The sequence below is a fragment of the Pseudomonas sp. FG43 genome (assembly GCF_057809175.1).
Window position 1 is genome coordinate 1 of record NZ_JBMDJL010000010.1, and the last position, 115,343, is coordinate 115,343.

Annotated in this window: 98 protein-coding genes and 2 riboswitches (1 of these 100 running past the window's edge); of the genes, 44 read left to right on the forward strand and 54 right to left on the reverse strand. The window is 58.5% G+C overall.

The features are described from left to right. Positions 1 to 76 precede the first annotated feature (76 nt). From ACODS3_RS13560 to ACODS3_RS13570, 3 genes are all read right to left on the reverse strand, one after another. Positions 77 to 439 carry an NUDIX hydrolase gene (locus tag ACODS3_RS13560; RefSeq protein WP_025259837.1) on the reverse strand — a complete coding sequence of 121 codons (363 nt, stop codon included), beginning with the start codon at positions 437 to 439 and terminating at the stop codon, positions 77 to 79. Positions 440 to 658: 219 nt separating this feature from the next. Further along, entirely contained in the window at positions 659 to 1,027 is a 369-nt protein-coding gene (locus tag ACODS3_RS13565) for a hypothetical protein (protein ID WP_201019540.1), read from the reverse strand. A gap of 243 nt (positions 1,028 to 1,270) precedes the next feature. Further along, positions 1,271 to 2,335, reverse strand: coding sequence for an NAD(P)-dependent alcohol dehydrogenase (locus ACODS3_RS13570; protein ID WP_201019541.1), 1,065 nt, complete (start codon positions 2,333 to 2,335; stop codon positions 1,271 to 1,273). A 260-nt stretch (positions 2,336 to 2,595) separates the two neighbouring features. Here ACODS3_RS13570 and ACODS3_RS13575 point away from each other — a divergent pair, with 260 nt between their 5' ends. Both ACODS3_RS13575 and ACODS3_RS13580 read left to right on the forward strand, forming a co-directional pair. Then, complete coding sequence (locus tag ACODS3_RS13575) at positions 2,596 to 5,496, forward strand: sensor domain-containing phosphodiesterase (RefSeq protein WP_489034741.1); 2,901 nt, start codon at positions 2,596 to 2,598, stop codon at positions 5,494 to 5,496. A gap of 141 nt (positions 5,497 to 5,637) precedes the next feature. Further along, complete coding sequence (locus tag ACODS3_RS13580) at positions 5,638 to 6,192, forward strand: hypothetical protein (RefSeq protein WP_201019543.1); 555 nt, start codon at positions 5,638 to 5,640, stop codon at positions 6,190 to 6,192. A 61-nt stretch (positions 6,193 to 6,253) separates the two neighbouring features. On the opposite strand, the gene ACODS3_RS13585 is transcribed toward ACODS3_RS13580, so the two are convergent. The 8 genes from ACODS3_RS13585 to ACODS3_RS13620 form a co-directional block, all read right to left on the reverse strand. Next, positions 6,254 to 7,192 (reverse strand): carbohydrate kinase family protein, encoded by a 939-nt coding sequence (locus tag ACODS3_RS13585; RefSeq protein WP_489034743.1) that lies wholly within the window; start codon positions 7,190 to 7,192, stop codon positions 6,254 to 6,256. 23 nt (positions 7,193 to 7,215) lie between these two features. Then, complete coding sequence (gene xylB / locus ACODS3_RS13590; protein WP_304574008.1) at positions 7,216 to 8,697, reverse strand: xylulokinase; 1,482 nt, start codon at positions 8,695 to 8,697, stop codon at positions 7,216 to 7,218. Positions 8,698 to 8,706: 9 nt separating this feature from the next. Beyond that, positions 8,707 to 10,188 carry a mannitol dehydrogenase family protein gene (locus ACODS3_RS13595; RefSeq protein ID WP_489034745.1) on the reverse strand — a complete coding sequence of 494 codons (1,482 nt, stop codon included), beginning with the start codon at positions 10,186 to 10,188 and terminating at the stop codon, positions 8,707 to 8,709. A gap of 20 nt (positions 10,189 to 10,208) precedes the next feature. Beyond that, on the reverse strand, positions 10,209 to 11,312 hold the full coding sequence (locus ACODS3_RS13600; RefSeq protein WP_304574010.1) for an ABC transporter ATP-binding protein: 1,104 nt from the start codon (positions 11,310 to 11,312) through the stop codon (positions 10,209 to 10,211). A gap of 31 nt (positions 11,313 to 11,343) precedes the next feature. Beyond that, a complete protein-coding gene (locus ACODS3_RS13605) occupies positions 11,344 to 12,177 on the reverse strand; it encodes a carbohydrate ABC transporter permease (protein ID WP_489034747.1) in 834 nt (277 codons plus the stop codon). A gap of 10 nt (positions 12,178 to 12,187) precedes the next feature. Further along, positions 12,188 to 13,120, reverse strand: a complete 933-nt coding sequence (locus ACODS3_RS13610) for a carbohydrate ABC transporter permease (protein WP_201019548.1) — start codon at positions 13,118 to 13,120, stop codon at positions 12,188 to 12,190. Positions 13,121 to 13,194: 74 nt separating this feature from the next. Continuing rightward, entirely contained in the window at positions 13,195 to 14,517 is a 1,323-nt protein-coding gene (locus tag ACODS3_RS13615; protein WP_201002014.1) for an ABC transporter substrate-binding protein, read from the reverse strand. Positions 14,518 to 14,757: 240 nt separating this feature from the next. Beyond that, complete coding sequence (locus ACODS3_RS13620; RefSeq protein WP_489034750.1) at positions 14,758 to 15,663, reverse strand: AraC family transcriptional regulator; 906 nt, start codon at positions 15,661 to 15,663, stop codon at positions 14,758 to 14,760. A 105-nt stretch (positions 15,664 to 15,768) separates the two neighbouring features. On the opposite strand from ACODS3_RS13620, the gene cobF reads away from it, so the two are divergent. Continuing rightward, positions 15,769 to 16,524 (forward strand): precorrin-6A synthase (deacetylating), encoded by a 756-nt coding sequence (cobF, locus tag ACODS3_RS13625; protein WP_201019550.1) that lies wholly within the window; start codon positions 15,769 to 15,771, stop codon positions 16,522 to 16,524. Here the strand turns inward: cobF and ACODS3_RS13630 are convergent, their stop codons facing one another. Together ACODS3_RS13630 and ACODS3_RS13635 are read right to left on the reverse strand one after the other, a co-directional pair. Next, positions 16,525 to 17,793 carry a glycosyltransferase gene (locus tag ACODS3_RS13630; RefSeq protein WP_489034900.1) on the reverse strand — a complete coding sequence of 423 codons (1,269 nt, stop codon included), beginning with the start codon at positions 17,791 to 17,793 and terminating at the stop codon, positions 16,525 to 16,527. A 46-nt stretch (positions 17,794 to 17,839) separates the two neighbouring features. Then, positions 17,840 to 18,199, reverse strand: a complete 360-nt coding sequence (locus ACODS3_RS13635; RefSeq protein ID WP_201019551.1) for a response regulator — start codon at positions 18,197 to 18,199, stop codon at positions 17,840 to 17,842. A gap of 347 nt (positions 18,200 to 18,546) precedes the next feature. Here ACODS3_RS13635 and ACODS3_RS13640 point away from each other — a divergent pair, with 347 nt between their 5' ends. From ACODS3_RS13640 to ACODS3_RS13660, 5 genes are all read left to right on the forward strand, one after another. Then, positions 18,547 to 22,047 (forward strand): response regulator, encoded by a 3,501-nt coding sequence (locus ACODS3_RS13640; RefSeq protein ID WP_201019552.1) that lies wholly within the window; start codon positions 18,547 to 18,549, stop codon positions 22,045 to 22,047. A gap of 40 nt (positions 22,048 to 22,087) precedes the next feature. Then, positions 22,088 to 22,909: a CheR family methyltransferase gene (locus ACODS3_RS13645; RefSeq protein ID WP_201002024.1), complete on the forward strand. Its 822-nt coding sequence runs from the start codon at positions 22,088 to 22,090 to the stop codon at positions 22,907 to 22,909. Beyond that, positions 22,906 to 23,520, forward strand: a complete 615-nt coding sequence (locus tag ACODS3_RS13650; RefSeq protein ID WP_201019553.1) for a chemotaxis protein CheB — start codon at positions 22,906 to 22,908, stop codon at positions 23,518 to 23,520. The genes ACODS3_RS13645 and ACODS3_RS13650 overlap by 4 nt, the downstream gene beginning before the upstream one ends. Continuing rightward, a complete protein-coding gene (locus ACODS3_RS13655) occupies positions 23,514 to 24,695 on the forward strand; it encodes a hybrid sensor histidine kinase/response regulator (RefSeq protein WP_489034754.1) in 1,182 nt (393 codons plus the stop codon). Before ACODS3_RS13650 ends, ACODS3_RS13655 begins: the two co-directional genes overlap by 7 nt. Before the next feature lie 176 nt (positions 24,696 to 24,871). Next, a complete protein-coding gene (locus ACODS3_RS13660) occupies positions 24,872 to 25,249 on the forward strand; it encodes a response regulator (RefSeq protein WP_201002030.1) in 378 nt (125 codons plus the stop codon). A gap of 19 nt (positions 25,250 to 25,268) precedes the next feature. On the opposite strand, the gene ACODS3_RS13665 is transcribed toward ACODS3_RS13660, so the two are convergent. Both ACODS3_RS13665 and ACODS3_RS13670 read right to left on the reverse strand, forming a co-directional pair. Next, the gene (locus ACODS3_RS13665; RefSeq protein ID WP_489034757.1) at positions 25,269 to 27,299 is read right to left on the reverse strand and encodes a response regulator; all 2,031 of its coding nucleotides are present in this window, start codon (positions 27,297 to 27,299) and stop codon (positions 25,269 to 25,271) included. Further along, complete coding sequence (locus tag ACODS3_RS13670) at positions 27,296 to 28,780, reverse strand: ATPase domain-containing protein (protein WP_201019556.1); 1,485 nt, start codon at positions 28,778 to 28,780, stop codon at positions 27,296 to 27,298. The genes ACODS3_RS13665 and ACODS3_RS13670 overlap by 4 nt, the downstream gene beginning before the upstream one ends. Positions 28,781 to 28,983: 203 nt before the next feature. Between ACODS3_RS13670 and ACODS3_RS13675 the strand changes: the two genes are divergently transcribed. Together ACODS3_RS13675 and nudC are read left to right on the forward strand one after the other, a co-directional pair. Beyond that, complete coding sequence (locus tag ACODS3_RS13675) at positions 28,984 to 29,796, forward strand: crotonase/enoyl-CoA hydratase family protein (RefSeq protein WP_201019557.1); 813 nt, start codon at positions 28,984 to 28,986, stop codon at positions 29,794 to 29,796. A gap of 39 nt (positions 29,797 to 29,835) precedes the next feature. After that, entirely contained in the window at positions 29,836 to 30,672 is an 837-nt protein-coding gene (gene nudC, locus ACODS3_RS13680) for an NAD(+) diphosphatase (RefSeq protein WP_201019558.1), read from the forward strand. Here nudC and ACODS3_RS13685 read toward each other — a convergent pair. The 6 genes from ACODS3_RS13685 to ACODS3_RS13710 form a co-directional block, all read right to left on the reverse strand. Further along, positions 30,640 to 31,419, reverse strand: coding sequence for a TSUP family transporter (locus tag ACODS3_RS13685; protein ID WP_201019559.1), 780 nt, complete (start codon positions 31,417 to 31,419; stop codon positions 30,640 to 30,642). The two genes, nudC and ACODS3_RS13685, sit on opposite strands and share 33 nt — an antisense overlap. 103 nt (positions 31,420 to 31,522) lie before the next feature. Beyond that, positions 31,523 to 32,665, reverse strand: coding sequence for a Gfo/Idh/MocA family protein (locus ACODS3_RS13690; RefSeq protein WP_489034760.1), 1,143 nt, complete (start codon positions 32,663 to 32,665; stop codon positions 31,523 to 31,525). Between the two features lie 140 nt (positions 32,666 to 32,805). Next, positions 32,806 to 33,573, reverse strand: a complete 768-nt coding sequence (locus ACODS3_RS13695) for an SDR family oxidoreductase (protein WP_201002044.1) — start codon at positions 33,571 to 33,573, stop codon at positions 32,806 to 32,808. Between the two features lie 30 nt (positions 33,574 to 33,603). Beyond that, positions 33,604 to 34,671, reverse strand: coding sequence for a phosphotransferase family protein (locus ACODS3_RS13700; RefSeq protein WP_489034762.1), 1,068 nt, complete (start codon positions 34,669 to 34,671; stop codon positions 33,604 to 33,606). Between the two features lie 211 nt (positions 34,672 to 34,882). Beyond that, entirely contained in the window at positions 34,883 to 35,200 is a 318-nt protein-coding gene (locus ACODS3_RS13705; protein WP_201002048.1) for an SCP2 sterol-binding domain-containing protein, read from the reverse strand. 55 nt (positions 35,201 to 35,255) lie between these two features. After that, on the reverse strand, positions 35,256 to 35,966 hold the full coding sequence (locus ACODS3_RS13710) for a histidine phosphatase family protein (protein WP_201019562.1): 711 nt from the start codon (positions 35,964 to 35,966) through the stop codon (positions 35,256 to 35,258). Positions 35,967 to 36,171: 205 nt separating this feature from the next. On the opposite strand from ACODS3_RS13710, the gene sohB reads away from it, so the two are divergent. Then, on the forward strand, positions 36,172 to 37,200 hold the full coding sequence (gene sohB / locus ACODS3_RS13715; protein WP_201019563.1) for a protease SohB: 1,029 nt from the start codon (positions 36,172 to 36,174) through the stop codon (positions 37,198 to 37,200). A gap of 61 nt (positions 37,201 to 37,261) precedes the next feature. On the opposite strand, the gene ACODS3_RS13720 is transcribed toward sohB, so the two are convergent. Beyond that, complete coding sequence (locus ACODS3_RS13720; RefSeq protein WP_201002053.1) at positions 37,262 to 37,756, reverse strand: DUF934 domain-containing protein; 495 nt, start codon at positions 37,754 to 37,756, stop codon at positions 37,262 to 37,264. Then, positions 37,740 to 39,398, reverse strand: coding sequence for a nitrite/sulfite reductase (locus tag ACODS3_RS13725; protein WP_201002055.1), 1,659 nt, complete (start codon positions 39,396 to 39,398; stop codon positions 37,740 to 37,742). The genes ACODS3_RS13720 and ACODS3_RS13725 overlap by 17 nt, the downstream gene beginning before the upstream one ends. Before the next feature lie 365 nt (positions 39,399 to 39,763). Between ACODS3_RS13725 and ACODS3_RS13730 the strand changes: the two genes are divergently transcribed. Together ACODS3_RS13730 and ACODS3_RS13735 are read left to right on the forward strand one after the other, a co-directional pair. Beyond that, positions 39,764 to 39,877: an RAMP4 family protein gene (locus tag ACODS3_RS13730; RefSeq protein ID WP_489034766.1), complete on the forward strand. Its 114-nt coding sequence runs from the start codon at positions 39,764 to 39,766 to the stop codon at positions 39,875 to 39,877. Positions 39,878 to 39,970: 93 nt separating this feature from the next. Beyond that, entirely contained in the window at positions 39,971 to 41,074 is a 1,104-nt protein-coding gene (locus ACODS3_RS13735; RefSeq protein WP_201019564.1) for an ABC transporter substrate-binding protein, read from the forward strand. 51 nt (positions 41,075 to 41,125) lie between these two features. On the opposite strand, the gene metH is transcribed toward ACODS3_RS13735, so the two are convergent. Continuing rightward, a complete protein-coding gene (metH, locus tag ACODS3_RS13740; protein ID WP_489034768.1) occupies positions 41,126 to 44,845 on the reverse strand; it encodes a methionine synthase in 3,720 nt (1,239 codons plus the stop codon). 153 nt (positions 44,846 to 44,998) lie between these two features. Here metH and ACODS3_RS13745 point away from each other — a divergent pair, with 153 nt between their 5' ends. The 3 genes from ACODS3_RS13745 (at position 44,999) to nfuA (ending at position 49,155) form a co-directional block, all read left to right on the forward strand. Further along, positions 44,999 to 47,302 (forward strand): fatty acid cis/trans isomerase, encoded by a 2,304-nt coding sequence (locus ACODS3_RS13745; RefSeq protein WP_489034770.1) that lies wholly within the window; start codon positions 44,999 to 45,001, stop codon positions 47,300 to 47,302. A 167-nt stretch (positions 47,303 to 47,469) separates the two neighbouring features. Then, entirely contained in the window at positions 47,470 to 48,492 is a 1,023-nt protein-coding gene (locus tag ACODS3_RS13750; protein WP_489034772.1) for an acyltransferase family protein, read from the forward strand. Positions 48,493 to 48,561: 69 nt separating this feature from the next. Continuing rightward, on the forward strand, positions 48,562 to 49,155 hold the full coding sequence (gene nfuA / locus ACODS3_RS13755) for a Fe-S biogenesis protein NfuA (protein ID WP_122315432.1): 594 nt from the start codon (positions 48,562 to 48,564) through the stop codon (positions 49,153 to 49,155). Between the two features lie 68 nt (positions 49,156 to 49,223). Here the strand turns inward: nfuA and cobM are convergent, their stop codons facing one another. From cobM to ACODS3_RS13775, 4 genes are read right to left on the reverse strand one after another with little or no spacing between them, the layout of a single operon-like run. Further along, complete coding sequence (cobM, locus tag ACODS3_RS13760) at positions 49,224 to 49,970, reverse strand: precorrin-4 C(11)-methyltransferase (protein ID WP_489034773.1); 747 nt, start codon at positions 49,968 to 49,970, stop codon at positions 49,224 to 49,226. A 42-nt stretch (positions 49,971 to 50,012) separates the two neighbouring features. Beyond that, complete coding sequence (locus ACODS3_RS13765) at positions 50,013 to 50,456, reverse strand: cobalamin biosynthesis protein (protein ID WP_489034774.1); 444 nt, start codon at positions 50,454 to 50,456, stop codon at positions 50,013 to 50,015. Beyond that, a complete protein-coding gene (locus ACODS3_RS13770; protein ID WP_489034775.1) occupies positions 50,437 to 51,141 on the reverse strand; it encodes a CbtA family protein in 705 nt (234 codons plus the stop codon). Before ACODS3_RS13770 ends, ACODS3_RS13765 begins: the two co-directional genes overlap by 20 nt. Before the next feature lie 11 nt (positions 51,142 to 51,152). After that, the gene (locus tag ACODS3_RS13775; protein ID WP_201002072.1) at positions 51,153 to 51,338 is read right to left on the reverse strand and encodes a CbtB domain-containing protein; all 186 of its coding nucleotides are present in this window, start codon (positions 51,336 to 51,338) and stop codon (positions 51,153 to 51,155) included. A 95-nt stretch (positions 51,339 to 51,433) separates the two neighbouring features. Beyond that, positions 51,434 to 51,649: riboswitch (cobalamin riboswitch) on the reverse strand. A 58-nt stretch (positions 51,650 to 51,707) separates the two neighbouring features. Further along, positions 51,708 to 51,919: riboswitch (cobalamin riboswitch) on the forward strand. A 108-nt stretch (positions 51,920 to 52,027) separates the two neighbouring features. On the opposite strand from ACODS3_RS13775, the gene cobW reads away from it, so the two are divergent. Genes cobW through ACODS3_RS13795 form a run of 4 tightly spaced genes read left to right on the forward strand, consistent with a single transcriptional unit; the run spans position 52,028 to position 58,602 of the window. Further along, a complete protein-coding gene (gene cobW, locus ACODS3_RS13780; protein WP_304574023.1) occupies positions 52,028 to 53,122 on the forward strand; it encodes a cobalamin biosynthesis protein CobW in 1,095 nt (364 codons plus the stop codon). Between the two features lie 22 nt (positions 53,123 to 53,144). Then, positions 53,145 to 56,909 (forward strand): cobaltochelatase subunit CobN, encoded by a 3,765-nt coding sequence (gene cobN, locus ACODS3_RS13785; RefSeq protein ID WP_489034776.1) that lies wholly within the window; start codon positions 53,145 to 53,147, stop codon positions 56,907 to 56,909. Then, on the forward strand, positions 56,909 to 57,940 hold the full coding sequence (locus tag ACODS3_RS13790) for a magnesium chelatase ATPase subunit I (protein WP_489034778.1): 1,032 nt from the start codon (positions 56,909 to 56,911) through the stop codon (positions 57,938 to 57,940). Before cobN ends, ACODS3_RS13790 begins: the two co-directional genes overlap by 1 nt. 53 nt (positions 57,941 to 57,993) lie before the next feature. Next, positions 57,994 to 58,602: a vWA domain-containing protein gene (locus ACODS3_RS13795; protein WP_201019657.1), complete on the forward strand. Its 609-nt coding sequence runs from the start codon at positions 57,994 to 57,996 to the stop codon at positions 58,600 to 58,602. A 156-nt stretch (positions 58,603 to 58,758) separates the two neighbouring features. Here the strand turns inward: ACODS3_RS13795 and ACODS3_RS13800 are convergent, their stop codons facing one another. Continuing rightward, the gene (locus ACODS3_RS13800) at positions 58,759 to 59,025 is read right to left on the reverse strand and encodes a hypothetical protein (protein ID WP_201002078.1); all 267 of its coding nucleotides are present in this window, start codon (positions 59,023 to 59,025) and stop codon (positions 58,759 to 58,761) included. A 373-nt stretch (positions 59,026 to 59,398) separates the two neighbouring features. Between ACODS3_RS13800 and ACODS3_RS13805 the strand changes: the two genes are divergently transcribed. After that, positions 59,399 to 60,724: a sigma-54 dependent transcriptional regulator gene (locus ACODS3_RS13805; RefSeq protein WP_489034780.1), complete on the forward strand. Its 1,326-nt coding sequence runs from the start codon at positions 59,399 to 59,401 to the stop codon at positions 60,722 to 60,724. Here ACODS3_RS13805 and ACODS3_RS13810 read toward each other — a convergent pair. Together ACODS3_RS13810 and pnuC are read right to left on the reverse strand one after the other, a co-directional pair. Further along, positions 60,668 to 61,246 (reverse strand): AAA family ATPase, encoded by a 579-nt coding sequence (locus ACODS3_RS13810; RefSeq protein ID WP_489034782.1) that lies wholly within the window; start codon positions 61,244 to 61,246, stop codon positions 60,668 to 60,670. The genes ACODS3_RS13805 and ACODS3_RS13810 overlap by 57 nt on opposite strands. Then, positions 61,243 to 61,806, reverse strand: a complete 564-nt coding sequence (gene pnuC / locus ACODS3_RS13815; protein ID WP_201002083.1) for a nicotinamide riboside transporter PnuC — start codon at positions 61,804 to 61,806, stop codon at positions 61,243 to 61,245. The genes ACODS3_RS13810 and pnuC overlap by 4 nt, the downstream gene beginning before the upstream one ends. Before the next feature lie 214 nt (positions 61,807 to 62,020). On the opposite strand from pnuC, the gene ACODS3_RS13820 reads away from it, so the two are divergent. After that, on the forward strand, positions 62,021 to 62,851 hold the full coding sequence (locus ACODS3_RS13820; protein WP_201019573.1) for an undecaprenyl-diphosphate phosphatase: 831 nt from the start codon (positions 62,021 to 62,023) through the stop codon (positions 62,849 to 62,851). Then, positions 62,848 to 63,318, forward strand: coding sequence for a DUF1294 domain-containing protein (locus ACODS3_RS13825; RefSeq protein WP_201019574.1), 471 nt, complete (start codon positions 62,848 to 62,850; stop codon positions 63,316 to 63,318). Before ACODS3_RS13820 ends, ACODS3_RS13825 begins: the two co-directional genes overlap by 4 nt. Here ACODS3_RS13825 and ACODS3_RS13830 read toward each other — a convergent pair. Next, positions 63,283 to 63,627: an MmcQ/YjbR family DNA-binding protein gene (locus ACODS3_RS13830; RefSeq protein WP_201019575.1), complete on the reverse strand. Its 345-nt coding sequence runs from the start codon at positions 63,625 to 63,627 to the stop codon at positions 63,283 to 63,285. The two genes, ACODS3_RS13825 and ACODS3_RS13830, sit on opposite strands and share 36 nt — an antisense overlap. Before the next feature lie 118 nt (positions 63,628 to 63,745). Here ACODS3_RS13830 and pcaD point away from each other — a divergent pair, with 118 nt between their 5' ends. Next, entirely contained in the window at positions 63,746 to 64,537 is a 792-nt protein-coding gene (gene pcaD, locus ACODS3_RS13835; RefSeq protein ID WP_304574028.1) for a 3-oxoadipate enol-lactonase, read from the forward strand. A gap of 306 nt (positions 64,538 to 64,843) precedes the next feature. Further along, on the forward strand, positions 64,844 to 65,923 hold the full coding sequence (locus ACODS3_RS13840) for an alpha/beta hydrolase family protein (protein ID WP_201002409.1): 1,080 nt from the start codon (positions 64,844 to 64,846) through the stop codon (positions 65,921 to 65,923). Here ACODS3_RS13840 and ACODS3_RS13845 read toward each other — a convergent pair. The 10 genes from ACODS3_RS13845 to glgA form a co-directional block, all read right to left on the reverse strand. Next, a complete protein-coding gene (locus tag ACODS3_RS13845) occupies positions 65,878 to 66,552 on the reverse strand; it encodes a glycosyltransferase family 2 protein (protein ID WP_489034786.1) in 675 nt (224 codons plus the stop codon). The genes ACODS3_RS13840 and ACODS3_RS13845 overlap by 46 nt on opposite strands. Beyond that, positions 66,549 to 67,148 (reverse strand): class I SAM-dependent DNA methyltransferase, encoded by a 600-nt coding sequence (locus tag ACODS3_RS13850; RefSeq protein WP_201019578.1) that lies wholly within the window; start codon positions 67,146 to 67,148, stop codon positions 66,549 to 66,551. Before ACODS3_RS13850 ends, ACODS3_RS13845 begins: the two co-directional genes overlap by 4 nt. Next, positions 67,145 to 67,903: a PIG-L deacetylase family protein gene (locus ACODS3_RS13855; RefSeq protein ID WP_201002098.1), complete on the reverse strand. Its 759-nt coding sequence runs from the start codon at positions 67,901 to 67,903 to the stop codon at positions 67,145 to 67,147. Before ACODS3_RS13855 ends, ACODS3_RS13850 begins: the two co-directional genes overlap by 4 nt. After that, on the reverse strand, positions 67,900 to 68,919 hold the full coding sequence (locus tag ACODS3_RS13860) for an acyl-CoA dehydrogenase family protein (RefSeq protein WP_489034789.1): 1,020 nt from the start codon (positions 68,917 to 68,919) through the stop codon (positions 67,900 to 67,902). The genes ACODS3_RS13855 and ACODS3_RS13860 overlap by 4 nt, the downstream gene beginning before the upstream one ends. Continuing rightward, entirely contained in the window at positions 68,916 to 71,084 is a 2,169-nt protein-coding gene (gene glgX, locus ACODS3_RS13865) for a glycogen debranching protein GlgX (protein WP_489034791.1), read from the reverse strand. The genes ACODS3_RS13860 and glgX overlap by 4 nt, the downstream gene beginning before the upstream one ends. A gap of 159 nt (positions 71,085 to 71,243) precedes the next feature. Then, positions 71,244 to 71,594, reverse strand: coding sequence for a DUF2934 domain-containing protein (locus ACODS3_RS13870; RefSeq protein ID WP_489034793.1), 351 nt, complete (start codon positions 71,592 to 71,594; stop codon positions 71,244 to 71,246). Between the two features lie 17 nt (positions 71,595 to 71,611). Beyond that, positions 71,612 to 74,395 carry a malto-oligosyltrehalose synthase gene (locus ACODS3_RS13875; RefSeq protein ID WP_489034795.1) on the reverse strand — a complete coding sequence of 928 codons (2,784 nt, stop codon included), beginning with the start codon at positions 74,393 to 74,395 and terminating at the stop codon, positions 71,612 to 71,614. Beyond that, entirely contained in the window at positions 74,392 to 76,470 is a 2,079-nt protein-coding gene (gene malQ / locus ACODS3_RS13880) for a 4-alpha-glucanotransferase (protein ID WP_201002107.1), read from the reverse strand. Before malQ ends, ACODS3_RS13875 begins: the two co-directional genes overlap by 4 nt. Then, positions 76,460 to 78,274 carry a malto-oligosyltrehalose trehalohydrolase gene (gene treZ, locus ACODS3_RS13885; protein WP_489034797.1) on the reverse strand — a complete coding sequence of 605 codons (1,815 nt, stop codon included), beginning with the start codon at positions 78,272 to 78,274 and terminating at the stop codon, positions 76,460 to 76,462. Before treZ ends, malQ begins: the two co-directional genes overlap by 11 nt. 17 nt (positions 78,275 to 78,291) lie before the next feature. Then, on the reverse strand, positions 78,292 to 79,884 hold the full coding sequence (gene glgA, locus ACODS3_RS13890; RefSeq protein ID WP_489034799.1) for a glycogen synthase GlgA: 1,593 nt from the start codon (positions 79,882 to 79,884) through the stop codon (positions 78,292 to 78,294). A 598-nt stretch (positions 79,885 to 80,482) separates the two neighbouring features. Between glgA and ACODS3_RS13895 the strand changes: the two genes are divergently transcribed. Further along, positions 80,483 to 80,974, forward strand: coding sequence for a GNAT family N-acetyltransferase (locus ACODS3_RS13895; RefSeq protein ID WP_201002114.1), 492 nt, complete (start codon positions 80,483 to 80,485; stop codon positions 80,972 to 80,974). Positions 80,975 to 81,048: 74 nt separating this feature from the next. Here ACODS3_RS13895 and ACODS3_RS13900 read toward each other — a convergent pair whose 3' ends face one another. Next, complete coding sequence (locus ACODS3_RS13900; protein ID WP_201002116.1) at positions 81,049 to 81,222, reverse strand: DUF6026 family protein; 174 nt, start codon at positions 81,220 to 81,222, stop codon at positions 81,049 to 81,051. A gap of 316 nt (positions 81,223 to 81,538) precedes the next feature. On the opposite strand from ACODS3_RS13900, the gene gnd reads away from it, so the two are divergent. Genes gnd through ACODS3_RS13920 form a run of 4 tightly spaced genes read left to right on the forward strand, consistent with a single transcriptional unit; the run spans position 81,539 to position 86,723 of the window. Continuing rightward, positions 81,539 to 82,513, forward strand: coding sequence for a phosphogluconate dehydrogenase (NAD(+)-dependent, decarboxylating) (gnd, locus tag ACODS3_RS13905; RefSeq protein WP_489034802.1), 975 nt, complete (start codon positions 81,539 to 81,541; stop codon positions 82,511 to 82,513). Continuing rightward, a complete protein-coding gene (gene zwf, locus ACODS3_RS13910) occupies positions 82,513 to 84,045 on the forward strand; it encodes a glucose-6-phosphate dehydrogenase (protein ID WP_201002120.1) in 1,533 nt (510 codons plus the stop codon). The genes gnd and zwf overlap by 1 nt, the downstream gene beginning before the upstream one ends. After that, positions 84,038 to 84,856, forward strand: coding sequence for an HAD family hydrolase (locus tag ACODS3_RS13915; RefSeq protein WP_201002411.1), 819 nt, complete (start codon positions 84,038 to 84,040; stop codon positions 84,854 to 84,856). The genes zwf and ACODS3_RS13915 overlap by 8 nt, the downstream gene beginning before the upstream one ends. Before the next feature lie 46 nt (positions 84,857 to 84,902). Beyond that, the gene (locus tag ACODS3_RS13920; protein WP_489034804.1) at positions 84,903 to 86,723 is read left to right on the forward strand and encodes a glycoside hydrolase family 15 protein; all 1,821 of its coding nucleotides are present in this window, start codon (positions 84,903 to 84,905) and stop codon (positions 86,721 to 86,723) included. 117 nt (positions 86,724 to 86,840) lie between these two features. On the opposite strand, the gene ACODS3_RS13925 is transcribed toward ACODS3_RS13920, so the two are convergent. Both ACODS3_RS13925 and ACODS3_RS13930 read right to left on the reverse strand, forming a co-directional pair. Further along, complete coding sequence (locus tag ACODS3_RS13925) at positions 86,841 to 87,020, reverse strand: hypothetical protein (protein WP_201002124.1); 180 nt, start codon at positions 87,018 to 87,020, stop codon at positions 86,841 to 86,843. A gap of 16 nt (positions 87,021 to 87,036) precedes the next feature. After that, positions 87,037 to 87,342, reverse strand: a complete 306-nt coding sequence (locus tag ACODS3_RS13930) for a DUF1883 domain-containing protein (protein WP_201002126.1) — start codon at positions 87,340 to 87,342, stop codon at positions 87,037 to 87,039. 172 nt (positions 87,343 to 87,514) lie between these two features. Between ACODS3_RS13930 and ACODS3_RS13935 the strand changes: the two genes are divergently transcribed. After that, positions 87,515 to 87,865 carry a hypothetical protein gene (locus ACODS3_RS13935; RefSeq protein WP_201002128.1) on the forward strand — a complete coding sequence of 117 codons (351 nt, stop codon included), beginning with the start codon at positions 87,515 to 87,517 and terminating at the stop codon, positions 87,863 to 87,865. Positions 87,866 to 87,872: 7 nt separating this feature from the next. Here the strand turns inward: ACODS3_RS13935 and ACODS3_RS13940 are convergent, their stop codons facing one another. Then, complete coding sequence (locus ACODS3_RS13940) at positions 87,873 to 88,154, reverse strand: hypothetical protein (RefSeq protein ID WP_025259914.1); 282 nt, start codon at positions 88,152 to 88,154, stop codon at positions 87,873 to 87,875. 183 nt (positions 88,155 to 88,337) lie between these two features. Between ACODS3_RS13940 and ACODS3_RS13945 the strand changes: the two genes are divergently transcribed. From ACODS3_RS13945 to ACODS3_RS13970, 6 genes are all read left to right on the forward strand, one after another. Continuing rightward, complete coding sequence (locus ACODS3_RS13945; RefSeq protein WP_201019586.1) at positions 88,338 to 89,699, forward strand: UDP-glucose dehydrogenase family protein; 1,362 nt, start codon at positions 88,338 to 88,340, stop codon at positions 89,697 to 89,699. 44 nt (positions 89,700 to 89,743) lie between these two features. Further along, positions 89,744 to 90,583 (forward strand): UTP--glucose-1-phosphate uridylyltransferase GalU, encoded by an 840-nt coding sequence (galU, locus tag ACODS3_RS13950; RefSeq protein WP_025259916.1) that lies wholly within the window; start codon positions 89,744 to 89,746, stop codon positions 90,581 to 90,583. A 105-nt stretch (positions 90,584 to 90,688) separates the two neighbouring features. Next, positions 90,689 to 92,053 (forward strand): glutathione-disulfide reductase, encoded by a 1,365-nt coding sequence (gene gorA / locus ACODS3_RS13955; protein ID WP_489034807.1) that lies wholly within the window; start codon positions 90,689 to 90,691, stop codon positions 92,051 to 92,053. A gap of 191 nt (positions 92,054 to 92,244) precedes the next feature. Beyond that, the gene (locus ACODS3_RS13960; protein WP_025259918.1) at positions 92,245 to 93,063 is read left to right on the forward strand and encodes a class II aldolase/adducin family protein; all 819 of its coding nucleotides are present in this window, start codon (positions 92,245 to 92,247) and stop codon (positions 93,061 to 93,063) included. Positions 93,064 to 93,182: 119 nt separating this feature from the next. Continuing rightward, the gene (gene glsB / locus ACODS3_RS13965) at positions 93,183 to 94,091 is read left to right on the forward strand and encodes a glutaminase B (RefSeq protein ID WP_201002134.1); all 909 of its coding nucleotides are present in this window, start codon (positions 93,183 to 93,185) and stop codon (positions 94,089 to 94,091) included. A gap of 36 nt (positions 94,092 to 94,127) precedes the next feature. Beyond that, on the forward strand, positions 94,128 to 95,219 hold the full coding sequence (locus ACODS3_RS13970) for a DUF1615 domain-containing protein (protein WP_489034810.1): 1,092 nt from the start codon (positions 94,128 to 94,130) through the stop codon (positions 95,217 to 95,219). A gap of 5 nt (positions 95,220 to 95,224) precedes the next feature. Here the strand turns inward: ACODS3_RS13970 and ACODS3_RS13975 are convergent, their stop codons facing one another. Next, positions 95,225 to 95,656, reverse strand: a complete 432-nt coding sequence (locus ACODS3_RS13975) for a DUF1810 domain-containing protein (protein ID WP_201019591.1) — start codon at positions 95,654 to 95,656, stop codon at positions 95,225 to 95,227. A gap of 89 nt (positions 95,657 to 95,745) precedes the next feature. On the opposite strand from ACODS3_RS13975, the gene ACODS3_RS13980 reads away from it, so the two are divergent. The 3 genes from ACODS3_RS13980 (at position 95,746) to ACODS3_RS13990 (ending at position 101,444) form a co-directional block, all read left to right on the forward strand. After that, positions 95,746 to 97,557: an ABC transporter ATP-binding protein gene (locus ACODS3_RS13980; protein WP_489034812.1), complete on the forward strand. Its 1,812-nt coding sequence runs from the start codon at positions 95,746 to 95,748 to the stop codon at positions 97,555 to 97,557. A gap of 135 nt (positions 97,558 to 97,692) precedes the next feature. Continuing rightward, positions 97,693 to 98,730 carry an NADP(H)-dependent aldo-keto reductase gene (locus ACODS3_RS13985; RefSeq protein WP_201002142.1) on the forward strand — a complete coding sequence of 346 codons (1,038 nt, stop codon included), beginning with the start codon at positions 97,693 to 97,695 and terminating at the stop codon, positions 98,728 to 98,730. Positions 98,731 to 99,056: 326 nt separating this feature from the next. Further along, positions 99,057 to 101,444 (forward strand): TonB-dependent receptor plug domain-containing protein, encoded by a 2,388-nt coding sequence (locus ACODS3_RS13990; RefSeq protein WP_201002144.1) that lies wholly within the window; start codon positions 99,057 to 99,059, stop codon positions 101,442 to 101,444. A gap of 88 nt (positions 101,445 to 101,532) precedes the next feature. Here ACODS3_RS13990 and ACODS3_RS13995 read toward each other — a convergent pair whose 3' ends face one another. After that, positions 101,533 to 102,561 (reverse strand): ABC transporter substrate-binding protein, encoded by a 1,029-nt coding sequence (locus ACODS3_RS13995; RefSeq protein WP_201019593.1) that lies wholly within the window; start codon positions 102,559 to 102,561, stop codon positions 101,533 to 101,535. Between the two features lie 146 nt (positions 102,562 to 102,707). Continuing rightward, entirely contained in the window at positions 102,708 to 103,724 is a 1,017-nt protein-coding gene (locus ACODS3_RS14000; protein ID WP_489034815.1) for a DNA-binding protein, read from the reverse strand. Between the two features lie 177 nt (positions 103,725 to 103,901). On the opposite strand from ACODS3_RS14000, the gene ACODS3_RS14005 reads away from it, so the two are divergent. From ACODS3_RS14005 to ahpF, 3 genes are all read left to right on the forward strand, one after another. Continuing rightward, positions 103,902 to 104,861, forward strand: coding sequence for a site-specific integrase (locus tag ACODS3_RS14005; RefSeq protein ID WP_489034817.1), 960 nt, complete (start codon positions 103,902 to 103,904; stop codon positions 104,859 to 104,861). 101 nt (positions 104,862 to 104,962) lie between these two features. Continuing rightward, positions 104,963 to 105,526 carry an alkyl hydroperoxide reductase subunit C gene (gene ahpC, locus ACODS3_RS14010; RefSeq protein ID WP_025259928.1) on the forward strand — a complete coding sequence of 188 codons (564 nt, stop codon included), beginning with the start codon at positions 104,963 to 104,965 and terminating at the stop codon, positions 105,524 to 105,526. Between the two features lie 125 nt (positions 105,527 to 105,651). Next, the gene (ahpF, locus tag ACODS3_RS14015; protein WP_201002152.1) at positions 105,652 to 107,214 is read left to right on the forward strand and encodes an alkyl hydroperoxide reductase subunit F; all 1,563 of its coding nucleotides are present in this window, start codon (positions 105,652 to 105,654) and stop codon (positions 107,212 to 107,214) included. Between the two features lie 132 nt (positions 107,215 to 107,346). Here the strand turns inward: ahpF and gloA are convergent, their stop codons facing one another. After that, positions 107,347 to 107,868, reverse strand: a complete 522-nt coding sequence (gene gloA / locus ACODS3_RS14020) for a lactoylglutathione lyase (RefSeq protein ID WP_304574044.1) — start codon at positions 107,866 to 107,868, stop codon at positions 107,347 to 107,349. A 171-nt stretch (positions 107,869 to 108,039) separates the two neighbouring features. On the opposite strand from gloA, the gene ACODS3_RS14025 reads away from it, so the two are divergent. Then, entirely contained in the window at positions 108,040 to 108,585 is a 546-nt protein-coding gene (locus ACODS3_RS14025) for a DUF4946 domain-containing protein (RefSeq protein WP_201019597.1), read from the forward strand. A gap of 609 nt (positions 108,586 to 109,194) precedes the next feature. Here ACODS3_RS14025 and ACODS3_RS14030 read toward each other — a convergent pair. The 4 genes from ACODS3_RS14030 to ACODS3_RS14045 all read right to left on the reverse strand — a co-directional run. After that, on the reverse strand, positions 109,195 to 109,560 hold the full coding sequence (locus ACODS3_RS14030) for a histone-like nucleoid-structuring protein, MvaT/MvaU family (protein ID WP_201002158.1): 366 nt from the start codon (positions 109,558 to 109,560) through the stop codon (positions 109,195 to 109,197). Between the two features lie 407 nt (positions 109,561 to 109,967). Next, positions 109,968 to 111,068, reverse strand: a complete 1,101-nt coding sequence (locus ACODS3_RS14035; protein ID WP_201019598.1) for a tetratricopeptide repeat protein — start codon at positions 111,066 to 111,068, stop codon at positions 109,968 to 109,970. Between the two features lie 145 nt (positions 111,069 to 111,213). After that, positions 111,214 to 112,611, reverse strand: a complete 1,398-nt coding sequence (locus ACODS3_RS14040) for an efflux transporter outer membrane subunit (RefSeq protein WP_201002162.1) — start codon at positions 112,609 to 112,611, stop codon at positions 111,214 to 111,216. After that, a protein-coding gene (locus ACODS3_RS14045; RefSeq protein ID WP_489034822.1) for an efflux RND transporter permease subunit crosses the window boundary here: on the reverse strand, positions 112,611 to 115,343 show its 3' portion. Its footprint extends 459 nt past the window's final position; only the last 2,733 of its 3,192 coding nucleotides appear in the window; its start codon lies off the right edge, out of view; its stop codon occupies positions 112,611 to 112,613. The genes ACODS3_RS14040 and ACODS3_RS14045 overlap by 1 nt, the downstream gene beginning before the upstream one ends.

Sequence of the window (115,343 nt, forward strand, 5' to 3'; positions counted from 1 at the left end):
CCGCTCTGCTGGGCGGTGAAGAAGGGCGATCCGAAAGGGTCGCCCTTTTTTCGTTTGCGCAGATTGAAACCCGACCCTATTTGGGCCGGGCAAACGATTTGACGATGGATTTGGTCGCTGTGCTTGCCTTGAGGTCGCTGATGTTTCCAGTCGCGAGCCATTTGCAGGCGGCAATCTCGTTCCGTGGCGAGGGCTCGCTGGAGGAGGGGATCACGGCTGTGAATATGTGGTGAATGACCCGATCCTTTTCGTATTCATCCACATACATGAGGTCCAGGTTTTCAAGGCCCGTTTCCTCACTCAGTTCGCGCACGGCTGCCTGGGCTGGCGTTTCTCCCGCTTCGATCCTGCCGCCGGGCAATGCCCATTTCGATTTTGGTTTGCGAACGTAGAGGATCTGGTCGTCACGCTTGCAGATGACTGTTGCTCGTTCTTTCATCTTTCCACCTGTTAACGTCCAGTCATTCTTGATATCTGCACGCTTGCCCTGAAACTTGAATCTGTTGAGATAACAGATATCAATGTCATAAAAATGTAATAAAAAGTTAATCTTTCACCAAGCACAATCGGTGCCAGAACGCTTGTTGAAAAAAGAATAGTCGGGGCATAACGAAAGAGCCCGGCGCAGGACCGGGCTCTTGTCAGGCAGTGGGGGCTTTTACATGAAGTCGGACACAGGGATATCCTGCGCCATTTTGCGGTAGGTTTTTTCATCGGTGGCAGCGAGCAGGCTTCTGCCGTCCTTGAACGTTGCTACAAAGGTTATTTCTTTCTCCTCGCTCGCCAGGAGCATGCCAGCGGCAGCTCCCACGGGACCTAGCATCAATGCGCCTGCCAGACCGAATCCGATGGTGTCATCCATTTTCCTGTTTGACGCTTTGCTGGCAATTTCCACTGACTTGATTTCGTTCTGCTTGAAACAGATTCCAGGCCATGGAAAGAGGGGGGTTACAAGAGTAATGGTGCCAGAGCGGTATTCCCCATTACCTTGAAGAAAATCACCCGCTAAAACATTGATCTTAGCCATGTGTGTTTCCCCGTCGTTTCATCCAGCACCTATTGCGCGCCCCATAAAAGGGCGTGTCAACAGCGGGAAGTGATGGATAAGGGCTTTATGATGAATGGTTTGAGGAAGCGTGCAGTTATTTGCAGCAAGATATTTCAATGATGAGGTTTGTTGTTTAAATGCGCTGAATCGAGACTTTTTGTCATATGGCCCTGATGATAAAACAGGCTGCCCGATCCTGTCGGACAGCCTGAATGTCCGCTATCAGGCAGCAGACGCTTCCTGCTTCAGAGTGGCCATGTCGATCACGAAGCGATATTTCACGTCACCCTTGAGCATGCGCTCGTAGGCGTCGTTGATGTCCTGCATGGCGATGATTTCGATATCCGAAACGATGCCGTGCTCGGCGCAGAAATCCAGCATTTCCTGGGTTTCCTGAATGCCGCCTATCAATGAACCGGCCAGGCTGCGGCGCTTGAAGATCAGCCCGAACACGGCCGGTGATGGGTGAGGCTCCGCAGGGGCGCCGACCAGCGTCATGGTGCCGTCACGCTTGAGCAATCCCAGGAAGGCGTCGAGATCGTGAGGTGCAGCGACGGTATTGAGAATGAAGTCCAGGCTGTTGGCCTGTGCTGCCATTTCGGCAGGGTCTTTGGAAACCACGACTTCATCGGCGCCCAGGCGCAGGCCATCTTCACGCTTGTTGGGCGAGGTGGTGAACAGCACCACATGCGCGCCCATGGCGTGGGCAATCTTCACGGCCATATGACCCAGCCCGCCAAGGCCGACGACACCGACCCGTTTTCCTGGCCCGACTTTCCAGTGGCGCAGCGGTGAGTAGGTGGTGATGCCTGCACAGAGCAACGGAGCGACAGCAGCCAGATTGTCGCTGTGGGAGATGCGCAGGACGAATTTCTCCTTGACGACGATATTGTCGGAGTAACCGCCAAAGGTGTTTTCGCCACCAAAGACCGGGCCGTTATAGGTGCCGGTAAAACCGCTCTCACAGTATTGTTCTTCACCTTCAGCGCAGGAGGCGCAGTGTTGGCAACTGTCGACCATGCAGCCGACGCCCGCCAGGTCTCCTAACTTGAAGTTCTTGACGTCGGCACCCACAGCGGTGACCCGGCCAACGATTTCATGGCCCGGCACCGAAGGGTAGAGCGTGTTGTGCCATTCGTTGCGTGCGGTATGCAGGTCCGAGTGGCAGACGCCGCAGTACAGAATATCGATCTGCACATCGTCAGCACCTGGGGTGCGGCGTTCAAAGCGGTAAGGTTTCAGGGTGTCGGACGGTTCTTTTGCGGCGTAGCTGTATGTCTTGACCACTGCGATCACCTTTGGAGTGGGGTTGAAAGAAACCGGAAGCCAGCATAGCTGTTGATCAGGCTTCGAGTATTGCAATGTGACCGGGTTTGACTTGCTGAATGAACCGATAGTGCCGGGCGCCGTCAGCTTTTCTGATGGGCTGAGGCCTTGATACGCTCGGTAATACGTATTTTCTTGTGTTCAATCGCACTTCCTGCTTGCCACCATTGGGGGCTGCCGATGAAGATAGCCGCAGTCAGCTTCAGGATTTGGTGTTTTTCATGCAGGTTCCCCCTTTGTCCCCAGACTTGTACCAGTCCACTGATGACTCTTGTGCTGTATCACCTGCACCTTCAGATGAAGACTCCGTGGAAGCCTTGCTGCGCGAGGCGAGAAGCCGCATGCCCAATGTGGCATGGGCGGCCTACGGTGCCGGGTCACACAAGCGTCTGCTGGGGAGCGGGTGTGTACAGGCTGACTGGCTTGGGGAAATTGCCTGTGACGGTTTCGATGACTTCTGTCGCTCGCGGCAGTTGCATCGCTGGGTCATGGGGATGGGCGAAGCGGCGCTGGGCTGGTTGCTGGCGCCCCTGTCCGAAGCCGATAACCCGCAATTGGCCGATCTGGCCCTGCGATTGGGGTATCTCTTGCAAAGTGCTGCTCTGGTCAGGGCGCAGAATACCCAGCGCGTCCTTTATGAAATCAGTCATCTGGCCAGTTCGACACGGGACCGTAGCACCTTCCTCAAAGGCATCCATAAACAGCTGGCGACTCTGATCGATGCCGAGAACTTCTATCTGGCGCTGTACGACGGCCAGCGAGACAAGATCACTTATCCCTATTACATCGATGTAGCCGACCACGAAGCGCTGGAGCCGGAGAGCTTCGAGTATCTCGACCGCTCACGGCTATCCATGACGGGCTATGTCCTGACCACCGGCCAGCCGATGTTCATTGATGCCATCGCTATCAGGCAGGCTCAGGCTCAGGGGCGCTTTTTCTGCGAGGGGCGTCATCCCGAGTTCTGGATGGGCGCACCGCTCAAGAAGTCATCTGACGAAGTCTTTGGCATGCTGGCCATGCAGGTCTACGACGTCTCGCGGATTTACAGTGTCGAAGACCGTGCGCTGTTTCTGGTGGTTGCCCGGCATGTGGCGATGGCGCTGGACCGGATTCTGCACCGTGCCGATCTGGAGCATACGGTTTTGCTGCGCACCCAGCAGCTTTCGGCCGCCAACGATGCACTCAGGCAGGAAGTGGCGGATCGTGAACGGGCGGAGCACCTGCAGAGTGCGTTGTTCCAGATTACCGAGCTGTCCAGCCAGCCGGGCGATATGGCGGAACTGTTCCACAGCCTGCATATGATCGTCGGCGAGTTGCTGGTGGCGTACAACTTCTATATCGCCCTGTACGACAGTTCTACACAAGAAGTGACCTTCCCGTATTACAGCGATGAGCGACTGGCGACGCCTCCCAGGTCGCGGCGGGGGCAGCGTGGCTTTACCGAATACGTCATCCGCCAGCGCCGTCCTTGCCTGATCGATAAAGAAGATGCTTACAGGCTGGAAAGGGAAGGTGAAATCGAGATTCAGAATGAATCCAATCGTTCGTCATCCTGGTTGGGCATCCCCCTGTTCGAGGGGGACGATGTACGAGGCGTGCTGGCGGTGCAGAGCTATTCGCAGAACGTCAGCTACACCCTGCGCGATCAGGAGTTGCTGACCTTCGTCTCTCGCCATATCGATACGGCCTTGTCCCGGCGTAGCGCTGCCGAGGCGATACATACCGCTAATCTGCGCCTTGAGGCACGGGTTCAGGACCGTACCCGTGAGCTGGATCTGGCCAATGCCCGGCTTCAGCATGAAAACTCCCATGACTCACTCACCAGCCTGCCCAATCGCAGCCAGTTGCAACAGCGCTTGAAAGAAGCCTGGCAGGCTTTCAATAAACATGACCAGCAATTGGTGGTCATGTTTATTGACCTGGACCGGTTCAAGGTCGTCAACGACAGCCTGGGCCATCACTTTGGCGATATCCTGTTGGTCCAGGCGGCTGCGCGGTTGCGCAGTTGTATCCGCGATTGCGATCTGCTTGCGCGTCTGGGGGGCGATGAATTTGCTGTGCTGGGGATCGGTGCGCCGCTGGCTGTCGGGGTCGGGATTGCCGAGCGCATTCTTGAAGCGTTCGACCTGCCGTTCTTTATCAGCGGCCATTCGGTCTTTTCTTCGTGCAGCATCGGTGTGGTCGGGGCTGATCGTCAGTTTCACCAGGAGCCAGCCGATTTGCTGCGTGATGCGGACACGGCTATGTACCGGGCCAAGAATGGTGGGCGTGACAGCTTTGTCGTGTTCAATCAGGAGTTGCGTCGCGAAGTCTCGGACCAGGTCGAGCGCGAAGGCGCATTGCGCAAGGCGCTCAAACATACCAACGAACTGATTCCGTATTTTCAGCCCATCATTTGCGTCAACACCGGCAAGCTGCTGGCGCTTGAAGCCTTGATCCGCTGGCGTCAACCCGATGGTCGGGTCATCGCTCCCGGCAGCTTTCTGCCAGCTCTGGAAGGGTTTCGCCTTATCGGGCGTCTGGACCTTTACATGTTGCAGCGGGTGATTGCCATTCTGGCTGATCCGGCCAATGCTCAATGGCCGCCGGTGCATGTGAACTGCTCCAGTTACAGCATCACCCGTCCCGAGTTCGCCTCCGAAGTACTGGCCTTGCTGGCGGAATACGACGTTGCGCCTTCGCGGCTTTGCCTGGAACTGACCGAAGGCGCGCTGGTGGCAGATCCCGAGCAGGCTCGTCAGTCCATGAAACAATTGGCTGACAGGGGCATGTCGGTGGTACTGGACGATTTCGGCGCGGGCTTCTCATCGCTCAGCTATGTGCATCAGTATCACTTCAGCGGCTTGAAGATCGACAAATCCTTCATTCTGGAGCTGACGACCAGCGCCAGAAGCCGGGCCATTGTGCGCGCTATCGTACGAATGGCCGAGTCGCTGGATCTGACGGTGGTGGCCGAAGGGGTTGAAGACCGCGCTACCCTGGAGCTGCTGCGCGGTATGGGAGCGGGGCAGGCTCAGGGGTATCACTTTGCGATGCCGTTGCCTCTGGAGCAGCTCGACCTGAACAAGGATATCGAGTTGGGCCAGCACTGGAACCAGACCGGCAATGACTTGCCATGACCGGCATTGTCTTTCCTTTCCTGTCAGGCTTTTGGCCGGACCTCTGCAATAAAGTCCTTCTTAATCAGTCGGTTATATTTTTTGAGAGGGCTGGCACTGGTTTTGCTGCGAAAGGGGCGCACCCACCGCAGGAGGTGAAAGATGATTATCAACAACGGCACGCTTGAAGGTCTGGTTTCCAGATTCGTCGGGCGCAAGACAGTGGATGAGGTTTCCCAGAACTCATTCAGTACTGTTGCGGCTGCTGAGAGTCTGGTTCCGGCAGTCACTCCGGTGACCGCCAGGGCAGACAGTTCCGCATCTCAGGACAGTACCAAGAGCAACAATGGGTATGACGAGTCTTTTGCCCGGATGATGTTCAACATCAAGACCCTGGCCGAGAAAACCCTGTCCGAGGCGACTGCCGACAGCGATAACGGTTTTATCGCCTCGACCGGTTCAACCAGTGCAATCAACACGGGTACTCCGACTGGCTCTGTTCAGCAGGAATTCATGGATTACATGAAGCAGTCTGCCGAAGAGAAAATGCGTGAAAAACTCACTGGCGTCAGCAAAGAGGAATACGACGCCATGACGCCTGAAGAGAAACTGGCTCTGGACAAGAAAGTCCAGGAGGCTCTCAAGGAGCAGCAAACCGCTGCCGTTGATGACATCAATGCCAGAATCAACGGCATCAAGGCCGGGATGGTTGCGTAGCGTATCTTTCGCGAATGAATTCGCTCCTACGCGGGTGTAGGAGCGACTTCAGTCGCGAAAATCACGCCAGCTGATGCCGATACGGCAGATCCGGCCCCACCTTGGTACAGGTCAGTGCCGCTGCCCTGACGGCAAAGCCGAGCATTTCATCCAGGGTTTCCCGCGACAGTGATTCCAGGCTTTGCGCGTTGTCCAGTTGGCGTTCGCTGAGGAACGTCAGCAATGCTGCCTGAAAGGTATCTCCTGCGCCCACCGTATCCACGGTCTTGACGCTTTGTGCCGCCACCGACCAGTTTCCGTGTTGCCGGGTAAAAATGCTGGCACCTTCCGAACCCCGAGTCAGGACCACGAACTGGCAGCGCTTGTTCAGCCACTCTTGCGCAATGCTTTGCGGGGTGCTGTCCGGGTAGAGCAGGTGCAGGTCTTCGTCGCTGACCTTGATGATATGCGCGTGCTCGGCAAAGGCGTGGATCCGGGTGCGCCAGCGCTCTATATCCGGCTCCGGATTGAGCCGCACATTCGGGTCCAGGGTGATCAGACGGTTGTTGCTTTCCCGGGCAACCAGCGCCAGCAAGGTATCGGCGACCGGCTGCACAACCAGTGAAAACGAACCGACATGAATGCCGCGCACTTTTTCATCCAGTGTGGGCAAGTGTTCCAGGCGCAGTTGCCGGTCGGCACAGCCTTCGCCCCGGAAACTGTAGGTGGGCGAGCCATTGGCACCGACTGCGACCATGGCCAGGGTCGTAGGCGCTGCAAAGTCGATCAGGTAATTGGGGTTGACCGCTTCCTGCTCCAGCACCGCCCGCAGGCGCTGTCCGAGATAATCGGTGGACAGCCCGGCAAAAAAGGCCGCTTCGACCCCCAGACGGCGTAAACCTATCGCCACGTTGAAGGGGGAGCCACCGGCAATGGCTTCAAGGCCCAGCCGGTTGAGCGAGCCGTTGTCGTCCGCTCGGGTAAAAATGTCAAAAAGCGCTTCGCCGCAGACAAGAAACATAGGTGCTCCGTGAAAGGGCAGGATCAGGCTGCCCGCAATTGATCTTGATAACGTGAATAGACTCGCTCGTAGGCGGCCACGTTCTCCTGGACTGGATGGGTTTCGCTATCTGGATCAAGCCTGACACAACGTTCGCAAAGTGCTTGCAGATCCGCTGTCTGCCCATGCTCGCCAGACCAGCACCAGGCCGCCTGAATCGCCGCACCCAGTGCCGCCGCTTCGGCGTATTCGGTGCAGATGACGGGAGTATCCATGATGTCGGCAATCATCTGTCGCCAGATGGCGCTTTTCGAGCCGCCGCCGATCAAACGGATGGTCTGGCTCTTGATGCCGCTGGCCCGCAGCAGGTCCAGCCCGTAGCGTAACCCGAGGCTGGTCCCTTCAACCACGGCCCTGCACAGATTGGCCTGGGTCAGGTTGGTGCTGTTCAGACCCAGAATGCTGCCGGTGGCATCGGGGAGGGCGGGGACCCGTTCGCCGTTTAGAAACGGCAGCATAAGCACGCCCTCCGCACCAATCGGGGCCTGGGCTATGGCCTGATTGAAGCCGTTGATATCCAGCGCGAACAGCTCGCGAATCGCACTGGTGGCATTGGTCAGGTTCATGGTGCAGATCAATGGCAGCCAGCCATCGGATGAGGAGCAGAAGGTTGCCACCGACGCTTGCTCGCTGACAAATGCCTGATCGGCAAAGGCGTAGATGGTGCCTGACGAACCGAGGCTCATGGTAATCAGGCCCGGCTGGATATTGCCGGTGCCGATGGCTCCCATCATGTTGTCGCCGCCACCGCTGGACACCACCGCTTCGGGATTCAGGCCCAGCCGCCTGGCGACTTCATCCCGAATCGTGCCGACCTTGTGTTGCGCCGGCAGTAGTTCTGGAAGCGCCTTGCCCAGGCGGCCGGTCGGGTCGATATGCGCCAGCAGCGGCAGATCCCATTCCCGGCTGCGAACATTGAAGTAGCCCGTTCCCGACGCATCCCCATAGTCCGTGCAGCAACGCCCGGTCAGCCAGTAATTGAGGTAATCGTGAGGCAGCAGGATCTTGTCGATGCGCCCGAACAGTTCCGGGTGCTGCTCCTTGGTCCACAACAGCTTGGAAACCGTATAGCCCGGTGCAATGACCAGCCCCAGACGTTGCAGCGAACCTTGCTCGCCGCCCAGATAATCCAGCAGACGCTGGTTCTCGGGAGTGGTTTCGGTGTCGCACCACAATTTGGCCGGGCGCAGCACCTGGCCCTGAGCGTCCAGCAGCACCAGACCGTGCTGCTGGCCCGAAACGCCAATGCCCTTGATCTGCTGGCCTGAAATGCCAGCCTGTTTCAGAGCGCTGCGGGTCGCCTGTTCCAGCGCGTCCAGCCACTGCTGCACATCCTGTTCGCGTCGGCCATGGGCGTTGCTGATCAGGCTGTGCGGGGCTGAGCCTTCGCCCAGCACCTGACCGCTATCAGCATCCAGAACGATGGCTTTGGTACCTTGGGTCCCGCAATCGATTCCAAGAAACATGGTTGCCTCTCAAGGGCTGTTGGCCAGTATTTTTTCCAGTGTGCCGCTGACTCCCAAGTCCCGCAGGTTATTGAGGTTCTGCTCAAAGGCTGCGACGAACTCGGCGGAGCGGGGGATTGCCAGACCAAAGATTTCTTCCACGCCCAGCAGCCGCTGAGTCAGCAAAACATCGTCGGCCACCAGCGCCTGACAGAAGTCAGCCCGTGGATCGGGAATCCTGTAGGTCGTGCCGTTCTCGTCCACGCCCTTGAGGTACAAGGCCCAGGCAGCCACCACCAGTGATGCGCGCTCCAGATTGCCCTGATCGAGAATCAGCCGGTTAATGGTCGGAATGGTGAACTTGGGGAATTTCGACGAGCCGTCCGAACACACACGCTCCAGTTGATCGGCAATCGCCTGATTGGAGAAACGCTCGATCAGCGTGTCCTTGTAGCCTTCCAGATCGATGCCTGGCACCGAAGCCAGCTGCGGGGTGACATCCAGGTCCATATAGGCCCGGATATAACGCACGAACAGCGGGTCGTTCATGGTTTCGTGGACGAAGCGGTAACCCTTCAGAAAACCCAGGTAGGTCAATGCAAGGTGGCTGCCGTTGAGCAGCTTGATCTTCATTTCTTCGTAGGGCGTCACGTCGTCGGTGAACTGTACGCCGACCTTTTCCCAGGCCGGGCGGCCATTGACGAACTTGTCTTCCAGCACCCATTGCACGAACGGCTCGCAGACCACTGGCCATGCGTCGTCGATATGCTTTTCATCGGCCAGTTTCAGGCGGTGGGCCGAGCTGGTCATGGGCGTGATGCGGTCGACCATGGCATTGGGGAAGCTGACGTTTTCGGCAATCCAGTCATGCAGGTCGGCATCGCGCAGGGCAGCAAAGGCCAGCAGTGCCTTGCGGGTAACGGCGCCGTTGTGGGGCAGGTTATCGCAGGACATCAGCGTAAAGGCCGGTATGCCCGCAGCACGCCGACGGGCCAGCGCGGCACACAGAAAACCGAATACCGTGCCGGGAGTATTGGGGTGGGTCAGGTCGTGGCGGATCTGCGGCAGGTGCGCCATGAACTGGCCGTTGCTGTCGTCGATGCAATAGCCACCCTCGGTAATGGTCAGGGACACAATGCGGATGTCCGGGCTGGCCAGTTTGTCGATCAAGGCCTGGGGATCTTCCTCGGCCAGCAACATGCCACTGATGGAGGCGATGATCCGGGTTTCAGTGTCTGGCGTGTCACCCAGCTCATACAGGGTGTACAGATAGTCCTGGCCGGCCAGTGCATCGCGCACGGCCTGGTCTTCGGGGCGCAGGCCGACGCCGCAGATGCTCCAGTCCAGACCTTCACCGCTGTTCATCAATGCATCGGTGTAAAACGCCTGATGTGCGCGATGAAATCCACCGACGCCAATATGGGCAATGCCCTGGCGGGTTTCGCTGGCAGAGTAGGCGGGGCGGGCAATATCGGCGCCCAGTTGTGACAGGTTCTGTTTGTTCAGTTTCATGTCAAAGGCTCTCCAATACGTTAGGCAGCGACCGGCAAGGCCTTGGCAATGACCAACCCCTGATCGTCGAACAGATGGCAGTGGGCGCTATCGAGATGCAGGTTCAGGGTTTCGCCGTACTGGCTGGCCAGATCGCCACGGATACGCATGGTCAGCGCTTCGCCCGAACGGGTGCGGACATGGCAATAGGTATCGCTGCCCAGACGCTCGCTGACATCGGCAGTAACCTGCAACTGGCACTCGCCGTTCTGGGCAATGTTCAGATGCTCGGGACGAATGCCCAGCGTGACCGGAGCCCCGACACTCAAGCCGGCACGTCTTACCGGCAGGGTGATGCGTGTACCGGCATCCAGTTCGACTTCGCAGTCCTGGTTGTCGACGCGGCTGATCCGGCCCTTGAGAAAGCCCATTTTCGGCGTGCCGAGAAAACCCGCGACAAACAGGTTGGCCGGATGGTGATACAGCTCCAGTGGCGAGCCCACCTGTTCCACCTTGCCGCCATTGAGCACCACCACCTTGTCGGCCAGAGTCATGGCTTCGACCTGATCGTGGGTGACGTAAATCATCGTTGCCTGTAACTCTTTGTGCAGGCGCGACAGCTCCAGTCGGGTCTGTACCCGTAAAGCAGCGTCGAGGTTGGAAAGCGGTTCGTCGAACAGGAATATTTTCGGGTTGCGCACGATGGCCCGGCCAATGGCGACCCGCTGGCGCTGACCACCTGAAAGCTGCTTGGGTTTACGCTCCAGCAGTGGCCCAAGCTCCAGGATGCGTGCGGCTTCATCCACTTTCTTCTTGATCTCGGCCTTGTCGCCGCCCGCCAGGTCCAGGGCAAAGGACAGATTCTTGCCCACGGTCATGTGCGGGTACAGGGCGTAGGTCTGGAACACCATGGCCAAGTCGCGCTTGGCCGGTGTGACCTGGGTGATCTCGCGGCCATCGAGTTCGATGCTCCCCGAGGTGACTTCCTCAAGCCCGGCAATCAGGCGCAGCAGGGTGGACTTGCCGCAACCCGACGGGCCGACAAAGACCACGAACTCGCGATCCTTCACATCCAGATCGATGCCTTTGATGATCTGATGGCCGTCGAAGCCTTTTTGCAGATTTCTGATACTGAGATTAGCCATGCTTGACTCCGTTTTTATTCTTGAATTCGGGCTATTTGACTGCGCCGAACGACAGGCCGCGGACCAGTTGTTTCTGGCTGATCCAGCCGAAAATCAGGATCGGTGCGCAGGCCAGGGTCGAGACGGCCGAGAGCTTGGCCCAGAACAACCCTTCAGGGCTTGAGTACGAGGCGACGAGTGCTGTGAGCGGCGCGGCGTTGGACGAGGTGAGGTTCAGGGACCAGAAGGCCTCGTTCCAGCACAGGATCAAGGACAGCAGCGCCGTCGAAGCCAGGCCGCCCTTGCAGATCGGCATCAGTACCCGGAATATTTCCTGGCGCGTGCTGGCACCGTCCAGACGCGAGGCTTCGAGGATTTCTCCCGGAATGTCCTTGAAGTAGGTGTAAATCATCCAGACCACGATCGGCAGGTTGATCAGCGTGTAGATGATGATCAGCGCCAGACGCGAATCCAGCAGGCCGAAGGTCTTGGCCAGCAGATAGATCGGCATCAGCACGCCCACCGGCGGCAGCATCTTGGTCGAGAGCATCCACAGCAGTGTGCTCTTGGTGCGCTTGGTCTCGAAGAAGGCCATGGAGTAGGCAGCAGGAATGGCCACCAGCATGCTCAGGATCGTGGCACTGAACGAAATCAGTACCGAGTTCCAGGCAAAGTGGAAGTAATCGCTGCGTTCCTGAATGTGCAGGTAGTTTTCCAGCGTCGGCGTGAAAAACAGTTGCGGCGGCGTCGCGAAGGCGTCGATCTCGGTCTTGAAGCTGGTCAGCACCATCCAGAAGATCGGGAAGAACACCAGTGCGGCGATAAGCCAGGACAAGACCCCGAGCAGCAGGCTTTGCAGGCGGCGTGATTGTTTGAGCGTCATCATGGCAAGGCCCTCATGACTTGTCGGTGAGGTTTTTGCCGATCATCCGGATCAGGATGATCGCCGCGATATTGGCAATGACGACCGCAATCAGGCCGCCAGCCGAGGCCATGCCGACATCGAACTGCAGCAACGCCTGGATGTAGATCAGGTACGCCAGGTTGGTCGAGGCAAAGCCCGGCCCGCCATTGGTGGTGGTGAAGATTTCGGCAAACACCGAGAGCAGGAAAATCGTTTCGATCATCACCACCACGGCAATCGGCCGGGCCAGGTGGGGAAGGGTCAGGTGCCAGAAAATCGCAATCGGCCCGGCGCCATCGAGTCGGGCGGCCTCTTTCTGTTCCTGATCCAGCGACTGCATGGCGGTCATCAGGATCAGGATGGCGAACGGCAGCCATTGCCAGGAGACGATGATAATGATCGACAGCATCGGGTAATGAGCAAACCAGTCGACGGGCTCGGCCCCGAAGAAGCGCCACACGGCGGCCAGTACGCCGGAAACCGGGTGGAAAATCAGGTTCTTCCAGATCAGGGCGCTGACCGTTGGCATGATGAAGAACGGCGAGATCAACAGCACCCGCACGATGCCGCGGCCGAAAAACTCGCTGGCTTCCAACAGGGCGGAAATCAATACACCGAGGATCACACTGATCGCCAGTACGCTGCCCACCAGCAACAAGGTATTACCGGCACCGGGCAGGAAACCGCTGTCGGTGACGAAGTACGTGAAGTTTTCCAGCCCGACGAATTCGTTTTCGCCGGGGCTCAACAGGTTGTAGCGAATCAGCGAGAAATAAATGGTCATGCCCAGAGGCACGATCATCCAGACCAGCAAGAGCGCCACGGAAGGGCTGACCAGAAACCATCCGGGTTTGAACCTTTTGTTTCTGGCCTTGGAGGCATCGCCGGACAAATCCGGGCGAGCAGGAATGGCTGAGGTCTTCATGGGGAACTCCGAACCGGGATTTGCCTGTCAGCGGGAGTCGAGGGGCAAGTGCCCCTCGGCTTGAGTCGTGAGGCCTACTTTTTCGGGTAGCCGGCTCGTTTCATGTCGCGCTCGGTGGAGTTTTGCGCCATTTTCAAGGCGTTCTCCACTGTCGACTGACCGATCAGTGCAGCCGAGAACTGCTGGCCGACACTGGTGCCGATGGCCTGGAACTCGGGAATGGTCACCAACTGGATGCCCACGTAAGGCACCGGCTTGAGCGTTGGTGTCTTGGGCGTCACGGCCATCAGCGATTTGAGGGTGATATCGGCGAATGGCGCGGCTTTCTTGTATTCATCCGTGTAGGTCGATGCCCGCGTACCTGGCGGTACGTTGGATACGCCGTCTTTCTCGGCGACCAGAGCGGCATATTCCTTGGACGTTGCCCACTGAGTGAAGGCCTGGGCGTCCTTGGTGTTCTTGGCACTGGTCGGAATCGCCAGCGACCAGGAATACAGCCACGACGAGCCTTTTTCCGTCACTTGATGAGGCGCATAGGTAAAGCCGACATGGTCGGCAACCTTGCTCTGGCTCTTGTCGGTGACAAAGGAGCCGGCCACGCTGGCATCGACCCAGATCGCACACTTGCCGCTGTTGAACAGCGCCAGGTTCTCGTTGAAACCGTTGCTCGATGCGCCCGGCGGGCCGGACTGTTTCATGGTGTTGACGTAGAAGTTGAGGGCGTCTTTCCATTCCGGCTGATCGAACTGGGGTTTCCATTGTTCATCGAACCAGCGTGCGCCGTAGGCGTTGGCCACTGTGGTAATCAGCGCCATGTTCTCGCCCCAGCCGGCCTTGCCGCGCAGGCAGATGCCGTATTGCTCCTTGGACTTGTCAGTGAGCTTGCCTGCGAACTCGGCAATCTGGGTCCAGGTCGGACGCTCCGGCATGGTCAGCCCTGCGTTCTGGAACAGATCCTTGCGGTAGTAGGTAATCGAGCTTTCTGCATAGAACGGCAGGGCAAACAACTTGCCGTCCACGGACAGGCCGTCGCGCACCGACGGGAAAACATCATCGAGCTGGTAGCTGGCAGGCAGATCCTTCATTTCCTGCAACCAGCCCTTGGCGCCCCACAGTGAGGCTTCGTACATGCCGATGGTCAGCACGTCGAACTGGCCGCCCTTGGTGGCGATGTCGGTGGTCAGACGCTGGCGCAGGACGTTTTCTTCCAGCACGACCCAGTTGAGCTTGATGTCAGGGTGTTGTTCTTCAAAGGTCTTGGAGAGGCGTTGCATGCGAATCATGTCGCTGTTGTTGACCGTGGCAATGGTCACGGTCCCTGCAACAGCGTTGCCGCCGAACAGGAAACCGGCGCTGAGGACTGAACTGGCAAGCAGTAATTTTGCTGGGGTCTTCATTGATCACTCCTCGTCCATGCTCTGGGAGTCATGGAGGGTCGGTTATTGTTTTTGTCTCTTCCGGAGGTGAGGAAGATGTGAGCTGATTACAACGACCTTGAGACGCGATGACAAATCCTGCACCGCACTTCAACTGATACTTTTTTGCATTCGGCAGTGCTTTGAAAACGCACCGCAACCGCGCTCAGGCAGGCTGCAATGCAGAATCAGCGTAGACGAGATGGCCGCAGGCAGGGTGAATCAGTACAGGTTCTGCTCGGTCAGGCGCTGGACGGCAAGGCGTCGATAGTGTGACGGCGTCATCCCTTTGAGCTGCTGGAAGCGGCGGTTGAAGTTGGAAATGTTATTGAATCCCGACTCGAAGCAGATATCCGTCACCGGCTTGTCGCCATCGGCCAGCAGCTCACAGGACTTGCTGATGCGCAGGCGATTGACGAACTCCACGAAGCAGCGACCGGTAGCCTGTTTGAATACACGAGAGAAGTACGTCGGTTTCATGCCCAGGTATTCGGCGACCTCTTCAAGGGGCAATTCGCGCCCATAGTGGGCAAAAATGTAATCCACCGCCCGGTTGGTGCGCTCAACGCTGTGCTCGTCGGCCATGTGCGACACCGTGGTTCCCGAGAGCAGTTGAAAGTCGTCGCTGGCCGCCAGCAGCTCCAGCAGAATCAGGAAGTGCCCGAGCCGGGTGATACCGCTGGAGTCGGCGATTTTCTGCATCAGCTTCATGGCCTGACGGATCGTGCGCTTGCAGCGGAACTCGATGCCGTACCGGGCGCGCTCCAGCAGCGGGGTCAGGCTCTTGAGTTCGGTAAACACCTGGTTGCCGCTTTCCAGCAGTTCATCGGTGAAATTGACCAGCATGTCGCGCTTGGTCACTACTTCATCTTCCTGAATCTGGCTGATCCAGTTGTGCGGCAGGTTCGGCCCGGTGAGGAACAGGCTGCCGGGGTTGAAGTTGCCAATGTAGTCACCGACGAACACCTTGCCTGAACTGGCGACGATCAGATGCAGCTCGTATTCCTTGTGGAAATGCCAGCGCACCAGCGGGCAGGGGAAACCGTGTTCGCGGTAGATGATCGACAGGCCATTGTGATCGTCCATCAATTCGTAGGAAGGGTCTGTGATTCTTGTTGTTCTTGTCATGGTCTGACCGCCTTCAGAAGTTGCCAGTCTGCTAATGTGCCTTAATTGTTCTATTCATGCCCAGTCGTCTAATGCTGTCCGCATCGAAACCGGAGTCATTGCCTGATGAAACAGATCCTTCTGATCGGTATTGGTGCCGGAGATCCCGAACAAATTACAGTGCAGGCCATCAATGCCCTGAACCGCGCCACGGTGTTCTTCCTGCTGGACAAGGGCTATGCCGAGGATGATCTGCTGCGCCTGAGAAAAGACATCTGTCAGCGTTATATCCAGAACGACAACTATCGACTGGTGCAGGTCCGGGACCCGCAGCGCGAAGATGATCCTCAGGGCTATGAGCGCGGCATCGAACATTGGCATGAGCAGCGGGCGGTTCTGTTCGAGCGGCTGATCGGTGATGAACTGAGAGCGGGGGAGGTCGGGGCGTTTCTGGTCTGGGGGGACCCGTCGCTGTACGACAGCACCCTCAGGATTCTCGATCAGGTACTGGCGCGTGGCCGGGAGGTCTTCGAGTATCAGGTGATTCCCGGCATCACCAGCGTTCAGGCGCTGGTAGCACGACATCGGGTGCCGCTGAACCGCATTGGCGAACCGATCCGCATCACCACCGGCAGGCGATTGGCTGCCATGCCCGAGAGTGAACTGGATAATGTGGTCGTCATGCTCGATGCACACTGCACTTTCGAGCGCTTTGTCGGGCAGGGGCTGGATATCTACTGGGGGGCTTATCTGGGCACGCCGGACGAGATCCTGCTGTCCGGCCCGCTCGATCAGGTCTGTGGGCAGATCAGGCGGCTACGGGACGAAGCCCGCAGCCGCAAGGGCTGGATCATGGATACCTATCTACTGCGCAAATGTTGATCAATCCTTGCGATTCTTCGCCTCGATCCACTGCGCCATGTACTGAGTACTTTTGTGGTGGTGATGGCGCAGCATCGCGCCGGTGAAGTTGGTGAGGCGATGGCGCGACAAGTCCTGACGCAGGGTTTCGATACGTTCGATCAGGCTCGCGCAGTGTTGCCTGTGCTGAAAGCGTGCCTGAAGGATGGTCCCGCCCGCGGTCTGGGCTTCAGTCCACAAGGTCTGATCCTGATACAGGCGCACCGCCGCGCTGGCGATTTCGCTGGCGCTGCGGGCAATTGCGCCAGGCCATGGCAGGTCGCCGCTCATGGCTTCGGCGCCCACGGGCGTCGTTACCGAAGGCGTGCCGCTGAGCATGGCATCCATCAGCTTGCCCTTGATGCCCGCCCCGAAGCGTATCGGTGCCAGGCATATGCGCGCGGCAGACATCACTTGCAGGGCGTCTTCGGCCCAGTTCATGACATGAAAACCCTGCGCCGCGTTATGCAGAGCGGTGGCCTTGGGCGGTGTGTAGGCGCCATAGATATGCAATTGCGCAGTCGGCAACTGTTGGCGAATCAGCGGCCAGATGGCGTTTTTCATCCAGAGCACGGCATCCCAGTTGGGCGCATGCCGGAAGTTGCCGATGCTGAGAAAGTGCGCCCGCTGCTCGAACGGCGTCACGCTGTCCGGTACGCCATCGAGCATCAATGGGCACCAGTGCAGCAGGGATTTCGGCACGCCGAACTGGCCGCTCAGCAGGTCGATCTCCACGTCAGAAACCATCAGGTTGAGGTCGCAGCGATAGAGTGAGGCCACTTCGCGCTGGGCCAGATCGCTGCTGGCGATTCGGGCAAAGAGGCTTGAGTGGTCGATCGCGAAAAAGTCATTCAGATCGTCAGGCTCTGACGATTCATTCAAATGATCCTTGAGAATCTGATGGCGTGTATGGCGCAGGCTCTGAAAGTCGGAAGTTTCCAGTACCCGCAAGGCATTCGGGCAATGCTTTTCAACGCGCCAGCCAAATTGCTCTTCGATGAGAAACTGGTCGAACAGCACGATATCGGGCTGTAGCTCACTGACGAAGGTATCGAAGCTGCTGCTGTTGAGCTCGATATGGACTTCTTCAATCCCCAGGCTTTTCAGGTCGGCCCGGTGTTCACCTTCGGTGGCCGGGCTGGCGAAGGTGATGTGCCAATCCTGTTCGAGAAAACACTGGATCAGTTGCATGACATGGCCGCTGGCCGCGGAGGAACGGGGCTCGGGCCATACATAACCAATGATCAGCAGGCTGGTTTTTACTCGGGGCGGAGTCTGTGCAGGGTGAACGTCATGATTAGCCAAGGATGCTTTTTACCTTGTCGCGCAGGTCATCGATGGAAAACGGCTTGCCAATCGAATGCATGCCATCTGGGACTTCGATGTTTTCCGAATAGCCGCTGGCAAACAGGACCGGCAGTTGCGGGCGCAGTTGCCGGGTTTGTCTGGCCAGCTCCGTACCACGCATGTCAGGCAGGCCCTGATCGGTCATCAGCAAGTCGATGTGAGTGGCCTCGTCCTTGATATGGGCCAGCGCCTCCTGGGCGTCCGACGCTTCAAGTACCTGATACTCCAGTTCTTCAAGCACATCGACGATCAGCATGCGTACGATGCTGTCATCTTCGACCACAAGAATGGTGTTGGCTGCGTCAGGCATGGCGATTTCCTAGAAAATGGTAGTGAAGGCTACGCACTGGCGCAGCCTGCGGGCTTTTGTACGAAAAGTCACTGCGTTTGGATCATGCAGCCGTCAAAAACAGCCTGGTCTGATCGGGACGGGTGATTTCTTGCCCATTCCTTCCATCAGTAAATAAAACACAACCAGAAGTTCCGTCAGAATCGAATCGAATAGCTATCCTTTGCCAGCAGGCTTTATTCGCTTGATGTGGGCGAGCTTATCGCCGATTTATGTGTGAGATTTCAATCCTCTATGTGAGAAAACTGAGTCTTTTTCTTGCCGTTGCGGCAAACTCTAACGTTTTGATATATCGCCAGGGACTTTTCATGATCCGGACGTCTGTCGTCGATGAACAGCGCTTTCGCAAGTTATTGGTTCGTAATGTCAGTCTGCCGCTGGGTGTTGGCGTTTTAAGTGCGTTTTTCTTTGTCTTGCTGATCACCTATCTGCTCTCGGTCATCCAATGGGTCGAGCATACGGATCGGGTCATCAATAGCACCAACCGCTCCATGAAACTCTCCATCGACATGGAGACGGGGATGCGCGGTTTTCTGCTGACCGGCCAGGAAAGCTTTCTTGACCCTTATGAAGTCGCAAGACCTGTGCTCAAGGCAGAGCTGAAAACCCTGGCAGAACTGGTTGCCGATAACGCGACGCAACTGGATCGTTTTCGCCGACTGGCCACCCTGCATGAGGAGTGGGAGCGTTTCGCTCAGGAGATGATCGATCTGCGTCGTCAGAGTGGGGATTATCGGACGGCTACCCAGTCAGGGCGTGGCAAGCGTATTACCGATGAAATCCGCTCCGAGTACGATCAGGCCATTTCCATGGAGCAGCAGTTGCGTCTTGCACGCAATGCCGACGTGACCCGCACGACCATTGCGTCGGTGGTGCTGTACCTGATCTTTGTGCTGACGGTCAGTGGCATCCTCGCTTACTTCGGAAGGCGTGATCTGCTTTCTCTTTCAAATACCTACAGCGCAAACCTCAGTCAGCTCGAAGATAACGCTGAGCGCCTGCAGAAGGTCGCCTGGTTGCGTAATGGTCAGAGCGAACTGGCTGAGCAGGTCCTGGGGCAACTGACTCTCAACACCCTCGGGCTGCATATTCTGCAATTCTTTGCCCAGTACCTGGGCGCGGTTGTTGCGGCTGTTTATGTTCGCCAGGAGCATGGTGGTCTGCAGCGTGTGGCCTCTTACGGCCTTTCCCGAGAGCAGGAGCAGCAGGAGCAGACAATCTTCAGCGGTGAGGGCGTTATCGGTCAGGCCGCGCAGCAGAACCGCATCGTCACGCTCAATGAACTGCCCAGCGATTACTTCAAGTACAGCTCGGGTCTGGGCGAAGGTCTGCCGCGCAGTGTCGTGATCGTGCCCACCACCAATGACGATCAGGTCAATGGTGTGGTCGAACTGGGCTTTCTGCGGGCGCTGACCGACAAGGACACCGAATTCCTGGAGCTGGTGGCAGCGAATGTAGGGACTTCCATCGAAGCGGCGCGTTATCGCCAGCGCTTGCAGGAAGTCCTGACCGAAACCCAGCAGCTCAACGAAGAGTTGCAGGTCCAGCAGGAAGAGTTGCGCACCGCCAACGAAGAACTCGAAGAGCAATCGCGCATCCTCAAGGAATCCCAGGCGCATCTGGAAACCCAGCAGGCCGAGCTTGAGCAGACCAATACCCAACTGGCCGAACAAAGCCAGGCGCTTGAAGACCAGCGCGACATCCTGGACAGCAAGAACGAAGAGCTGAGCCTGGCCCAGGTTGAGTTGCAGGCCCGTGCCGATGAGCTGCAACGTTCCAGCAAGTACAAGTCCGAATTCCTGGCCAACATGTCCCATGAGCTGCGCACGCCGCTCAACAGCTCGCTGATCCTGGCCAAGCTGCTGGCTGAAAACCCGACAGAGAACCTCACCGAAGAGCAGGTGAAGTTTGCCGAGTCGATCTATTCGGCGGGCAATGACCTGCTGAACCTGATCAATGACATTCTGGATATCTCCAAGGTCGAGGCGGGCAAGCTGGAGGTTCGGCCGGAGAACAGCAGTGTGTCGCGTCTGGTGGATGGCCTGCGCGGCCTGTTCCAGCCTTTGGCGACCGACAAGAATCTGGACTTCAGCGTGGAGGTGCAACCTGGCACGCCGACCATGCTGTTCACCGACCGCCAGCGTCTGGAGCAGATCCTCAAGAACCTGCTGTCCAACGCGATCAAGTTCACCGAGAGCGGTTCTGTCAGCATGATCGTCTCCCGCCAACCGGGAGCGGGCATTGTGTTTACCGTGCGCGATTCCGGGATCGGGATTGCCCAGGAGCATCAGCAAAGCATTTTCGAGGCCTTCCGTCAGGCCGACGGCACGACCAACCGTCGTTACGGCGGCACCGGTCTGGGGTTGTCGATTTCCCGCGATCTGGCAGCGTTGCTTGGCGGTTCCATCAGCGTCACCAGCGCGCCGGGGCAGGGCAGTATTTTCTCTCTGGTGCTGCCGGAGCAATACGTCGATCAAGGGCGTGAAGAGGATGCTGGCGAGCGCTCAGCGATCATTTCCTCACCCGTCGTCACGCTGCCGGTTGTGAGCCCGCCCGTTGCCGAGCCTGTGTCGGCAAAACCTCAGCCGACCTTTGCCGATGATCGCCACAAGGCGCCGTTCAGCGGTCGCTGCATTCTGGTCATCGAGGATGAAGTGTCGTTCGCCCAGATTCTTTTCGATCTGGCCCACGAACTGGGATACGACTGTCTGGTCGCCCACGCCGCCGATGACGGCTTCAATCTGGCGGCGCAGTACACTCCCGACGCAATCCTGCTGGACATGCGCCTGCCGGATCACTCCGGGCTGACCGTGCTGCAACGCCTCAAGGAACTGGCGCCTACCCGGCACATCCCGGTGCATGTGATTTCCGTCGAGGATCGTCAGGAGGCCGCCATGCACATGGGGGCCATCGGCTATGCCGTGAAGCCGACCACCCGCGAAGAACTCAAGGATGTATTCGCCAGGCTCGAAGCCAAGCTGACCCAGAAGGTCAAGCGCATCCTGCTGGTCGAGGACGATGCTTTGCAGCGTGACAGCATCGCGCGTCTGATTGGCGACGATGATATCGAGATCACCGCAGTGGGGTTCGCTCAGGAAGCTCTGGATCTGTTGCGCGAGAACATCTACGACTGCATGATCATCGACCTCAAGTTGCCGGACATGCTGGGTAATGAATTGCTCAAGCGCATGTCCACCGAGGACATCCGTGCTTTCCCGCCGGTGATCGTTTACACGGGGCGTAATATGACCCGTGACGAAGAAGCCGAGCTGATGAAGTATTCGCGCTCGATCATCATCAAGGGTGCCCGTTCGCCGGAGCGTCTGCTCGATGAGGTGACGCTGTTTCTGCACAAGATCGAGTCGCAGCTCTCCAACGAGCGCCAGAAAATGCTCAAGACCGCACGCAGCCGTGACAAGGTCTTCGAGGCTCGCAAGATCCTGGTGGTCGATGACGACGTACGCAATATCTTTGCCCTCACCAGCGCTCTGGAGCACAAGGGTGCCGTGGTCGAGATCGCTCGCAACGGCCTTGAGGCAATTGCCAGGCTCAACGAGGTCGAGGATATCGATCTGGTGCTGATGGACGTGATGATGCCGGAAATGGATGGTTACGAAGCGACTGTCGAGATCCGCAAAGACCCGCGCTGGCGCAAGCTGCCGATCATTGCGGTGACTGCCAAGGCGATGAAGGATGACCAGGAGCGTTGCCTGCAAGCGGGCTCCAACGATTACCTGGCCAAGCCGATCGATCTTGACCGGCTATTCTCGCTGATCCGGGTCTGGCTGCCGAAAATGGAACGTATTTGAATGGCAGTGGCCCAACCGATTCACTCTTTCAGGTTTTTTCATGGTCCTTGATCGAAACGCTGATATCGAGCTGCGACTGCTGATTGATGCTATTTACCTGAAGTACAGCTACGACTTTCGGGATTACTCCGGCGCTTCCATCAAGCGTCGGGTCAGTCATGCCTTGCGCCAGTTCGATTGCAGCACCATCTCCGCCTTGCAGGAGCGGGTGCTGCATGACCCGGCGGCCTTCATGCAATTGCTGCAGTTCCTGACCATTCCGGTCAGCGAGATGTTTCGTGATCCTTCGCACTTTCTGGCGATTCGCCAGGAAGTCGTGCCATTGCTCAGAACCTATCCCTCGATAAAGGTCTGGATCGCTGGATGCAGCACAGGGGAGGAGGTTTATTCGATGGCCATCCTGCTGCGCGAAGAGGGTTTGCTGGAGCGCACCATCATTTACGCCACCGATATCAACCCGAACTCGCTGGAAAAGGCCAAGCAGGGGATCTTCCCCATGGAAAGCGTGCGCGCCTATGCCGATAACTACCGCAAGGCCGGTGGTCAGCGCGAGCTCTCGGATTACTACACATCGGCCTATGATTACGCGATATTCGACAAGACCCTGCGTGAGAATGTCACCTTTGCCGATCATAGTCTGGCCACTGACAGCGTGTTTTCCGAAACGCAGCTCATTTCATGCCGTAATGTGCTGATTTACTTCAACAAGAACCTTCAGAACCGAACGTTCGGGCTGTTCCATGAGTCGCTGTGCCATCGCGGGTTCCTGGCGCTGGGCAGCAAGGAGACTCTGGATTTCTCCGCGTACAGCAATGCTTTCGAGACATTGGTGAAGCCGGAACGGATCTACCGGAAAAAATGAAAACGACGTTCAGTGCCGAGTCGCAGAATTGCCCCCTGCCGGCCGTAGATGCCATTGTTGTCGGCGCTTCGGCTGGGGGTGTGGAAGCATTGCTGAAAATATTCAGCCTGCTCAGGCCCGGCTTCCGTCTGCCGATCATTACTGTCCTGCATCTGCCTGAGGAGCGACGCAGCCAGTTGGCCCATGTGTTCCAGAATCGTCTGGAGATACCGGTCAAGGAAGCTGACGACAAGGAGTCGATTGTGCCGGGCACGCTGTATTTTGCGCCCGCCGGTTACCACCTGTCGGTTGAAAACGATCAGAGCTTTTCATTGAGCCAGGAAGAGCGTGTGTTTCATTCTCGGCCCAGCATCGATATCTTGTTCGATTCGGCTGCCGATGCCTTTGGCTCACGCCTTGCGGGCATTTTATTGACCGGTGCCAACAACGATGGCGCGCTCGGATTGGCGCACATAAAGAGATACGGTGGCTTTACCGTGATCCAGGACCCTGATCAGGCCCTGGCACGTACCATGCCGGAGGCGGCTCTGGCGCTTCATTCGCCCGATTACCTTCTGCCTTTGAATGAGATAGGCCAACTGCTGGTCGAGCTGGAACGAATCGCATGCTAAATGAAATCCAGGCAAAACTGCTGATAGTCGACGATTTGCCGGAAAACCTGCTCGCCCTCGAAGCGTTGATAAAGCGCGATGACCGAGAAGTCTACAAGGCTCTTTCGGCAGACGAAGCCTTGTCTCTGCTGCTGCAGCACGAATTCGCCCTGGCCATTCTCGACGTGCAGATGCCCGGTATGAACGGTTTTGAGCTGGCCGAGATGATGCGCAGCACCGAGAAGACCAAGAACATCCCCATCGTTTTTGTCAGTGCGGCAGGGCGTGAGCTCAACTACGCCTTCAAGGGCTATGAAAGCGGCGCAGTGGACTTCCTGCACAAGCCGCTTGATATCCATGCGGTCAAGAGCAAGGTCAATGTGTTCGTCGAGCTTTATCGTCAGCGCAAGGCGGTGAAACTGCAGGTCGAGGCACTGGAGCAGAGTCGTCAGGAGCAGGAGGTGCTGCTCAAGCGCTTGCAGGCGACACAGGGCGAGCTTGAGCATGCGATCCGCATGCGCGATGACTTCATGTCCATCGTTTCCCATGAAGTGCGTACGCCACTCAATGGCCTGATCCTTGAAACCCAGCTGCGCAAGCTGCATCTGGCCAAGGACAACGCTTCGGCTTTCACCATGGAAAAACTGCGTGGCATGGTCGATCGCGACGAGCGCCAGATCCAGAGCCTGATCCGGTTGATCGAGGACATGCTCGATGTGTCCCGTATCCGCACCGGCAAACTGTCGATCCGGCCGAGTGCTTTTGACCTGAGCGAACTGGTCAGCCAGTTGCTGGAGAACTTCTCCGCCCAGATTACTGCGACCGAATCCACGATCACCCTGTTTGCCGATGACACGGTCATTGGTGTCTGGGACGAATTCCGGATAGAGCAGGTGGTGGCCAACCTGCTGACCAACGCCATGCGCTACGGCGCCCGCAAGCCGATTGAAGTGCGTGTGTACTGTGACAACGGAGAGGCACGGGTCGAAGTGATCGACCAGGGGATCGGTATTTCCGGGGAAAACCAGAAGCGCATCTTCCAGCAGTTCGAGCGGGTAACGGCCAAGCATGCCGTTGCCGGCCTGGGGCTCGGGTTGTTCATCTCCGAGCAGATCGTCCTGGCCCATGGCGGCCGGATTGTCGTGGAAAGCGAAGAGGGCAAGGGCTCGACATTCCGGGTCTGCCTGCCTCTGTAGGAGCGAATTCATTCGCGAGAGGTCGGTACATCCCCAAAAAATGTATCGCCTTCAAATGCTGTCTCGCGAATGAATTCGCTCCTACAGAGGTTTGCAAATTTTCGGGAAAAATTAGCGCAACCTCTACAGAGCGCCGTGGTCGTATTGGCAGCTATTTACAGAACAAAGGCAGTTCCATGAGCGCTGATGCAGAAAACGTCGTACTAATCGTCGAAGACGAACCCCTGATCTTGATGCTGTTGGCCGACTATCTGTCGGGCGAGGGCTATCGAGTCTTGCAGGCCACCAACGGCGAGCAGGCGTTCGAGATTCTTGCGACAAAGCCCCATCTGGACCTGATGATCACCGACTATCGCCTGCCAGGCGGCTTTTCCGGTGTGATGATTGCCGAGCCGGCAGTCAAGCTGCGGCCTGAACTCAAAGTGATCTTCATCAGCGGCTATCCTGCGGAAATTCTCGATTGCGACAGCCCGATCACTCGCAAGGCACCGATTCTGGCCAAGCCATTCACCATGGAAACCCTGCATACGCAGATCCAGCGCCTGCTGGCCTGAAACGTCCAGAATGGAGGCTTCAGGCCTCGATCATCTCTCGTACCTTGGATGTCAGGTGATCAAACGCAAAGGGCTTGGTGATCATCTGCATGCCCGTGTCCAGAAACCCCGAGCGTGCCGCCGCATGTTCGGCATAGCCGGTAATGAACAGCACTTTCAGCTCTGGCCTCAGTTGCCGGGCTATTTCCGCCAGTTGCCGACCGTTCATGCCGGGCAGGCCGACGTCACTGATCAGCAAGTCAATGCGTTGATCCGACTCCAGAATCGGTACGGCTCCACGGGCATCGCCGGCTTCTATGAAGGCATACCCCAGTTCGCCGAGCACTGCGCTGACCAAGGCCCGTACGGCTGGATCGTCTTCGACTATAAGTACGGTTTCGCCTTCTTTGGCAAAAAGGGTGTTGCCCTGATAGCTCTGCTCGTTTTCAGGCTGATCGCCCTGGAAGCGCGGCAGGAATAACTGCACTGCCGTACCGCGGCCCATTTCGCTCTTGATGGCGACATGACCATGAGACTGTTTGCTGAAACCGTAAATCATCGACAGCCCGAGCCCCGTTCCCTGGCCGATGGGTTTGGTGGTGAAGAACGGGTCAAAGGCGCGGCTGACCACGGCTTCCGGCATGCCACAACCGTTGTCGCTGACGTTCAGCACTACATAGTCGCCCGGCAGAAGGTTTTCATGGGCGTTGGTGAACGACTTGTCCAGCCGCTGATTGAAGGTCTCGATCTGCAACTGCCCGCCATCGGGCATGGCGTCCCGAGCATTGAGCACCAGGTTGAGCAGGGCATTTTCCAGTTGGTTGGGGTCGGCCTCGGCGGTCCATAGCTCTGCATGCAGGCGCATGTCCAGGTGAATGCTTTCGTTGAGGCTGCGCTGGATCAATTCGCCCATTGAACTGATCAACTGGTTCATCTCTACAGGCTTTGAGTCCAGTGACTGGCGTCTGGAAAACGCCAGCAGACGATGGGTGAGGGCGGCTGCACGGTTGGCGGAAGTCACGCCCAGGTCGATCAGGTTGTCGAGGTCTTCGATGCGGCCCCGGGCCAGACGTCGTCTGATCAGCTCAAGGCTGCCGATGATCCCCGTCAGCATATTGTTGAAGTCGTGGGCGATGCCGCCGGTCAACTGGCCGACAGCTTCCATCTTTTGCGACTGGCGCAGGATCTCTTCTTTATGGCGCAGTTGCGAAGTGCGCTCTTCGACCTGCTGTTCAAGGGTTTCGTTGAGGCTTCTGAGCTGGGCTTCGGCCTGTTTGCGCTCAGAGATATCGGAGGTCACTCCGGACAATGCGCTGACCTGGCCGTTCTTGGCCCGTATGGCCCTTGCGCGTACATCGACCCAGTTGACCGAACCGTCGGGCCAGATGTCCCGGTATTCAATGATGAAATCGACGCCTGTATCCAGGCTGCGCTGCAAGGCCGATTGCATGCGTGGCTGGTCTTCGGGGTGAACCGTTTCCAGCCAGTCGTCGTAGGTGAAGTTTTCGTGCTCTTCACGGCCATAGTGGGATTTGCTGATGGCCGAGCAGGTCAGCACCATAAATCCGGCCTCCAGTTGCCATGAACCGAGCCGACCTGCCTTGAGGGCGTTTTGCAAACGCCTTTCACCCTCCACAAGATCCTCCATGCGTGCCCGAGCCTCGTACTGGCGTCGACGGCCGCGCACGGCTGTGGACACCAGGCTGACCAGCGTGATGGGGTGGAAGGGGCGTTCCAGGAAAGTGACGTTGCCCAACAGGTTGCCCAGACGTGCCGAAGGGTTCTGGTCCGGGCCGCCATGGTGAGTGAGCAACACGATAGGCAGGTCTGACCAGGCGGGCTGGTTGGCCAGAAGGCTCACCAGCGGATCGATATCCGCACCGCGCAGTGCCTCATCGGCAATGATCGCGAGTCCCGCTCCGGCAGCCAGTTCCTGGCCTAGTTCGTTGAGATCGCGGGCTATGGTTGCTCCATAGCCCGCTTCCTCAAGGATCATTACCGCAATCTGACTGTCACGTCCTCTGGGGGCCAGAATGACAGCCCGCTCCGATAACAATCCGCTGACACTCACTCGTCTTCATCCTTGAGCAGTGGCTTGCTTTCGCCAAAGTAATCGGGAGCGCCGCGCAAGACACCCTGAAAGGCTGATAACGGCTCGCCTATTCTCAGGCCGCTCCTGCCAATGCGGTATTCGCGAATCGTCGATTCGTGAGTGCCGGTTCGTTTCTTGATGATGGATATGGCCCTGCGAATCTGGCCGAGCGCTTCAAAGTAGCGCAACAGGATGACGGTATCTGCCAGATAGGTAATGTCCACTGGCGTTTGCATATCGCCGACCAGGCCGTGTTGCGCCACGGTCATGAAGGTCGAGGCACCTTGTCGGTTGAGATAAAGCAGAAGTTCATGCATGTGCAGAACCAGTGAGTTCTCTTCCGGCATTGCCGCCTGATAGCCGTTTATGCTGTCGATGACAACGGTCTTGATCTGCTTGTCATCCACGCAGCGGCGCACCCGATGGGAAAACTCCCCCGGAGACAACTCGGCAGCGTCCACCTGCTCGATCATCAGGTTGCCCGTGGCCTGCAAGGCCTTGAGGTCGATGCCTATCTTTTTCATCCGGTCAAACAGCAGGCCCAGTTCTTCGTCGAAGATGAACAGGCCGACCCGCTCGCCACGAGATACGGCCTGTGCGGCGAAGACCAGTGCGATCAACGATTTGCCAGTGCCGGCCGGGCCGAGGATCAGCGTACTTGAGCCGCTGTCCGTACCACCGCCGAGCAAGTCGTCGAGTTCCTTGATGCCGCTGCCCAGTTGCGTGCGGATGTAGTCATTACGGTGTTCGGCCGCGACCAGGCGCGGGAACACATGGATTCCGTCTTCCATGATGGTGAAGTCATGGAAGCCGCCGCGATACTTCTGACCGCGATACTTGACGATCTTGAGGCGTCGCCGTTCTGCGCCATAGTTGGGTGTCAGTTCTTCCAGGCGGATGACGCCGTGGGCGACGCTGTGTACGGTCTTGTCCAGAGACTCCGTAGTCAGGTCGTCGAGCAGAATGACGGTCGCGTCATAGCGAGCGAAGTAATGCTTGATGGACAGAATCTGCCGTCTGTAGCGCAACGAACTCTGCGCCAGCAGGCGAATTTCCGAAAGGCTGTCTATGACTACGCGAGATGGCCTGATGCGCTCCACCACGTCAAAGATCTGCCGTGTTGCTTCCCCCAGCTCAAGGTCGGAGGAGTACAGCAGGCTTTGATGCTGCTCGGTATTGAGCAGGCTTTCAGGAGGCGTCAGCTCGAAAATCTCGATATGCTCATCCAGTTCCCAGCCATGGGAACGTGCTCCCTCACGCAGCTCTCGTTCGGTTTCCGAGAGTGTGATGTAGAGGCAGACTTCACCCGTTTGCGCACCCGCCAGCAAAAACTGCAGCGCTACGGTGGTCTTGCCGGTTCCGGGTTCCCCTTCGAGAAGGAAAACATGATTGCGTGAAAGACCACCCGAAAGGATGTCGTCCAGACCTTCTATACCGGTTACCGCTTTTGAATTTTCCAAGTATTGCCCTCTTGTTTCCGATTGCAGGCAATGAATCTGGACCCCTTGAGGCCTCGACGGTTCATACTTTTTATGTGTCAGGCCATGGAACATGGCCGATTCGCGGTCCGGGAAATGTCACAAAAGTCGTCTTACGGCAGTTGTGAAGGGCTTGGTATAGTCCGGGCCAGTCAAAACAATAATCACCTCTGAGGATGATGCCCGTGTCCGATTACCAAGCCTTTCTCGTCGAACTGACCGATCACATTGCTCATGTGCAGATTAATCGACCAGACAAGGTCAATGCCATGAGCGCTGCCTTCTGGAGTGAAATAATCGAGATATTCCAGTGGGTCGAGGAGAACGATGAGGTGCGTGTCGTCGTTTTGAGTGGTGCGGGCAAACATTTTTCCTCGGGGATCGATCTGGCGCTGCTGGCTTCCATCGCGGGGCAGATGGGCAAGGATGTCGGGCGCAATGCGCGGATGTTGCGGCGCAAGATCCAGCAGATGCAGGCTTCGTTCACTGCGGTGGACAACTGCCGCAAGCCCGTGCTCGCTGCAATTCAGGGCTATTGCCTGGGCGGCGCCATCGACCTGGTTTCCGCGTGCGACATGCGCTACGCCGCAGCCGACGCGCAATTCTCGATCCGTGAAATCGATATGGGGATGGCTGCCGATGTCGGGACCCTGCAACGCCTGCCACGGATCATCGGTGACGGCATGATGCGTGAGCTGGCTTATACCGGGCGCACCGTGGGTGCCGAAGAAGCCCAGCGCATCGGTCTGGTCAACAGCACTTTTGCCGATGCGCCGAGCCTGTTGGAAGGTGTCTTCGCCATCGCCCGTGAAATTGCCGCCAAGTCTCCTATCGCGATAGAGGGCACCAAGCAAATGATCGGTTACATGCGCGACCATCGCATTGACGATGGCCTTGAGCACGTTGCCATCTGGAACTCTGCCATGTTGCAATCGGCAGACCTCAAAGTGGCCATGGCGGCGCACATGAGCAAGCAGAAGCCTGTTTTCGACAATTGAGGAGCTAAGATTCTTGCCAGTTACCAGAGGAGTTTTGCCATGACACGCCCGGCGCGCTGGACTACCGCAGTTCTGGATACGCAAGCCACGGGTGGTTGGGCCGTGGTCCATGGCGACGAGGGTTTCCTGCTCGACGGCAATGGCGTCATGTTCCCCAGGGAGTGGCTCAAGCGTCAGGACCTGCCGGTGCAAAGCGAGCATGGGATTGGCCACTTCGATGGCGAGCCGGTCTATGTGCTGGTGCTCGACAGGTCGGTGGAGGTCGAAGGATGCACCTGGCAGGGGCTTCGCCAGTTCATGCTGCAAGGCGATTTTGCTGTCTATCAAAAGCTTGGCTATGCGGCGCAGATCAGCACCTGGGCTCGCGAACATCGATTCTGTGGCGCCTGTGGCCGCCCGACGGTGCAGATTCCGGGCGAGCGGGCCATGTACTGCGAGCATGACAACCTGCGCTTCTATCCGCGTATCTCGCCAAGCATGATCGTGCTGATTACCCGTGGCGATGAAATCCTGCTGGCCCGTTCACCGCGCTTCGTGCCGGGCGTCTACAGCACTCTGGCGGGCTTTGCCGAACCGGGTGAGTCCGCCGAGGACTGCGTGCGTCGGGAGGTGATGGAGGAGGTGCAGATCCGCATCCGCAATATCACTTACATGGGCAGCCAGTGCTGGCCGTTCCCCCACTCGATGATGCTGGGCTTTCATGCCGAATATGAAAGCGGTGAAATCGTGCCGCAGGTCGATGAGATCGAAGATGCGCGCTGGTTCCGTATCGATGACCTGCCGCCTTTGCCGGCCAGCCGTTCCATTGCGCGCTATCTGATCGAGTCGTATCTGGCTCGTCGCTCAGGCGCCCCCGAACCAGTGCTGCCAGGCTAGGCGCACAGTCAGGCCGAGCACGACGGTGATGAACACCGGGCGAATGAACCTGGCACCGCCCTTGATTGCGGTGCCTGCGCCGAAGTAGGCACCGAGCATCACTGACAGCCCCATGCTCAGGCCGATCACGAAGTCTACCTGGCCGGAAAAGATGAACACCGACAAGGCCACGGCATTGCTGACGAAGTTCATGCTGCGCGCCACGCCACTGGCCTTCACCAGATCCACGGGGTACATCATCAAGGTGCTGACAGTCCAGAAGGCTCCGGTGCCGGGACCCGCCACGCCATCATAGAAACCCAGCGTCAGGCCTTGGGGCAGTTGCCATTTCTTCTTGATCGGCGCGTCACTGTCCAGCGGCGCCTTGGGCGTGCCGCCGAACAGCAGGTACAAACCGCAACCGAACACAATCACCGGCAGCATCTGGTTCAGCCATTCGGCAGGCAGGTAATGGGCAATCACCGCGCCGAGTGCCGCACCCACAGCGGTGCCGACCAATGCATGCATCCATTGGCGTGGATGGAAAAGCTTGCGACGGTAGTAGGTAAAGCTGGCCGTGGCCGAGCCGAAGGTCGAACTGAGCTTGTTGGTGCCCAGAACCAGATGCGGCGGCAGGCCGGCTGTCATCAGGGCCGGGGTGGTCAGCAGCCCGCCGCCGCCGGCAATGGCATCGATGAATCCGGCGATGAAGGCAACGGCGATCAGAACAGCGAGGGTAGTAAGGTCGACACTGAGTTCAAAAGGCATGATCGGTACGGCTTATAGGGCAGGGGGGCAGAATGGCTGCCCGAAGGCCGCGCATTCTACTCCCATGTGTACCCAGTGTCAGACAATGGTCGAAGCCTGGCTCTCAAATTTCACCCAGTCCGACCCAGCGCTGTTCACGCGCCGCAAGGCGAATCGCCGCTGCCAGGCGTTCGATCTGCCAGGCCTCTTCGAAATCCGGTCCTCGCTTGCCAAGGCCGCAAACGGCCTGAATCAGAGAATGTACTTCCAGTGCCTTGAGTTCGTTGTAACCCAGTTGATGGCCGGGCGCTGGACAGAAGGCGGCATAGCCTGCCTGGGCCGGGCCTGCGAGTATCCGCTGGAAGCCATCGCGCCCGGTGGCGCCCGAGCGATAAATGCGCAGTTCGTTCAAGCGCTCCTGATCGAAAGCCAGGGTGCCGCGAGTGCCGCTGATTTCAAAGCTCAGGTGATTCTTGTAGCCATGCTTGAGCCAGCTGCTGCTGAAGGTGCCGCGTGCGCCACTGGCAAAGCGCAGCAGGGCGTGGGTCTGATCGTCTACCGCAATCGGGCGCAGCTCGCTGCTGCCGCGAGTGCTCGGGCGCTGGCGATGCACCGTATTCGAGTCGGCGCACACTGCTTCGATATCGCCCAACAGGTAGCGGGCCATGGCCAGCAGATGGCTGCCAAGATCGGCCAGTGCGCCACCGGCATGCTCGGCTTCACAGCGCCAGGACCATGGCGAAGCCGGGTCGCCCATGAAGTCCTCACTGAACTCGCCCTGGAAACTGATGATGTCCCCCAGCTCGCCAGCCTCGATCATCTCTTTTGCCAGGCCGATCATCGGGTTGTGCTGATAGTTGTAACCCACTTGCGTCACGACGCCTGCGGTCTGGGCGCTGCGGCGCATCTCATCGGCCTGGGCAAGGCTGACGGCCAGAGGCTTTTCGCAATACACCGCCTTTCCCGCGGCGATGGCTGCCATGGCCATGGGGAAGTGCAAATGATTGGGTGTGGTGATCGCCACGATCTGAACCTGAGGATCGTCGATCAGTTGCTTCCAGTCGCCATGACTGCGCTCGAACCCCCATGCTTGCGCACACTGCTCGGCACGGGCGCTGTCTGCATCGGCCAGTGCCGCCAGGTGGAGAGGGGCAGGCAGCTCAAAAGTCGCGCTGACATTACGAAATGCAAGGGCATGGGCGCGGCCCATGAAACCGGTGCCGATCAGCCCGATACCCAGTGGCGCAGCGAGAGGGGTTTTCCGCATGACAGTCTCCGTAAAGGATTATTGTTTTCGGAAAATATATTCTACAAATTATAATTATGGAAATTTAATTCTTATCTGGTTCTGTGGGAGCGAATTCATTCGCGAATGAATTCGCTCCCACGCAGACGTCATGGCTGCACTCAGGAAAGAAACCCGCCATCCACATTCAGCGCAACCCCGGTGGTATAGCTCGACGCTTCGCTGGCCAGATACAGCACCGCACCGGCCATTTCACTGGGCGCGGCCACGCGCTTGAGGGGGATCTGGGCCAGTGCCACATTGAGAATGGCGTCGTTCTTGACCAGTGCCGAGGCGAATTTGGTGTCGGTGAGGCCCGGCAGCAGGGCATTGCAGCGGATACCGAACGCCGCGCACTCCTTGGCAAACACCTTGGTCATATTGATGACGGCTGCCTTGGTCACCGAATAGATACCCTGGAATTCGCCTGGAGATACGCCATTGATCGAGGCCACATTGATGATGCTGCCGCCGCCGTTTTCGCGCATCAGCTTGCCGGCTTCCACCGACATGAAGAAGTACCCGCGAATGTTCACATCCACGGTCTTTTGGAAGGCACCCAGGTCGGTATCCAGCACATTGCAGAACTGCGGGTTGGTGGCGGCATTGTTGACCAGCACGTCCAGACGCCCGAACTGTTGGCGAATCTGCTCGAAGACGCTTTGAATCTGTTCCATCTCGCCAATATGGCAGGCGATGGCCGTCGCCTTGCCACCTTCGGCGATGATTGCATCGGCAACCTGCTGGCAGCCCTCGATCTTGCGGCTGGAGACGATGACATGTGCGCCTTGCTGGGCCAGCAGTCTGGCGATGGCTTCCCCGATGCCGCGACTGGCACCGGAAACAAAGGCGATTTTGCCATCAAGGTCGAATAACTGGGTTCTGGACATGTTGGTTTCCTGTTTCCTGGGTCACTGCACTCAAAGACTGGATTTTTCGATCACTTGCAGGCTCATCCGCTCCAGCAGCAGGTTCATCTGAATGAACTGTGCGAAGCGCTTGTCCCGGGTCTGGCCATGAAAGAACCGGTAGTAGATCTGTTGCACGATGCCCGCCAGACGGAACAGGCCGTAGGTGTAGTAGAAGTCGAAGTTATCGATGCGGATGCCCGAGCGTTCGGCGTAATAATCGACAAACTGCTGGCGGGTCAGCATGCCCGGCGCATTGCTGGGTTGACGGCGCATCAACTGCACGGGCGCAGGGTCGTCTGCCTGTATCCAGTAGGCGAGGGTGTTGCCCAGATCCATCAGCGGGTCGCCCAGCGTGGTCAGTTCCCAGTCCAGCACGCCAATGATGCGCATCGGGTTTTCGGGGGCGAGAATCACGTTATCGAAGCGGTAATCGTTGTGTACGATGGCGTGCTGCGGGTGGTCGGAGGGCATTTTTTCCACCAGCCAGTTCCTGACCGTTTCCCAGGCGGGAGCATCAGGGGTCATGGCTTTCTCGTAGCGTTCACTCCAGCCGAGGATCTGCCGTTCGACATAACCCTGAGGCTTGCCCAGGTCAGTCAGGCCGCACGCCTGATAATCGACCCGATGCAACTCCACCAGCTTGTCGATGAAGCTTTTGCACAGTTCCCCGGTCTGTCGGGCATCCAGATTCAGCTCAGGCGGCAGGTCCGAGCGCAGGATGATGCCCTTGACCCGCTCCATGACATAAAAGTCAGAGCCGATCAGGCTTTCATCGGTGCAGTGTGCATAGGCTTTCGGGCAATAGGGAAATGCATCCTTGAGGCCGTTGAGAATACGATACTCACGGCCCATGTCGTGGGCCGACCTGGCTTTTTGCCCGAATGGCGGGCGGCGCAGGACAAACTCCTGTTCGGGATAACGGATCAGGTAGGTGAGATTCGATGCGCCTCCCGGAAACTGGCTGATCTGCGGCAAACCGCTGAGGCCAGGGATCTGTGCTTTCAGGTAGGGATCAATCAGGTGTGCGTCCAGCTCTTCACCGGGACGAATATCCGTGGACTGGTCGGTTAGCGCCATACTTATTCCTGTTTATTATGGTCTATCAGGATCATTGGCTAATCTAATCGGCAGGCTATTGGCGAACAACCCTTGGCGAGCCTTATAGGCTAGCGTGTTGCCCGCCGATCAGCCGGTTTTATTGCAGACGAAAAAAAACCGAAGCCCTGAAGCTTCGGTTTTTCGTGCATCGTCCTGAGCCAGTCTGCATGACCGGGCGCAGTGGTTTTCATTAAACCGGGAACAGCTCGCTCAGCTTCATGGCCAGCATCATGTCGCCTTCGGCGCGCAGTTTGCCGCCCATGAAAGCCTGCATGCCATCGGTCTCGCCGCTGACGATGCCTTTGAGGGTTTCGCTGTCCATGACCAGAGTCACGTTGGCGTCAGGGTTTTCACCTTCCTGCAGTTCGCAGGTGCTGTCCTTGACGATCAGGGCGTAGTGCTTGTCTTCGTCAGTGATGTTGAAGCCGAAAACCAGGTCCAGGCCCGAAGCAGCGCTTGGGTTGAACTTGGCTTTCATGGTTTGGACAGCTTCGGCTACTGAGGTCATGGTCTTATCCTTTTATGGTTGGTTCTGGCGCCGGTCAGGGCGCGGTTGGCCGGACTCAGCGGTAAGTGATGAGTTCCGGCGCCTTCAGCAGTTGCAGGTGTGTGTAACTGTTGAAGGAAGCCAGGGTCACCTTGCTGCCACTGAATTCCAGCCGGTTCAGCGAGGTGTTGACGATATGCCAGTTAAGCTCGAATGCCTGCCGGGCAGGTACGCCGCTGACAAGATGCAGTAAAGCCGTGATGGTGCCGCCGGAGGTGAACACGGCGATGCGCCCGTGCTTGTCTGCCGCTTCGATGATTCTGTCCAGACCTGCCTTTACGCCAGCGACGAACGCCAGCCAGCTTTGCATGCCCGGTGTGTCGTGTTCGCCGCCGAGCCAGCGGCTGACGATCTGTGCGAACAGGCGCTGGAACTCGGCCGGGTCATGGCCGGCATTGCGCAGGATATTCAAGGCATCGGGTTCATCGGGGAGCATTGCGGGCAGCAGGGCGCGGACGATGCCTTCGGCATCGAATTCATTGAAGGCGCTGTCGATTTCCAGCGCAGGCGGCTCAAGACCGGCCTCGGCCAGTTGGGCCAGGGCATTTTGTGCAGTGTCCTTCTGGCGCCGCAGATTGCCGGACAGGCAGCGGTCGAAGCGCAGGCCAAGCTGCGCCAGATGTTCGCCAATTACCTGGGCCTGACGAATACCGACGGGCGACAGGACGTCGTAATCGTCTGCACCGAATGAAGCCTGGCCATGTCGTATCAAATAAATGCTGCCCACGTCCGTGTCGTCTCGGTACGTTGAAGGTCCGGCGAGGTTATGGGGGATGGCCGGGGCCTGTCAACGAAAAAACATACGCTCGTTTGAAATTACCGTTTTAACTATTTGCAACAGGTCGTGTGCTGGTGAACGTCAGAGCGCGTCGGTATGCTTGAGCCATCGAAGCCCTTGACTGGAAAGGGCGCAACGCAAGTGAGGAGTATCTGTGGATTTCGTTGCCGATTACGCAAGTTTTCTGGCCAAGACGGTTACGCTGGTCATTGCCATCGTCGTCGTGCTGGTAGCTATCGCGTCAGCACGTGGAAAAGGTCGTCGCAGGACGGCAGGACAACTTCAGGTCACCAAGCTCAACGAGTTCTATAAAGGCCTGCGCGAGCATCTGGAGCAGGCGCTGCTGGACAAGGATCGCCTCAAGGCCTTGCGCAAGGAGCAGGCCAAGACCCTGAAGAAAGAGAAGAAGCAGGCCGAGCCTGAGTTGAAACCCCGCGTCTTCGTGCTGGATTTCGATGGCGACATCAAGGCTTCGGCCACCGAAAGCATGCGTCATGAAATCACCGCGCTGCTGACCATGGCTACCGACAAGGATGAAGTGGTCCTGCGCCTGGAAAGCGGCGGCGGCATGGTTCACAGCTATGGTCTGGCTTCATCGCAACTGGCGCGTATCCGTCAGGCGGGGATTCCGCTGACCATCTGCATCGACAAGGTCGCGGCCAGTGGCGGCTACATGATGGCCTGCATCGGTAACAAGATCATCAGCGCACCGTTCGCGATTCTCGGCTCCATCGGCGTCGTGGCGCAGTTGCCCAACGTCAACCGGTTGCTGAAAAAGCACGATATCGATTTTGAAGTGCTGACTGCTGGCGAGTACAAGCGCACCCTGACCGTGTTTGGCGAAAATACCGAGAAGGGCCGCGAGAAGTTCCAGCAGGATCTGGACATCACCCATGACCTGTTCAAGGGCTTTGTCGCCAGCTATCGCCCACAGTTGTCCATCGATGAGGTGGCCACCGGTGAAGTCTGGCTGGGTATGGCTGCTCTTGAGAAGCAATTGGTCGATGAGTTGCAGACCAGTGACCAGTATCTGGCCGAGCGTGCCAAGGATGCAGAGGTGTTTCACCTGAATTATGCCCAGCGCAAAAGCCTTCAGGAGCGCGTTGGGCTGGCGGCAACGTCATCGGTTGATCGCCTGGTGACCGGCTGGTGGAGTCGCTTGACCCAGCAGCGGTTCTGGTGATGCCTTCGCGAATGAATTCGCTCCCACGGTAGGGGCGAATTCATTCGCGAAACACTGTCCGTCAGCGGCGACGGAACAGCGGCAGTGGCTCGTCGGTTGCAGCCTGGTAGGTCACCGAGAAGTCCTTGAGGCCTTCGAGGGCGTCGTAGGGGTCCTTGTCGGCGCGGACAGCGAAAGCATCGAAACCGCAGCGACGCAGGTAGAACAACTGGTCGCGCAACACATCGCCAATTGCCCGCAACTCACCCTTGTAGCCATAGCGATCACGCAGCAGGCGTGCATTGGAGTAGCTACGGCCATCGGTGAAGGCCGGGAAGTTCAGGGCAATGACCTGGAACTGATCCACGTGCTCGCCGATTTCCTCGGCTTCTTCATCACTGTCCAGCCATACACCCAGGCCGCCATCGCGGGCCTTGAGTGCGTGGCCATGTTCGCGCCACAACGCCAGCGGCACAATCAGGTCATCGCAGTTGGACAGGCTGTCGAAAGTCGTGTCCTTGGGCAGCAGGTGCCAGGTTTCGTCGATGACTTCGTTGTTCTTAATGATTCGCTGCATAGACGCGCTCCTTGAAAGGGTCAATGCCAATACGCTGGTAAGTGTCGATGAAGCGTTCGTCTTCGGTACGTTTCTCGACGTAGACGTCAATCAGCTTCTCGATCACGTCCGGCATTGCGTCCTGGGCGAAGGACGGGCCGAGGATCTTGCCCAGGCTTGCATCACGGCTGGCGCTGCCGCCGAGTGAAACCTGATAGAACTCTTCGCCTTTCTTGTCCACACCCAGAATGCCGATGTGGCCGACATGGTGGTGACCGCATGCGTTCATGCAGCCGGAAATGTTCAGGTCCAGCTCGCCGATGTCGAACAGGTAGTCCAGGTCATCGAAACGACGCTGGATGGATTCGGCGATGGGGATCGACTTGGCGTTGGCCAGCGAGCAGAAGTCACCGCCAGGGCAGCAGATGATATCGGTCAGCAGGCCGATGTTCGGCGTGGCGAAACCGCCTTCACGCAACTCGTTCCAGAGGGTGAACAGCTCGGACTGCTCGACGTCGGCCAGAATGATGTTCTGCTCGTGGGAGGTGCGCAGCTGGCCGAAGCTGTAGCGGTCGGCCAGATCGGCAACGGCATCCAGCTGTTTGTCGGTCAGGTCGCCAGGAGCAACGCCGGTCGGCTTGAGCGACAGGGTCACTGCAATGTACCCCGGCTTTTTATGGGCCAGGACATTGCGGGTGCGCCAGCGAGCGAAGCCCGGGTGTTGGGCGTCCAGGGCAGCCAGCTCGGCGTGCTGATCGCTGAGGGTTTTGTAATCCGGGTCGACGAAGTGTTTGGCAACACGCTGCACTTCGGCTTCGGTCAGGGTGGTCTGGCCGCCGCGCAGGTGAGCCATTTCGGCCTCGACCTTTTCGGCGAAGACTTCAGGTGTCAGTGCCTTGACCAGAATCTTGATCCGGGCCTTGTACTTGTTGTCGCGACGGCCGTAGCGGTTGTAGACCCGCAGGATGGCGTCCAGGTAGCTCAACAGATCCTGCCATGGCAGGAACTCGTTGATGAAGGCGCCAACCACTGGCGTGCGGCCCAGACCGCCACCGACCAGCACGCGGAAGCCCAGTTCGCCAGCAGCATTGTGTACCGGCTCCAGGCCGATATCGTGTACTTCAATGGCGGCACGGTCGCTTTTCGAGCCGTTGATCGCGATCTTGAACTTGCGCGGCAGGTAGGCGAATTCCGGGTGGAACGTGGTCCATTGGCGAACGATTTCACACCATGGGCGCGGATCGATCAGCTCGTCGGCGGCAACACCGGCGAACTGGTCGGTGGTCACGTTGCGCAGGCAGTTGCCGCTGGTCTGGATGGCGTGCATCTGCACGGTTGCCAGTTCGGCCAGAATATCCGGCACGTCTTCCAGGGCTGGCCAGTTGAACTGAACGTTCTGGCGGGTGCTGATGTGCGCATAGCCTTTGTCGTAATCGCGGGCTATCTTGGCCATCATGCGCGTCTGGCGCGACGTCAGTTGGCCGTAAGGTACGGCAACGCGCAGCATCGGCGCGAAACGCTGGACATAAAGACCGTTTTGCAGGCGCAACGGTCGGAATTCTTCTTCGCTCAGTTCCCCCGCCAGGTAGCGTCGGGTCTGGTCACGGAACTGCTTGACGCGGTCCTCGATGATCCGCTGATCGTACTCGTCGTATACGTACATATAGGTCCTGTTCTCAGGCTTCGTAATGAAGCAAGGGCTGCGGCGTCAAACACGACTGCGGTTACACAGCCTCTGTCTTCGCTTGCGAAGCCTTACGCCATCTAGACAATTCTGCGCGCACGGTCGCGCACTCCCAACGGAGCGCGGCGAAGATACCAGTTTGCAGATATCGGTAAAAGTGATGTTTATATATATGCAAATCGTTAAAAGCGATAAGCAAAATCCTGTCCCTGCGCCGCATGTACAAGACCCTGCTTGAAGTGCGGGAAATTGTCGACTTTACTGAGTGCTGATCGATGCCCGATGAGGGGTAAGACAAAATTTTTCATATGCAATCACCTATAAAACCGACAAGAGGCGATGCGATGAGTAAGCACCCGAAGACCACCAAGTCCGATAGCAACGTGGATGCTTGGGCTATTTTCTTCCTGATTCTGCTGGTAGTAGGCGCTGCTGTCTTCTGGGTCAGCGGCCAATAGCCAGAACCTGATTGTCTAGCGGTCGACTGCGCAGCTCTCCAGTATTCGGGAAGGGCGGCCGATAGCCATTTATATGCTCAAGGTTCTGTGAATATGAGTGGCTTCATTTTCCGCTGTTTGATCATTCTCTGCGGTTCATGGAGCGGTGTGGCCCTGGCCGCTTCCGTAACCTTTCTAAGCCCGGGTTTTGCAACCGATGGCTACTGGCAAAGCTATGCGCGTGTCATGCAGTCGGCTGCCGATGAAACCGGCATGTCACTCAAGGTGCTGTACACGGATCGTGACACCCGCAAATTGCTGGATATGGCGCGAGAGGCGTTGCAGGGGGCCGGTCAGCGTCCTGACTATCTGGTGTTCTCCAATGAATTGAATGTAGCCCCCGAGGTCCTGCGATTGTCTCAGGGCAGTGGCGTCAAGCTGCTGGCCGTCAACAATACGCTGACGGAGGATCAGGTGCGGATTCTGGGCGATCTTCCCTCGCGATACCCGAACTTCATCGGCAGCCTGATCGGTAACGATGAGGAGGGCGGCTATCTGACGGCAAGGCGGCTGATAAGCCTTTATCCTGGTCTGGCTGACGGCCAGCCAATCGAGATGCTGGCGTTTTCCGGGACCAACTCCACGCCGGTTTCCCTGGCGCGTGAACAGGGGATGCGCCGTGCTCTTGAAGAGTTTCCGCAGGTTCATCTGCGTCAGATCGTGCTGGGTGGCTGGCGTCGTGACCGGGCACAGGAGCAGGCCCGGGTACTGCTCAAGCGATATCCGAATATCCGGCTGATCTGGGCTGCGAACGAGCAAATGGCGCTCGGTGCCATGGATGCGTTGCGCGAGCGTGGCGGCGAACCCGGCAAGGACATCCTGTTCAGCGCCATCAACGGTACGACGATTTCATTGCAGGCGCAGTTGAATGGTCGCTTGAGTGTGGTGGCAACGGGGCACTTCACCATTGGCGGCTGGGCCATGCTCTTGCTGCATGACTACGATGCTGCCGATGCTCAGACACGCCCCCGAATCGGTGAGCGCAGTGTGCGGGTGCTGGAGTTGGTAGAGCGCCATGATGCCAGGCGTTTTCTGGAGGCTGCGAAAGTCGAGCGTTACTACCTGGACAAACAGGCGTTCAGGCGTGAGCCGGTCGACGGCAATTCCCCCTTTGCCCTGAAAAACATGCTGCCGCTGGTTCAGCAAGACCCGAAATAATGCCCTTTCCCCATGGATGGCGGGTATCCATGGGGAAAGGGCGGCGACGGGTTACTCGTCGTAACCCAGGTTGGGTGCCAGCCAGCGCTCGGTCACGCTCAGATCCTGACCTTTGCGAGCGGTGTAGCTTTCGACCTGATCCTTGTCGACCTTGCCCACGGCGAAGTATTGCGCCTGCGGATGGGCGAAGTACCAGCCGCTGACGGCTGCTGCGGGGAACATGGCGTAGTGCTCGGTGAGGAACACGCCGCTCTTGCCGGGTGTATGGATCGGTGTGCCTTCAGGCAGCGGGTCCAGCAGGGCGAAGAGGGTGCTCTTCTCGGTGTGATCCGGGCAGGCCGGGTAACCCGGTGCAGGACGGATACCCACGTATTGCTCCTTGATGAGCGCTTCGTTGTCCAGATGCTCGTCCTTGGCGTAACCCCAATATTCCTTGCGCACCTGCTGGTGCAGCCATTCGGCGCAGGCTTCGGCCAGACGGTCGGCCAGTGCCTTGACCATGATCGAGTTGTAGTCGTCGCCCTTGTCCTGGTAGGCCTTGGCCACTTCTTCGGCACCGATGCCTGCGGTGGTGATGAAACCGCCCACATAGTCGGTCACGCCGCTGTCCTTGGGCGCCACGAAGTCGGCCAGGGAGAAGTTCGGCTTGCCATCGGTCTTGATGATCTGCTGGCGCAGATGATGCAGTTTTGCCAGTGGCTGGCCGTCGTCACCGTAGACTTCCAGGTCATCGTCATCGATCTGATTGGCAGGCCAGAAGCCGAACACCGCACGGGCGCTGATCAGCTTCTCGTCAATCAGTTTGCGCAGCATCTGCTGGGCGTCGGCAAACAGCGCTGTAGCCGCCTCGCCAACCACTTCGTCAGTCAGGATGCGCGGGTATTTGCCGGCCAGATCCCAGGAAATGAAGAAGGGTGTCCAGTCGATGTATTCGGCCAGCACGTCCAGGTCGATGTCTTCCAGAATGCGGGTGCCGGTGAAGGTCGGCTTGGCAGGCTCGTAGCTGCTCCAGTCGAACTGCGGCTTTTTCGCGACTGCCGCGCCATAGCTCAGGCGTTCGGTGCGGGCGCTGCGTGCCGAGGTACGCTCGCGGACTTCGACGTACTCGCGGCGAGTCTTCTCGATGAAGCCGGCTTTCAGTTCCTTTGACAGTAACTGTGTGGCAACACCCACTGCGCGGGAGGCGTCAGTCACATAGACCACGGCGTCATTGCTGTAACGCGGCTCGATCTTGACTGCCGTATGCGCCTTGGAAGTGGTTGCCCCGCCGATCATCAGCGGAAGATGGAAATCCTGGCGCTGCATTTCGCGGGCGACATGGACCATTTCGTCCAGCGACGGGGTGATCAGGCCGGACAGGCCGATGATGTCGCATTTCTCGTCGCGGGCCACTTGCAGGATCTTCTCGGCAGGCACCATGACGCCCAGGTCAACGATGTCATAACCGTTGCAGCCCAGTACCACGCCGACGATGTTCTTGCCGATGTCATGCACATCGCCCTTGACCGTGGCCATCAGGATCTTGCCCTTGGCTTCGGGCTTGTCGCCTTTTTCCAGTTCGATGAACGGGATCAGGTGCGCCACGGCCTGTTTCATCACACGGGCGGATTTCACCACTTGCGGCAGAAACATCTTTCCTGCGCCGAACAGGTCGCCGACCACGTTCATGCCGGACATCAGCGGGCCTTCGATCACTTCGATCGGGCGCGAGAACGACAGGCGGGACTCTTCGGTGTCTTCGACGATATGGGTCGTGATGCCCTTGACCAGCGCATGTTCAAGGCGCTGATTCACAGGCCAGGTGCGCCACTCTTCGGTTTCGGCTTCTTTGACGCTGCCGTCGCCCTTGAAGCTGTCGGCAATGGCCAGCAGCGCGTCGGTGCCATCGGCGGTGCGGTTGAGGACCACATCCTCGACACGCTCGCGCAACTCGGCCGGGATCTGATCGTAGATTTCCAGCTGGCCGGCGTTGACGATGCCCATGCTCAGGCCGTTGCGGATCGCATGCAGCAGGAATACCGAGTGAATGGCTTCACGCACCGGGTTGTTGCCACGGAACGAGAACGATACGTTGGATACGCCGCCGGAAGTCAGGGCGTAGGGCAGTTCGTCACGGATGTAGGCGCAGGCATTGATGAAGTCTACGGCGTAGTTGTTGTGCTCTTCGATGCCGGTGGCGATGGCGAAGATGTTCGGGTCGAAGATGATGTCTTCCGGCGGGAAACCTACTTCGTTGACCAGGATGTCGTAGGAGCGCTTGCAGATTTCCTTCTTGCGCGCTTCGGTGTCGGCCTGACCGGCCTCGTCGAAAGCCATCACCACCACGGCCGCGCCATAGCGCTTGCAGAGCCTGGCGTGATGGATGAACTGCTCGACGCCTTCCTTCATGCTGATGGAGTTGACGATGCCCTTGCCCTGGATGCACTTGAGGCCGGCTTCGATCACATCCCATTTGGAGGAGTCGATCATGATCGGCACGCGGGAGATGTCCGGCTCGCCTGCGATCAGGTTGAGGAAGGTCACCATGGCCTTCTTCGAGTCCAGCATCCCTTCGTCCATGTTGATATCGATCACCTGGGCACCGGCTTCGACCTGCTGCAGGGCGACTTCCAGGGCTTCGGTGTAGTTGTCTTCACGGATCAGGCGGGCGAAGCGGGCGGAGCCAGTGATGTTGGTACGCTCACCGACGTTGACGAACAGCGACTGGCGGTCGATGGTGAACGGCTCAAGACCCGACAGGCGGCAGGCTTTCGGAATATCCGGGATCTGGCGCGGAGCGTAGCCGGATACCGCTTCGGCAATCGCCTTGATATGCGCAGGCGTGGTGCCGCAGCAGCCGCCGACGATGTTCAGGAAGCCGCTCTGGGCGAATTCCTCGATGATCTTTGCCGTCTGGCTCGGCAGTTCGTCATATTCGCCGAAGGCGTTGGGCAGGCCGGCGTTCGGGTGCGCGGAAACGTGGGTGTTGGCCTTGGTGGACAGTTCCTGCAGGTAAGGGCGCAGGTCGCTGGCACCCAGAGCGCAGTTCAGGCCCACGGAAATCGGTTTGGCGTGGCTGATGGAGTTCCAGAAGGCTTCGGTGGTCTGGCCGGACAGGGTACGGCCCGAAGCGTCAGTGATGGTGCCGGAAATCATGATCGGCAACTCGAAGCCGATTTCCTCGAATACTCCCTGCACGGCGAAGATCGCGGCCTTGGCGTTGAGGGTGTCGAAGATGGTTTCGATCAGGATCAGGTCGGCGCCGCCCTCTATCAGGCCGCGAGTGGCTTCGGTGTAATTCTCTACCAACTCGTCGAAGGTCACGTTGCGGTAGCCGGGGTTGTTCACGTCCGGCGACAGGGAGCAGGTGCGGCTGGTCGGGCCGAGCACACCCGCGACAAAACGCGGTCTGTCCGGGGTTTCGAGGGTTTTTGCATCGGCGACCTTGCGCGCCAGCCGGGCACCTTCTACGTTCAGCTCGTAGACCAGCGCTTCCATACCGTAATCGGCCTGGGAAACCTGGGTGGCGTTGAAGGTGTTGGTTTCAAGAATGTCTGCACCGGCATCCAGATAGGCCTTCTCGATGGCACCGATGACATCGGGGCGCGTCAGAACCAGCAGGTCGTTGTTGCCTTTGACATCGCTTGGCCAGTCGGCGAAGCGTTTGCCACGGTAATCCTCTTCCTCGAGCCTGTAGCTCTGGATCATGGTGCCCATGCCGCCATCGAGGATCAGGATCCTCTGTTTAAGTGCGTTGAGAAAGGCTTGATGGCGGGCGCTGCGGTCAGACATAGGGATACCTTGAAAAGGCCGATACAGAAAGGTCGAGATCATACCAAACCGGAGCGCTTTTGGTGTTGATGGCGCCTTTGCATGAAAATAGCTCATGTTGGTGTGCTCTAACAGCTGTAGAATTGCGCGGTTTTTCATTTCAAGGCCCTGGATATGCCGTACCGCTCATTGCCAAGTCTCGTTCTGTTGTTGTGGTGTTGTGCTGTCCAGGCTCAGGGAGTGCCTGCGGCCCCGGGCCCCGCTATTTCCTATGTGCGGGATATCCAGCCGATCCTGACCCAGAAGTGCGTGGCCTGCCATGCCTGCAACGACGCGCCTTGCCAGTTGAACCTGGGCAGCGGCGAGGGCATGAGCCGCGGGGCCAGCAAGACCCCGGTCTATCAGGGCGAGCGCAGTACGGCGATGGCGCCCACCCGGCTGTTTTACGATGCTCAGGGCACCGATGCATGGCGGCGCAAGGATTTCTATTCGGTGCTCGATGCCCAGGGCAGTCAGGCTGCCTTGATGGCACGCATGCTGGAATTGGGGCGCAGTGCGCCGCTGCCGCCCAACAGCAAGATTCCCGACGACATCGTTCTGGGGTTGAACCGGGAAAACCTCTGCCCGCTGCCGGGCGAGTTTCCTGCCTATGCCCAGGCGCATCCCACCGGCGGCATGCCGTTGGCGGTGGCCGGGCTGAGCGACGCCGAGTACCAGACCTTGCAGCGCTGGCTGTCTGCCGGTGCGCCGGTCGAACAACAACCCATCATGCCCAATGTCGCTGAAGCGGCGCAGATTGCCGAATGGGAAGCCTTGCTCAACCGCCCGGGTTCCAGAGAGACGCTGGTGGGTCGATGGTTGTACGAGCACCTGTTTCTGGCGCATGTCTATTTCGAAGGTGGTGATACCGGGCACTTCTTTCAGTGGGTACGCTCGCGCACGCCAAGCGGCAAACCTGTCGATCTGATCGCTACCCGTCGCCCCAATGACGATCCGGGCAATGACTTCTATTACCGGCTGATACCGGTACAGGGCGTGATCGTCCACAAGACCCATATCACCTACGCCATGAGCCCGCAGAAGCTGAAGCGGGTCAAGGATCTGTTTTACAGCGCCAACTGGAGCGTGGATGCAATGCCGGGCTATGGGCCGGGGCATCGTGCCAACCCGTTTCTGACTTTCGAGGCGATTCCGGCGCAGGCGCGTTATCAGTTCATGCTCGATAACGCCGAATACTTCGTGCGCACCTTCATTCGCGGTCCGGTGTGCCGTGGGCAGATTGCGACCGACGTGATTCGCGACCATTTCTGGGTGCTGTTCCAGGAGCCGAGTCATGATCGTTATGTCATCGACGCCCAGTACCGTGGGCAGGCAACGCCATTGCTGGCCATGCCCGGGCAGAACGACGAGGTAGGCAGCATCCTGAGCCTGTGGCTGTCCTACCGGGATCGTCGCAACGCTTATGAAAACCTGCGCCGCGACAGCTACGCCAGCATGACGCCACCCAGTTGGTCGACGCTGTGGGCCGGCAATGATAACTCGCTGCTGACAGTATTCCGCCACTTCGACAGCGCATCGGTGACCAAAGGGCTGATCGGCGATGTGCCGCACTCGCTATGGTTGTTCGATTACCCGTTGCTGGAGCGCACCTATTACCAGTTGGCGGTGAACTTCGATGTCTACGGCAATATTTCCCATCAGGCCCAGACCCGGCTGTATTTCGACCTGATCCGCAACGGTGCGGAAATCAATTTCATGCGTCTGATGCCTGCCGACAAGCGCGAGAAGATGCTGGGCGACCTGTATCAGGACTCCGGCAAATTCAAGATGTGGCTGGACTACCAGAGCATCGATGACGACACTCCAAGCGGCCTGAGGCTTGACGAGCGCCACCCTCGTCAGGACTTCTCCCGGGAGTTGATTCAGCGCTCCGGCACCCTCAACGCCGCGCCGGACCCGATCAACCGCTGCATGGGGGCTTATTGCTCGCGACCCGGTATCAGCCCCGCTTTTGCCCAGGCAGAGCAGTCTCTCAGTCGACTGGTTTCAAGGCCTGCCGCTGGCCTCAAGGTCATCGATCAGTTGCCCGAAGCGACCATGCTGCGTATTGAAGACGCCAGCGGCAAACGTGTGATGTACAGCATGCTGCGCAACCGCGCCCACAGTAACGTTGCCTTCCTGCTGGGCGAGTCCTATCGCTACCAGCCGGGTCTGGACACCCTGACCATTTACCCGGGCGTGCTCAGCAGCTATCCGAACTTCATGTTCAATATCCCGGCTGACGAAGTGTCCGGGTTTGTCGACGCCATGCAGCAGGTCAAGGATCAGGACGGGTTCGAGAAGATCGTGCAGCGCTGGGGTGTGCGCCGCACTCATCCGCTGTTCTGGACCTATTTCCATGACATCAGCCGCTATATCCAGGAGACCGAGCCGCGAGAGAGCGGGGTGCTGGATATGAATCGCTACGAAAACCTCTGAATGTCGTTGCAGGCCACGTCGGACGTGGCCTGCCGCCACTACTGTTTCCTGAACGAAACAGGATTTTCCTGATCTTTTCTGTCATCCCACTGTCCGACCTCATGCGTGTCCGGCTCGCTTCGTGTCCGGGCTTATGGTTGAAAAGGCAGGTGACAAGAGGTTTTTGGATGTTGATTTCGGTTCAGGCTTTACGGGCTTTCGCCGCGTGGGTTGTTGTGTGTCATCACTTCATGCAGATTTTTTTCGATTTCAAGGCCAGCGGTCCCGTTGGCGAATTCTTTGTTTCCAAGGGCGCCGTGGGCGTCGATATCTTCTTTGTCATCAGCGGGCTGGTGATTTACCTCTCGACCCATGGCAGCGACATGCCCGCCGGGCGTTTTATCCTGCACCGCCTGATCCGCATCGTGCCGGCTTACTGGCTGTATACCGCTGCCATGGGGCTGTTGCTGCTGGTTGCGGCGCCCTGGCTTCCCCATCAGGTAATCGGCTGGCAGAACTTCTTCCTTTCATTGCTTTTCATTCCTTCGGAAAATCCCGGTGGCTACGGTTTGTATCCGACGCTTAACGTCGGCTGGACCCTGAACTACGAGATGCTGTTTTATGTGCTGTTCTCCATGGTCTTTCTCTTCGAGCAGCGCCATCGGCCCTTGATCATCGCCGCCGCGCTGTTTGTCGTGACCGAGATTCTGGCTCGCAGTGGTTTGATCAGCCGTTTCTACGGCAACGACATCGTCTATGAATTCCTGTTGGGGATCGGTATCGGCATGCTGTATCGCCGGGGCTGGATCAAGGAAGGGTTATGGTTGCCATTGGCCGGGATTGTGGCGGGAATGCTGCTGATCCATCACCTGACCAACGAGCAACGCCTGCTGAACTGGGGGCTGCCAAGCGCCTTGATCGTGCTGTGCGCCATTTCGCTGGAGCCTTACTTGCGCGGCAGCCGGATGCTCAAGACTCTGGGCGACTGTTCCTACTCGGTATATCTGCTGCATGTTCTGGTGCTCTACGGTGGCTTGCTCATGGCGCAGCGCTTTGCCTTGAGCCCGTATCTGGTGTTTGCCTTCTGTGTGCCGATCATCGCCATTGGCGCCTGGGGCAGCTATGAGTGGATCGAGAAGGGCTTGTATCGCCGAATGCGCCGCAGTCTGGATGCCCGCCAGCAAGGAAGAGAATCGGTTGCGCTTTCCTGACAAAAACACTAGGACTTTGTATGCGCATCCGATTGGCGTAAACTGCCGCCAAGTCTGCGAGGAATGTTCATGACCGCTATCACTATTACCGATGCTGCCCACGATTATCTGGCCGATCTGCTGGAAAAGCAGAATACCCCGGGTATCGGCATCCGAGTGTTTATCACCCAGCCTGGCACCCAGTACGCTGAAACCTGCATTGCCTACTGCAAGCCGGGCGAAGAAAAACCTGAAGACAAGGCCATTGGCCTGAAGAGCTTCACCGCCTGGATCGATGGTTTCAGCGAAGCTTTTCTGGATGACGCCGTTGTCGATTACGCAACGGATCGCATGGGTGGCCAGTTGACTATCAAGGCGCCAAACGCCAAAGTCCCGATGGTCAATGCCGACAGCCCGATCAACGAGCGTATCAACTACTACCTGCAAACCGAGATCAATCCGGGGCTCGCCAGCCACGGTGGTCAGGTGACCCTGATCGACGTGATCGAGGAAGAAGAGCGCAATATCGCCGTCCTGCAGTTCGGCGGTGGTTGCCAGGGTTGCGGTCAGGCCGATGTCACCTTGAAGGAAGGCATCGAGCGCACCTTGCTCGAACGCATCCCCGAGCTGGCCGGTGTGCGTGATGTGACTGACCATACCCAGAAAGAAAACGCTTACTACTGAGTTGTTTTCTTCGCGAGTGAATCCGCTCCTTATTACGTGGGAGCGAATTCATTCGCGAAACCCTTCATTCAAGGCCTGAACAAATGAGCATGCCCGGCCCGATACAGCGATGACTCGCCAAACGTATCGTCTGCCAGTACGCGACCAACCAGTATCAGTGCCGTACGCCTGAAGCCTTTCTCCTGCACCTTGTCGTGAATGTTGGCCAGCGTGCCCAAAACCCAGTCCTGATCCGGCCAGCTTGCGCGATGCACCACGGCTATGGGGCAGTCGGGGCCGTAATGCGGCGTCAGCTCTTCCACTATTTTCTGCAGATTATTGACCCCCAGATGAATGGCCATGGTGGCGCGATGCTGTGCCAGGCTTGCCAGCTCCTCGCCAAGTGGCATTGAGGTCTTGTCGGCATAGCGGGTCAGGATCACGCTCTGGGAAATGTCCGGCAGCGTCAGTTCGGTGCCCAGCAGTGCTGCGCAGGCCGCCGTGGCTGTTACGCCGGGGATGATCTCGAAGGGAATTCCCAACTCGCGCAGGCAACGAATCTGTTCGCCAATCGCACCATACAGGCTCGGGTCACCGGAATGCACGCGGGCCACATCCCGGCCCTGTTCATGAGCGGATTTCATCAAGGCAATGATCTGCTCCAGGTGCAACTCGGCACTATTGACCACCTGAATGGCCCGATTGCCATCCAGCACCGCGACTGGCACCAGTGAGCCCGCGTAAATGATGACCGGGCAACTGTTGATCAATCGTTGGCCTTTGACGGTGATGAGGTCCGGGTCGCCTGGGCCTGCACCGATGAAAAAGACGGTCAATGGATTCTCCTGAGTCGAGCGCGATAAATGAGCAGCGGATTATCAACCCTGCCCAGGGGAGCGTGCCAAGGCAAATGTTGCCCTGATGTTTTTCTGGCGTTCGATCACCAGTGTTGCAGGGCTGTTGCCCAATTGGCTGGCCAGTGCCAGCGCTGCACTTTCGGCAACGCCGTGGCAGCCGGTGTGCAGGAACGTCGTTGGCGAGCGATGGGTCAGTTGCGGTTCGTATCGTGCCAGTTGAGAGGCATCGAAGAAAATCAGCGGTACTGACAGGTATTCAGCCAGCTCCAGCAAGCCCGGCTCGTCCTGCTTGAGGTCGATGGAGGCGAGGGCGGTGATGGCTCCGATCTCCAGAGCGTGGGCTTTCAGGCTGCTTTCGATCAGCTCCAGCAGGTGCGTGGACGGGCAGCCACGCTGGCAGCCCAGGCCTGCCACAAGGACAGGACGGGGCTGTGCGGGGGTGTGATCAGGCGTGCAGGTCGGCATTGTTGCGACGGAACAGCCAGGCGCTGATCAGGCCCAGAGCAATCCAGAACAGTGCGTTGGTCAGCAGCGAAGCCATGATGAACTGTGATTCCAGTGCTTCAGGAGCCAGACTCTCGTGGGTCAGCGGCTGTGGTGCGCCAATCAGGTGCGGCACTACCAGAATGGCCGCGCCCAGCACTTTGAGCAGCCAGTTCTGGCCGAAGGCGATCAGGGCCAGCCCGGCAGCCGTGGAAGCCGCAGTCCCGATCCACCAGTATTGGCGCAGGTTCAGGTCGGCGGCCGCAGTGCCCGGCAGTTCGGGCGGCAGCCCCAGCGTTGGTGCCAGAACGAAAACCGCAAAACCGGCCAGCCCCCATAGCGCGCCCTGGGAGGTGCGGCCCGGTCCGCGCAGGGTGTAGAGCGCGACCAGCATCAAGGCAAAACCGACTGCGACCACCAGATTGCCACCGGTCGTGGAGAGGATGCGCTGCCAGCCGTCTTCCGGTTCCCAGGCCTCTTCGTCGTGACTGTGTCCGGCGGCTGCGCCCTCGGCATGATCATGTTCATGCACATGCTCGGCAGGTGCTTTTTCGTAGGTTTCGGCCTGAAGAATCAGCGGCGCGACCCAGAAGCTTTGCAGCAAGGTCAGCAGCAGTGCCGCCAGCAGACCGCTGAAGCCTGCGGTCTGGATGATTCGCTTGAACATGGCGTCAGGTCTCAATGGCAAGGGAAGGCGGCGCTGTGGCGGGTGTCGTGCGCGGCGTTGTGAACGGCGGCGATGTGCGAGAAACCGGCGAAATACACCAGGCACGCACCAAGAATCGCAGCGCTGATGGCGGCGGTCAGGCGTTGGGTCTGGGTGGATGTGGCTGTGCTCGACTGGCTGCTGCTGATGGTGGACATGGCGCTTCCCTCTGGTTTCGACAGGCGGGCATGCGCACAGGAACCTGCTGACGGGCGCCAGGAGGTTTCAACTGCGCCCGCCCACCGCGGGTGTGTCATTGAGTCAGTATCGGGCCGGTCTCCGGGCTCGCGAGGGGCGTTGATGTGCAGCGTTCAACACCTTCAGGATCACCTTCCCATGCCGTGGCACAGTGGTTCTGACCCTCTCTCGCTTACCGTTGCGGGGGCAGCGCCGGACTTGCTCATGCGTGAATGAGCGCACCGGTTTCCCGTTTCACCCCGTGAAGGGCACCCGTAACAAGTTGTAATAGGAGAGCATGGCAGCCACTGAACGTCAATCTGAACGATTGACCTGCCCTCGACCACTGCGTAGCCTTGCGCACTTGAGGTTCTCTGCCTTCTGCAGGAGGGTAGAGCTAAGACGGGAATGCGGTCCAAGCCGCAGCTGCCCCCGCAACTGTAAACGGTGATGTTCATTGCATGGCCACTGCGCAAGCGGGAAGGCGCGATGAATGCCTGTCGGCCAGCACCGCCGATACGCCGCCGTAAGCCAGGAGACCTGCCTCGAACCGGGCCACAGGCCCACGAATTCTCACTACAACCGGGCGGGGTGATCCGGTGGCGAATCGATCCGTGCGCAGCGCACGGTTCTCGTCCTGCTTGCCCGCCGTATTGCCAAAGGGCATCCGATGAAAACACTGGCCAAACTTCCCGTCACCATCGTTACCGGTTTCCTGGGTTCGGGTAAAACCACCTTGTTGCGGCATATGCTCGATAACGCCGAAGGGCGTCGTATCGCGGTGATCGTCAACGAGTTCGGCGAGCTGGGCATCGACGGCGAAATCCTCAAGCAATGCACCATCGGTTGCACCGAAGAAGAAGCCACTGGTCGTGTCTACGAACTGGCCAATGGCTGCCTGTGCTGCACGGTGCAGGAAGAGTTCTTCCCGGTGATGCGCGAATTGGTGTCGCGTCGCGCCGACCTGGACCACATCCTTATCGAAACCTCGGGTCTGGCGTTGCCAAAACCGCTGGTCCAGGCTTTCCAGTGGCCGGAAATCCGCAATGCCTGCACCGTCGATGCGGTCATAACCGTGGTCGACAGCCCGGCCGTTGCCGCAGGCACTTTCGCGGCTTTCCCGGATCAAGTGGACGCCCAGCGCAAGCTCGACCCGAATCTGGATCATGAGTCCCCGCTGCATGAACTGTTTGCTGATCAGCTGGCCAGTGCCGACCTGGTGATCCTCAACAAGGCCGACATGATCGATCCCGAAGGTCTGGCTGCGGTGCGTGCCGAAGTTGCCGAAGAGCTGCCGCCAGCGGTCAAGGTCATCGAGGCCAGCAATGGCCGTCTGCCAATCAATGTACTGCTGGGCATTGGCGCGGAGTCGGAACTGCATATCGACAGCCGCAAGACTCACCATGACCATCATGACGACGATGATCATGATGACCACGATCACGATGTATTCGATTCGATCTCCATCAAGCTGCCGCCAGCCGAAGAGGCCTTCCTGCTGAACGTGCTGAACCGCATGGTCGTTCAGCACGGTATCCTGCGCGTCAAAGGTTTTGCCGCGATTCCCGGCAAGCCGATGCGTCTCTTGATTCAGGGTGTGGGCACTCGTTTCGACAAGCACTTTGACCGTGCATGGAAGGCTGATGAAGAGCGTGCCACCCATCTGGTATTGATTGGCCAGGAACTCGATGCTGCCGCGCTGGAAAAGCAACTCTACGATGAGCTTGAGTCTGAAGTTCATACAGCGCTGCGAGCCCAACTTTAACGTTACGAGTCTTGCCTGACCCATGCATTTACTGAGAACCCAGCCGGGCGGTTTCGTCCCCGACGACAGCATTGCCGACCTGGGGCAGACCCCGGCCGAGCTGGTGATTCTCTGTAGCGGCGATTCGAGCCTGGCCTTGCTGGCCGAAGCTGCGCAGCAACTGCCCGACGATTACCCGAGCCTGCGTCTGGCCAACCCGATGCAGGTGCAGAATCACGCTTCGGTGGACTTGTACGTCGATGAAGTGTTGCGTCACGCCAGGGTCATTCTGATTTCCCTGCATGGCGGCATCGGCTACTGGCGTTATGGCGTCGAGCGCTTGATGGAGCTTGCTGCCCGTGGTGTGCAGGTGATTCTGGTACCGGGCGATGATCGTCCCGATCCGGAATTGAGCGACCTGAGCACCGTGCCCGCCGAAGCGCGGGACCGGCTCTGGCAGTTCTTGCGTCAGGGCGGGCTGCAAAACGCACTGGATCTTTATCGCTGCCTGGCAAGTAGCTGGCTTGAGCGCGACTATCCATGGGGCGAGCCCCGGCCATTGCCGCGTACGGCGATCTACCATCCACATAAACCCGGTGCCGCGCTGACTGACTGGCAGGCTGACTGGATTGCCGGGCAGCCGGTGGTCGCGCTGCTGTTCTACCGCTCCCACTTGCAGGCCGCCAATACCGGTTTCATCGATGTGTTCTGTGAGCGCTTGCAGGCCGAAGGGCTCAACCCTTTGCCGGTTGCGCTGGCCAGTCTCAAGGAGCCGGGTTGCCTGACCATGGTCGAGGACTGGCTGGATGAAGTCGAAGCCGAACTGATCCTCAACACCACAGGCTTTGCCCAGTCCAGCCCGGAAGCGCCGCATCTGCGACCGTTTCGCCGCAATGTGCCGGTCATCCAGGCTATTTGCGCCCAGGACAACCAGCCCGCCTGGCAGGCCAGCGAGCAAGGGCTGGGCGCTCGGGATCTGGCGATGCACATTGCCTTGCCGGAGCTGGACGGGCGGATCATCAGCCGACCCGTCAGCTTCAAGGATCTGGCCTGGCGCAGCGAGCGCAGCCAGTCGGATGTGGTGTGCTATCGCGCTCATCCAGAGCGTATGGGCTTCGTTGCGCAACTGGCGCGGCGCTGGATCGAACTGGCGCGCTTGCCCAATGCCAGCAAGCGGGTAGCGTTGATCCTGGCCAACTACCCGACCCGCGATGGCCGGATCGGCAACGGAGTCGGGCTCGACACGCCTGCGGCGGCGCTGAATATCCTGCGTGCCATGCAGGGCGAGGGCTATCCGCTGGCGCAGTTGCCTGAAAGCGGTACTGCGCTGATTCAGCAATTGCTCGGCGGCGTCACCAACGATCTGGACAGCATCGATCTGCGTCCCTGTCAGCAAAGCATGGCGCTGGATGAATACCTGCAAGCCTTCGATGCCTTGCCCCAGGCCAATCGCGATGCGGTAAATGCCCGTTGGGGCGCGCCCGTGGATGACCCGATGTTCCGTAGCGGGCGGATGATGATTGCTGGTATCCGCTTTGGTCTGACCTTTGTCGGTATCCAGCCCGCCCGTGGCTATCAAGTGGACCCCAGCGCGGTCTATCACGACCCCGATCTGGTACCGCCCCACGGTTATCTCGCGTTCTACTTCTGGTTGCGCAAGGCTTATGGTGCGCATGCTGTGCTGCATGTGGGCAAACATGGCAATCTGGAGTGGCTGCCGGGCAAGGGCGTTGGCCTGTCGCAGGATTGCTGGCCCGACGCGGTGTTGGGCGCGATGCCGAATATCTACCCGTTTATCGTCAACGATCCGGGCGAGGGTGCCCAGGCCAAGCGCCGTACCCAGGCGGTCATCATCGACCATCTGATGCCGCCGCTGACCCGTGCCGAAACCTACGGCCCGCTGCGCAATCTGGAACTGCTGGCCGACGAATATTACGAAGCGCAACTGCTTGACCCGCGCAGGGCGCTGGAGCTTCAGCGAGACATCCTCAAGCTGGTGCGCGAAACCCGTATCGACCGCGAACTGGCGCTGGACGACTCCATCGACAGCGACGCCGATGCGGCGATCTGGTTGCCGCGTCTGGACACTTATCTGTGTGACCTGAAGGAATCGCAGATCCGCGATGGCCTGCATGTCTTCGGCCAATCCCCCGAGGGGCGCCTGCGCATCGACACGCTGCTGGCGTTGCTGCGCATTCCCCGTGGCGATGGCCGTGGCGCGCAGTCGAGCCTGTTGCGGGTGCTGGCCAAGGCGCTGGTGCTGGATTTCGATCCACTGGATTGTGATCTGGCTGAACCCTGGAGCGGGCCGCGCCCGTCAGCCTTATTGGCGGTGAGCAACGATCCATGGCGTACCACGGGGGATACGCGAGAGCGGCTGGAGTTGTATGCCGCCATCCTGATCGAGCGCATCGTCAAGAATGAAGCAGTCGACGATCTTCCTGAGCACCCGGAACTGGCACTGGTTCTGGATAGCCTGCGCGATGTCGTAGCCCCGCGCCTCGATGCCTGTGGCCCCGAAGAGATGCGTGGCCTGCTCGATGCCCTGAGCGGTCGTTTCGTGCCGGCTGGCCCGAGCGGTGCGCCGAGTCGAGGTCGGCTTGACGTGCTGCCCACCGGTCGCAACTTCTTTACTGTGGATGTGCGCAATCTGCCAACCACTACGGCCTGGCGGATTGGCTTCCAGTCGGCAAACCTGCTGCTGGAGCGCCATCTTCAGGATCATGGCGATCATTTGCGCCAGCTCGGCCTGTCGGTCTGGGGCACGGCCACCATGCGCACCGGTGGTGACGATATCGCTCAGGCCATGGCCCTGATGGGCGTGCGTCCCGTCTGGGCGACGGGCAGTCAGCGGGTCGATGATTTCGAGATTCTGCCGCTGAGTTTGCTGGATCGTCCTCGTGTGGACGTGACCTTGCGAGTGTCCGGGTTCTTCCGTGATGCTTTTGCCAATCTTATCCGCCTGTTCGATGCCGCCGTACAGGCCGTGGCCGCTCTCGATGAGCCGGACGATCAGAACCCGCTGGCCGCCCGGGTTCGTGAAGAGCGCCGCAGCTTGCAGGAAACCGGGTTGAGCGAAGACGAGGCAGTGCGCCAGGCCGGTTGGCGAATCTTCGGTGCCAAGCCCGGTGCGTATGGCGCGGGTGTGCAGGGCGCTATCGACGGGCGTCTGTGGCAAAGCCGTGACGATCTGGCCGAGGTCTATCTGAACTGGGGCGGCTATGCCTACGGCGCAGCCGATGAAGGCACGCCGGCCCGCCAGCAGTTTGCACAACGACTGACGCAGGTTCAGGCGGTGTTGCAGAATCAGGATAACCGAGAGCATGACCTGCTGGATTCCAACGATTACTACCAGTTCCAGGGCGGAATGCTGGCTGCCGCCGAAAGCCTGAGCGGCCAGAAAACGGCCAGCTACCACGGCGATCACAGCCAGCCGGACTTGCCTAGAATTCGCACCCTCAAGGAAGAGCTGAACCGGGTGATCCGCAGCCGTGCGGCCAACCCGAAGTGGATCGAAGGCGTCAAACGGCATGGCTATAAAGGCGCGTTCGAAATGGCTGCGACCGTGGACTTCCTGTTCGCGTTCGATGCCACTACCGAGCTGATCGACGACCACCAATATGCACTGCTGGCCGATGCCTATCTGCTTGATCCATCGACCCGCCAATTCATTCGCCAGCACAACCCCGATGCCCTGCGCGACATGACCGAACGCATGCTTGAAGCCCAGCAGCGTGGGCTCTGGCAGGAGCCGGGCGACTATCGTGAAGCGCTGGAAGACCTGCTGCTGGATATAGAAGAGAGCTGATGAACTTGCCTGACCCAAGCATGACCGACACCCCGCATTTTCCTCTGGCAGCCGTAGTCGGTGCAGATGATCTGAAACTGGCGCTGTGCCTGGCAGCCATCGACCCCAGAATCGGCGGCGTGCTGATCGAAGGCCCGCGGGGCATGGCCAAGTCGACCCTGGCCCGTGGTCTGGCGGACCTGCTGGCCAGCGGTCAGTTCGTCACCTTGCCGCTGGGCGCTACCGAAGAGCGTCTGGTCGGCACTCTGGATCTGGATGCGGCGCTGTCCGAAGGTCGTGCGCAGTTCTCGCCCGGTGTTTTGGCCAAGGCTGACGGTGGTGTTCTGTATGTGGATGAGGTCAATCTGCTGGCCGATCACCTTGTCGACCTGTTGCTGGATGTCGCTGCCAGCGGTACCAATCTGGTGGAGCGCGACGGTATTTCCCATCGCCATGCAGCACGCTTCGTGCTGATCGGCACCATGAACCCGGAAGAAGGCGAATTGCGTCCGCAACTGCTGGACCGTTTTGGTCTGAACGTGGTTCTGAGCGGGCAGACCTTGCCAGCCGAGCGCAGCCAGATCATCCGCCGACGTCTGGATTTCGATGCCGACCCCCATGGCTTTTGTCAGGCATGGCAAGGCCAGCAGCAAGCCTTGAAGCAACGCTGTGAGCAGGCTCGTGGGTTGTTGCCTTCCATTGAGCTGGATGACCGGTCGCTGGGTCTTGTCACCGAGCGCTGTTTTGCTGCGGGTGTCGATGGCATGCGGGCCGATCTGGTCTGGCTGCGTGCTGCGCGTGCGCATGCTGCGTGGCGTGGCGTCAGTGTGATCGAGGAGCAGGATATCGACGCGGTGGCCGAGTTTGCCTTGCGTCACCGGCGCCGCGATCCTGCGCCTCCGGCACAGAGCCCTGAAACACCGCCATCCAGCCAGGCTAGCCCGCAAAACCCTCAGCCGCAAAGCGGGCAGGGCAACTGGGGTGAATTGCCTGCCCGGCCAGTGCCGACAGGGGCGCGCCGCGAAGTGCCGAGCTGGCCAAAAAAGCCTTAGGCATCCGCCCTCGTTCGGCAAAGGGGGCGGATGCCAGCCCCCGTCCAGGCAAACTGACTTCCGGGCGTCATGGTGCCGCGCGTTCGGGTATCGATGGCGCGATTGCCTGGCTGCCCACGTTATTGCGCGGTCGCCCGCAAAGCCGCAACGATCTGGTGCGCCAGCCTCGCAGCAGTCGGCCTGCGGAGTTGTTGCTGGTGATCGTCGATGCATCGGCCTCGACACGTCGTCATCAGGCCTTGAGTCAGGCCAAGGGCATGCTGGCCCAGGTTTTTGACGAGGCTTATCGCCGTCGCGCAAGGCTGGCATTGCTGACCGCCAGCGGCAATGTCCCGCAGTGGAAGCATCAAGGGCTCAAGGCCTCGGCGGCATTGCGTCCCTGGCTGGATGCGCTGGGCGCTGGCGGAGGAACGCCCTTGTTTGCTGCCATCGAGCAGGCGAAGGACTGGTTGAAGGTGCGTCAGCAGCGTTATCCCGCCGAACATTTGCGTGTATTGATCCTCACCGATGGTCGTATCAAGGACATGCCGCACTGTTCAGGTTTCGACTGCGAGAGCCTGTTGATCGATATAGAGAAAGGACCGATCCGGCTGGGCCGGGCGCGGGAACTGGCTAATAGACTGGGTGCCGATTACCGGCATATTGAAGAGCTTCGCGAATAAAACGCAACATCATGAATTTAATGAAGTTTCCGTAGGAGCGAATTAATTCGCGAAGGGTTCGTACATCCGAAGAAAATGTATATCCTTCAAATGACGTCTCGCGAATGAATTCACCCACAAGTAGGAGCGAATTCATTCGCGACAAGAGTCACGCCATCAAGCCGGCATGGTCCAAGGCTGGAGGCTGTAACCCTCATTGCTGATTTCTTCGCGAGCTTCTTTCAGGGCGCTGGCCAGTTGAACAGGGTCGGAGTAAGCGCTGCTCGGGATCTGTTTACGACCGATCAGTGCGCAGGTGCGGTCGATCACTGTAAGGCTCAGTTCGCCGCTTCCGGCCTGGGCTGCCCAGGCAACACACTGGAAAGGTGCAAAGGCGTTTCCAGCGATCAGAAGTGCATCGTTGAAGCGCAGTGGGGCGTTCATTTTCAATTCCTCAAAATGCCCATATCAGTCCAGTCACGTCGGTGGGCTGACCGTTCGGCTGGTTACCTGTGTTGATGCCGAACAGGGTGGGGTGAGTCACACCGCTTGCCGGATATTTTCAATTTTTTTACATCCATGCCGCGTTCGGCTTGATCTGAGGCAATTTTTACGATGTTCGGTTCAATGACCGGCAGAATTTCCTGACTGTAAAAACGTTACAACCTGTTTAATTACTTTTCGTTATGAGCGATATATTTAAACGGTACAAGGGTGTGTCAAATATTTGCTAATGTAACATTCGGGCTCGTCAACTTACTGTTTATAAAAAGATTTTAATCACTCTCTTCCACGTCGGGCGCCAAGGAAACCTAATATGCATGAAGCGGCCCAAACACGACGTCTGTTGATTGTTGATCCCAGCGATGATTGCCATCAGTTGATCCCTGTCTTGCAGGCTGCCGGATGGGCTGTGGACAGCAATACGCTGGAAGGGGCGCTTAACCAGCGTTGCGATGTTGGTCTGATTCGTCTCATGCCTGAACATTTCGAGCACCCCGAAGTGGTCAAGGAGCTGATTACCCGCAGCAACACTCAATGGATTGCGGTGCTTGCACCCAATGACCTGCGGCGCGAAAAGATCGGTGATTTTGTCTGTGAGTGGTTTTTCGATTTTCACACCTTGCCTTTCGATGTGGCTCGCATGCAGGTCACGCTGGGCCGGGCTTATGGCATGGCACGTCTGCGTGCCCAGGGGGCGGCGCAAGTATCGAGCTCCGATCACGAGATGCTGGGCGAGAGCCGTCCTATCCGCGAGTTGCGTCGTTTGCTGAGCAAGCTGGCTCCCACTGAATCACCGGTGCTGATCCGCGGCGAGCGCGGTACTGGCAAGGAGCTGGTTGCGCGTACCTTGCACATGCAGTCGCAGCGCAGGAACAAGCCATTCGTTGCAGTCAATTGCGGTGCTATTGCCGAGCATCTATTGCACACAGAGCTGTTCGGTTATGAGAAAGGTGCTTTCAACGGAGCCCTGGAGCGCAAGATCGGCCGCATCGAAGCGGCGAATGGCGGAACGTTGTTTCTGGACGATATAGGCGATCTGCCCATGGAAACCCAGGCCCATCTGCTACGCCTGTTGCAGGACCGGCATATCGAGCGGTTCGGTGGTAGCGAAGCGATTCCCGTGGATGTACGGGTGCTGGCCGCGACCCATGTGGATCTTGAAACCGCCATCCGTAAAAAGCGCTTCCGTGAAGATTTGTACTACCGCCTGAATGTCTTGCAGGTCGGCACTGCGCCTCTGCGTGAACGACATGGTGATCTGGCCATGCTGGCCAATCATTTTGCGCATTTCTACAGCCAGGAAACCGGCAGGCGTGCCCGCAATTTTAGCCAGGACGCCTTGATCGCCATGGGCAAGCATGACTGGCCCGGCAATGTGCGGGAGCTGGCCAATCGCGTAAGACGCGGGTTGGTGCTGGCCGAGGGACGGCAGATAGAGGCCGCGGATCTTGGCTTGCTCGGTGAAGAGGATATTGCCAGCAGCATGGGGACGCTGGATGACTACAAGTCGCGGGCCGAGCGTCAGGCCTTGTGCGATGTGTTGACCCGCCACAGCGATAACCTCAGCGTTGCAGCCAAGGTTTTAGGTATTTCGCGGCCGACGTTCTATCGGCTGCTGCACAAGCATCAGATCCGCTGAGCCAGTCAGTAGCTGCGTGACGGCAGCCATTGCCTGCTCGCGGCGTGTGTCCCAATCACCCCCGATGACTTGATAGTTCTGCGCATGGCGATGCAGCCATTGCCGACTGTTCTCGAAAAATGCCTGTCGCTCGCTCAGTTGCGGCTGGCAACGTTGCCCGTCACTGATCCAGTCGACACCTTCAGGGGAAAGCAGCAGATGCAGGTCGTAGTGCCTGCTAAGCAATTGCTGCTCGATCCACTGCGGGCAATCACCGAACAAGGCCTTGCTCCAGAGCATGTTGCTCAGAAGATGCGTGTCGAGAATCAGCAGCGGCGGGGCGGTAGCGCGGGCCGTGTCCTCCCAGGCCAGTTGGCCTTGGGCAATGTCGGGAATATCGCTGTAGGCAGTGTCGCGACCTTGCTGCTCGATGAAATGGCGCACGTACTCGCCCACCACCAGACCGCCGAAACGTTTGTGTATTTCGTCGGACAACCAGCTTTTGCCGCTGGATTCGGGACCTGCCAGGACCAGGATTTTCATCGCGCCAGCGCCAGATCGTTGCGCCACTCACGCCAGCCTTGAACGGCAAGCAGGGTAAAGAGCCCGTATAGCGCAGCAGTCAGGTACAGCTCCTTGTAAATGAACAGGCCGACGAAAATGACATCCAGCACGATCCACAGGGGCCAGCACTGGACCCGTTTTTGTGCCATCCACACTTGTGCAACCAGGCTGAAACCGGTCAGCGCGGCATCGAGCCAGGGCTGTGCTGCATCCGTGAAATGAGCCATGGAAGCACCCAGCACCAGGCTGATGACAGCGCCGATTGCCAGGCCGCCCAGGACTGGCCCGCTCTGCAGGACCGTGACCGCCCGCACCGGCAAGCCGTTGCCGTGTCGGGTCCACTGCAGCCAGCCATACACCTGAAGGCCGGCGTAGATCACTTGCAGCAGCATGTCCGAATAGAGCTTTACGTCGAAGAAGATCCAGATATAGATCACCACCATCACCAGGCCAATTGGCCAGCACCAAGGGTTCTGCTTCACTGTAAGCCAGACTGCTATCACGCCGAGGACGGCAGCGAAGAGTTCAAGTCCGGACATGGCGACTCCCTGAGTGTGGTTGGAATGGGTGGGCGCGCGATTGTAAGCGCTTATGCGCAAGACAGGGAGCCTTTGCACGTGCAGGTCTGCTAGCATCTCGGCGCTTTTAAGCATCCTCTTCAAGCATTGTTCAGGTTCGGATGCTCATAGTTACAACCTTTTTTGCAAAACAACACTAACGAGCGAGCCACAGGCAGCGCTTTATGGGGGAATGATGGATCTTTGGACCGCCGCTCAGGCGTTGATATTGGGTGTTGTCGAGGGGCTGACGGAGTTTCTGCCGATTTCCAGTACGGGGCATCAGATCATCGTTGCCGACTTGATCGGTTTCGGTGGTGAGCGGGCCATGGCGTTCAACATCATCATCCAGCTCGGCGCCATTCTGGCGGTGGTCTGGGAATTTCGGCGCAAGATTCTTGACGTGGTCATTGGCCTGCCCAAGCAACAACAGGCGCAGCGTTTCACCATCAATCTGCTGATCGCCTTCCTGCCGGCAGTCGTGCTGGGGGTGATTTTTGCGGACCTGATTCACCACTATCTGTTCAACCCCATCACCGTCGCGACTGCTCTGGTGATTGGCGGCGTGATCATGCTCTGGGCCGAGCGTCGCCAGCATGTGATACGTGCCGAAACAGTCGATGACATGACTTGGCGCGATGCCCTGAAAGTGGGGCTGGCGCAGTGTCTGGCGATGATTCCGGGGACTTCACGCTCGGGCTCCACCATCATCGGCGGCCTGTTGTTCGGTCTGTCGCGCAAGGCTGCGACCGAGTTCTCTTTCTTCCTGGCCATGCCGACCATGGTCGGGGCCGCGGTGTATTCGGGCTACAAGTACCGTGATCTGTTTCGCCCCGATGACTTTGCGGTGTTCGCGATCGGTTTCATCACCTCATTCATCTTCGCCATGATTGCCGTGCGCGGTCTGCTCAAGTTCATCGCTACGCACAGCTATGCGGTGTTCGCCTGGTATCGCATCGCCTTTGGCCTGTTGATCCTCGCGACCTGGCAGTTTGGCTGGATCGACTGGGCAGCGGCCAAGGCATGACCCTGCCTCGGCAGCGTTCTTCGATTCAGAGACCGAGCGGGGGCAGGGCGCCGGTTCAGGGATTGAACCTCAAGGTCTGCATCCTTGTGCTGTTGTGCGCGATGCCTGCTTATGGCGCGGGCATGTTGTGGGCCAGGTCAGGCAGCCCCTTGGTGCTCGCGGCTTATCTGGTCGTCAGCCTGCTGGCGTTTCTGCTTTACCGGCACGACAAGCGTCAGGCCGGTAACGGCGGCTGGCGCACCCCGGAGAACATTCTGCACATGGCCGAACTGTTCGGCGGCTGGCCCGGGGCTTTGCTGGGCCAGCAGGTTTTCCGGCACAAGACACGCAAGCTGTCTTTCCAGATGGTGTTCTGGCTGATTGTGCTGGGGCATCAGTTGTTCTGGATCGACCAGCTGTTTCTCGACAGCGGCTGGTTCAAACCCTGGCTGTCACAGCTTGAGCGCTACCTGCAGGCGCTTCGGTAGCTTGCTGACCACCAGTTGATGCGAGCGGGTGAGCAAATCCCTGATTTCATCGTCGCTCAACACATGGGGCTGCTGGACACTGATCCAGTGGGCCCTTGCCAGATAAGGTGCCGGGCGGATACCGGGCCGGTCGACGTAACCCAGAAACAGCTCCGGGTGGACCTTGAAAGACAAACCCTGACCGGCCAGGTCCATCACCGCGAACATCTTCTTCTCGGCAACTGAAAACACCCTTACGCCGCCCCATTTATAGTCTTCCCGGGCTCCCGGCAGGTTCAGGCAGAAGCGTGCGATTTCTTCGGTTTGCATGGTGTTTGTGGTCCTTGCTTCTAAGGTGTTCGATAGTCGCACGAATAATCCATCAGCGGATTGTTTGCCCATGCGTCTGTGTCTACTGTGCATCTTTTGTTTTGTTCAGGAGCCTGGAATGTCTGCCGTGCAACTCGCTGAGGGTGAACTCAATTATCTGCTGGAAGGCCCGGCCGATGCACCGGTACTGGTGCTGTCCAATTCTCTGGGCACTGATCTGCACATGTGGGATGCGCAGATTCCTGCATTTACCCGGCATTTTCGCGTGTTGCGCTACGACACTCGTGGCCATGGCCGATCGCTGGTCAGCGAAGGCCCTTACAGTATCGAGCGCAATGGGCGTGATGTGCTGGCATTGCTGGATGCGCTCCATATCGACAAAGTGTCTTTCTGTGGCCTGTCCATGGGCGGGCTGATCGGCCAGTGGCTGGCGATCAATGCTCCAGAGCGTCTGGAGCGTGTGGTGCTGTGCAATACCGCATCGAAGATCGGCACGCCTGAGGTGTGGAATCCGCGTATCGAAACCGTGCTGCGCGATGGTCAGGCCGCGATGGTTGCTTTGCGCGATGCCTCGATTGCCCGCTGGTTCACGCCTGAGTTCGCCGTTGCCGAGCCTGCAAAAGTCGAGACCATTGTCGGCATGCTGGCGCAGACCTCGCCTCAAGGCTATGCCGCCAACTGCGCTGCCGTGCGCGATGCCGACTTCCGTGACCGGATCGCTTCGATCAGCCTGCCGGTTCTGGTGGTCTGTGGTACCCAGGATGCCGTGACCACGCCTGCGGACGGGCGCTTCATGATCGAGCGTATCCAGGACGCGCAGATGATCGAGCTGCATGCGGCGCATCTGTCGAACGTCGAAGCGGGGGAGTTGTTCACGCAACCGGTGCTGGCATTTCTGAACGACGAATAAACGCTACCGGCAGAATCCATGAACTCCACAGCCCGTGCATTGGCTTGCGCCGGGCTGTGGAGTTTTTGCTTTCCATACGCGGCAACCTGAAACCTTGACAGCTTCCTTACAGGTAAGCGTGGCTGACCGGCAGTAAAATGGCCCCAGCCGGAATACAGACGTCCTCCCGATAAATAGTCTGGCCCGGCTTATGCACTATTTTCCATTCAAAGACTCTCATTTCTGTGAGAGCAGGGGCGCTGGAGCATGAAGTTCCTCATGTGCGCATAAATGGATTGTTCAGGACTACAAAGGATGAGCCTTCAAATGGTACGTCTTTGTGCAGCGATGCTGGTTTTTGTGCTCAATGGCCTGATTTCAGTGCAGGCACAGGCGAGTGAGGATTGGAGCGCGGGCTTTCATGAGCTCAGTTTCCCCGATCCTCTGGATTCGCAGCTGATGCAGGCCATTGCTTTCTATCCGTCCACCGGGTCGGAGCAGGTGAGCGCGATCCAGGGTTATCGGGTTGAAGCCGGTGAAGATGTGCCGATTGCCATGGGACGTTTCCCGTTGCTGTTGTTGTCGCACGGCAATACTGGCAATCCGCTGGCCTTGCATGATCTGGCGACGTCTCTTGCTCGCCAGGGCTTTGTGGTCGTGGCCGTGATGCACCCCGGTGATAACTATCGCGATCACAGCCGTCTCGGCAGCCTGAGCAATCTTTATGGCCGTCCGTTGCAGATTTCCGAAGCCATCAGCGCAGCCTTGCTCGACCCCATGCTGTCGCCTTATCTCAATGCCCGTCAGGTCGGCGTGATCGGTTATTCGGCAGGTGGCGAAACCGCACTGATCCTCGCGGGTGCGCAGCCGGACCTCAAGCGTCTGCGCCAGTATTGTCTGGAGCGGCCTGATGATCGCGATGCCTGCAAGACCCGGGGGGAGCTTGTCGCTGACCGGGACGACTTGCATGCCCAGGCCGATCCGCGAGTCGGTGCGCTGATGCTCATGGCGCCCTTGAGCCTGATGTTCGGCCGCCATACCCTGAGCGAAGTTCATGTTCCGGTGCTGATGTATGCCGGTGATGACGATCAATTGCTGCCCATCGACAAGAATGCAGAGGCTCTGGCGCGCAAGCTGCCGAAGGTGTCGGACTACAAGCTGCTGGCAGGCGCAGGTCATTTCGTATTCATGGCCCCGTGCAGCGATGAACAACGCGCAACCATGCCGCTGTTATGCACTGACCGTGAGGGTGTGGACCGCGAAGATATCCATCGCAATCTCAGTGCCGAAGCGGTGCGCTTCTTCAGCAGTACTCTTGGCTCATCCGATGCCGATCGTTCCGGCATGCAGACGGCTCATCATCAATGGCCCGATTCACTGCTCCCTTCTGACAGCAGTCTCAGGTAATCACCAAACCCGCCGCTGGCCCTGGGGTCAAGGCGAGTGCTGGTGGTGACCTGTGGCCTGCAACTCCATGCGATACGGGCACCGCTGCGTTCCAGTTGGCGGACAAGATGTACGTCTTCATGGCAGGCCAGGAACGGAAATCCTCCGGCCCGCAAATAGGCAGAGGCACTGACGCCCAGGTTGGCGCCATGAATGTGCCGATGCCCTTCGCGATGTTGATAGTGCTGTTCAAACAGCGTCTGTGCTGTGGCTGACAGGCCATTGTTCTGCATGGCGAGTGTGACCGTGCCGCAAACGGCGTCGGCATTCAGTGCCAGTTGCTCCACCAGCCAGTCTGTCGCCACATTGCTGTCGCCATCGGTGCTGGCCAGCCAGCGGGCGCCGTGGGCGAGCAGGTAACGTGCGCCTGCCGCCCGCGCCTGTCCGACATTGCGGGCCTTCAGGTCAAGGGTGATGACACCGTGTTCCAGGGCGATATCGGCCGAGTGATCGGTACAACTGTCCAATACCACCAGGATCGTGACGGGTTCGCCATTCAACCCTGGATGCCTGCTGGCCAGCAGCAGGCTTTCAAGGCAGGCACCGAGCAGTTTCTCTTCGTTGTGTACCGGGAGCAGGATGCCAATCATCTGAGTTTCTCCCGAGCTGCGACGGAGGTTTGATCATGACTCCAGAGGTCCAGCAGAAAGTCGGCTTCGTGATGACTGAACAGCCGGTGCGCCTGCAAGCGTTCGTCCAGAACCTGATGAACCCGATCGGCATTCAATGGGCAGCCCTCGATGTCGGGACGCCAATGACAGGCCAGCAATTGACCATCGGGTGTGAGCGAGGCAAGCGCGCAGTCGATCCATTGATGCAGGTCTTCGAGATCGAGGTAATAGCCAAGTTCGCTGAACACGATCAGATCGAACTGTCCCTCGGGCCATTGCTGTGGAAGGCGGGCGTGCAGCACATGGACATGGCTGAAAGACGCCAGGCGCTGGCGGGCAAGCTCCACAGCCAGGTTTGAGGTATCGCAACACAATAAATGTTCGCAGCGTCCGGCCAGTTCTGCGCTCAGTTCGCCATTGGCGCAGCCAGGCTCGAAAATTGAGGCATAGCGCTCATGGGGCAGGGCGGCGAGGGTCAGGGCGCGTTTGCGGCGTTCGTACCAGCGCTGCTTGAAAGCCCAGGGGTCGTCGTTGTCCCGGAAAAGCTCATCGAAATGCTGTTCGGTGACACTCATATGAAGATCACCTCGAAAGGTTGCAGCAGCCGTTCAAGTATTCCGGCAGGCAATATCGGTGAAAGCCCGATGTCCGGGTCGCCTTGCAACTGGCTGGCAAAGGCATGGGCAGCATGGCGCTTGCGGGCAATGGTCATGGGGTCCAGCAAGACCTTGCGGGCACGTTCCCAAGGCAGGCGGTCATCTTCCGGGCTTGCCCAGTGCCAGGCCCAGATCGGCACTTCGATGAGGGTGGCGCCTGCCTGGGCACAGGCGCGTGCGCAGGCACGGCCTGTTGCTTCGTGATCGGCATGCCCGTCTTCGGCCCAGGTGGTGAACACCACATCGGTGGGCAGCAGGTAGCGTTCGATGAATTTCACCAGCTTTTCCTCCTGGGCGGCGACTGCGCCGTCATTGAAACCACCACGAATCCATTGCAGGCGATGCAGTGGCAGGTCGAGACGACGCAAGGCTTCGGCGCTTTCCTGAGGACGGATCACGCTAAGGCGTCCGGCGGGCCAGAGTTTCGAGCCGGGATGGCTGGCGCTGCCATCGGTGACCGATAACAGTTTCAGGCTCCGGTCCAGTTGCGCCAGTTGGCACATCAGGCCGCCACAGCCCAGTATTTCATCGTCTGGATGAGGGGCGACGATGATTGCCCGTGAGTGATGTGGTACCAGCAGGTCAGCGCTGATGACGGGTACTGCGGCCAGTTTCTGTGAGGCGTTCCAGGCTTTCAGGCTGGTGCCACAACCGGCTATCAGTTTCTTTTTCATGGCTGCCAGGCTGCACCCCATGGGCTATTCGATGCCTTGCTTGCCAATTGCCCGAGAATGGCGAGGTCTTTCTCGGCATGACTCTGGCGCAGGAAGACCGGCAGGTCGGCAATCAGGCGGGCAAAATGGGCGTCCTTGCAGTAAGGGGTTGCCCCTAGTGCCCGGCCCACATGATGAATGACCTGTTCGGCCGTGTGTTCGACATGGGCACGACAGCGTCGGGCAAGCTGTTCGGCATTGTCCTCCGGTGTCCGGTCCAGGCTGAGGGCGGCTGCCTGCAATAGCTGGCTGGCGCTGTACAAGGCAACATCCACCGCCCCCAGATGTGCAAGGGCATGGGGTTCTTCGCTTTTACCGGCCTGCTGTAAAAGACGTTGTGCCAGTGCGCATGAAGCGCCGTACCAGCACGCCGCAATACCGATGCCGCCATGCCAGAAACCTGCGCGCGTCAGATACGCCCCAGGCGTGCCGACTGTCGACGCGGTGGCTTGCTCGAACTGAACTTCGATACTGCCGGTTGCGCCCATGCCGACTGCACGCCATCCGGCGGTTGCGATATGAATACCGGGTTGATCGAGAGCCACAGCAACCAGTTGCTGGCGGTTTTCTTCATCCCAGGCGGTGATCAGGGCATGGCTCAAGACTGCCGCTCCCGAGCACCATGCCTTGCGGCCGTTCAGTCGAAGCGAGTCGCCCTTGCCGCTGACACTGACTCTGGCTGTGGGCGGTTCGGCAGCCCACATGCCCCAGGTCGTCCCGGGCTCGGGAATCTCCGCGCCCAGTTCCTGCATGATCGCCAGGGCATCGGTATGCCCTTCATAGAGTTTGCACAGCCCCAGATCATGAGCTGCCACACAGGCCAGCGCTTGCCAGCGCTCCAGAGTCTGGCCGCTTGCCGGCATCGGCAGGTGGTCGAGGCCTTCGCTCACCAATGCCCGCAAGCATTCGCCCAGCGCCTGCGTATCGGCATAGCCGTGCTTGCGCCAGTCGAGAAACTCCTTGAGTGCCTGAGTCATGACTGATCTTCGCGCTGTAGCTCAAATAGCAACAACGAGCGTGGGGTTACGGTGTAGCGGGAGCCGAAGTCGAATTTTTCCTTGCTGCGCAAATCTTCCTGATTGGTATCGATCAGGCAGGTGAAATGCGTGCCTTCAGGTACTTGCGGGAAGGTGAAGTCAACGCCTTCATGATGAGCATTGACCACCAGCAGCAGGGTGGCATCGGCACCGGGGCGACGGATTCCGGTTTCCTGGGCACGGCCATCCATCAGCATGCCCAGGCAGCGGGCCTGGCTGTCGTGCCATTGTTCGACGCTCATTTCATTGCCGTCCGGCGCCAGCCAGGTGACATCCTTGACGCCGATTTCTTCGTTGTAGTCGCCCACCAGAAAACGGCTGCGGCGCAGGATCGGGTAGCTTTGGCGCAGCTTGATCACGCGCTTGACGAACTTGAGCAGTGCCTTGCCATCGGAGTCCAGATCCCAGTTGACCCAACCGATTTCGCTGTCCTGGCAATAGGCGTTGTTATTGCCATGCTGGGTTCGGGCGAACTCATCGCCAGCGACCATCATCGGCGTGCCTTGGGCCAGCAGCAGGGTAGCGAAGAAGTTGCGCATCTGACGCAGGCGCAACTGGTTGATTTCGTGGTTGTCGGTTGGGCCTTCGACGCCGTGGTTCCAGGACAGGTTGTTGTTGCTGCCGTCCTGATTGTTCTCGTCGTTGGCTTCGTTGTGCTTGTCGTTGTAGGACACCAGGTCATGCAGGGTGAAGCCATCGTGGGCAGTAATGAAGTTCACCGAAGCCTGAGGGCGACGTCCACGCTGGTTGAACATGTTGCCCGAGGCGGTCATGCGCCCGGCAAAGTCGGCAAGCTGGTTGTCATCGCCTTTCCAGAATGCACGCACGGTGTCGCGGAACTTGTCGTTCCACTCCATCCAGCCTGGCGGGAAGCCGCCGACCTGATAGCCGCCAGGCCCGCAGTCCCAAGGTTCGGCGATGAGCTTTACCTGACGCAGGACCGGGTCCTGGCGGCAGGCGACCAGGAAACTGTGCCGCTCATCGAAGCCGTCGTGATAGCGGCCCAGAATGGTCGCCAGATCGAAGCGGAAACCATCGACATGCATTTCCGAAGCCCAGTAACGCAGGGAGTCGGTGACCATTTGCAGTACGCAGGGATGACTCAGGTCCAGTGTGTTGCCTGTGCCTGAATCATTGATGTAGAAGCGCTTGTCGTCTGGCATCAACCGGTAATAAGAGGCGTTGTCGATGCCGCGCATGGACAGGGTCGGCCCCAGTTCGTTGCCCTCGGCGGTATGGTTGTAGACCACATCAAGAATGACCTCCAGCCCCGCGTGGTGCATGTGCGCGATCATTTCCTTGAACTCGGCGATCTTGCCGTGCGCCAGGTAGCGTGGGTCCGGGGCGAAGAACGCAATGCTGTTATAGCCCCAGTAATTGGTCATGCCTTTTTGCAGCAGGTGCTGGTCATTGACGAAGGCATGCACGGGCAGCAATTCCACCGCTGTCACACCCAGCTTGCGCACATGGTCTATGACCTCCTCGACCATCAGGCCGGAGAAGGTGCCACGCAATTCATCCGGTACCGCCGGGTGGCGCATGGTGAAGCCGCGCACATGGGTTTCATAGAGGATGGTCTTGTCCCAGGGCGTACCGACCCGCTGGTCGCGGCCCCATGTGTAGGCCGGGTCGATGACCTTGCTCTTGGGCACGAAAGGCGCGCTGTCGCGCTCATCGAAACTCAAATCGCCGTCAGGGTGGCCGATGGTGTAACCGAACAAGGCTTCAGACCATTTCAGCTTGCCGACCAGTTGCTTGGCATATGGGTCGATCAGCAGTTTGTTATGGTTGAAGCGATGGCCATTCTGCGGGTCGTAAGGCCCATAGACTCGATAACCGTAGATCAGGCCGGGGTGTGCATCGGGAAGGTAGCCATGAAAGATTTCATCGGTGTATTCCGGTAGCTCGATACGCTCCAGTTCTTCCTCACCGCTTGAATCGAACAGGCACAGTTCCACCTTGGTCGCATTGGCGGAAAACAGTGCAAAGTTGACGCCCAGACCATCCCAGTTGGCGCCGAGCGGGAAGGGCAGCCCTTCACGAATGCGGGAGGGCGAGCCGGTCGTTGAAGTTTCGTCTTTTACGGTTTTGGACTTTGTATTCATGATTCTTTCCTGACGCGATGACTTTTCAGGCAGCCAGAACCGCTATCGAAACCCGGACGGCTTCAATACTGCTGAATAAAGATGCCGGAGTTGCCGCAGGTCGCGCCGTGATCTAGCGCGACATCTGCGGCAGTGGGCAGGTACAGGACCTGTAGCGTTTCAAGTCGCCGGTGGTTTACGTGGTTTCTTCGCCGCAGGCTTGGGCGGTTGTTCTGCCTGGGTAGGGGGTGACTTGGGTTTTGCAGCGGGCTTGGGTGCGGCGGCTGGTTTGGCTACCGGTGCTGCCTTGGCTGCCGGTTTGGAGGGCGCTGTTTTTGGCGTACCTCCATCGACTTTGGGTAACTTGGGCTTGTTGGCCTTGCTGGCACTGGTTTTATCCGGAGCCAGTGCTTCGGCTTCTGCCAGTTTGCGGGCCATTTCCCAGTGACGCTTTTCCTGCCCGGTGGGCTTCCCTTCCGATTCCCATATCTGATAGGCAAATTCGCGGATTCTTTTTTCGTCGGCACTCATCTCGACACTCCCAGGTATTACATAGTTTGAATAAGCAGGTTTACAGAAAAATCCTTGAGCGCTGCACTGAGCTGTATTTCCCTGTCATTTATAACTACGACGTCAGAAAAGAGGCCCTTCCAGTCTGGATGTGAATCAGCGAACGGCAGAATGATTCGTGTATTTCCCCAATTGGCAGCATTAATGAATGGAGTTTGCGCAGTGCCCAATAGTTCACTGCTTGTGCGTGGAACAACAACAATGGCGCGCTCGCCCTCCCATACACGAGCGAAAGCCACTACATGCTCTGCGTGGCTGCCAGTCACTTGCAGGGGCAGATACTCCCCGTGACTGAACAGGCTTGAATGTGTTGCGCGCAGATTCAGCACCTGTGCGATCAGCGCCTGCTTGACTCTGCCGTCCTGCCAGTCGCTCAGCAGTTCGGGGGCCGGAACGGATTGAGCCAGGGCTCGCTCACGGGCCTTGTAGTCCACCGGGCGACGGTTGTCAGGGTCCACCAGGCTGAAATCCCAGAACTCGGTGCCCTGGTACAGATCAGGCACGCCTGGTACGGTCAAGCGCAGCAAAGTCTGCGCCAGACTGTTGAGTGCTCCGGCGACAGCGATGCGGTTGGCGGTAGCACCCAGAGACTGGCGCAGCGCCAAGGCTTCAGGGGCTAGCAGCAGGCGCTGGAGAAATTCCCGGCAGGCGCCTTCATAAGCCTGATTGGGCGAGCCCCAACTGCTTTGCAGCTTGGCTTCACGCAGGGCTTTTTCCTGCCACTGAACCATGCGCTGAGCATAGGCTTCATGGGCTTGCTCACCTTCAAGATCAAGCGGCCAACTGCCCAGCAGCGCCTGATAGAGCATCAGCTCATCGCCTGCGCTGATGGTCGGGTCTTCGCCTTTCAGCGCGATCGCCAGTTGTCGCCAGCGCTCGACTTGCTCGGCATACCAGTCTGCGCATTCGCTGAGCACGGCCAGTCGCGTGCGAGTGTCTTCGCCGCGTTTATGGTCGTGGGTCGCGGTCGCCAGCAGGTTGTTGGCAAACTTTTCGTGTCGCTGCTGGCATGCCTCATGAAAGGCTTCCACCGGCGCACTGAAGTGCTGGGGATGAAACCCTACGTCGTTGCGCGAAAGCAGCACTGCCGAGCGATAGAAGGCGGTGTCTTCCACGGATTTGGCTGCGACGGGGGAGGTCAGTTGCTGAAAGCGGACACAGGCTTTGCGCAGTTGATCGCGAAGGCGCCCGCGGGGCAGCTTTCGCCATGGCTCACCCCCTAGCCAGCGTTGCAGGTAATCCAGCACTGGCCAGTCACCTTCGTTGAGCGTCGTGCGGGCGCCTTGCATCGCCTGCTGAAAGAAACGATCGTCCTCTGGCGAACGGCCGCAGGCACTGATGTAGGTCCGGTAGATCGGGAAGTTCACCACCAGTGCCAGCAGCGCACGGCGAATGGCGCCAAGGGTCAGGTCGCGACTCATCAGGTCGCTGCGCGCTACTTGCAGCAGCGCCTGAGCAAGATTCTCGAAGTCGCCGGCCAGGGTGCCATGCAGCACCAGATCACGGGCTTGCAGCACCTCCTGATCGAAATCCGCACTGCGTTCTGTCAGTCGGCTCCAGAGTTCGGCCAGCGGCGCCTGGCCCTTGGGATCGTGTTGCAGCAGGGATACCTGATTCATGAACTCGTAACCGGTGGTGCCATCCACGCTCCAGTCATCGCGCAGCGGTTCATCGGGGCCGAGGATCTTCTCGACGAAAATCGGCAGGTGGTCCAGCCGGGCGTGGGCAGGACGGTGCTTGAGCAGCCCTTGGACCCGACGATGCAGTTTGCGGCCGTAGCCGCGAGGGTCGGCCAACCCGTCGATATGGTCGATGCGCAGACCGTCTACCAGACCTTCCTCGATCAACTGGAAAATCTTGCCATGGGTGGCCTCGAAGACCACGGGCCGTTCTACCCGCAGGCCACCCAGTTCATTGATGTCGAAGAAGCGCCGCCAGTTGATGTCATCGGCGGCGGTGCGCCAACTGGCCAATCGATAATGCTGGCGTTCAAGCAAGTGGTGCAGACGGTTGAAGCCTTCGCTTTCCCGTGAGTCGAACTGTGTAATTCCTTGCTCGATGGCTTGAAGTATTTCTGGGTTCCTGGCCATTTCAGCCAGCTCGGCCTTGGCTTGTCGGGCACGCTCGTAAGCCTGGGGGTACTGACTCAGTGCCGAAAAGCGCTGGCCCAGTTCGGTCAGTTGCGGATGCGCGCTGGCATGCAGCAACGGGCCGTAGGTCATTGGCGTGATCGGAAAGTGATGCTGATAGTGCTCGATATGAAACGAGCCGTTCTGCGCATTGAAACGCAACGCAACGTCCCCGGCTTGCAGCACCGCTCCGTAGTCGCTGCTCAGGAATGGCAGCAGCAACTGGCCTTCGAGCAGCGGGTCGGGGGAGTTCCACTGAATATCGAAAAAGCTGGCGTAAGGGCTGCCGCGCCCCCACTCCAGCAGATCGAGCCACCAGGGGTTGTCCGCACCGCCGACGGCCATGTGATTGGAAACGATATCGAGGATCAGGCCCATGCCGTGGGCGCGCAGGGCCTCTACCAGACGTCGCAGTGCCGGTTCGCCGCCCAGTTGCGGGTTGATGATGGTCGGGTCGACCACATCGTAGCCATGCATGGAATCGGCCCGCGCCTTGAGCAGCGGAGAGGCATAAATGTGGCTGATACCCAGGCTGGCAAAATAGGGCACCAATGGCACAGCGTCGTCGAGGGTGAAGTCCTTGTGGAACTGCAAGCGCTGAGTCGCGCGCAGGGGTTGCAGGGCAATACTCATCGGTCACGCTCCGCAGCTTGCAGCCGGGATTGGGACAGCAGCTCCAGCCTTCGTGCAGTGTCTTCATGGTCGAGCAAGGCGGCACTTTCTGCGGTGAAGCGCCGTCGCCAGTTCGGATGACTGTCGATGGTGCCGGGCAGGTTGGCCTGCTCATGAACGCCCAGAGCATCTTCCATGGGCAGCAGCACCAGCGGTGCGCGGGTATGGCCCAGATAGCGGATGCTGGCATCGATGATACGACTGAAGTCTTCGGTGTCGGCGGACAAATTGTCGTTGTTCTGGCTCAAGGCACGGCGCAGGCCATCGTATTCACGGGCCCGTTCTTCGCGCCAATGGCGCTCGCTTTGTTCGTCGAGATGGCCCAGGCGCGAATGCCACTCGATATCCAGCTCGCTCAGCCAGCCCGTCAGAGTGGGCAGGTCGTGAGTGCTGGTCGTGGCCAGTGCTTCGTCCGACCAGTCGAGGATAGGTTTGAAATGCCCGTTGTTCTGCTCAAACAACAAGACGCGCATGCCCAGAATCGCACGGGCCGACAGTTTCTCATGCAGGCCTTCGGGGACTGTGCCCAGATCTTCTCCCAGCACAATTGCCTTGTGCCGCCAGGATTCGAGGCTCAGCAGGCGCAACATGTCGTCAAGCGGGTAGTTGAGGTAGGCGCCTTCGCTGGGCGGCGACCCCAGCGGCACGACCCACAGGCGTTGCAGGCCCATCACATGGTCGATACGCAAGCCACCGGCATGGGCGAAGTTGGCGCGCAGCATCTCGATGAAGGCCCGGAAGCCGTTGCGTTTCAGCCCATCGGGAGAGAAAGCCGAGATTCCCCAGCTTTGTCCTGAGCGATTGAGGATATCCGGCGGTGCGCCAACGGTCAGTGCCGACAGCAGTTCGTCCTGCCGACTCCAGGCCTGGCTGCCTGCGCCGTCTGCGCCCACTGCCAGGTCGGCGATCAGGCCAACCCTCATGCCGCTGCTGCGTGCGGCAACCTGGGCACGTTCCAGGCTGCGAGTGATCAGCCACTGGGTAAAGGCATGAAAGCTGATCTGCGGGCCGTGGGCTGCGGCGAACAGGCCAATGGCGTCGCTGCGAGGGTTTTTCAGTTCGTCCGGCCACTCATGCCAATTGTCACTGATGCCCATGTTCGGGCACTCGGCGCGCAGGGCTTCAAAGCGACAATGGTTTTCCAGGGCTTCACCGCCACTGTGGCGGAAGCTGTTGAAGTCTTCGTACAGCGGATGAGCACCGGTACTGAACGCTTCATAGAGTTTATGAAGAGCTTTCCACTTGGCACTGGCGGCCGCTGGCCAGTCGATCAAGGGCAAGTCTTCCAGACGCTTGAACTCATCGCTCACACCGGCATCTTCAACGGCCTGACGCCAGGCTCGTTCGCCGAGGATCATGCCCGGCGAAGCGTAGAGACTGTTGAGGAACAGGCGGCTTGAGGGGGAATAAGGGCTGTAGCGGTGCGGGTCGCTGGCGAACATGGCGTGGATGGGGCTGATCGCCAAGGCGTCGGCACCTCGTTCGCCGGCCGAGCGCACCAGGGCTTCAAGCGCCTGGGTGTCGCCGAATCCGCCATCGCCTTCACGACGAAGGCCATATAGCTGCACTGTCAGCCCCCATGCGCGGGGCACACGGACATCAGTCGCCATGGCCATGCTGAAGCAGGCTTTGGGTGCTACGGCGATGGTCAGGTGTTGGCCGGCGATATCCAGTTGCTGATAGCCGATGGTTGCCAGGGCTGGTAGCTGCGCATTGGCGGTCAGCCTGGCAGCCAGTCGTGAACCGTCTTCCAGATGCAGGACGAAAGGTGTCTCAGGCTCGAACCATTCGGACAGGTCCAGATTGCTGCCATGATCCACCGTCAGCAGCGGCGGGGCGCTGGCGCCGTGCATGGAGGTCTGCAATTGCAGCAGGCTGGCGTCGATGGTTTCGCTACTGTCTGCCGGGTGACCGAGTGCCTCGAGAACCTTGCGCAATACCTGCGGGCTGACCGTTTGCGGTCGACCATTCGCATCGACCCAATGCACCGACAAGCCTGCTTCAGTGGCAAGTCTCTCCAATTGCTCATTGCTCATCCTGTTCCTCCAGAACATCACTTGCTGTCAGGCTGACAATGGCCGTGTAAGGATTGAGGGTGCCTCGTCGGGAAAGTTCTACCGGATGTTGCTGAGTGGCAAAGAGAAGCGTAGCGCTATCCCGTTCGGGTGCCACTGCCGGATGCTCGCCGAGATTCAGATCGATGCGCAGGACACTGCCATCGCCCATGCGCCAGCGCGCACTGACCGCGCCATCGCCCAGCACGTCGCAACCCAGTGCGCGGGTGCCCGGCAGGCGCGGGACGATCTGGTCGTGACGAATGCCCAGCAGTTGTCGATAGAGCTGCAGCCAGCTTTGATGGTCGCTGCCTTTGTCGGTTTCCAGTTCTATGGCATCGAGGGCGGGGCGAGAAGCTGTGAAGGTTTGCGGGTCGTTGGGGTCGGGGATGTGCTCTCGGCGCTCCTCGTCGGCAAAGGCTGCGAAGTCGGCGAATTCGTTTCGTCGCCCCTCGCGAACGGCGTCGGCCAGTTCGCCGTGGTGGCTGGTGAAGAACAGGAAAGGTTCGCTCGCACCCCATTCATCGCCCATGAACATCAGCGGGATCATTGGCGACAGCAACAGCAGGGCGGTCGCCGCCTTGAGCGCAGGGGCAGAGCAGAGCCGGGTCAGGCGCTCACCCAGGGCGCGATTGCCGATCTGATCGTGATTCTGCAGGAACAGGACGAAGGCACTGGGTTCAAGGTGCCCGCTAGGCTCGCCCCGGTTATGGCCGTGCCGGGTTGCTTCGCCCTGATAGACGAAACCTTCGCTCAGCAGACGAGCCAGCTTCCGGGTCGGCTCTTGTGCGAAGTCCGAGTAATAGGCATCGGTTTCGCCGGTCAGCAAGACATGCAGGGTGTTGTGCCCGTCATCGTTCCACTGGGCATCGAAGCCTTGTTCAAGCAGCCTTGCCTGATTGAATTCGTTTTCCAGGTTCAACCAGACATGCCGGTCCTTGTCGATGCGCTGACGCACGCGCCGGGCAAACTCTGGCAGAAAGGTGTCGTCCTTGATGGCATGTACGGCGTCCAGGCGTAGCCCGTCGAATCGATATTCGAGCAGCCACATCAGGGCATTGTCGATGAAGAAGTCACGAACCTGCGGCCGACGAAAATCGATGGCATCGCCCCAGGGCGTGTTCACATCGCTGCGAAAGAAGCTTTTGGCGTAGCTGCCCAGATAGTTGCCGTCCGGGCCGAAGTGGTTGTAGACCACATCCAGGATCACCATCAGGCCATGGCCGTGGGCCGTGTCTATCAGGTGCTTGAGCTGTTGCGGGGTGCCATAGGAGGATTGCGGGGCATAGGGCAGTACGCCGTCGTAGCCCCAGTTGCGATCACCGGGGAATTGCGCCAGCGGCATCAGCTCGATGGCGGTGACGCCCAGTTCTGCAAGCCGGGCCAGATGTGTCTCTACTGCGGCATAACCGCCCAGTGTGCCGACATGCAGTTCATGGATCACAGCCTCGTGCCATGGGCGACCGAGCCAGTGTGTGTGTTGCCACTCATAAGCCTGGTGATCGACCACGATGCTTTGCGAATGCACGCCATCGACCTGGGCGCGGGAGGCCGGGTCCGGCACCTCCAGCGCCTTGTCGATTCTGTAGCGGTAGCGAGTGCCCGCCTTGCAGCGGGCATCGATAACGAACCAGCCGTCCTCGCGTGCCGACATGGCCAGTGACTGGCCATTGTCCAGCTCGACGCTTACATCTTTGGCATCCGGTGCCCAGAGGGCGAACCGGGTGTGTTCGGGGTCCAACAAAACGGCACCGTGGCACCAGCTATCGTCTGTACGCACAAGCATCCAGTGACCCCTTCTCCTCAATAGTAAGTCGAAACACCTGCATTCTTTTTCAGCAGGTCCTGATAAAGCTCGGCATAGGGTTCTACAGCCTGTTGCCAGTTGAACGGTGCTGCCATGGCGCGGCAGCGCATGGCATTGAGCAATTCATGGTTGGTGAAAACCTTGAAGGCACGATTCAACGCTTCGGTGTAGCTCTCTACGCTGGAATCATCGAACAGAAAACCGGTAACACCATCTTCTATCGTGTCTGCCAGGCCGCCGGTATTGCGAGCAACCGGCAGTGAGCCGAAACGCTGGGCGTACATCTGGCTCAGGCCGCAAGGCTCGTAGCGGGATGGCATCAGCAGGAAATCGCTGCCGGCAAACATGCGGCGCGCATCGGTTTCGTTGAAGCCGATACGGACACTGATTCGCCCCGGAAAACGTTCGGCCAGAGCGCGCATGGCATCCTCTTCCTCCGGTTCGCCACGGCCGATGATCGCGATTTGTCCGCCTTGATTGACGATGTGCTCTGCTACGCCAATGGTCAGGTCCAGACCCTTCTGGTACACCAGCCTCGAAACCACGGCGAACAGCGGGCCGCTCGAAGGATCCAGCTCGAACAGCTCGCGAACGTAGTCGGCGTTGATTTCCTTGCGCAGCCACTCGTTGGGTGCGAAATGGCAGATCAAGTGCTCGTCGGTACTGGCATCCCAACTGGCGTCGATACCATTGGGGATACCACTGAGCTGGCCTTTGTCGGCCTTGCTTTGCAGGAAGCCTTCCAGGCCGCAGCCAAAGTCGGGAGTCGTGATTTCTCTGGCGTAGGTCGCGCTGACCGTTGTGATATGGCTGGCGTAGGCCATGCCGGCCTTGATGAAGGACAGCTTGCCGTAGAACTCCATGCCGTCGCTGCTCAAGGCTTCGTCCGGAATACCCAGTTCACGACTCGAACCTGTACTGACTGTGCCTTGGTAGGCCAGGTTATGAATGGTGAAAATGCTTGGCGTGGTCTGCCCGCGCCAGCGCATGTAGGCGGGGGCCAGGCCGGCAGGCCAGTCGTGGGCGTGGACCAGCTCCGGGCTCCACTGGCTTTTTACCGCGCCAGCGGCGAAGTCGGCCGCCGCCAGCCCCAGCCGGGCGAAACGGATATGGTTGTCGGACCAGTCGCGACCGTTGGCGTCGCCATAAGGCGTGCCTTCACGCTCGTAAAGCTCCGGGCAGATCAATACATAGATGACCAGACCGTCCTTCATGTCCATACGCCCGATCTTGCAGGCAGGCAAGGCGGCATAGCCTCCCAGCTCACTGATCACATGGATCGGGTTACCGCTGTTGAGCACTTGCGGATAGCCAGGAATCAGCACTCGTACATCATGCAGATGACGCATGGCGCGTGGCAGGGCAGCAGACACATCGCCCAGGCCCCCGGTCTTTACCAGATCAGCCAGCTCCGACGTCACGAACAGCACTTTGCGTCTGTTGACCGGCGATATAGTGGGCTGTGTAGTTGAAGGGGGTAGTTGAAGCTGTGGAGCAGGGTTTGTAGCAAATGACGGTAGATGAGTCAGCTCGTTGGCCAGCTGATTAAAACTCTCTCCCTTCTGGGTTTTGACCGCGGCGCTAATCATCGTTTTCTCCCATTCAACACAGTGTTGGTGCAGCAGTGATGTTTTTATGAGCCATTCCCTATGGCTGACGATATGCACTACGCAAGATCAGTACCTGTTTATGCCTTGCGCAGTGATGGAGCGTGGTGATGAGACCCAATGCTTATTGGTAGCCAATAGCATAGGCGCTCTATTGAGATGACCCACCCGTTTTGGAGAAGTTTCGACTTTTTTACGGGGAAATGTCTGGCATGGGCATTAGGCGTAGATAACGCTGGGGCCGCGGGAGCCCGAAGAGGCAAGGGCGCGTCTTTTTGGTGCGGGCTCAGGAGCAGGAAAAGGGTGTCGTGACCGGTCGTCGGATTGCCGCAGCCACCGTGCTGATTTCAGCGAATTCAATGACAGATGCAATGATTTTGCGCACTTTTCTGGTGGGAAACAGGCTGTATGCCTCTTCCAGGTGCATGGGGCGTTTTATCTTTGGGCGTCCGAGGAAATTTCCTACATTCATGTTGGAACATTTTGGGGTGAGGCGCGATAGAATCGGCGTCCGTTGGCTTGCCTTTGTGCATGCTTGCCGGTGGAATCAAACTGTGTCGACGTATTTAAGAGGTTGGAAATGGAAGCCCCAGAGGTGCTGGTACTGCAAGCGAGCTATACCAATCCGGTGCATGCCGAAGCGATTGGGTTCGTCTTGAATCACTATGCCGAAGATGTCATGGGTGGTGGCGAGTCATTATCGGCTGATACCCGTCAGCAACTGGCAATCGAACTGGCCAAGCGACCTCATGCCTTCAGTGTCCTGGCTTTTATCGCTAACGAGCCGGTAGGGCTGGTCAACTGCTTCGAGGGGTTTTCGACTTTTGCCTGTCGCCCGCTGGTGAATATCCATGACGTTGCTGTGCTGCCCCAGCATCGTGGCCTGGGCATCTGTCAGAAAATGCTCGCCAAGGTCGAGGAAATTGCACGTCAACGTGGTTGCTGCAAACTGACACTGGAAGTACTGGAAGGTAACGAGACGGCGCAGCGCGTGTATGCAAGGCAGGGTTTTGGCGGCTATCAGCTCAACCCTGAAATGGGTCGTGCGATGTTCTGGCAGAAAACGCTTTAAGCTACGCTCATCGCGGGCAAGCCAGATATCAGGCTTGCCGCTGAACGTTCAGGTCGGGGCGGGGGTCTAGCTGATCAGGCTTGCAGGGCTGTGCCGGGAGCGGACAGCTGGGCTTGCTGCAGAAGCAGGCTCAAGTGAGCTACTTTGCTGAGTAACTGTTCACGCTCTTCTTTGAGCGCACGCAGTTCATCGCGACGGATAGTGACGTACAGGGTTTGTGGTGCAAGTGCTGGTAGTACAGTGCCCATTGCTCACCTCGCAAATGGCGGATTCAACGTCGGAAAGACCTCTGCATTGACAATCGTTCCCTGAATCGCCACTGCTTGTCTCTCTATCGGCCCTGATTTTGATTTCTTTTGCGTTAAATTGGAACTTTTTTATTTTTAATTGTCGCGAACCTTTCCCGTTAACGACAAAATGCACTATCGGGTGGCAGATGTGCCGCCATCCCCGCTCTGGGGAACCGATGCCAGAGCTTTCTTGACTAACCAGCATGTGTCACTGAATCAAGTGCTGGATCCGAGAAAGTGAGGCACCTTTTTACAGATTGAGGAGCACCTTTTCATGCAACTTGGGATTGTTGGGCTGGGCCGCATGGGCGGCAATATTGCACGGCGACTGATGCTCGATGGCCACAGCACTGTGGTCTATGACCGCGACGAAGCCTTGCGCAATACCCTGGCCAACGAAGGTTCGACGCCTGCGACCGACCTCGCGTCACTGGTAGCTGCACTTGAGAAACCACGTGCTGTCTGGGTAATGCTGCCGGCTGGTGCTCCAACCGAAGACACCATTCATGCCTTGAGCCAGTTGCTCGAAGCCGACGATGTGATCATCGATGGCGGTAACACCTTCTACAAGGATGACATCCGTCGTGCGCAGGAGCTGACCCCGAAAGGCCTGCATTACATCGATGTCGGTACTTCCGGTGGTGTCTGGGGTCTGGAGCGTGGCTACTGCATGATGATTGGCGGCGAAAGCGCCATCGTCGAGCGTCTGGACCCGCTGTTTGCAACCCTCGCTCCGGGCTATGGCTCGATCGAACGCACCAGGGGCCGCACTTCCAGCGATGACCGCGCCGAGCGTGGTTACATTCATTCAGGCCCGGCCGGTTCCGGTCATTTCGTGAAGATGATCCACAACGGTATCGAATACGGAATGATGCAGGCTTTTGCCGAGGGCTTCGATCTGCTCAAGCAGAAGAACTCCGAGCACTTGCCGCCCGAGCAGCGTTTCGACCTCAATACCGCTGATATTGCCGAAGTCTGGCGTCGCGGCAGCGTGGTTTCGTCCTGGCTGCTGGACCTGACCGCCGATGCCCTGGCAACTGATCCGCAACTGGATGCGTTCTCCGGTTCCGTGGCCGACAGTGGTGAAGGCCGCTGGACCATCGAAGCCGCCATCGAGCAGGCTGTTCCGGTCCCGGTATTGTCCAGTGCGCTCTTTGCACGATTCCGTTCGCGTCAGACCAGTTCCTACGCCGACAAGATGCTTTCCGCCATGCGCTTCGGGTTCGGTGGTCACAAGGAACCCAAGTAATGGGCCTGTCACGCGGCAAGTCCGCACAAAAGGCTGAGGTCGCTCCGGCTACGACACTGTTTCTGTTCGGTGCTCATGGCGACCTGGTAAAGCGTTTGCTGATGCCGGCGCTTTACAACCTGGCGCGTGACGGCCTGGTGGACGAAGGTCTGCACATTGTCGGTGTCGATCACAATGCGATCAGTGACGCCGACTTTGCCCTCAAGCTGGAAAACTTCATCCGCCAGGAGGCCGCCAGCAAGGTGGCCGAGGCGGGTGGAGAGGCGCTGGACCCTGCGCTCTGGGGCAAGCTGGCCAAGCGCATCAGCTATGTGCAGGGCGACTTTCTCGACGATTCGACCTATCAGGACATCGCCGGCAAGATCGAGAGCAGCGGCACTGCCAACGCCGTTTTCTATCTTGCCACGGCGCCGCGTTTCTTCAGTGAAGTGGCCTCGCGCCTCGGCTCTTCAGGCCTGCTGACGGAAACCGAAGGTGCTTTTCGCCGGGTCGTGATCGAAAAGCCGTTTGGCTCCGATCTGGCCAGTGCGGTTGAGCTCAATGCCTGCCTGCTCAAGGTCATGAGCGAAAAGCAGATCTACCGGATCGACCATTATCTGGGCAAGGAAACGGTGCAGAACATTCTGGTCACCCGTTTCTCCAATGCCTTTTTCGAGTCGTTCTGGAACAACCATTACATCGATCACATACAGATTACTGCGGCTGAAACCGTGGGCGTTGAAACCCGCGGCAGCTTTTACGAGAACACCGGGGCTCTGCGCGACATGGTGCCCAATCACTTGTTCCAGTTGTTGGCCATGGTTGCCATGGAGCCTCCGGCGGCGTTCGGCGCCGATGCAGTGCGGGGCGAGAAGGCCAAGGTCATCGGTGCGATTCGCCCATGGAGCAAGGACGAAGCGCTGGCCAACTCGGTGCGCGGCCAGTATGGGCCTGGCCGTGCAGGCGAGCGCGACGTTGTCGGTTATCGCGAGGAGGAGCGGGTCGCCGCTGACAGCACGACCGAAACCTATGTTGCCCTCAAGGTTCTGGTCGATAACTGGCGTTGGGTCGGGGTGCCGTTCTATCTGCGGACCGGCAAGCGCATGAGCTCCCGCGACACCGAAATCGCCATCTGCTTCAAACCGGCACCTTATGCCCAGTTCAGGGATACCGAGGTTGACCGGCTCAAGCCCAACTATCTGCGGATCCAGATCCAGCCCAACGAAGGTGTCTGGTTCGACCTGTTTGCCAAGCGTCCGGGGCCGACCCTGGAAATGGAAGACATCGAACTGGGTTTTGCCTACAAGGACTTTTTCGAGATGCAGCCATCGACCGGCTACGAAACCCTGATCTACGACTGCCTGACGGGCGACCAGACGCTGTTCCAGCGTGCCGACAATATCGAGAATGGCTGGCGTGCCGTGCAGCCGTTTCTGGATGCCTGGGCCGAGAAGCCCGAGGTGCAGTTGTACAAGGCCGGGGAAGACGGGCCTGCTGCTGCCAGGGATCTGCTGACCCGCGATGGACGTGAGTGGCGCCAGATCGATGATTGAGCGCGAGCAGCCACTTATCCGCTTCATGATGTCTGATATCGACGGCACCTTGCTGCTACCCGACCACAGCCTCAGCCCGGTGACGGTCGATGCAGTGAAGCGGCTGCGCGATGCCGGAGTTCATTTCACCCTGGCAAGCAGCCGTCCGCCACGGGCCATGCGGCAGATTATCGAAGCCCTGGGCGTCGAACTGCCGACCGTAGCCTTCAATGGCGGCGCGATTACCCATCCAGATGGAAGCCTGCTGGCGGCCTATCGTATCGATCGGGACGCTGCGCGCACTTGCCTGGAGCTGTTTGCTGCTCAGGAGGTCGCGGTCTGGGTTTTCGCCGATGACCAATGGCTGTTGCTTGACCTTGACGGCGCCTATGTCGATCACGAGCGTCATGCGCTGGGCTATGAGCCGCTGCTGGTGGACAGTTTCGAGCCATATCTGGACCGCATCGACAAGATCGTGGCCTCCAGTACCGATTTCGGCTTGCTTGAAGTGCTGGAAAATCGCCTCAACCCGTTGATTGAGGGGAAGGCGCTGGCGGCGCGTTCGCAGTCTTATTACCTCGATATCACGGCAGTGGCGGCCAACAAGGGCGAGGCTCTGGCAACTCTGGCCGAGTATCTGGGAGTGGAGCTTGAACATACGGCTGCCATTGGTGATGGCGGCAATGATGTCGCCATGTTCCAGCGGGCCGGGTTATCCATTGCCATGGGCCAGGCCGATGCCAGTGTGCAGGCCCGGGCCGATGAGGTTACGGCCAGCAATCTGCAGGATGGGGTGGCTCAGGCCATCGACCGTTACATCTTGCCACGCTGAGGTTTCTGTTCCCGGCGAGGCTTCACAGTAGGACGGACATTCTCGAATGGCTGCACTGATTGAAGACTACGCACTGTTGGGTAATTGCCGGACTGCCGCACTGGTTGCCCGGGATGGTTCGCTGGACTGGCTGTGTTTTCCGCGTTTCGATGCACCTGCCTGTTTCGCGGCGTTGCTGGGCGACAGCGATAACGGCCGCTGGAAGATAGCTCCGGCAGAAGAGATCACGTCTGTCGAGCGCTGTTATCGCGAAGGCACTCTGATTCTGGAAACCCGGTTCACGACCCCGAACGGCTGCGCACTGCTGATCGACTTCATGCCTATGGGCGTCGACAATCAGGTGGTGCGGATTGTGGTCGGTCTTGAAGGGCGGGTGCGCTTCAGCATGGACCTTGCCATTCGCTTCGATTACGGCAGTACGGTGCCGTGGGTCGAAAAGAAGGACCCACACACTCTGACTGCCGTGGCCGGGCCGGAAATGCTCGTGTTACGCAGCCCGGTTTCCCTTCAGCCCCATGATCACCACACCGGCAGTGACTTCCATGTCGCCGCTGGCGAGCGCAAGGTCTTCACCCTGGCTTATCAGCCTTCATACGAACCGATACTTCCCGATGTCGATGCCGATCAGGCGATGATTCGCACAGAGGCTTTCTGGCGAGAGTTTTCCGATCGTTGCCCTGATGTCGGGCCCTGGACTGCTCAGGTCAAGCGTTCGCTGATTACCCTCAAGGCCATGACCTATCAGCCCACGGGCGGTATCGTCGCTGCTGTGACGACTTCTCTGCCTGAACAATTGGGGGGTGAGCGCAATTGGGATTACCGCTATTGCTGGTTGCGGGACGCGACCATGACGTTGTTGGCGTTCATGAATCTGGGGTATTTCGAGGAAGCGACAGAGTGGCGTGACTGGCTGCTACGCTCGGTGGCCGGCAACCCAGAGCAGATACAAATCATGTATGGCCTGGGCGGTGAGCGGCGGTTGATGGAGTATGAGTTGCCCTGGCTAAGCGGTTACAAAGGGTCGCAGCCCGTGCACATAGGCAATGGTGCTGCAACCCAGATGCAACTGGATGTCTACGGCGAAGTGGCCGATGCCATGATTCAGGCACTCAAGGGCGGCATGCCGCGACACCCGCGCAGCATTGCGATTTCCAAGGTGGTGATGCCGTTTCTGGAGACGGTCTGGCATTTGCCGGACGCCGGTATCTGGGAGATTCGTTCCGAGCCGCGACATTTTACCCATTCCAAGGTCATGGCCTGGGTGGCCTTCGACCGTAATGCGACACAGATAGCCCAGGCTGCGCTCACCGAAGAAGATCGTGCCCTGGCGCGGCATTTTCGGGAGGTGGCGGATCAGATCCACGCCGACGTGTGCCTCAATGGCTTCAATACGCAACTGGGCTGTTTCGTGCAGACCTATGGCGCCACGGAGATGGATGCCAGCCTGCTCCAGATTGCCCTTACCGGGTTTCTGCCCGCCAACGACCCTCGGGTGGTCGCCACTGTTGAGCGGATCGAGCGTACCCTGATGCAGGATGGTCTTTTGCTGCGCTATGACAATGAGCGCAGTGTCGATGGTGTGTCGGGAACCGAAGGGACTTTCCTGGTGTGTTCGTTCTGGCTGGCCGATGTCTATGTCCTGCAGGGCCGCGAGCAGGAAGCCCGGGCCTTGTTCGACCGCTTATGCAGCCTGTGCAATGACGTGGGCCTGCTGGCTGAGCAATACGAGCCGCACGGCAGGCACATGCTGGGCAACTTCCCCCAGGCATTCAGCCATATCGGCATCATCAATACCGCGCTGAACCTGCATCGTGCGGAGTGCCCGCTCAGGGCGCGTGCATCGGCTGGTTTTGAAGGTTGTGTGTGAAAGCTTCTGGCCTTTTCGCGACTGAAGTCGCTCCTGTGGGGGCAGCAGGTAGCGAATTCATTCGCGAAAAATGAATCTGGTCGGCTGGCGATTGGTCCCGCAAACAGGCTGCTACGGTTAAAGAGCCTTGCTGACTTTCACATCGGTGATCTGGTCATCGCTCTGGCCGTGCATCTTTTCCAGCGCAGCCCGCGCTTCTTCTGCCGAAGCGGATTGCAGTTGTGCAAACTCGAAGCGGCGTTCGCCATTGAGCTTGTAGCTGACGGCATATTTGGTCGTTTTGGCAGGGTTGTTCACAGTAGCTCCTTGGGTGTCAGCTCAGGCGAGAGGTCGAGCGACGAACGATCTTGATCGAGTGGGTGAATTGCGGTTTGTGCCCCGGATTCGCGCTTGGCTTGCGGCCAGTGGTGTCGATGGTGATATTCCAGAAACCCGTGCTGGGAGCTGCGATCTTGGCCGGGAACTTGTCGAACGCGCCACCGTGGTAGGTGTGACGTCCGCCGTTCTTGAAGCTGCGAAAGTTGGCATCGTTCATCAGGCGGATATTGCACGTTTGCGAGCACTGGATGACGACCAGATCGTCCTCGTTCAAATGCTCACGCTGGTGTACGAATTTCATGGGTGTCTCCGAAAGCCGTGGCTTTATTCTGAAAAATCAAAACGATAGCATGCGGCGCGCGCTATTTGCCGTTGATTGGGTGTCAATTGCGGTCTTTCTGGTAAAAAGTGACTCGGTTGGGATCTAATCGCGCCTTTGCTTGTCGTAGCACCTTTAATTTGGAGGGGATTGTATGAAACTGGCCGTTGTAGTCATGGCTTTGGCGATGAGCGGATGTGCGACCGTTGCTGATATCGAGCATTCGCCTGCAACCCTGAACGTGATTTCCGGCAAGACGCCCCAGCAATATGCCGATTGCTTCGTCGAAAAAATCAGCGACAGCCGCGAGCCACCGCTCATTGAGCGTCATCGCGACGGTTTGCGCATCATCGTTGCGCAAAGCCTCAGCAGTGACCCCGCCGCGGTGATTTATGTCGAGAATCGCTCTGGAGGCAGCTCCATCAAGGTTCATGAACGTCTTTCCAACCTGCCTCTGCGTTTCAAGGATGTGCGCAACGCGGCTGAGGCCTGCATTTCAGGCTGATCGAAATCTATTTGCACACCACCAGTACGCTACGGCTCTTGTAGTTGCCCACGTCCAGGCCAAGGGTTTTCTCGCTTTCGGCCGGCCGTGGCGTGCCATCGGTTCCGACAATCTCGTAACCGGTGCCGGCGCACGATGCGTCGGCTTTTTCATAGCAACTGGCCCATGACATCGCTTCGCCTGAGCAGTCGATGCTCAAGCCTTGCTTGCCATTCTTCAGGTAGGTGTTGGAGGCGGTTGCGCAGCCAGTCAGGCCCAGTACAGCAATAATGGACAGAACTCTGATCATGTTTTTCGCTTCAAGATAAGGCCGGGGAGAGTTTGCAATACGAGGGTTGGACTGATCGCCAGTGCCATCGTTCCGCCATGTAGCGCATGATAATTCTTCTGTCATGTGTCTGTCGTCATGTCATCACCGGGCTGCAATCGGTTTGCGTTGCAATTGTCGCAAATCCGAATGGAGGGGCGACACATGCGACTGTGCATAATCGGTGCCGGATACGTGGGGCTGGTAACGGCGGCCTGCTTTTCTGAAATGGGCAATCAGGTGGTGTGTGTCGAAACCCGGTTGCAGAGAATTGCCGCCTTGCGGCGCGGTGAGTGCCCGATTTACGAGCCTGGGCTTGAGCCCATGCTCAAGGAGCATCAGGCCAGTGGATTGTTGCGGTTTACCTCAAGCCTGGAGGAAGGCGTACGTCAGGCCGAGATCGTTTTCATTGCCGTGGGCACGCCTGGCAGCGAGGATGGATCGGCAGACCTGTCCCATGTGCTGAAAGTCGCGGATCAGTTGGGGCAATGCCTGAATCGGGCTTGCCTGGTGGTCAACAAGTCAACCGTGCCGGTGGGCACCGCCGAAACATTGGCGCTGCGCATCAACGGGCATCTTGCGCGCCGTGGCCTGGCTGCCCGTGTAGCGGTGGCGAGCAACCCCGAGTTTCTCAAGGAAGGCGCTGCAATCGAGGACTTCATGAGGCCGGACCGGGTCATTCTGGGGTGTGCCGAGCCTGAGTCCGCGCAATTGTTGCAGCGCCTGTATGGGCCGTTCCTGCGTAACCGCGAGCGAGCCCTGGTCATGGACGTGCGAGCGGCGGAATTCAGCAAGTACGCCGCCAATGCATTCCTGGCGACCAAGATTTCTTTCATCAACGAAATGGCCGGGTTATGCGCTCATCTGGGCGTGGACATCGAGCAGGTGCGGCGCGGTATCGGCAGTGACAAGCGTATTGGTACGCATTTCATCTACGCCGGTTGCGGTTATGGCGGGTCGTGTTTTCCCAAGGATGTGCGTGCCCTGATTCGCACGGCCGAGCAACAGGGTTTCGAGCCGCAGATCCTGCGCGCTGTACAGCAACGCAATGCAACCCAGAAGACCTTGCTGTTCCAGGCCTTGCTCCAGCATTTTGGCGGTTACATGCAAGGACGGGTGGTGGCTTTGTGGGGGTTGGCCTTCAAGCCCGGTACCGACGACATTCGTGAAGCGCCAAGCCTGGTGCTCATCGATGCCTTGCTGGCGGCCGGTGCGAAAGTCCATGCCACGGACCCGGCGGCGACTGGACCGGTGGCCGAATATTATTCCAGCGCCGTGCAAAGTGGTCAGCTACGCTTGAGCGAGTCGCTGTACAGCTGTGTCGAAGGCGCAGATGCAGTGGTTCTGCTGACCGAATGGAAGCAGTTTCGTCAGCCGGATTTCATCCGCGTACGGGGCCTGATGCGCATGCCCGTGCTTTTTGATGGGCGCAATATCTATGATTTTGCGGAACTATCTGCTCATGGATTCCTCTACCATGGCATCGGACGGCCAGTGGCGGGGCATTGTAAGGTGACCGCCGCCTGATTAGACTGCGCCGCTAACACCAACAGCCCTTACCAAGGACTTTTATGATCAAGAAATGCTTGTTCCCAGCAGCCGGTTACGGTACTCGCTTTTTGCCAGCGACCAAAGCCATGCCCAAGGAAATGCTGCCGGTGGTCAACAAGCCACTGATCCAATACGGTGTGGAAGAAGCGCTCGCCGCTGGTTTGAATGAGATCTCCATCGTCACCGGTCGCGGCAAGCGCGCGCTGGAAGACCATTTCGATATCAGCTACGAGCTGGAACACCAGATCAAGGGTACTGATAAAGAGAAATACCTGGTCGGTATCCGCAAACTGATCGACGAGTGCAGCTTCTCCTACACTCGCCAGACAGAAATGAAAGGCCTGGGTCACGCGATCCTCAGCGGTCGTCCTCTGATCGGCAAGGAAGCGTTCGCCGTGGTTCTGGCGGACGACCTGTGCGTCAACCTCGATGGTGACGGTGTACTGGCCCAGATGGTCAAGCTGCACAACCATTACGGCTGCTCGATCATCGCGATCCAGGAAGTCGATCCTCAGGAAACCAACAAGTACGGTGTTATTGCCGGTGACGAAATCAAGCCAGGCCTGTTCCGTGTCACCGACATGGTCGAGAAGCCAAAGCCTGAAGACGCTCCATCGAACATGGCAATCATCGGTCGTTACATCCTGACCCCGGACATTTTCGAGAAGATCGAACAGACCGCTCCAGGCAAAGGCGGCGAGATCCAGATCACCGACGCCCTGATGAAACAGGCTGCCGAAGGCAACGTTCTGGCTTACAAGTTCAAGGGCCAGCGTTTCGACTGCGGCGGCGCCGAAGGCTACATCGAAGCAACCAACTTCTGCTTCGAGCATTTCTACAAAACGGGCAAGGCTTACTGATCCATCGCCTGTACATGCTTCAAGACAAGGCCACCTTCGGGTGGCTTTGTCATTTCTGGACTGAGCGCTTAGCGGGTATGCTGTTTCATCGCTAAGGAGACAGTAATGGCTTACGACTTCGATCTTTTTGTAATTGGTGCCGGTTCCGGCGGTGTAAGGGCGGCGCGTTTCGCCGCTGGTTTCGGCGCGCGGGTGGCTGTGGCCGAAAGTCGCTACCTGGGCGGTACATGCGTCAACGTGGGGTGCGTACCCAAGAAGTTGCTGGTGTACGGCGCCCATTACTCCGAAGACTTCGAGCAGGCCAAAGGCTTTGGCTGGTCACTGGGCGAGGCACAATTCGACTGGGCCACGCTGATCGCCAACAAGGACCGCGAAATCAATCGCCTCAACGGTATCTATCGCAATCTGCTGGTCAACAGCGGCGTCACGCTGCTGGAAGGCCATGCGCGGATCACGGGGCCGCAGCGCGTGGAAATCAACGGCCAGAGCTACAGTGCCGAACGCATCCTGATTGCGACCGGTGGCTGGCCACAGGTGCCTGACGTGCCGGGTCGCGAGCATGCCATCACTTCCAATGAAGCCTTCTATCTCAAGGAGCTGCCCAAGCGCGTGACGGTGGTTGGCGGTGGCTACATTGCCGTGGAATTCGCTTCGATCTTCAATGGTCTGGGGGCCGACACCACACTGCTTTATCGCGGCGATTTGTTCCTGCGCGGTTTTGATGGTGGTGTGCGGACTCACTTGCATGAAGAGCTGGTCAAGCGACACATGAATGTGCGCTTCAACAGCGATATCGAGCGTATTGAAAAGCAGGCCGATGGCAGTCTCTTGCTGTCCCTCAAGGATGGCAGCACGCAGGAAACGGATTGTGTGTTCTACGCCACAGGTCGTCGCCCGATGCTCGACAACCTTGGGCTGGAAAGCGTGGACATCAAGCTGGACAAGAACGGTTACATCGAGGTCGACGAGCATTACCAGAGCCGCGAGCCGTCGATCCTGGCCATCGGCGATGTGATCGGTGGCGTGCAACTGACGCCAGTTGCACTGGCTGAAGGCATGGCTGTCGCTCGCCGCCTGTTCAAGCCAGAGCAGTATCGTCCGGTAGATTACAACCATATCCCGACGGCCGTCTTCAGCCTGCCAAACATCGGCACGGTCGGCCTGACCGAAGAAGACGCCATCAAGGCCGGGCATCAGGTGCAGATTTTCGAGAGTCGCTTCCGCCCCATGAAACTGACCCTGACCGGCGATCAGGAGAAGACCTTCATGAAACTGGTGGTCGACGCCCAGACTGATCGCGTGCTGGGTTGCCACATGGTCGGGCCGGATGCCGGCGAGATTGTCCAGAGCCTGGCAATCGCCCTGAAGGCTGGCGCGACCAAACAGATCTTCGACGACACCATCGGTGTACACCCCACCGCAGCCGAAGAGTTTGTGACGATGAGGGCGCCGGTGGCGCGGGCGCTGTAGCTCCTCTTGCAGCTTGAGGCTTGTAGCTAGCGCCCAGCTACAAGCCGCAAGCTTTAAGCTGCAAGCGATGTTGCAGTGCTTCTAATATTTGCTTTTTTCATAATTAGCTTATAAGAAAATGTGCTTTTTAATGATTTTGTTATGCGCTTAGTCTTGTGGGACAGGCTTTAAAGTCATTCAGGAGCAATACCATGAGCAACGTCAGCGCTTTACCAGTCCAGCAAGGGACTCCAGGCCCGGAAAAATCAGGCAGCGTCCGGGATCGGGTTTCGCCTGAGGAGTGGGAAGTGCGGGTCAAGCTGGCGGCGGCTTATCGTCTGGCGGCACTCAAGCGCTGGACCGATCACATCTACACCCATTTTTCCGCACGGGTTCCTGGCCCGGACGAGCATTTCCTGATCAACGCCTTTGGCCTGTTGTTCGATGAAATTACCGCATCGAACCTGGTCAAGGTCGATCTCGACGGCACCATCGTCGATGACCCGACGGGGCTTGGCATCAACTATGCCGGTTACGTGATTCATAGTGCGATCCATGGCGCACGTCCCGATCTTCAGGCGGTACTGCATACCCATACCCGCGACGGCATTGCGGTTTCTGCCCAGAAGGACGGCTTGCTGCTTATTTCCCAGCATTCTCTGGGGTTCTCGGGGCGAGTGGCCTATCACGGTTATGAAGGGGTGGCACTGAATCTGGACGAGCGTGAGCGGCTGGTGGCGGATCTGGGCGACAAGAGCGTGATGATCCTGCGCAACCATGGTTTGCTGACTGCCGGGGTGAGTGTCGAGCATGCGTTCCAGCAACTGCAATCGCTGGAGTACGCCTGCAATATCCAGATCGCCGCTCAGGCTGCTGGCAATGCGGAGCTGGTTTTCCCGCCTGCAGAAGTGATCGCCACTGTGGAAAATCAGGTCAAGGCCTTCAAGGATGGTGACGAGCCCTATGTGTCCAGGCACTGGAATGCACTGATCCGTCAACTTGAACGCACCGATACCGAATACAAGACCTGATGTCGGGTGAGGTCAGGCTTTTTCACGATGACTGTAAAACACGGGACATTGTCCTTGTTGGATGATGCTCGTTTTCAATTGTTGGTGTAGTGTGCGCACCCAAAACACGGGGCGCATGCATGCAAAACCTGCTGAACGAAATTCTTGATGAAGTCAGGCCCTTGCTCGGTCAGGGCAAGGTTGCCAATTACATTCCTGCGTTGGGTGAAGTTCGCCCCGATCAACTGGGTATCGCGGTCTATAGCAACAGCGGCGAAGTGTTCTACGCCGGTGATGCGGCCACGCCGTTTTCGATCCAGAGTATTTCCAAGGTCTTCAGCCTGGTCCAGGCTATCGGGCATTCCGGCGAGGATATCTGGAAGCGTCTGGGGCACGAGCCTTCCGGCCAGCCATTCAACTCGCTGGTCCAGCTGGAGTTCGAGCGGGGCAGGCCGCGCAATCCTTTCATCAACGCAGGAGCGTTGGTGATCTGCGATATCAATCAGGCACGCTTTGCCGCCCCCTCGCTGTCGATGCGGGACTTCGTGCGGCGCCTGTGTGGCAACCCCACCATCATTTCCGATGCCAAGGTCGCAGAGTCCGAATACCAGCATCGTTCCCGCAATGCTGCGGCTGCGTACCTCATGAAATCCTTCGATAACTTTCATGGCGATGTAGAAGACGTGCTGCGCAGCTATTTCCATCATTGTGCGCTGAGCATGAACTGCATCGACCTGGCGCGTGCCTTTGGTTTCCTGGCCAATCAGGGCTTCTGTACCCATAGCGGCGCACAGATCCTGACGGCTCGCCAGGCCACGCAATTGAATTCGATCATGGCTACCAGCGGTCTTTACGATGAGGCCGGCAATTTTGCCTATCGGGTGGGCTTGCCGGGCAAGAGCGGCGTGGGCGGCGGTATCGTTGCCGTTGTGCCTGGGCGCTTTTCTGTCTGTGTCTGGTCCCCGGAATTGAACGCGGCAGGCAATTCGCTGGTCGGTATGGCAGCGCTGGAGAAACTGAGTGCGAGGATTGAGTGGTCTGTGTTCTAGACCTGTATTGAGGTGAGAGGTAAGCAAGTGAATGGGATGAAGACTGGAACGCTCATGATGAGCCTTACGCTGGCGATTGCCGGATGCAGTACCCAACGGGCTCAACAGCCAGAGTTGAGCCCTGATCAGGCGCGGGCCCAGATCGTGCGTCTGATGCCGGCCAAGACCCCGGATCGTCAGGCGTGGGCGAACGATATCTATGCCGCCTTCGTGGCACAGAGGATCGATCTGAGTACCGAGAACCTGTGTTCCGTGCTGGCAGTGACCGAGCAGGAATCCACCTATCAGGTTGATCCGACGGTGCCGGGAATGGCGAAGATCGCCCGTGCCGAGATCGACCGGCGCGCCTCACGGCTGCATATTCCGGCAGCGCTGGTCAATGCGGCCCTGCGTATCCGTTCGCCCAGCGGCAAATCCTATGGCGCGCGACTGGATGCGGCCCGCACCGAAAAAGAGCTGAGCGCCATTTTCGATGACTTCATCGGCATGGTGCCTCTGGGGCAAACCCTGTTCGGTAATTTCAATCCGGTGCGCACCGGCGGGCCGATGCAGGTCAGCATTGCCTTTGCTGAAAAGCAGGCTGCCAATTATCCGTATCCGGTCGATGGCTCCATCCGCCGTGAGGTCTTTACCCGGCGTGGCGGCATGTACTTCGGCATTGCTCATCTGCTCGGCTATCCGGCGAACTACACGCAATCGATCTATCGTTTTGCGGACTTCAATGCGGGCTGGTACGCGAGCCGCAATGCCGCTTTCCAGAATGCAGTCAGCCGGGCCACGGGTATCGAGCTGGCGCTGGATGGCGACCTGATCCGCTACGATTCGACTTCGCCGGGTTCCACGGAGCTGGCTGTCCGTACCCTGGGAGCTCGTCTGGACATGAGCAATTCGGCCATCTGGAACCAGCTCAAGCAGGGCGACACTTTTGAGTTCGAGGAAACCCGGCTTTACACCCGGGTCTTTGAACTGGCGCAGAAGACTCAGGGCAAGCCGCTGCCTCGGGCCGTCTTGCCCGGCATTGTCCTGAAAAGTCCGAAGATCACACGCAAACTGACGACGGCCTGGTTTGCGGAGCGCGTCGATGAGCGACGCGAGCGCTGCATGCAGCGCTCTTCGGCAGGCGTTTGAAGGCTTCAGGGAAAGGCTTGCAGTTTCTCCAGCGTCATGGTGTCCGGTTCTCCATCGAAGAAGGTGTCCAGCACTTCCTTGAACAGCGGGTGCTCCGGCGCTGCGGCTGCGAACAGGGTCATGCTTGAATGCAGCTTGAGGTCATCCGGGGAACCGAAAATCTGTCGCGCCGAACGCTGCACCTGAGGCGCGATAGCCTTTGCGCATTCTTCCAGGCGAGGCCCCAGCAAAGGGTGTTGCAGGTAAGCCTGGGCTTCATCGAGGTTGCTGATGGCATAGCGCTGCGCCATGGCGCTATGTCCCAGGCCCTTGATCTGCGGGAATACAAACCACATCCAGTGACTGCGTTTTCTACCGGCCTCCAGTTCGGCCAGCGCCTGCCGGAAAACCGGTTCCTGAGCCTCGACGAAACGTTGCAGGTCGTAAGCATCGTGCATGATGTGCCTCTTTTTCACGGTGGGCCGGGGCAGTTTTGTGGTATCAGGCCTGCTCTCAATTCATCCCTGTTCCAAGAGTTCTTTTACGCATGTCCTTTGCTCGTCGTTTGACTTCCTTCCTGCAGCAGGCAATCCGCGCCATGCAGCTAGTCTGGACCACTTCCCGGGCCTTGTCCCTCGGTCTGGTGCTGGCGACCCTGATTGCCGGTCTGCTGCCTGCACTGGCCGCCTGGCTGGGCCAGCGCATCGTCGACTCGGTGCTTGCCGCCATCCAGTTGAATACGGCAACCGGTGACGCGCCGCTTTGGCCGGTCCTGCGCTATGTACTGCTCGAAGCGGGCGTGCTGGCGCTATTGGCCGCCGCTCAGCGGGCGCTGTCGGTTCAGCAGGCCTTGCTGCGCGTGCAGCTTGGGCAGAAGGTCAACACCCTGATTCTGGAAAAGGCCCAGACCCTCTCGTTGCTGCAGTTCGAGGATTCAGAGTTCTACGACAAGCTGGTGCGGGTCCGGCGCGAGGCTTCGGTCAGGCCGCTGGCATTGGTGACCAAATCCCTGGGCTTGATGCAGAACCTGATTTCCCTGATGGGCTTTGCCGTATTGCTGGTGCATTTTTCGCCCTGGGCTCTGCTGATTCTGGTGCTGGGTGCGTTACCGGTCTTCTTTGCCGAGGCGCACTTTTCGGGCAATGCCTTCCGCCTGTTTGCCCGTCGCGCCCCGGAAACACGCAAGCAGAATTACATCGAAGCGCTGCTCTCCAATGAGGTGCATATCAAGGAGGTCAAGCTGTTCGGTTTTGCGCCGCTATTGCTCAAGCGCTATCGGGACACTTTCGAGCGCCTGTATGCAGAGGATCGTCAACTGACCGTTCGCCGCGATGGTTGGGGGTTTCTGCTGGGGTTGCTGGGCACCGCTGCCTTTTACCTGACGTATGCCTGGGTGATTGTCGATGCCGTGCATGGGCGAATCAGCCTTGGGCAAATGACCATGTATCTCGTGCTGTTCAAGCAGGGCCAGACTGCCGTGAGCAGCAGCCTGATGGCGATCAGTGGTTTGTATGAGGACGGTCTGTATCTGGCGGATCTCTACGAATACCTTGGGCAGCCGGTTCAGGCGCCTTCCGGCAGCCTGATCGAAGGTGTTGCACCCGGCGATGGTCTGCGTTTCGAGGCGGTGAGTTTCACGTATCCAGGTTCCAGCCAGCCTGCGCTGGAAAGTATTGACCTGCATCTGGCACCCGGTCGCAGTGTTGCTCTGGTGGGCGCCAATGGTTCGGGCAAGACCACGTTGATCAAGCTGCTGACCCGTCTTTATCGGCCGGATCGCGGGCGCATTCTGCTCGATGGCAGTGATTTGCAGCTGTGGGATGAAGACGCCTTGCGTACCCGCATCGGGGTGATCTTTCAGGACTTCATTCGCTACCAGTTTCTGGTGGGCGAAAACCTTGGTGTGGGGGATATCACGGCCTTCGATGACGAGAGTCGCTGGCGCGAAGCGGCCACTCAAGGCATGGCCGCTTCTTTCATTGCGCAACTCGATAAGGGCTATGCCACTCAGTTGGGGCGCTGGTTCAAGGGTGGGCAGGAACTGTCCGGCGGGCAATGGCAGAAGATCGCCTTGTCCCGTGCCTACATGCGGCGCGATGCCGACATCCTGATTCTCGATGAGCCGACCGCTGCGCTGGATGCTGCGGCGGAGGCGGCAGTATTCGACCGCTTTCGCGAGTACGCCAAGGGGCGCATGACGCTGTTGATCTCCCATCGTTTTTCCAGTGTGCGCAATGCTGAGCATATCGTTGTGCTGGAGCAGGGGCGGGTGCTGGAGCGTGGCGATCACGACAGCCTGATGGCTGCGGGTGGCCACTATGCAACGCTGTTCGACTTGCAGGCGCAAGGTTATCGCTAAGCGTTCCGGCATGCAGGTGTTGGCTGGCAGACACCAACAAAACACTTGCAGCCCCTGGCCTGAGGGCGTTTTATAGGGCCTCTTTGCCAGGCGCCGGAGTGCGCTCGTTTTTATCTGAACAAGACGGAGTCATCGATGCAATTTCGTTCATTGGGCAAGACCGATATCTCGGTCAGCGCCATCGCACTGGGCACCATGACCTGGGGTGAGCAAAACACCGAAGCTCAGGCTTTCGAGCAAATCCAGTTGGCCAAGAAGGCTGGCGTCAACTTCATCGATACCGCCGAGATGTACCCGGTGCCGCCACGTGGGGAAACCTACACCAAGACCGAAAGCATCATCGGCGAGTACTTCAAGAAGTATGGTGATCGCAAGGATTGGGTGCTGGCCAGCAAGGTGGCCGGTCCTGGTCGCATGGAGCATATCCGCAATGGCAATCCGCGCCTGGATCGCGCCAATATCACCGCCGCACTGGAGGCCAGCCTCAAGCGCCTGAACACCGATTATCTGGATCTCTATCAACTGCACTGGCCGGATCGCAAGACCAACTTCTTCGGTGTGCTGGGCTATCAGCATGACCCGGACGATTCGGCAGTGGAGATCGAGGAAACCCTGTCGGTGCTGAACGATCTGGTCAAGGCGGGCAAGATTCGCCATTTTGGTCTGTCCAACGAAACCCCGTGGGGCACCCAGCGTTTCCTGCACCTGGCTGAAACCCATGGCTTGCCGCGTGCCGTTTCTATCCAGAACCCGTACAACCTGCTTAACCGCAGCTTCGAGATCGGCCTGGCGGAAATCGCCATTCGTGAGCAGATTGGTCTGCTGGCCTATTCGCCACTGGCGTTCGGTGTGCTTGCAGGCAAGTACCTCGACGGCGCACGTCCGGCCGATGGCCGCCTGACGCTGTTCGAGCGCTTCCAGCGTTACAACAATCCGCAGGCTGTGCGTGCTACCGCGCAGTACGTGGCACTGGCCCGTCAGCACGGCCTGGACCCGGCACAAATGGCCCTGGCTTATGTGACCAGCCGCCCGTTCGTGACCAGCAATATCATTGGCGCGACCACTCTGGAGCAACTGGCTGTCAACCTGGCGAGCATCGATGTCTCGCTGTCCGATGAGGTTGTTGCCGGTATCGAAGCGATTCATGTCGGGCAACCCAACCCGGCTCCGTAAAGTGCTGCCCCCTCCCGATAGTGGGAGGGGGCTTGCCCGCGACTGGGCATGAAAGGCTAAATCCCCCTCCCGAAAACTCCCTGTTTTGGTGCGTAAATCCGCGTTCGCGAATGGGTTTGCTCCTGTCTTGTGCGCTTGCAAACCCATTTGTAGCTTCTTATGCATTAATGGTATTTAAAAACTTACACTTAATGGCATTAAGCTATAAGGCATCGGACCACCGGAGAACCTAATTACGTATCAATGAACGCTACCGTCCGCCGCACGGATCGCTCGTTGTTACCCAGGCAGAGAGGCCTGGGTCAGGGATTTAAAAGGGGAGCGGTATGGGGAGCTTTAAACGACACGTGCTGGGGACGGCCATTTTGTCAGCCAATTTGCTGACTGCCGGAACCTGGAGCGCCGCAGCGTTGGCCGAAGAGGCCAAAGAAGAGAGCAAGACGCTTGATACGGTTATCGTGACCGGTACTCGGGCTCAGGAGCGCACGGCAAGCGCTTCGTTGTCACCTATCGACGTCATTTCCGGCGACAGCCTGCGCAGTTCCGGCTCTGGAGAGCTGGGTGCGGTACTGGCGCGCCTGATTCCTTCGATCAACTTTCCGCGTCCCAGTCTGGTCGACGGTGCTGAGCTGACTCGTCCTGCGCAATTGCGTGGTCTTTCGCCTGATCAGGTGCTGGTGCTGGTCAATGGCAAGCGTCGTCATACTTCGGCCTTCGTCAACCTCGGTGGTGCGGTCGGCCGTGGCTCGGCACCTGCCGACCTGAACGCCATTCCGCTGTCGGCCATCGATCATATCGAAGTGCTGCGTGATGGTGCGTCGGCGCGCTACGGCTCGGACGCCATCGCCGGGGTTATCAACGTCATCCTTAAAGAGGGTGATCACGGTGGTTCGATCTCCACTCAGTACGGTCAGTACAAGAAGGGTGACGGGATCAAGCGCAACATTTCGGGTAACACCGGTTTTGCCCTGGGCAGCAATGGCTTCCTCAACCTTTCCGGCGAAGGCGCAAATAACGATTACACCGACCGTGCCGGTAATGACTTCCGCCCTGCAAGCGTCGGTTCTACCACCTACGGTCAGCATGTATTCCGTCAGGGTGAGCCGGAAACCGAAGAAGGCAAGATCCAGTTCAACGGTGGCTACACCTTCAGCGATGCTGCCGAGTTCTACAGCTTTGGCGGCTACAGCAAGCGTCGCGGTGAAACGGCAGCGTTCTACCGGGCCAGCAATGCCGGTAACAACATTCCTGCGATTTTCCCCAATGGTTACCTGCCGCTGATTCGCGGCACCCTGGAAGACACGACGCTGGTCGCCGGTTTGCGTGGCGAGCTTGCCAATAACTGGCATTACGACCTGTCTGCCAACTACGGCAAGAACTCTTACGAGTTGCGCACCAAGACCATCAACACCTCGTTGGGTCTGGCCACTCCGCGCTCGTTCTACAACGGTACGCTGACCAACGACCAGAAGCAGCTCAGCCTGGATCTGTCCCGTGAGTTCAGTGCTGCGTGGCTGCCGTATCCAGTGTCGGTGGCGTTCGGTGCCGAGTATCTGCATCAGGGTTATCAGATCGAGGCGGGTCAGGCCGAGTCCTACTTCCAGACCGGTAGCTCCGGGCTTGGCGGTTTCCGCGCAGCGGATGCGGGCAGCTATTCGCGGCATAACATTGCCCAGTATCTGGACCTGGAAACCAATATCACTGAAAAGCTCGGGGTTTCGGCTGCTGTGCGTCGCGAGGACTACAGTGACTTCGGCTCCAATACCAGTGGCTCGGTTTCGGCGCGTTACGATTTCACGCCGCGTATCGCCTTGCGCGGTAGCGTTTCGACAGGGTTCCGCGCGCCATCGCTGGCTCAGCAGAACTTCACGTATACCTCGTCGCAGTTGATCGGCAACACCATCCAGGAAGCGGGTACGTTCCCGGCCAACAGCAATGTGGCCCAACTGTTGGGTGCTGAAGATCTCAAGGCCGAGAAGTCCCGCAACTACAGCCTGGGCCTGGTGCTCAAGCCGCTGGACAATCTGACCGTGACTGCGGACGTCTACCGTATCGACATCCGTGACCGTATCTCGCTGTCCTCCAACCTGGTGCTCAACAACGCTGCAACCAACTACCTGCAAGCCAACGGTATCACTGACATCAACTACACCAGTGTCCGTTACTTCACCAATGCCACCGATACCAGCACCGATGGTATCGATCTGGTTGCCAACTACCGCTATCAGTTCGATAACGGTGTGGATTGGAACAGCACCCTGGGCTACAACTACAACCACACCAAAGTTACTGACGTAAAAGCCAACCCGCCGGAACTCGATCAACTGGGCGTCAACCTGGTGCGTGTGGATCGTCGCGAGCGTATCGGCCTGCTGGGTGATACCACGCCGCAGCATAAACTCACGCTGGCCAACGATTTCACGATCGGCAACTGGACGCTGCACTCGAACCTGGTGCGTTATGGCGAGTTCACCAGCTATCAGGCTGCCGAGGTCAACGACCAGACATTCAAGGCTGCCTGGCTGCTGGATCTGGCAGTGGATTACAAACTCAAGAACTGGGTCTTCACAGTGGGTGGCGACAACGTTACCGACGTTTACCCGGAGAAGCTGAACGAGTTTGCTTCCAGTGGCGGCAACCTGGCTTACAGCACCTTTTCACCTTATGGGTATAGCGGCGCGTTTTACTACGCACGTGCCACCTATAACTGGTAATCGCTGTTAAAAAAATCGCCCCCGCTTATGGCGGGGGCGATTTTTTTTGTTTGTAGAACCCGCCATCAGGCGGGGTGAGGCGGTTGGATCAGCTGCCTTGCAGCGGCTTGGCATCCTGGAAGAAATAATCTTTCCATGATTCTGGCTTGTTCTTGATCGCGCCGACGCGGTACAGGAATTCGGCCAGCGGGTAGGTGTTTTTCGGGGTGATGGTGAACTGGAACTCAGGCTTGTCGATGATCTGCAGCAGTTCGGCACGATCGATCTTGGCCTTGGTGACACGGATGTAGGTGTCTGCCGCAGCACCGATGTCCTTGCGGACAAAGTCTTCGGCTTCCGACAGCGCTTCAATGAATGCCTTGTAGGTCTTCGGGTTTTCCTTGCGGAATTTCTCGGTGGCGAACAGTACGGTTGGCGAGTTTGGCCCCAGCAGGTCGTAGGTGTTGAGCACGACATGCACGTTAGGGTTTTTCAGTTCCTGTTCCTGGAAGGGCGGGTTGGAGAAGTGCCCGGTCAGCTCGGTGCCACCGGCGATGAGGCTGGCGGCAGCGTCAGGGTGAGGCAGGCTGATGGTGTACTTGTCCAGTCGGGCGTATTCCTTGTCGCCCCATTGTTTGGCTGCTGCATATTGCAGGTAGCGCGACTGTACGGAAACGCTCACTGCCGGCACGGCGATGCGGTCCTTTTCAGTGAAGTCGGCGATGGTCTTGACCTTGGGGTTGTTGCTGACCAGGTAGTACGGGAAGTTACCCAGCGAGGCGACGGCCTTGACGTTCTGTTTGTCCTTGGTGCGGTCCCAGATGGTCAGCAGCGGGCCGACGCCGGCGCCTGCGATATCGATGGAGCCTGACAGCAAGGCATCGTTCACGGCCGAGCCGCCGGAAAGCTGGGTCCAGTCGACCTTGATCTCCAGGCCATCCTCTTTGCCGTGTTTCTCGATCAGGTTCTGGTCGCGAACAACGTTGAGCAGCAGATAGACGATGCCGAACTGTTCGGCGATCCGTATTTCACCTTCGGCCTGCGCAGTGGCAGGCATTATCAGCGCGCCGGACATCAGTGCAGCACCCAGGCCGATGGCGGTTGCCAGGCGAGACAGGCGTTTCGTGGGTTTTTGCATACAAGGCTCCAGCTTTCGAGGGATAAATTCAGGTGTGGAGTGAGCTTATATGCATAAAAAATGTTATTTAAATAACATTTAAGAATATTTATATGATGAATCGATAGTGGCTATTTATCATTGTTGTGCATATTGGGCGGTGCTCTTTATTTATCCGGCTTTGCCTTTGCGGTCGGGCCTGAGGTTTTTTTCGGTTTTGGCTTTTCATCAGGCTCGCGCAGATTTTCCAGTGCGACTTCCTTCTTTATCAGCAGCAATTCCAGCATGCGATTCTGCTGTCGTGTGTCGATCAGACTCTGCTTGAGTTCGGTGTTCTCGTCCTGAGTGGTGCGCAGTCGTTCTTCGAGCAGGGCGCATTGGGTCTGTGAGTGCTGGTACTGCTCGCTGGTGCTGGCGGCTTGTTGAGTGGTTTTGCTCAGCAAGTCCTTCTGGCTTCCCAGCTTCCGTGCCGCGTTGCGGCTCTCTGTCAGCAGTCGCTCATTGTCCCGGTTCAGGCGGGTGATTTCTTCCTGGCGCATCATCAGGCTTTGTTGGGCCTGGCGCAGTTCCATCTGGACTTGTTGTAGCTGACCTTCGTGGCGTTGTTGCTCCTGAGTGCGTTGTTCCGTGATCGAGTTTCGATAGTGCTCCAGCGCTTCGCGGGCGTGCCGATGCTTTTCTTCCAGCGAACGAATCTGCCCGTCCTTGTCTTGCAGGCGCGCTTCCAGATCCTGATTGGCCTGAAGCAGTCGGGCATTCTCCATCTGCTCGCCTTGCCGTGCCTGTTGCTGGTGGAGCAGGGCGGTGCTCTGTTGCTCGAAAGCTTCGGTCTGCCGTGCCAGTTGCTCTTGCAGCTCATTGATACGCTGCTGCGCTGTTGCAAGGTCCTGTTGCATGGCCTTGCGATTGGCGTCGTGCTCTGCCGAAGAAAAGTCGATGCGCTCCTGGGCCTGTTCCTGCAAGCGTTGGGCAAGCCGGGCAACCAGTTCCGTCAGCTCATCGTTGATGGCAGGAGCGGGCGTGTCGGTTTCATCCAGCTCCTTGAGGTAACGATGGATGGTGGTTTTCGAGCCGGTATTGCCCATTTCGACCCGTACGGCATCGATACTCGGGTTTTCCCCGCGAGAGAGCAGGGCAAGCCGTGCCTTGTTCACCAGCGCCTTGTTTACACCGCCGCGAGCCATGCTGTCTCCTACGATTTCGTACTATGGTATGTACCCTGTAATTACATACTATATTAAATCGTAAATCAGCGTGAAATCTGCAATTAATTAACCTGTGATATTGGCGTATTATCCCGTGTCATGCGCTTGTCTGGCCTGTCAGGGCGACGTGCGCAGTACACAAAGGGGTGACAAGGCATGAATGACGTCGATCGCTACATCGAGGCTGCGACGCGGGATAACACTCGGCGCAGCTACCGGGCGGCCATCGAGCATTTCGAGGTGACCTGGGGAGGTTTTCTGCCTGCCACCAGCGAAAGCGTGGCCCGCTATCTGGCGACCTATGCCGCGACCCTGTCGGTCAATACCTTGAAGCTGCGCATGTCGGCACTGGCGCAGTGGCACAACAGTCAGGGTTTTGCCGACCCGACCAAGTCGGCGATGGTGCGCAAGGTGCTCAAGGGCATACGGGCCTTGCACCCCGCTCAGGAGAAGCAGGCCGAGCCTTTGCAGTTGCAGGATCTGGAGCGGGTGGTTGCCTGGCTGGAAGTGGAGGCGAGCGAGGCGCTGGCGCGGCATGATCAGGTGCAGTTGCTGCGCTGTCGCCGTGATGCGGCGCTGATCTTGCTGGGCTTCTGGCGCGGGTTTCGCAGTGACGAGCTATGCCGGCTGCAAGTCGAGGATATCAAGGCAATCCCGGAGTCGGGGATCAGCCTCTACTTGCCGCGCAGCAAGGGTGACAGGGACAATATCGGCAAGACCTACCAGACTCCTGCCTTGCAGCGTCTGTGCCCGGTGAAGGCGTACATCGAATGGGTCAATTGTGCGGCCCTGGTGCGTGGGCCGGTATTCAGATCGATTGACCGGTGGGGCAATCTGGGAGAGGAGGGGCTGCATGCCAACAGCCTCATTCCCCTGTTGCGTCAGGCCTTCGAGCGCGCCGGTGTCGCGGCCGATCAATACACCAGCCATTCGTTGCGGCGAGGCTTTGCAACCTGGGCGCATCGTAGCGGATGGGATCTCAAGTCGCTCATGGCTTACGTGGGCTGGCGGGACATGAAGTCTGCGATGCGTTACATTGAGCCGGTTACGTTCAGCGCTCCCTCCGAGGAGGTGAGCGGCTTGAAGGTTTCTTCTATTAATAAGCTGCGCCGATAGGCAAAACTAATGAGTGATATCAGGTTTGCCAATGAGCCTTTGTCATCAATCGTGCGTAAGCTTCACTCCATCGAATTCACAACCCATCAGGAGATTCACCGATGCCTATTATCAACAGCCAAGTAAAACCGTTCAAAGCAACCGCATTCAAGAACGGTGCTTTCGTCGACGTATCGGAAGCTGACTTCAAAGGTAAATGGTCTGTCGTATTCTTCTACCCAGCCGACTTCACCTTTGTTTGCCCTACCGAATTGGAAGACCTGGCTGACAACTACGCTGAGTTCCAGAAACTGGGCGTCGAGATCTACAGCGTTTCTACCGACACTCATTTTGCCCACGCTGCATGGCACAACACTTCGCCAGCAATCGGCAAAATCCAGTACACCATGATCGGCGACCCTACTCTGCAGATCTCCCGCAACTTCGACGTGCTGATCGAAGAAGCCGGTCTGGCTGATCGCGGTACTTTCGTGGTTAACCCTGAAGGCCAGATCAAAATCGTTGAACTGAACGATGGCGGCGTTGGCCGTGACGCTTCCGAGCTGCTGCGCAAGATCAAGGCTGCTCAATACGTCGCTGCTCACCCAGGCGAAGTCTGCCCGGCCAAGTGGAAAGAAGGCGAGGCTACCCTGGCTCCGTCCCTGGACCTGGTTGGCAAGATCTAAGTCGTATGAAACGGCTAGGGGCTTTGAGCTCTTGAGCAAGTAAACCGCATCGCCCCAAAAAACGCCCGGGCGGTCATCGCCTGGGCGTTGTTTTTTCTACCTTCGTAAAAATAGGAAGTCGCCACATGTTGGACGCCAATCTTAAAGCCCAGTTGAAATCCTACCTGGAGCGGGTTACTCGCCCCATCGAGATCGTTGCGTCCCTTGATGACGGCGCCAAATCCCAGGAAATGCTGGCTCTGCTGAACGATGTGCTCAGTGTTTCCAAAGACATCACCCTGCAAGACAACGGCACCGATGCGCGCAAGCCGTCGTTCTCGCTGAACAGCCCGGGTCAGGATATCAGCCTGCGTTTCGCCGGCATCCCGATGGGGCACGAATTCACCTCGCTGGTCCTGGCGTTGCTGCAAACTGGCGGCTACCCACCCAAGGTCAGCGCGGAAACCATCGAACAGGTTCGCGCTCTGCAAGGCGAGTTCCGTTTCGAGACCTATTTTTCGCAGTCTTGCCAGAACTGCCCGGACGTCGTTCAGGCCCTGAACCTGATGGCAGTCCTCAATCCGAACATCAAGCACGTCGCTATCGACGGTGCGTTGTTCCAGGATGAAGTGACCGAACGCAAGATCATGTCGGTTCCGAGTATCTACCTCAATGGCGAACTGTTCGGTCAGGGCCGCATGGGTCTTGAAGAAATCCTCGCCAAGATCGACACCGGCGCCAGCGCCCGTCAGGCTGAAAAACTCAACGCCAAGGACGCCTTCGACGTTCTGGTAGTAGGCGGTGGTCCAGCCGGTTCGGCCGCAGCGGTCTACGCAGCCCGTAAAGGCATTCGTACCGGCGTTGCGGCAGAGCGTTTCGGCGGTCAGGTGCTGGACACCATGGCAATCGAGAACTTCATCTCGGTACAGCACACCGAAGGGCCGAAACTGGCCGTTGCGCTTGAAGAGCACGTCAAGCAATACAACGTCGACATCATGAACCTGCAGCGCGCCGACAAGCTGATTCCCGGCAAGGCCGGTGAGTTGCATGAAGTGAAGTTCGCCAGCGGTGCAAGCCTCAAGGCCAAGACCGTGATTCTGGCAACCGGCGCTCGCTGGAGGGAGATGAATGTTCCGGGCGAGCAGCAATACCGCAACAAGGGCGTTGCCTACTGCCCGCACTGCGATGGCCCACTGTTCAAAGGCAAGCGTGTTGCAGTGATCGGTGGTGGTAACTCGGGCGTTGAAGCGGCCATTGACCTGGCGGGTATCGTGTCTCACGTCACCCTGCTGGAGTTCGATGTGCAATTGCGTGCCGATGCCGTTCTGCAACGCAAGCTGCACAGCCTGCCGAACGTTACAGTGATTACCAGCGCCCAGACCACTGAAGTGACTGGCGATGAGCAGAAGGTCAACGGCCTGCGCTACAAGAATCGCGTGAATGGCGAGGAAGTGACTGTAGAGCTGGAAGGTATCTTCGTACAGATCGGCTTGCTGCCTAACAGTGAATGGCTCAAGGGCACCATCGAGCTGTCGCCACGTGGCGAGATCGTGGTCGATGCGCGGGGCGAAACTTCAGTGCCGGGTATTTTCGGTGCCGGTGACGTGACGGTTGCTCCTTACAAGCAGATCATCATCGCCCTGGGCGAGGGTGCCAAGGCCTCTCTGAGTGCTTTCGATCACCTGATCCGTACCTCTGCTCCGGCCTGATTGGCGGTCAGATACAAGAAAGCCCCATGAGTGATCATGGGGCTTTTTCATGTACACGGTCCATTCGCGAATAAATTGGCTCCTACGGTGTACTGGCTGCAGGAGCGAATTCATTTGTGAGCAGGTGACGGATTACAACGGTGTCGGCTGAATGATTTCCACCCAGTAACCATCCGGGTCCTTGATGAAGGCCAGGTTGTTCATGCGGCCATCGGCCAGGCGTTTCTGGAAATCCACGCCGAGCTTTTCAAAGCGTTCGCAGGCCTCGTGTACATCCGGTACGGACACGCAGATATGCCCGAAGCCACGCGGGTCGCTGTTGCCGTTGTGGTAGGAGAACGCAGGATCGTTTTCGGTGCCGTGGTTGTGGGTCAGTTCCAGGATACCGGGGATCGATTTCATCCATTCGTGGCGAGCCTTGTCGTCGGCAGGGATCTGGGCCTTGTCTACCAGGGCCAGGAAGTACAGGCTGAACTCTGCTTCCGGGAAGTCGCGTTTTTCTACCAGGCTGAAACCCAGTACACGAGTATAGAAATCCAGCGAAGCGGTGACGTCCTTGACGCGCAGCATGGTGTGGTTGAACACGAAACGCTGGGTTGCCGCTTCGGGTTCAGCGGTTACGCCAGGGAAGGTGTTGAGTTCTTGCAGGCTCATGGGGGTCTCCAACAGAGTGTTCAAAAAGTCTTGCCAAATGATACGGGGCGGGGCGCTCGGTGCCAAACCCTGTGCTGATCAGGCTTGCACTGCTCAAAAGTGCTCAGCCCCTTGCTCGTGACGGGCGACAGGCTCAGAATTTCCAGTTTCCTGTACTGAGTAGCTTCAATCATGACTTTCACGCCATGCAGATCCTTGTTCATAAGCCTGTGCCTGTTGGGAGCCGCAGAGGTGCATGCCGCTGATGCAATGATCATCTGGCCAGCAGGCTGGGAAGTGGAGTCGCTTCCGGCAGCGGACTCCTCAACTCAACCCTCTGTGCAGGTCAGACAACGCGCAGTGAAAAACGATCAGGCCGGTAATCCGAGCATGGTAATGGAGCTGACCCAGTCTCGGCTGGTGCCGGGCCATGAGGTCAATGTGCAGGCCGTGCTGCTGGAGATGCGCAAGTCGATTCAGGTCAATTTTGCCCGTAGCGGCATGCAGAGTGTGTGTACCCATGTACGCGAAGGGCAGCTCAGTGTGATTCCTTCGCTGGAAACCACCTGCACCGTCACTCAGAACGGTGTGCATGTGCTGACCCAGACGCTGGTGGCGGCGGCAAACAAGGAGATGGCGTGGTCGTTGTCCTACGCCGGGTCGGTCGATGGCTATGCGGCCAGCAAGGACGAGGTTCTGCGTATTCGGGACAGTCTGAAGCTCGATTCGGCCCGCTAAGCCGTGGCGCTTTTCTGCGGGCAAAAAGAAGCCCGCCGAAGCGGGCATGGGGCGCTATTCCTTTAGCGGCCTTCATCTTGTAAGAAGTCGTGTGAAAAAAATGTGAAGTCCTGACTTGAAGTTATTGCATTCAAGGTGCGCAGGTGCTGGCCAGTTGAGCAAGCCTCACGGCATGCAGGCGGGTACTTATGGCAGCTCGTCAAAAAGTTAACGTATTCGTACCGTGCAACACTGAAAAATATTGACGTTGAATCTTCGGCGATGTTGTCTTGCCTTACAGGGTATTGCGAGGAAGTGACGCATTTCACACATCAAGGATGAGGGGCGTTTGCTGTCGGGATGCTGAAGGCGGATCGATTTTTTCAAGTTGTAACAGCGGGGCAATATGTTTGGATAAAGAGAGGATTATTGGCGTCATTATTTTAACGTGAGGATGATATGTCGCTCTGTATTATATGCGGTACACGCTAAATAGGGGTCATGTATATGAATTCCACGTGCTTATACACATGCGTATCTATGAAACCATGCTTTTTTCGAGAGGCGGCGGCGGGGAGTGGCCAATAAAAAGCCCTGCGGATGCAGGGCTTGCTTTACGAGAAAGCGCAATCAGGCACGAAGCCAGGAATCGACAGTCTCGACGCCGTATTGCTCTTTCCAGGACTTGAGACCGCGGTGGTTGCCGCCTTTGGTTTCAATCAGCTCGCCCGTGTGCGGGTTCTGATAGACCTTTACAACTCGGGCGCGACGGCGTTTCGGGCCGGCGGCTGGCGCAACCAGGGAGGTGGAGCTGACAGGGTCAAGGATGGCGATGATGTCGCGCAGGCTTTTGCCATAGCTGCCCATCAGGTCCTGGAGCTTCTGCTCGAATTCAATCTCCTTTTTCAGCCCGGCGTCATTCTTCAGGGATTCCAGCTGTGCAAGCTGTTCTTGAAGGGCTTTCTCTGCTGCTCGAAACTCGGCAAGTCTGGACAAATAAAATACTCCAACAATGTAGTGGCTGTTGATAGCCCGATAAAGCGATATGACAAAAACGTTAGGCCGGCTCGCTCATTGATTCCTACCCAGTCCCGGCGCTTTTCAATCATGAAACTAAGCGTTCCGGTCACGCAATCGGGAGTAATGGGTAGTTATAATCAGTTGCCCCTAAATAATGCACGTTTTTTACGAGTTAGAAAATAGTCTTCTTGAAAATGATTAAATGAAATTGCTTTCATCAGTTGGCGGCTTCTATCACTCGTTGTGTTATCGAGCGAAGCGCGTTGTAAGTTATTTCCGATATTAGGTGTCGGTTGAATAATGTCTGAAATCTATGGGATCAGGTTAAAAACAGACGCGAAATGCTTATTTTCGGCCGGTCAGCCAGCTGGCTGGACCGGTTCCTAAAGTCCTTGTTGCAGGGCGGGGTCATCCGGATTCTGTTGTTCGAGCTCTGCCAGCAGGACCTGCACATTCTGCAATTGACCATTTTCCTTCCAGTACTGGATCAGGAGCACCCGTGCCCGTCGGTTGGCAGGCTGGTTCTGGAGTATTTGCACCAATTGCTTCTGTGCAGCTTCCAGTTGATCCAGATCATGCAGGGCTACCGCCAGGTCGTAGCGGTAATCGTTGTTGCCTGGTTCAAGTTCCGCTGCCTTTGCCAGGCTGAGCAGGGCGTACTCGCTCTGCCCGTGGTTCAGTAGCCACATGCCCAGGGCATGTTGCAGCAGGGAGGATTCGGGGTTGCGCTCCAGCAAGCGGGCAAAAAGACTGCGCGCCTGATCCGCCTGACCTTTCTTGTCCAGCAGTTCGATATGCGCCAATGCGGCTTCGACGTTTTCGGGGTCCAGGGCAATGGCGTTCTTCAGGGCTGAAAGTGCAGGCTCCAGATCACCGGTCTGCAGGTAGAGCTTTGCCAGTTGCAGCTGGTTCTGTGCGGTTTGCGGCTGGGTTTTCAATGCTTCCTGATAGGCCTCGGCGCCTTGTTGCAGCACGGCAAAGTACAACCCCAGATCATCCGGGGACAGCCCCAGTAATGCACGGGTGGCGCTGAACCTCACGGATTGTTCGGCGTCTTCCAGCAGTGGGCCGAGCACGAGGCTGCGCTGTCCGTCGGGTATCAGTTTCACACTGGCTTCAATCGCTGCCTCGCGTACTTGTGGCGATGGGTTCTTGAGGCTGGCATTGAGCAGCTTGAGTGCCTGGGGGCTCGGGTAATTGTTCAGTTCGGCCAGGAGGGCCATCCGATGCGCAGGCGAAAGGTCCGTTCGCGCCAGTTGCTGATAAAGCATGCGCGCTGCGCCGGGTTTGCCGTCATGGGCTTGTTGCATCGCTTGCGCGTAGGTGTGATTCAGCTTGGCTGCGGGTTGGGCAGGGCTGCTGCGCCACGACCACACAGTCACTACCAGTGTAATGAGCACTATGGATACAGCCGCAATGCCGATCAGTTTGCGACGTCGAGTAGTGGGGCGAGGCGATGAGCCCTGTAAAGGCAATCTGGGCATATCGAGTTCCAATTCTTGACGGCTTGCAGCTTCGGGCAGTGACTGGCTGCTGTCAAACTTCAATCTTGAATAGCCTGTAAATACGGGACGGAAAAAAGCCCCGCGCTCATGGAGTGCGAGGCTTATCGGTCATGCAATCAATGCATCAGGCCTGTGGTTGCCATCCACCGCCCAAAGCCTTGTAGATAGCCACGATACCGCGATAGGTCTCGATTTCTGCCTGGGCCTGTGAGTCTTCGGCTGCCAGTCGTTCCCGCTCGGCATCCAGCAGGACCAGGAAGTCCGCCGTGCCTTCGCGATACTGGATGGACGCCAGTCTCGCCGCGGCACGACTCGATTCACTCTGGCGAATCAGAGCCAGCAGGCGTTGCTGACGTTTGTCGTAGTCGCTGAAGGCGTTTTCCGACTCTTCGAGCGCCAGCAGTACTTGCTGTTCGTAGTTGGCCAGCGCGCCTTCGGCATCGGCATCGGCGCTGCGGATCTGGGCGCGGACGCTGCCCAGATCGAAAGCGGCCCAGGTGATGTTCGGACCCAGGGCCCAGGCTCTGGCGGCCGACGAGCCAATCTGTGAGCCGCGCCCGGCAGTAAAGCCCAGGAAGCCGCTCAGGCTGACCCGTGGAAACAGGTCGGCAGTCGCCACACCGATACGCGCGGTGGAGGCTGCCAGTTGACGTTCGGCTGCACGGATATCAGGACGCTGACGCAATACCTGAGTCGGATCGCCAATCGGCAAGGCCTTGGCGATGGCCGGCAGTTTTGCCGGGCTCAAGTCCACGCTGAGGCTTTCGGGCCGTTCGCCCAGCAACGTCGCGATACGGTTACGCTGACGCACCTGCTCGGCCTGCAACTGTGGCACGCTGGCTTCGACGGCGGCGAGGCGGGCGTCGGCGCGCACCACGTCCAGTTCGTTGCCGACTCCGGCATCACGCAATTGTGTGGTAACGCCTCGGGAGTCCTGCTGGTTTTTCAGGTTGTCCCGGGCAATGGCTTCGCGTAACTGGGCGCCGCGCAATTGACCATAGGCATCGACCACTTCGGCAATCAGCGTCACCTGAAGCTGATACAGATTGGCTTCGGCGGCTTCCTGATCCGCTTCGCTGGCTTCCAGTTGCCGTTGAATGCGACCGAACAGGTCCAGCTCCCAGGCCATGTCCAGGCCCAGGTCATAGCGTTCGCTGTTGACGCGGCGCTCAGTTGTACCCGGTTGCTGGCCTTTACCCAGGTCGCTGCTGGCCCGGCTGGTGATCACGGGCATGGCATCGTTGCTGACGTCATCGCGAATCGCCCGTGCCGATTTCAGGCGGGCAAAGGCCACTCGCAGATCACGGTTGCCATCCAGTGAACGGCTGACCAGTGTGTTCAGGGTCGGGTCGTCGAACTGCTGCCACCACAGGGTATCCACCTTGCTGCGGTCATGGTTGCCCTGGGCTGCCGAGGCGAGTTTTGCCGGTGCAGTGTCAGGCGCTTTGTAATCCGGGCCGACGGCACAGGCCGCCAGCGCCAGAACCAGCAGGCTCGGAACGAAGAGTTTCAGAGCGCTCATCAATGCATCTCCGCAGACAAGGTGTTCAGTTTCTGGGCCTTGGCTGCCTTGCGGGCGTCCTGGCGTTCGACATAGTTACGGATCAGCACATAGAACACCGGCGTCAGCAGCAGACCGAAGAAGGTCACGCCGAGCATCCCGGAGAACACCGCCACGCCCATGGCATGACGCATCTCGGCACCGGCACCGCTGGAGATCACCAGTGGCACAACACCCATGATGAAAGCGAACGAGGTCATCAGGATCGGACGCAGACGCAGACGGCAGGCTTCCAGTACCGCATCCAGCGGGCTCAGGCCTTCTTCCTGTTTATCCTTGGCAAACTCGACGATCAGAATCGCGTTCTTGCATGCCAGGCCCACCAGTACGATGAGTCCGATCTGGGTAAAGATGTTGTTGTCGCTACCGGCAATGATCACCCCGGCGATGGCTGACAGCAGAGTCATCGGCACGATCAGGATCACAGCCAGTGGCAGGCTCCAGCTTTCGTACTGGGCTGCCAGTACCAGGAACGCCAGTAGTACGCAGAGCGGGAAGACAAACAGCGCGGTATTACCCGAAAGAATTTGCTGGTAAGTCAGGTCTGTCCACTCGTAGACCATGCCGTTGGGCAGTTCTTCCTTGAGCAGTTTCTCGATGGCGGCCTCTGCCTGACCGGAGCTGTAGCCCGGTGCGGCGGCACCGTTGATCTCGGCGGTGATGAAGCCGTTGTAGTGCATCACCCGGTCGGGACCTGCGGTATCGCTGATCTTGACGAAGGTTGCCAGCGGGATCATTTCACCCAGGTTGTTACGCACCTTGAGCTGAGCGATCTGGTCGGCGTCCTGACGGAACTGCTGTTCAGCCTGAACGTTGACCTGATAGGTACGGCCGAAGCGGTTGAAGTCGTTGGCGTACAACGAGCCCAGATAAACCTGCAAGGTATCGAAGATGTCGCTGATTGCAACGCCGTGGGTCTTGGCTTTTTCGCGGTCGATGGCGGCATCGACCTGAGGCACGTTCACGGTATAGCTGGTGAACAGGCCTGCCAGCTCCGGCACGCTACGGCTCTTGGCGATGACGTTCTGGGTTTCCTTGTACAGCTCGTCATAACCCAGGTTGCCACGGTCTTCGATCTGCAGACGGAAACCACCAATGGTGCCCAGCCCCTGTACCGGCGGTGGCGGGAAGATCGCCATGTAAGCTTCCTGAATGGACGCGAACTTGCCGTTCAGCGCGCCAGCGATGGCATTGGCCGATTGACTCGGGTCCTTGCGCTGGTCAAAGTCCTTGAGTGCAACGAATACCACACCGTTGTTGGGGCTGTTGGTGAAGCCGTTGATCGACAGGCCCGGGAAGGCGATGGCGTTTTCCACACCTGGCTGCTGAAGCGCCAGCTCGGACATCCGCTTGATGACGTCCTCGGTACGGTCCAGGCTGGCAGCGTCCGGAAGTTGAGCGAAGGCCACCAGATACTGTTTGTCCTGGCTCGGTACGAAACCGGTCGGCGTGCTGGAAAAGCCCATCCAGGTCAGAACCATCAACCCTGCGTAAACCAGCAGTGCGATGCCGCTGCTGCGGATGACGCGGGCTACCGTGCCGACATAGCCATGGCTGGCTTTCTCGAAGAAACGGTTGAACGGACGGAACAGCCAGCCACCGAGCAGTTTGTCGAGGAACAGCGAGAACTTGTCTTTGGGCGCGCCATGAGCCTTGAGCAGGACGGCTGCCAGAGCCGGCGACAGGGTCAGGGAGTTGAACGCCGAGATCACGGTCGAGATGGCAATGGTCAGAGCGAACTGTTTATAGAACTGACCTGTCAGCCCGGAAATGAACGCAGCCGGTACGAATACCGCACACAGCACCAGCGCCGTGGCGATGATCGGCCCTGTCACTTCACCCATGGCCTTGTGGGTTGCCTCCATCGGAGACAGTCCCAGTTCGATATTACGCTCGACGTTTTCCACGACGACGATGGCGTCGTCCACCACGATACCGATGGCCAGTACCAACCCGAACAACGACAGGGCGTTCAGGGAGAAGCCGAACATGTGCATGACCGCGAACGTACCGATCAGCGACACCGGCACAGCGACCAGCGGGATGATCGAGGCGCGCCAGGTCTGCAGGAACAGGATCACCACCAGTACAACCAGGATCAGCGCTTCAAACAGGGTATGGATTACCGCTTCGATGGAGCCGCGCACGAAAATGGTCGGGTCATAGACGATGCTGTAGTCCATGCCTTCCGGGAAGCCCTTTTTCAGCTCGGCCATCTTGCTGCGCACGTCATTCGAGATATCGATGGCGTTGGAGCCGGGGCGCTGGAAGATCGGAAGGGCAACAGCCGGTTTATTGTTGAGCAGCGAGCGCAGAGCGTATTGATTCGAGCCCAGTTCCACGCGGGCAATATCTTTCAGGCGAGTGATTTCACCATCGGCACCTGCACGAATGACAACGTTCTCGAACTCTTCCTCACTGACCAGACGGCCCTGAGTGTTGATCGACATCTGAAAGCTGGTTGCGCTCGGGGAGGGTGGCGCGCCCAGTTGGCCGGCAGCAACCTGACGGTTTTGCTCACGAATGGCGTTGACCACATCGGTGGCGGTCAGATTGCGTGAAGCAGTCTTGTTCGGGTCCAGCCAGACACGCAGCGAGTAGTCGCCCATGCCGAACAGTTGCACGTCACCGACACCGCCCAGTCGTGCCAGCTCATCCTTGATGTTGAGCACGGCATAGTTGGACAGATACAG

Coding starts and splice junctions, on each gene's coding strand:
- ACODS3_RS13560 (WP_025259837.1), bottom strand. CDS start 439: ATGAAAGAACGAGCAACAGTCATCTGCAAGCGTGACGACCAGATCCTC.
- ACODS3_RS13565 (WP_201019540.1), bottom strand. CDS start 1,027: ATGGCTAAGATCAATGTTTTAGCGGGTGATTTTCTTCAAGGTAATGGG.
- ACODS3_RS13575 (WP_489034741.1), top strand. CDS start 2,596: ATGCAGGTTCCCCCTTTGTCCCCAGACTTGTACCAGTCCACTGATGAC.
- ACODS3_RS13580 (WP_201019543.1), top strand. CDS start 5,638: ATGATTATCAACAACGGCACGCTTGAAGGTCTGGTTTCCAGATTCGTC.
- ACODS3_RS13585 (WP_489034743.1), bottom strand. CDS start 7,192: ATGTTTCTTGTCTGCGGCGAAGCGCTTTTTGACATTTTTACCCGAGCG.
- xylB (WP_304574008.1), bottom strand. CDS start 8,697: ATGTTTCTTGGAATCGATTGCGGGACCCAAGGTACCAAAGCCATCGTT.
- ACODS3_RS13595 (WP_489034745.1), bottom strand. CDS start 10,188: ATGAAACTGAACAAACAGAACCTGTCACAACTGGGCGCCGATATTGCC.
- ACODS3_RS13600 (WP_304574010.1), bottom strand. CDS start 11,312: ATGGCTAATCTCAGTATCAGAAATCTGCAAAAAGGCTTCGACGGCCAT.
- ACODS3_RS13605 (WP_489034747.1), bottom strand. CDS start 12,177: ATGATGACGCTCAAACAATCACGCCGCCTGCAAAGCCTGCTGCTCGGG.
- ACODS3_RS13610 (WP_201019548.1), bottom strand. CDS start 13,120: ATGAAGACCTCAGCCATTCCTGCTCGCCCGGATTTGTCCGGCGATGCC.
- ACODS3_RS13615 (WP_201002014.1), bottom strand. CDS start 14,517: ATGAAGACCCCAGCAAAATTACTGCTTGCCAGTTCAGTCCTCAGCGCC.
- ACODS3_RS13620 (WP_489034750.1), bottom strand. CDS start 15,663: ATGACAAGAACAACAAGAATCACAGACCCTTCCTACGAATTGATGGAC.
- cobF (WP_201019550.1), top strand. CDS start 15,769: ATGAAACAGATCCTTCTGATCGGTATTGGTGCCGGAGATCCCGAACAA.
- ACODS3_RS13635 (WP_201019551.1), bottom strand. CDS start 18,199: ATGCCTGACGCAGCCAACACCATTCTTGTGGTCGAAGATGACAGCATC.
- ACODS3_RS13640 (WP_201019552.1), top strand. CDS start 18,547: ATGATCCGGACGTCTGTCGTCGATGAACAGCGCTTTCGCAAGTTATTG.
- ACODS3_RS13645 (WP_201002024.1), top strand. CDS start 22,088: ATGGTCCTTGATCGAAACGCTGATATCGAGCTGCGACTGCTGATTGAT.
- ACODS3_RS13650 (WP_201019553.1), top strand. CDS start 22,906: ATGAAAACGACGTTCAGTGCCGAGTCGCAGAATTGCCCCCTGCCGGCC.
- ACODS3_RS13655 (WP_489034754.1), top strand. CDS start 23,514: ATGCTAAATGAAATCCAGGCAAAACTGCTGATAGTCGACGATTTGCCG.
- ACODS3_RS13660 (WP_201002030.1), top strand. CDS start 24,872: ATGAGCGCTGATGCAGAAAACGTCGTACTAATCGTCGAAGACGAACCC.
- nudC (WP_201019558.1), top strand. CDS start 29,836: ATGACACGCCCGGCGCGCTGGACTACCGCAGTTCTGGATACGCAAGCC.
- ACODS3_RS13685 (WP_201019559.1), bottom strand. CDS start 31,419: ATGCCTTTTGAACTCAGTGTCGACCTTACTACCCTCGCTGTTCTGATC.
- ACODS3_RS13690 (WP_489034760.1), bottom strand. CDS start 32,665: ATGCGGAAAACCCCTCTCGCTGCGCCACTGGGTATCGGGCTGATCGGC.
- ACODS3_RS13695 (WP_201002044.1), bottom strand. CDS start 33,573: ATGTCCAGAACCCAGTTATTCGACCTTGATGGCAAAATCGCCTTTGTT.
- ACODS3_RS13700 (WP_489034762.1), bottom strand. CDS start 34,671: ATGGCGCTAACCGACCAGTCCACGGATATTCGTCCCGGTGAAGAGCTG.
- ACODS3_RS13705 (WP_201002048.1), bottom strand. CDS start 35,200: ATGACCTCAGTAGCCGAAGCTGTCCAAACCATGAAAGCCAAGTTCAAC.
- ACODS3_RS13720 (WP_201002053.1), bottom strand. CDS start 37,756: ATGCAGCGAATCATTAAGAACAACGAAGTCATCGACGAAACCTGGCAC.
- ACODS3_RS13725 (WP_201002055.1), bottom strand. CDS start 39,398: ATGTACGTATACGACGAGTACGATCAGCGGATCATCGAGGACCGCGTC.
- ACODS3_RS13730 (WP_489034766.1), top strand. CDS start 39,764: ATGAGTAAGCACCCGAAGACCACCAAGTCCGATAGCAACGTGGATGCT.
- ACODS3_RS13735 (WP_201019564.1), top strand. CDS start 39,971: ATGAGTGGCTTCATTTTCCGCTGTTTGATCATTCTCTGCGGTTCATGG.
- metH (WP_489034768.1), bottom strand. CDS start 44,845: ATGTCTGACCGCAGCGCCCGCCATCAAGCCTTTCTCAACGCACTTAAA.
- ACODS3_RS13745 (WP_489034770.1), top strand. CDS start 44,999: ATGCCGTACCGCTCATTGCCAAGTCTCGTTCTGTTGTTGTGGTGTTGT.
- ACODS3_RS13750 (WP_489034772.1), top strand. CDS start 47,470: ATGTTGATTTCGGTTCAGGCTTTACGGGCTTTCGCCGCGTGGGTTGTT.
- nfuA (WP_122315432.1), top strand. CDS start 48,562: ATGACCGCTATCACTATTACCGATGCTGCCCACGATTATCTGGCCGAT.
- ACODS3_RS13765 (WP_489034774.1), bottom strand. CDS start 50,456: ATGCCGACCTGCACGCCTGATCACACCCCCGCACAGCCCCGTCCTGTC.
- ACODS3_RS13770 (WP_489034775.1), bottom strand. CDS start 51,141: ATGTTCAAGCGAATCATCCAGACCGCAGGCTTCAGCGGTCTGCTGGCG.
- ACODS3_RS13775 (WP_201002072.1), bottom strand. CDS start 51,338: ATGTCCACCATCAGCAGCAGCCAGTCGAGCACAGCCACATCCACCCAG.
- cobW (WP_304574023.1), top strand. CDS start 52,028: ATGAAAACACTGGCCAAACTTCCCGTCACCATCGTTACCGGTTTCCTG.
- cobN (WP_489034776.1), top strand. CDS start 53,145: ATGCATTTACTGAGAACCCAGCCGGGCGGTTTCGTCCCCGACGACAGC.
- ACODS3_RS13790 (WP_489034778.1), top strand. CDS start 56,909: ATGAACTTGCCTGACCCAAGCATGACCGACACCCCGCATTTTCCTCTG.
- ACODS3_RS13800 (WP_201002078.1), bottom strand. CDS start 59,025: ATGAACGCCCCACTGCGCTTCAACGATGCACTTCTGATCGCTGGAAAC.
- ACODS3_RS13805 (WP_489034780.1), top strand. CDS start 59,399: ATGCATGAAGCGGCCCAAACACGACGTCTGTTGATTGTTGATCCCAGC.
- ACODS3_RS13810 (WP_489034782.1), bottom strand. CDS start 61,246: ATGAAAATCCTGGTCCTGGCAGGTCCCGAATCCAGCGGCAAAAGCTGG.
- pnuC (WP_201002083.1), bottom strand. CDS start 61,806: ATGTCCGGACTTGAACTCTTCGCTGCCGTCCTCGGCGTGATAGCAGTC.
- ACODS3_RS13820 (WP_201019573.1), top strand. CDS start 62,021: ATGGATCTTTGGACCGCCGCTCAGGCGTTGATATTGGGTGTTGTCGAG.
- ACODS3_RS13825 (WP_201019574.1), top strand. CDS start 62,848: ATGACCCTGCCTCGGCAGCGTTCTTCGATTCAGAGACCGAGCGGGGGC.
- ACODS3_RS13830 (WP_201019575.1), bottom strand. CDS start 63,627: ATGCAAACCGAAGAAATCGCACGCTTCTGCCTGAACCTGCCGGGAGCC.
- pcaD (WP_304574028.1), top strand. CDS start 63,746: ATGTCTGCCGTGCAACTCGCTGAGGGTGAACTCAATTATCTGCTGGAA.
- ACODS3_RS13840 (WP_201002409.1), top strand. CDS start 64,844: ATGGTACGTCTTTGTGCAGCGATGCTGGTTTTTGTGCTCAATGGCCTG.
- ACODS3_RS13845 (WP_489034786.1), bottom strand. CDS start 66,552: ATGATTGGCATCCTGCTCCCGGTACACAACGAAGAGAAACTGCTCGGT.
- ACODS3_RS13850 (WP_201019578.1), bottom strand. CDS start 67,148: ATGAGTGTCACCGAACAGCATTTCGATGAGCTTTTCCGGGACAACGAC.
- ACODS3_RS13855 (WP_201002098.1), bottom strand. CDS start 67,903: ATGAAAAAGAAACTGATAGCCGGTTGTGGCACCAGCCTGAAAGCCTGG.
- ACODS3_RS13860 (WP_489034789.1), bottom strand. CDS start 68,919: ATGACTCAGGCACTCAAGGAGTTTCTCGACTGGCGCAAGCACGGCTAT.
- glgX (WP_489034791.1), bottom strand. CDS start 71,084: ATGAATACAAAGTCCAAAACCGTAAAAGACGAAACTTCAACGACCGGC.
- ACODS3_RS13870 (WP_489034793.1), bottom strand. CDS start 71,594: ATGAGTGCCGACGAAAAAAGAATCCGCGAATTTGCCTATCAGATATGG.
- ACODS3_RS13875 (WP_489034795.1), bottom strand. CDS start 74,395: ATGAGTATTGCCCTGCAACCCCTGCGCGCGACTCAGCGCTTGCAGTTC.
- malQ (WP_201002107.1), bottom strand. CDS start 76,470: ATGAGCAATGAGCAATTGGAGAGACTTGCCACTGAAGCAGGCTTGTCG.
- treZ (WP_489034797.1), bottom strand. CDS start 78,274: ATGCTTGTGCGTACAGACGATAGCTGGTGCCACGGTGCCGTTTTGTTG.
- glgA (WP_489034799.1), bottom strand. CDS start 79,884: ATGATTAGCGCCGCGGTCAAAACCCAGAAGGGAGAGAGTTTTAATCAG.
- ACODS3_RS13895 (WP_201002114.1), top strand. CDS start 80,483: ATGGAAGCCCCAGAGGTGCTGGTACTGCAAGCGAGCTATACCAATCCG.
- ACODS3_RS13900 (WP_201002116.1), bottom strand. CDS start 81,222: ATGGGCACTGTACTACCAGCACTTGCACCACAAACCCTGTACGTCACT.
- gnd (WP_489034802.1), top strand. CDS start 81,539: ATGCAACTTGGGATTGTTGGGCTGGGCCGCATGGGCGGCAATATTGCA.
- zwf (WP_201002120.1), top strand. CDS start 82,513: ATGGGCCTGTCACGCGGCAAGTCCGCACAAAAGGCTGAGGTCGCTCCG.
- ACODS3_RS13915 (WP_201002411.1), top strand. CDS start 84,038: ATGATTGAGCGCGAGCAGCCACTTATCCGCTTCATGATGTCTGATATC.
- ACODS3_RS13920 (WP_489034804.1), top strand. CDS start 84,903: ATGGCTGCACTGATTGAAGACTACGCACTGTTGGGTAATTGCCGGACT.
- ACODS3_RS13930 (WP_201002126.1), bottom strand. CDS start 87,342: ATGAAATTCGTACACCAGCGTGAGCATTTGAACGAGGACGATCTGGTC.
- ACODS3_RS13935 (WP_201002128.1), top strand. CDS start 87,515: ATGAAACTGGCCGTTGTAGTCATGGCTTTGGCGATGAGCGGATGTGCG.
- ACODS3_RS13940 (WP_025259914.1), bottom strand. CDS start 88,154: ATGATCAGAGTTCTGTCCATTATTGCTGTACTGGGCCTGACTGGCTGC.
- ACODS3_RS13945 (WP_201019586.1), top strand. CDS start 88,338: ATGCGACTGTGCATAATCGGTGCCGGATACGTGGGGCTGGTAACGGCG.
- galU (WP_025259916.1), top strand. CDS start 89,744: ATGATCAAGAAATGCTTGTTCCCAGCAGCCGGTTACGGTACTCGCTTT.
- gorA (WP_489034807.1), top strand. CDS start 90,689: ATGGCTTACGACTTCGATCTTTTTGTAATTGGTGCCGGTTCCGGCGGT.
- ACODS3_RS13960 (WP_025259918.1), top strand. CDS start 92,245: ATGAGCAACGTCAGCGCTTTACCAGTCCAGCAAGGGACTCCAGGCCCG.
- glsB (WP_201002134.1), top strand. CDS start 93,183: ATGCAAAACCTGCTGAACGAAATTCTTGATGAAGTCAGGCCCTTGCTC.
- ACODS3_RS13970 (WP_489034810.1), top strand. CDS start 94,128: ATGAAGACTGGAACGCTCATGATGAGCCTTACGCTGGCGATTGCCGGA.
- ACODS3_RS13975 (WP_201019591.1), bottom strand. CDS start 95,656: ATGCACGATGCTTACGACCTGCAACGTTTCGTCGAGGCTCAGGAACCG.
- ACODS3_RS13980 (WP_489034812.1), top strand. CDS start 95,746: ATGTCCTTTGCTCGTCGTTTGACTTCCTTCCTGCAGCAGGCAATCCGC.
- ACODS3_RS13985 (WP_201002142.1), top strand. CDS start 97,693: ATGCAATTTCGTTCATTGGGCAAGACCGATATCTCGGTCAGCGCCATC.
- ACODS3_RS13990 (WP_201002144.1), top strand. CDS start 99,057: ATGGGGAGCTTTAAACGACACGTGCTGGGGACGGCCATTTTGTCAGCC.
- ACODS3_RS13995 (WP_201019593.1), bottom strand. CDS start 102,561: ATGCAAAAACCCACGAAACGCCTGTCTCGCCTGGCAACCGCCATCGGC.
- ACODS3_RS14000 (WP_489034815.1), bottom strand. CDS start 103,724: ATGGCTCGCGGCGGTGTAAACAAGGCGCTGGTGAACAAGGCACGGCTT.
- ACODS3_RS14005 (WP_489034817.1), top strand. CDS start 103,902: ATGAATGACGTCGATCGCTACATCGAGGCTGCGACGCGGGATAACACT.
- ahpC (WP_025259928.1), top strand. CDS start 104,963: ATGCCTATTATCAACAGCCAAGTAAAACCGTTCAAAGCAACCGCATTC.
- ahpF (WP_201002152.1), top strand. CDS start 105,652: ATGTTGGACGCCAATCTTAAAGCCCAGTTGAAATCCTACCTGGAGCGG.
- gloA (WP_304574044.1), bottom strand. CDS start 107,868: ATGAGCCTGCAAGAACTCAACACCTTCCCTGGCGTAACCGCTGAACCC.
- ACODS3_RS14025 (WP_201019597.1), top strand. CDS start 108,040: ATGACTTTCACGCCATGCAGATCCTTGTTCATAAGCCTGTGCCTGTTG.
- ACODS3_RS14035 (WP_201019598.1), bottom strand. CDS start 111,068: ATGCCCAGATTGCCTTTACAGGGCTCATCGCCTCGCCCCACTACTCGA.
- ACODS3_RS14040 (WP_201002162.1), bottom strand. CDS start 112,611: ATGAGCGCTCTGAAACTCTTCGTTCCGAGCCTGCTGGTTCTGGCGCTG.